Genomic DNA, 91777 nt, shown 5'->3' on the forward strand with positions numbered 1-91777 from the left:
TTCGGATGGGCGCGAATGATCACCGGGATCACTCGAAGGGCTGGCGGGCGGTGTCTGCGCCAGAGCCCCTTCCGGAGGGGTTTCGGCCCGGACGCCCGTCAGGCTCCGCCGGCCCGTCCCCCACTAGGAGGGGACTACGGATCGGTCCGTTTAACCGGGGCAACCCGGGAAGCGCCGGCAGCCGCCCAAGGGGTCCCCGCCAGCGAGCAGCGTCAGCTGCGAAGCTTAAAGGCGGGGCAAAAGCTCCGTCCCCGCCAGCGAGCAGCGCGAGCTGCGACGCTTAAGGGCGGGGCAAAAACTCCGTCCCCGCCAGCGAGCAGCGCGAGTTGCGACGCTTGAGGGCGGGGCAGAGGCTCCGTCCCCGCCAGCGAGCAGCGTCAGCTGCGACGCTTAAGGGCGGGGCAGAGACCCCGTCCCCGCCAGCGACGAGCCGAAAGGCGAGGAGCTTAAGGGCGGGGATCAGGGTGAAGACGGGTGCCAAATCCCGTGCGGAGCGCCGGAGGCGAGCCGACATATCCATAACTCAGAGGGTTTGCCTCCGGCGCTTCGCCGCTCATCGCAAAATCCCGCCGCAGCCACCGGCCGCGGGAGCACTTCCGCGCGTCGGTAATCGAGGACATCAGCGCTTCCCACGATCCCACGTCGTCCATGCCGAATTGCAGCGACGGGATCGATGTTGGACGTGCCTGCCGCAGGCCAGCCAGTCCACGATCGAGATGCAGAAGGACGCCGTCACGCGGCGGCACCGCGTCAGCTCGCTCAGCATCATGGAGCGCGAGCGATCCGGTTATCAGAGGGCTGAGTTCGAAGTGGACAAAAGATGGTAGACAGGGCGCCGCAGGTCGGCCGCCGCTGCGCCAAAGGGTCAGGCGGCACCATGAGGACCGGTGTCCTCAACCGCGACTGCAGTCAAAAAGCCGGCCTGCGGCTGGCCTGCGGCGGCGGCGGGAAGTCCGGCGATCAGGCGCCGAGCGCGCTCCGCACGTCGCGCAGCTGCGACAGGGTCAGCTCGGCGCGCGATCTTGCCTCGGCCGTCTTGGCGTCGGCAAGGTCTTCCTCGGCATTGCGGATCTGGCTGTCGATCTCGGCCATGTCGAGATCCTCGACGCGCGTGGCGCGTTCGGCGAGCAGCGTCAGGCCGTTCTCGTTGATGTCGGCAAAGCCCCCCTGGACGAAGATGCGGCGCTCGCTGCCATTCGCCATGGTGGCGACGACGACGCCGGGCTTCACCGTCGTCATCAGCGGCGCGTGGCGCGCCATGACCGTGAAGTAGCCCTCGGTGCCCGGCACGAGGACAGCCGTCGCCGGCTCGGAGAGAAGCAGGCGCTCCGGGGAGACGAGGTCGAAGGAGAAGCTGTCAGCCATGTGCCGTCCGCCTGCTGATCGCGGCCTCGAAGTGCTCGACGGCCGTTTCGAACTTGTCGCGGCAACCGGGATTGCAGAACCCGACCACCACATCCTTGTACCTCGTCAGGGAGTCCGGGCTCACCGGCTTCCCCGACCAGGGACATGCGTCGTTGACGGCCGCTTCGATCGCCAGATCCTCGCGGCCATCCCTCATGATCAGGCCGCCTCGGCGGCGAGGCGCTGGGCCTTCTCGATCGCCATCTCGATCGAGCCGACCATGTAGAAGGCCGCCTCCGGCAGGTGGTCGTATTCGCCGTTGACGAGGCCCTTGAAGGACTTGATCGTGTCCTCCAGCGGCACCAGCTGACCCGGCGAGCCGGTGAACACCTCGGCGACGAAGAAGGGCTGCGAGAGGAAGCGCTCGACCTTGCGGGCGCGCGCCACCGTCAGCTTGTCCTCTTCGGACAGTTCGTCCATGCCCAGAATGGCGATGATGTCCTGGAGCGACTTGTAGCGCTGCAGGATCTGCTGGACCTTGTTGGCGACCTCGTAGTGCTCTTCGCCGACGATGTAGGGCTGCAGCATGCGCGAGGACGAGTCGAGCGGATCCACCGCCGGGTAGATGCCTTTCTCGGAGATCGCGCGGTTCAGAACCGTACGAGCGTCGAGGTGGGCGAAGGAGGTCGCCGGCGCCGGGTCGGTCAGGTCGTCGGCGGGCACGTAGATCGCCTGCACCGAGGTGATCGAACCCTTGGTCGTCGTGGTGATGCGCTCCTGCATGGCGCCCATATCGGTCGCCAGCGTCGGCTGATAGCCCACCGCCGACGGGATACGGCCGAGCAGCGCCGACACTTCGGCGCCCGCCTGCGTGAAGCGGAAGATGTTGTCGACGAAGAACAGAACGTCCTGACCCTGGTCGCGGAAGCTCTCGGCGATGGTGAGGCCGGTCAGGGCGACGCGGGCACGGGCGCCCGGCGGCTCGTTCATCTGGCCATAGACGAGGGCCGCCTTTGAGCCGACGGTCGAGCCGTTGTTCTCGTGCGGGTCCTTGTTCACGCCGGACTCGATCATCTCGTGGTAGAGATCGTTGCCCTCGCGGGTGCGCTCGCCGACGCCGGCGAAGACGGAGTAGCCGCCATGCGCCTTGGCGACGTTGTTGATCAGCTCCTGGATCAGCACGGTCTTGCCGACGCCGGCGCCACCGAACAGGCCCACCTTGCCGCCGCGCGCATAGGGCGCGAGCAGATCGATGACCTTGATGCCGGTGACGAGGATCTGCGATTCCGGGTTCTGCTCGATATAGGGCGGCGCCGGCTGGTGGATGCCGCGCTTGGTCTCGTACTGGATCGGCCCGACCTCGTCGATCGGCTCGCCGATGACGTTCATGATGCGGCCGAGCGTGCCGTCGCCGACCGGAACCTCGATCGGCGCGCCGGTGTCGGTGACGGCCTGGCCGCGCACCAGACCTTCGGTCAGGTCCATGGCGATGGTGCGGACGGTGTTCTCGCCGAGATGCTGGGCCACCTCGAGGACGAGGCGGTTGCCGTTGTTGTTCACCTCGAGCGCGTTCAGGATCGCCGGCAGATGGCCGTCGAACTCGACGTCAACGACGGCGCCGATGACCTGCGCGACGCGGCCGCTTGGACCGCCGGTTTGGATGCTGTCAGCCACGCTTGGCCTCCTCTCGATGCTCGGAGCGCCGTCGGTCTGCGTCGACCGTCAGGCTCCGTATGTCCACGGGGTCCGCTGCGCCAAAACGCTGCGGCGGGCCGACGGCCCGTCAGGCTGATGCCTAAAGCGCCTCGGCGCCCGAAATGATCTCGACCAGCTCGGTGGTGATCTGCGCCTGGCGCTGCCGGTTGTAGGAGATCGACAGACGGTCGATCATGTCGCCGGCATTGCGGGTGGCATTGTCCATGGCGCTCATGCGGGCGCCCTGTTCGGACGCACCGTTCTCCAGGAGCGCCCGGAAGACCTGGATCTTGATGTTGCGCGGGATCAGGTCGGCGAGGATCTCGCCGGGCTCCGGCTCGTACTCGTAGACCGCGCCGCCCGCCGTCGTACCCGTCGCCGCGCCGGCGCTGGTCTCCACCGCCGCAGGGATGATCTGCTTGGCGGTCGGCACCTGGGTGATGACGTTCTCGAACTTGGAGAAGAAGATCGTCGCCACGTCGAACTCGCCGGCCTCGAACATGCGGATGATCCGCTCGCCGATCGCGTCAGCATTGGCGAAGCCCACCTGCTTGACCTCGCGCAGGTCGCTGCGCTCGGCGACCTTCGGCCCGAGATCGCGGCGCATCAGGTCCCAGCCCTTCTTGCCGACGACCATGAACTTGACGCGCTTGCCGGCCGCCTCGAGCTGCCGGGCGTGCTGGCGCGCCAGCTTGACGATCGACGAGTTGAAGCCGCCGCACAGGCCGCGTTCGGCCGTGAAGACGACGAGCAGATGCACGTCGTCCTTGCCCGTGCCGCTCATCAGCGCCGGAGCATCACCTTCCATCGCACCTGCGATGTTGCCGAGAACCGCCGCCATGCGCTCGGCATAGGGCCGGGCCGCCTGCGCGGCCTCCTCGGCGCGGCGCAGCTTCGCCGCGGCGACCATCTGCATGGCCTTGGTGATCTTCTGCGTTGATTTGACCGACGCGATGCGGTTCCGCAGATCCTTGAGGGATGCCATGGCTTAAGCGCTGTCTCCGGCCGCTTCGATCTCGATCAGGCGAAGGACTTGGCGAACTGGTCGATCGCGGCCTTCAACTTGGCGCGGGTGTCGTCGCTGATCGCCTTGTCGGCGGCGATCTGGTCGAGCACCGCCTTGTTCTCGGTGCGCAGCGAAGCCAGCAGTCCCTGCTCGAACTCGCCGACCTGATCGACGCGCAGCTTGTCGAGGTAGCCCTGCGTACCCGCGAAGATCACCGCGACCTGCTCTTCCGTCTTCAGCGGCGAGAACTGCTGCTGCTTCAGAAGCTCGGTGAGGCGCGCGCCGCGGTTGAGCAGGCGCTGCGTCGCGGCATCGAGATCGGAGCCGAACTGCGCGAAGGCCGCCATCTCGCGGTACTGCGCGAGCTCGCCCTTGATCGAGCCGGCCACCTGCTTCATCGCCTTGATCTGCGCGGACGAGCCAACGCGGCTGACCGAGAGGCCGACGTTCACCGCCGGGCGGATGCCCTGGTAGAACAGGTTGGTCTCAAGGAAGATCTGGCCGTCGGTGATCGAGATCACGTTGGTCGGGATGTAGGCCGACACGTCGCCGGCCTGCGTCTCGATAACGGGCAGGGCGGTCAGCGAGCCGGCGCCATGGGCATCGCCCATCTTCGCCGCGCGCTCGAGCAGCCGCGAATGCAGGTAGAAGACGTCGCCCGGATAGGCTTCGCGGCCCGGCGGGCGGCGGAGCAGGAGCGACATCTGGCGGTAGGAGACGGCCTGCTTGGACAGGTCGTCATAGGCGATCACGGCATGCATGCCGTTGTCGCGGAAATACTCGCCCATGGCGCAGCCGGCGAAGGGCGCGATGTACTGCATCGGGGCCGGATCGGAGGCCGTCGCGGCGATGACGATGGAGTACTCCATCGCGCCGCGCTCCTCGAGGACGCGCACGAACTGCGCGACGGTGGAGCGCTTCTGCCCGATGGCGACGTAGATGCAGTAGAGCTTGTCCTTCTCCGCGGCCCCAGCGTCATGCGCGGGCTTCTGGTTCAGGAAGGTGTCCAGCAGGATGGCGGTCTTGCCAGTCTGGCGGTCGCCGATGACCAGCTCGCGCTGGCCGCGGCCGATCGGGATCAGCGCGTCGATCGACTTCAGGCCCGTCGCCATCGGCTCGTGCACCGACTTGCGCGGGATGATGCCGGGCGCCTTGACGTCGACGCGACGCATCTCGGCGCCGACGATCGGACCCTTGCCGTCGATCGGGTTGCCGAGGCCGTCGACGACGCGGCCGAGAAGGCCCTTGCCGACCGGCACTTCCACGATGGCGCCGGTGCGCTTGACCGTGTCGCCTTCCTTGATCTCACGATCGGAGCCGAACAGCACGACGCCGACATTGTCGGATTCGAGGTTCAGCGCCATGCCGCGCACGCCGCCCGGGAACTCGACCATCTCGCCCGCCTGGACGTTGTCGAGACCATAGACGCGGGCGATGCCGTCGCCGACCGAAAGGACCTGTCCAACCTCGGAGACTTCAGCTTGCGTGCCGAAATTCTTGATCTGGTTCTTCAGGATCGCGGAGATTTCCGCAGCGCGGATGTCCATCAGCCGACCTCTTTCAGTGCGAGCTTAAGGGAATTGAGCTTGGTTCGGATCGAGGTGTCGATCTGGCGCGATCCGATACGGACCACGAGGCCGCCGAGGATGGCGGGATCGACGCTCTCGCGCATGGTGACGGTCTTGCCGGCATAGGCGGCGATCGCCTGCGACAGCTCGGAACGCTGGCTGTCGCTGAGAGGATGGGCGCTGACCACTTCCGCCTCGACCTCACCGCGATGGGCTGCGGCAAGAGCGCGGAAGCGCTTGACGATGGCCGATAGGACGAAGAGACGCCGGTTGGAGGCGATCACCTTCAGGAAGTTGCCGGTGAGGGCACCGGGCTGCACCGCGGCGACCACCGCCTCGATCGCCTTCAGCTGATCGTCGGAGGTGAAGGCGGGGCTTTCGACGAGACGCCGGAAGTCGGCATTCTCGTCGATCAAGGTCTGGAAGGCCGAAAGCTCGGACTCGACGGTGTCGATCGAGCCTTCATCGCGTGCGAGCTCGAACAGGGACTGGGCGTAGCGGTCTGCGACTCCCGAGACGGGAGAGGATGATTGTGCCACGGAGTGCCGTTTCTCTTCTCGTTCCTGTCTCCAAGGCCGTCGCGGTTCCAATGAAGGAGCCCGTGTCAAAACCTTGGATGCGTTGAATTTTCGCGGGGAAACAGCGGCTGCCCGGCACCGCCCTGTCCCTCGAGTTCGGCCCCGTCTAGCATAGCGTTTTCGCCGCGACAACACGCCGTTTGCGCGCTTTTGGAGCCTTTATCCCTGCCATGCGCGTGCGGCATGGGATCAGTAGCTGACGAAGCCAAGCGCAACGGCGAGCGGCATGGCCGCAAGAACCAGCGAGATGATCATCATGAGGAGGGTGCGTGGGATCAGCATCCGGTCGAAGATGAGCGACAGGAGGCGGCCCCCGGCCGCGAACAGCCAGGCCGCCCCGAGGATCAGCTCGGCCACCGGCTGGTCGAAGAAGAAGACACCGCAGAGACCGACGCCAAGTGGAAAGCCGCCGAGCATGGCGCGGACTTCCGTTGAAATGGCGAGCCGTCCGGCCGGCGGGTTAAGGCCGAGCAGGCGCAGTACCGTGCGTGGCATCAGCAAGGCAAACAGCCCGAGCAAGACGGTAATACAGGCCGACAGGAAGGGCAGGAGGTCGACCGTCGTCTGCGGCAGGGCGAATTCCATGGCATTTCCTCGGGTCAGACGGGCTGGAGCGGCCTTATAGAAGCCGGAGGACGGCTACGGAAGCGTCGCCGTGTCACGCTGCTGGGCGGCAAGCTCGGGAGCGGCAGGGCGTCGGTCCCTCGGCGCGGTCACAGGAAGCTCTGCGGATCGACATCGATCTGTACTTGCACTGAGCCGCGCGGCGGCGGCGCCTCCGCGACCATGCGGCGCAGGAAGGCCTGCATTGGCGCACGCCGGCTGCCCTGGCAGAGCAGGCGGAACCGGTGGCGTCCGCGCAGGACAGCGAGCGGCGCCTCGGCCGGGCCGAGCACCTCGATCCCATCATCCTCGCGGGCGGCACGGCGCAGCTCGCGGGCGTGGTCCTCGGCTTCTTTCCGCGAATTGGCGGAGACGATGACGCTGGCGAGGCGGCCGAAAGGCGGCAGGCCGGCGCGTTCGCGCTCGATCGTCTCGCGCTCGTAGAAGCGGTCGGCGTCGCCCGAGACGATCGCCTGCATGACAGGATGCTCCGGCTGATAGGTCTGGATCAGGCCGCGGCTGCGGCGCCCCGACCGCCCGGCGCGGCCGGTGACCTGATGGAGGAGCTGGAAGGTGCGCTCGGCGGCGCGCGGATCGCCGTTGGACAGGCCGAGATCGGCATCCACGGCGCCCACCAGCGTCATCAGCGGGAAGTGGTGCCCCTTGGCGACAAGCTGCGTTCCGATCACGATATCCGCCTCGCCCTCCGCGATGGCGTCCAGTTCGCGCCGCAGCCGCCGCGCACCGCCCGGCAAGTCGGAGGAGAGGAGGATCGTCCGCGCTTGCGGGAAGGTCTGCAGCATCTCTTCCGCCACGCGCTCAACGCCGGGGCCGCAGGCGACGAGATGGTCAAGCGTGCCGCATTCCACGCATGCCTCCGGGCGCGCCACGGCGAAGCCGCAATGGTGGCACTGCAGCGTGCCGCGCAGGCGATGGTCGACCAGCCATGTCGAGCAGGAGGGGCACTGAAAACGATGACCGCAGGCGCGGCAGAGCGTCAGCGGCGCATAGCCGCGCCTGTTGAGGAAGAGCAGCGCCTGTTCGCCGCGCGCGACCGTCTCGTGTATGGCGGTGAGAAGAACGGGCGAGACGAAGCGGCCGCGGCTCGGCGGCGCGCGCCGCAGGTCCACAAGCGACAGATCCGGCAGCGCGGCTTCCGCGAAACGGCCGCTGAGTCCGACATGGCTGTAGCGCCCGCTTGCGGCATTCACCCGACTTTCCAGCGAGGGCGTCGCGGAGGCGAGGATCACCGGGAAGCCGCCGATCGAGCCGCGCACCACTGCCATGTCGCGGGCATGGTAGACGGTGCGGTCCTCCTGTTTGTAGGCAGGATCGTGCTCCTCGTCGACGACGACGAGGCCGAGCTCCTTGAATGGAAGAAACAGCGCCGAGCGGGCGCCGGCAACGACCCGGACCCGGCCTTCCGCAACCTGGCGCCAGATCGTCTCCCGCATCTTCGGTGGCACGTCGGAATGCCATTCGGCCGGCGGTGCGCCGAAGCGGGCATGGAAGCGGTCGATGAAGCCCTGCGTCAGCGCGATCTCCGGCAGGAGGATCAGCACTTGCCGGCCGGCCTCCAGGGCTCTCGCGACTGCCTCGAAGTAGACCTCCGTCTTGCCGGAGCCGGTGACGCCTTCGAGGAGGACCGCAGAGAAGCCGCCGGCATCCACTGCCGCGGTGAGGCCGGCGGCTGCCTCAGCCTGGGCGGGGCTCAGATCGGCGCGACCGTAGGTCGTGTCGGGCTCCGCGACAGCCGGCGGTGGCGGCAGCCGCACGGCTTCGAAGGCGCCGTGGCGGATCAACCCGTCGACCACGGTGATCGAGACGCCGGCGGCGTGGGCAAGGCCCGAGCGCGACCAGGCCGGCGCATCCTCGGCGGCGGCGAGCACGCGCTCGCGCGCCGCCGTCATCCGGTCCGGCCGGTCACCTGTCAGGCGGAACCCGTCGATCCAGGGCTCGGGGTCGAAGGCCGCCGGCGCGCGCAGCGCCATGCGCGCGACGAGCCCGGGCGGCGAGACGGTGTAGTCGGCGACCCAGTCGATGAAGCGGCGCATCGAGACATCGAGCGGCGGGCAGTCGAAGACCTGCGTGATGGCGCGCAGCTTCTTCGGATCGACCGCTTCGCCGGGGCCGTCCCAGACGACGCCGGCGACTTGCCGGGGTCCGAGCGGCACCTGCACGATCGAGCCTGGCTCGACAGCCATCCCGTCCGGCACTGCATAGGAATAGGGGCGCTCGGCCGGCAACGGCACGAGAACCGGGACGGTGCGGATCGCGAAAAGCTGGCCCGTGACTGCGTCCATGCCCTGCCTGAATCAATCCTTGCTCGTGCCACGGCCGTCCATATCGGCCGGTGCCGGCATGATCGCGCTCGTATGACGGCGCTCGCCTTCGCCGGCACCAGTCCCATTTTCACGGCCACCGCGGCCCCGGTGCTTGCACTACAGGCGAATCGCGCCGGCGCCGCACCAGCATAAAGGAGCCGCAGCATGGCAGATACGAAGGTCGCGATCATCGTTGGCGGCGGCAGCGGCATGGGCGCAGATGCGGCCCGGAAGCTGGCCACCGATGGGTTTCAGGTGGCGATCCTGTCCTCTTCCGGCAAGGGCGAGGCGCTGGCGGGCGAACTCGGCGGCCTTGGCCTGACCGGTTCAAACCAGAATGTCGCCGACCTCGATCGGCTGGTGTCAGCGGTGATGGAGCGCTGGGGCCGCATCGACGCCGTCGTCAACAGCGCCGGCCACGGGCCGAAGGGACCGCTCCTCTCGATCAGCGATGACGATTGGCAGAGAGGCATGGAGTTCTACCTCCTCAACGTCATCCGCATGGCACGGCTGGTGACGCCGGTGATGCAGGCGCAACGCTCGGGATCGATCGTCAACATCTCGACCTATGCGACCTTCGAGCCGGAGGCCGCCTTTCCGACTTCGGGCGTCTTCCGGGCGGGGCTCGCTGCCTTCACGAAACTCTTCGCCGACCAGTATGCGGCCGATGCCATCCGCATGAACAACGTGCTGCCCGGCTATATCGACAGCCTGCCGGAAAATGCTGAGCGCCGCGACCGCATTCCGATGGGGCGCTACGGGCGCACGGACGAGGTCTCCGAACTGATCGCCTTCCTGGCGTCTGACCGCTCGAGCTACATCACCGGCCAGAACATTCGCATCGACGGCGGCATCACGCGATCGGTGTAGCGGTGCCACCGGAAGCTTTAACAGATGCGTGAAAGGCTCTAAGGGATGGCGCAACGGCGGCCGGCTGTCACGCGCGGCCGTCATTGGACCGGTATCAAGGATCACGCGCCATGAAGTTCTTCGTCGACACCGCCGACATCGCCGACATCAAGGAGCTCAGCGAAGCCGGGCTGATCGACGGCGTGACCACTAACCCGTCGCTGATCATGAAGGCCAACCGGCCGATGACCGAGATCATCGCCGACATCTGCAAGGTGACGGACGGCCCGGTCTCCGCCGAGGTCGCGGCGACGGACGCCGCCGAGATGATCCGCGAGGGCAAGGTGCTCGCTGCCATTGCCGATAATGTCTGCATCAAGCTGCCGCTGACGCTGGACGGTCTCAAGGCCTGCAAGCATCTCACCGACGAAGGCCACCAGACCAATGTCACGCTCTGCTTCTCGGCGACGCAGGCGCTGCTCGCGGCCAAGGCCGGCGCAACCTATGTCTCGCCCTTCATTGGGCGCCTCGACGACATCAACATCGACGGCATGCAGCTGATCGCCGACATCCGCCGCATCTTCGACAATTACGAGTTCGACACGCAGATCCTGGCCGCCTCGATCCGTACGCTGAACCATGTACGCGAGGCCGCACTGATCGGCGCTGACGTTGCGACCGTTCCGCCGGCGACGCTCCGCTCCCTGGTCAAGCATCCGCTGACCGATAAGGGCCTCGAGACCTTCCTGGCCGACTGGAAGAAGACCGGCCAGACGATCTGACGGCAGGCCATCCGGCGACGGAGCGAGGAGCGCGTCACGGCTTGAACCGTGATGCGGTCGGCTCCGGCACATCATGCCATTGGGCGATGCGTGTGCGGCGGCGTGCCGTCCTGCGTCCGACGATGGTTGCTGGGGCTCAGTTGCGGTCACTTCAGGCGGCAGGTGGGTCAGGCGCGGTAGCGGGCGAGAAACCGCCCGTCCAGCCAGCTCTTCAGCCGGAGCGCCGAGCGGCCGTGCCACCACAGGCGTCCGCGCGCGGCATAGCCGCGGCCATCGGCGAGATCGAGGATGGCGAGCGCGTGGCGCTGCGGCCGATAGGCTCGGAGCGGTCCACCATCCAGCGCCGCCAGTAGATTATCACTGAGCACCGGCGCCTCCCTGACGCCATAGACTCCGAGCTTGGGCAGGCGGTGCCCGGCGAGCGCAGCGCAGTCCCCGGCGGAGAAGACACGTTCGTCCGCCACGGAGCGCAGGGTCGCGTCCACCAGCAGCCCGCTATCCTGCGTCGGCAAACCGAGCCCCGACACCAGCGGCTCGGCTTCGAGACCGGTTGCGACGATGACTCTGTCGGCGGCGATGCAACTGCCATCTGCCAGCACTGCGCCGCTTGCCTTGATCGTCTTGACGGGAAGGCCGAGTCGGATGTCGGCGCCGCGGCCGGCGAGGCTTCGCTCCACCATCGTCGCGAGCCCAGCCGGCACGCCTGGCAAGAGGCGGGGTGCCGCGCCAATTAGCGTCACCGCGCAACTGGTCGCCTGGAGGAGATGCAGGAGATTGCCGGTGATCTCCGCCGCCGAGGCGCCGTCGCCGATCACGACGATGCGGCCGGGCCGCTCGGCAAGTAGCCGCTCGCGCAGCCTGACCAGCGTCCCGACCGGTTTCACGCCGGCGATCGCGACGTCATCCAGCGGCCACGGGCTGTGCGTGCGGCTGCCGATCGCGAAAGAGACGAAGTCGTAAGGGAGGGCGCTGCCGTCGGAGAGATGCACGCGCCGTTTTGCCCGATCGAGGTCGGTTACCTTGGCAGCGACATGCGCGGCGCCACGGCGCTGCGCCAGTGCAGCAAGGCCGATTGAGGCTTCGTCGGGGGAGAACCGCCCGCCGAGAAGTCCGGCGGCACGGCCCGAATACCAGAACCGCCCGGGATCGATGAGGATCAGCCGGGCGCCTCTTTGCCTAAACGCCGGCGCCCGTTCGAGTACGCCGAGATGGGCGTGGCCGCCGCCGACCAGCACCACGGCCCGGTATGATACAGCTGCTTCCGCAGAGTAAAGGCCAGACGCGGTTGGGCTCATCGGCGGGACCGCTCCCGGCTTCGGCAGGATCAGCCTTGGAAGTGGCTCTCCAGGAAGTAGAGCGAGATGTCGAGGTCGCGGCCGACCTGGGTCAGGAGATCGGCGGTCAGCGCATCGCCCGCCTCTTCGGCCTCGTCGATGCCCGCCTTCACGGCCTCGCTCCATTTGGCATAGGAGTCGGCGAGGCGGCGTAGATGGTCCTCGGACTTCACGAGATCGAGCGGGTAGGGTTCAAGCACGGAGTTCTCGACGGCAGCATGAACGGTGCCGTGAGCCTGTCCACCCATAGCCGTCAGGCGCTCGGCGATATCGTCGACATAGGCTTCTGTCTTCTCGTGCAACTCGTCGAACAGCTTGTGAACGGCGATGAAGTTCATGCCCTTCACGTTCCAGTGCGCCTGCTTGGTCTGGTAGGTGATGTCGACGGCCGTTCCGAGATGCTTCTGCAGAAGCTCCACCATCGCCGTGCGCAGGTTCTCGGTCTGCGGGTTCTTGGTGCTGTGCAGCAGGACTTTGCCGGACTTGGCCATGATCGTCTCCTCGGGTCGTGCAAGTGGGCGCCCGCAGCCGTGCGGCAGGCGATCATCGGAGAAATCCACCAGACGTAGCTCGGTTCCTCACGAGGCGAGAAATAGTTTCAATTTACTACGGCTTTATGATCCTGCTGGATCGGCCGGCTGAGTACGGGTCAGCTATGTTCCTTCAGGCCCTTGAAAGCCCTGTCACCCCACACCCGTTCCACTGTATCATTGCGACCGCAGCCGTAGCGGTAATACTGATACTTCAACGGGTTCTTCTTGTAGTAATCCTGGTGGTAGCCTTCTGCTGGCCAGAAGGTCGGCGCCGCCTGGATGGTCGTTGCGACCGGCTGCCCGAGCTCCTTCTCCACCGCCGCCTTGCTGGCTTCAGCCTGCTTCAGCTGCTGTGGGCTCAGCGTGAAGATCGCGCTGGTATAGGATGGCCCGCGGTCACAGAACTGCCCGCCGCCGTCAGTCGGATCTATGGAGTGCCAGTAGACCTCCAGGAGCTTCTCATAGGAGACCTTCTCGGGATCATAGGTGATCTTCACCGCCTCATGATGGCCGGTGTCTTCGCGAGACACTGCCTGATAAGTCGGATTGTCGAGCGTTCCGCCGATATAGCCAGAGATCGTCTCCAGCACGCCATCGACATGGTCGAAGTCGGACTCCACGCACCAGAAGCATCCGCCGGCGAAGATCGCCGTCCCGGTTTCAGCCGCCGTGGCCGGGCTTCTGTCCGCCGAGGCAATGGTGAACGTGGCGACGGCGAGAACGGCGAGAGCCGCAACAGCGGAGCGAAGGGGCGGTGTCAGGTGTCGGGTCATGCAGCAAGAGTCCTCCTGACGACGGCTTCAGGCAAGTCTGCGCACAGGTGGCATCGCGCGTGCCGCAAACAAGCGTGCATGCGGCACGATCGCGTGATCACCGGTTCTGCCTCAGCCGAACCTTCGCTCAGGCGGTGCCGGTCGAGCGCTGCTGGGGAACGCTGGATTCGTCTCGCAGCGTCCGGGCCGCCTCGGCTGCGGCTTCGGCAAAGACGCGCCCAACGCCAATTAGGATCGGCCGGTCGACGCCAATGCGCCCGACGATGAGCCCGAGCTCGGCGAGGGTCCCGGCACCGCGCGTCTCATCTGCACGCGACAGATTGGCGGCAACCGCAACCGGCGTTGCAGCCGGCAGTCCGTGGGCGATCAGGCGCTCGGCAATGCGCGGCGCCATGCGCCCGCCCATGTAGAACACTGTCGTCGCATGGTCGTCGGCAAGCGCTTGCCAGTCCAGATCCTCGGGCAGCCCGCCCTTCTTGGAATGGCCGGTGACGAAGCGCAACTGCTGGGCGCGGTCACGATGCGTCAGCGAGACGCCGAAGCTCGCCGCCAGCGCCGACGCCGCGGTGATGCCAGGCACGATCTGGACCGGAATGCCTTCGCGGTTCAGCTCGTCCAGCTCCTCGCCGGCACGACCGAAGACCGAGACATCGCCAGCCTTCAGCCGCACGACGTGCTTTCCGGCCTTGGCGAACTGCACCATCATCCGGTTGATGTCCTCCTGCCGGCAGCTCTCGCGCGCCGCCCGCTTGCCCACCAGCATGCGTTTGGCCTCGCGGCGGGCTAGTTCCAGTATGTCGTCGGAGACGAGGTCGTCGAAGAGGATCACGTCGGCAGCCTGCAGAGCGCGCACCGCCTTTAACGTCAGCAGCTCGGCCTCACCGGGTCCGGCGCCGACCAGCGTTACACGTCCGCCGGCCTCGGGCGAGTTGCGCAGCGCCGCGACGAAGCCGCGGGCATCAGCTTCCGCAGTGTCGTCCGGCAGCCTGGCGGTGAAGGCGCTGTCGCTGAAGCGCTCCCAGAATGTCCGCCGCAGCCGGCCGGGCGAAAGGTGCTCCATAACCTCGGCACGGACGCGGGCGGCAAGGTCCGCCCAGCTGGCAAGCGCCGGTGGCAGCAGCGTTTCGATCCGGCGGCGAATTGCCTGACCGAGGATGGGCGCAGCGCCATCGGTGGAGATGCCGACGACGACCGGCGAGCGGTTGACGATGGTGCCGAAGCGGAAAGAGCAGAAGGCCGGTTTGTCGATGACGTTGACAGGAACGCCGGCGGCCCGTGCGGCCGCGACGAAGCGCTCGGCCTCGGCCTCGTCCTCGCAATCGGCGATGGCAACGGCTGCATCGTGAAGGTCGCCAGGCACGATGGCGCGGTCGTGGTGACGCAGGGTCCCGTTTGGCGGCGGCGCGGAGAGCACCGCACGCATCTCGTCAGTTAGCGTGTCTGTTGGCGCGTAGAGGTCTACGCTTGCGCCTGCGGCGGCGATCAGCTCCGCCTTCCAGGCGGCTGCATCGGAGCCGCCGGCGACGACGGCACGACGGCCCTTAAGGTCGAGAAAGACGGGCAGCGTCGACAGGTCGGCAACGCGCTCCGGTCGTTGCCGGCGCTCCTCGCCCGTCTCGGACTCGTCATTCTGATCGAAATCGTCGGTCACCGCGCCATCCGCAACTGGATCCTGTCAGGGACAGAGAAGCCACGATCGGTCCGGCGAGGCAAGCAACGTCATGCCACGACTTCGGCGATGCGTGGAACGACGTTCCGAGGGCGTGCAGTAAAGAGTGTGTTGTCAGAAGCGCTATCAGCTCAGCCGAACTTGCGCGCGGCGTCTACGGCAAGACCTAGGCCCACCGAGCCAAAGGCGTCGGACTGAACGATGCGGGCATCGGAAAAGCGGGCGACGACGCTACGATGGACAACCGGGATCTGCGTCGAGCCGCCGGTAAGGAGCACGGTCTGCACATCGCCTGCCGTAATGCCGGCGCTCGTCAGCGCGTCGTCGATGCTGCCGGTGATGCCCGCGACCAGCGTCGCGACACTGGACTCGAATGCCTCCCGCGTCACCGGCACTTCAATGGCGACGTCCGGCTCTCGCAGGCGGATCGCTGCCTTCGCCGCGTCGGTGAGCTCGATCTTTGCCGTCTCGACGGCGCCTGCAAGACGGTGCCCGGCGCGATTGCGCAGGAGCGCCATCAACTGATCGAGCCTCTGCGCCTCCGCCGCTTCCTTCTGCAGCGCCTTCAAACCGTTCGCGACCTTCGGATCGTAGAGCGTGTTGATGCGGTGCCACGTCGCGAAATCGTTGAAGTACCAGACCGGCAGCTGCCGCTTGCCATCCCTGGTCATCGTGCCGAGTCCGAGCGAGGGCATCACCGCCGAGACCGAGAGCAGCTTGTCGAAGTCGGTGCCGCCGATATGGACGCCGGTATTGGCGAGAACGTCGCCCTTCCGGTCCGGCCGGCGCGCCGCCTCCGGCGACAGGCGGATCACCGAGAAGTCGGACGTGCCGCCACCGATGTCGACCACAAGCGCCAGCTCCTCGCCGGTCACCTCGCGCTCGTAGTTCAGTGCCGCGGCGACAGGCTCGAACTGGAAGGCGATGTCGGTGAAGCCTTGCCGGCGCGCCGCCTCTGCAAGCTGGTCCTCGGCGGCCTTGTCGGCGGTCTCGTCGCCGTCGACGAAGTGGACGGGCCGGCCCAGCACGACGCGCTCCACCGTGCCGCCGGCCTCTGTCTCCAGCCGCTCGCGGAGCTGGCGCAGGAACAGGCCGATGATGTCGACAAAGCTCATCGACTGGCGCCCCACGCGCGTCGTCTCGGCCATTAGCGAGGAGCCGAGCACCGACTTCAGTGCGCGCATCAGCCGTCCTTCGGCGCCTTCCACATATTCGCGCACCGCGGTGCGGCCGAAATAGGTGCGGTTGTCCTCGACCGAGAAGAACAGGGCGGTCGGCATCACCGGCCGGCCATCCTCCAGTGGAACGAGTTCGGGCACGCCGCCACGCACCAGGCCGAGCGTTGAGTTCGTGGTCCCGAAGTCGAGGCCGCAGGCCAGAGCACCGCGGGCGGAGGAGTTGGACATGGCGGCGGCCTCTCGGAGACAGCAACGGCTCACGCGGACGTCAGAGGGACGTCCTTGCGCCATCGCTCGAAAAAGGAAGGACGCGTCCTATAGCGGCATGCGGTACGGGAGGAAAGGCTGGATATCGGCTTTGCGTCAGAGCGCCCGAGGTCAGTCTCAGTTCAAGGCTTAGACACGAAAGGGGCGGCTGCCGCAGCAGCCGCCCTTGTTCGAATTCCGTCGGATCGCCCGGCTCGGCGGACTATACAGCGTGATCGACAGAGCCTACTTCGCCGCGATCAGTTCCTTCACATGCGCCATGTGGGTCTCGAGGCGCGGCAGCGTCTCCTTGGCGAAGCCGACGATCGTCTGGTCGTCGCCCGAACCCGCATAGGTGCGGAACAGGGCGACGGCCTCCATGTGCGCCTGCGCCTGGATGTCGAGATAGAGCGTCTCGAAGTCGGCGTAGTCGGCAGCCTTCAGCTGCTCCAGCATCTTCTTCTGCTTGGGGGCGAGCTCCGGCGCCGGGGCCTTCTCGTTCTTGGCTTCCAGCGTCGCCTTCAGCTTCTCGCCGGCCTTGGTGTGATCCTCTATGATCATGTCCGCGAGCATGGCGACATCGCCTTTGACGCCTTTGTCCTTGGCAAGCTTGCTCGACTGGATCTCGAACTCGTTCGAGCCGGACGCGACCTTCAGGAAGATTGCGGTGTCGACGGCCATGACGGGCGAGGCATCGTCCGCCGGCTTTGGCTTCATCGCCTCGACAGCAAGAGAAGGAGTGGTGGCGAGGATCGCGAGCGACAGGGCAGCGCCGAACTTGGTGATGGTCATGGGTCTCGTCCTTCCGTGATCGGCGAGCTTACTTGGTGAACGACTCGGCCAGGTCGGCGGCAGCTCTGTCGACGGCGTCCTTGGCGGCATCGACCACTTTCGCCATGCCGAAGAATTCGTGGGTAACGCGGGGAACGTTGATCGCATCGACGGTCACGCCAGCAGCCTTCAGCTTCTGCGCATAAGCCTGGCCTTCGGATCGCAGCGGATCGATCTCGGCTGTGATCACCGTTGCCGGCGGCAAGCCGCCGAGGTCGTCGCGGCCGACGAGGTTGATGCGCTTGTCGGCGCTCTCCTCCTTGGAGGCGAAGACATTTTTGACGAACCACTCCATGTCGGCCTTGCCGAGCGGTACCGCGTCGGCATTCGCCTGGTAGGACGGCGTGTTCATGTCGTTGCCGGCGATTGGATAGACGAGGAGCTGGTGCACCGGCATCGCCGTCTTGTTTGCCTTGGCCTCCAGCGCGACATTGGCGGCAAGGTTTGCGCCGGCGCTCTCGCCGGCGACCGCGATCCGTTTGGCATCGCCGTTCAGCGTGTGGATGTTCTCCACCGTCCACCGATAGGCCGCCCAGGCGTCATCATGCGCTGCCGGGAACTTGTGCTCGGGCGCGTGGCGGTAGTCGACCGAGACCACCATCGCCTTGGCACCGAGCGCGAGCGCCCGCGGCGTCGCGTCGTAGGTGTTGATGTCGGCGATCACCCAGCCGCCGCCGTGGAAGTAGACGATGACCGGCAAGGGACCTTCGCCAGCCGGCATGTAGACGCGGGCCGGCAGTGCGCCAGCAGCGGTCGGGATGGCGATGTCGCGTGTCATCACCTTTGCTTCCGGTTCAGCTGAGATCTTGCGGTCGCGCTGCACGGTGCGGGCGGCATCGGCGGGGCTGGCCTGGAAGCGGGCTGCGGGAACGTCGAGCGTGTGAATCGGCTTGGCGTCGAGGCTCTTCAGTGCCTCTAGCACAGCCTGCATCTGCTCGTTCGGCTTGGCCGCCGTCGATGCCGGCGCCTCGTTGGCCGGCTGTGCGGCGGGTGCATCTTCTGCTGGCTGTGACGCGGTCGGCTGGGGTGCGGTCTGGGCGGCGGCGAGCCCGGCGGAGATGGGCACAAGAGCCGCCGCCAGGGTGGCCGACAACACGATGCGATGCTTGAAAATGGTCATGGCGTCTCCTCAGCGCCGAACGGCGCCTTGCAAGAGATGGGAATGCTGGCAGTCACGCCGGAGTGCGGGCGGTCAGACGATCACTGCTTCGGTGGCTCGGCGGTCTGAGCGTAGGTGCCGACAAGCTCGCCCTTGCCGATCACATGGCCCTTGGCGGCCTCAAGGACCGTGTCGCGGTCGGAGCCCGGCTTGATGTCGAGCAGCGTGTCGAGCGCAAGCACCTGAAAATGGTAGTGGTGGGCCGGATCGCCGACCGGCGGCTTTGGCCCGAAATAGCCGGTCGAGCCGCGGCTGTTACGGCCTTGCAGCAATCCTTCCGGCTCCACCAGGCGCGGCTGCTCCTGCAGGCCCTCGGGCAACTCCGTCAGCGTCGCCGGGATGTTCCAGGCAACCCAGTGGACGAAGGGGGTGGTCGGCTTGGCATCCGGATCTTCCATGACGATGGCGTAGGACACGGCGTTCTTCACCGGCTCCCAGGAGAGAGCCGGGGACAGGCCATCGGCATAGTCGCTGTGCTTCATCGGGATCGCTGCACCGCCCTTCACTGTCGACGAGGTGACCTTGATCTCGGCCTTCGCCTCGGCGGTCTCCTCCCGCTGCAGCGCCAGCGGCACGCCGACGCCCTTGCTGGCCTGTTCCTCCATCGGACCGGCCGGCGAGGCATTGCTGACATTGCTGGCATCCGCAGTCTGTGCATCGCCGGTATAGGCGACGCGGTAGATCACGCCATTGGCGTCGTCGGCCATCAGCAGAGAGCCGTCCTTGGCCACCGCCAGGCCGACCGGGCGGGCGATGTGGGTCTTGCCGCCATCGGTGAGGAAGCCGGTGACGAACGGCTCGATCGTCGTCGGCTTGCCGTCCTTGAAGTCGATATGGACGATCTCGTAGCCGGAGGGCTCGCCGCGGTTCCAGGAGCCGCGCATGGTGGCGAAGGCATCGCCCCGGTAATCCGCCGGAAAGGCCGACCCGCCGTAGAACTTCATCTGCATCGGCGCGGCATGGGCGGTGTAGCCGAGCGTCATAGGCGTCGAGGCGGCCTTCCACTGCTCCTTGGTGATGCCGCCGACCGGGGTCGACTGCGGATAGATCTTGTTGTCGGCATAGACATGCGGCCAGCCATACTGCCCACCCAGGCGGATGTTGTTCAGCTCCTCCGGTTGGTCGTCGTCGCCGAGGAAGTCGATGCCGTGGTCGAGACCCCAGAGCTCGCCGGTCGCCGGATCCCAGTCGAAGCCGATGGTGTTGCGCAGGCCCGAGGCGAAGATCGAGCGCTGCGTGCCATCCGGCTTCATCTTCAGGATGGTGGCGTTCTCGGGATTGGTCTCGTTGCAGGTGTTACAGGTCGAGCCGACGCTGATATAGAGCATGCCGTCCGGGCCGAAGGCCATGACGCGGTTGTGGTGCTGGCCGGCATCCGGGAGATCGCCGACCAGCATTTTCAGCTCACCGATGGTCCCGTCCTCTTTCAGATCCGCGACGAAGACCTCCTTGACGGTGACGAGATAGAACTTGTCGCCATGGATCGCGATGCCGTGGGTCTGCGGCCGCGCCACCACGGTGACGGGCGCGCCATCAGCCTTCCCGTCGCCATCGGCGTCCCTCAGCATCAGGACGTCGCCCTCCTCGCGGCGGGTGACATAAACGTTGCCGGCATCCGAGACGGCGATGATGCGGGTGTTGCCGAGGCCGCTCGCAAAGGGCGTGACGGCAAAGCCCTCCGGCGCCTTCAGCCCGGCGATGCGATCGCTGGTGGCGCCGACCTTGTTGGGCTTGTTGATACTGATCGGGATATCGACACGTGTGCCGTCGCCCTGCTGGGCGAGGACCGGACCGGCCGGTATCAGCCCGAGGGCAAGCGCGGTGAGCGGCAGTGTCGAGCGACGCATGAGTTTCTCCCGTTGATGCAGGGCGCAACCATCGGGGCAAACACATGTTCCGGCGCGCGCCGGCCGATTGCGGTTCAGCTGCTTCACATCGCCGTGGCCCGGCCGTGATGGGGGAGGCTTTCGCCCGCACCGGCCCGCCCTTACAAGGCGCTTAACAGCCTGGCCTTCGCCCCGCCCGACCGTCCGGGGCGGCGATCGGCGGCGGGCCGCACCGAACAGCGGATCGTAACGACCATGACCGACCTTTCCGGCCTGACGCAGCTCGGCCAGGCGACCCACCAGCCGGACTCGCCCGAGACCGCGACGCTGGAGCGGGTGCCGAACCCGCATCCCGACACGAATTACGTCGCCCGCTTCACCGCGCCGGAATTCACCTCGCTCTGCCCGGTGACGGGACAGCCGGACTTCGCCCATCTCGTCATCGATTACGTGCCGGGCGACTGGCTGGTGGAATCGAAATCGCTGAAACTCTACCTCACGGCGTTCCGCAACCACGGCGCCTTTCACGAGGACTGCACCGTGTCGATCGGCCGGCGGCTGGTGGCGCTGCTCCAGCCCCGGTATCTCAGGATCGCCGGCTACTGGTATCCGCGCGGCGGCATCCCGATCGACGTCTTCTGGCAGACCGGCGCGCCGCTGCCGGATGTCTGGCTGCCGGACACGGGCGTTCAGCCCTATCGCGGCCGCGGCTAGACGCGCGGACGCATCCCCGCGGCCGGTTCGGCCACGAAGTGTCGGGATAGGCGACGAAGCGCCGGAGGCAAACCCTCTGGGTATCCTTGCTACGGTTCGCCTCCGGCGCTCCGCACGGTGTTTTTTCGCCCGTCTCGGTAGGTCGCCCTTGTGGGGCTGAACCCGGCTGCCGGCGCTTCCCGGGTGTCCCCGGTCAAACGGACCGATCCGTAGTCCCCTCATAGTGGGGGACGGGCCGGCGGAGCCTGACGGGCGTCCGGGCCACCCCTCTCCGGACGAGGGACTGGCGCAGACACCGCCCGCCGGCCCTTCGAGTGATCCCGGTGATCATTCGCGCCCATCCGAATGGGCCGGCGGTGAGAGGAGGATAGGGGCGGCGACAAGGGCGGGGAAAAGGTTTTTGGTATTGCCGGCGTCTTGCGCGGGCGTTTTGGCCCTGCCGAACGCCCCGCGCGCCTCGAGGCCCAACGCACCCGATGCCGCACGCGTCTCAAGCCTCAAGCACCGGCCCCGCCGCTTCGTCATCCTCGCGCGTTAAGCGCGGGGATCCATGTCGCGATCGTCGCGCGTCACGACGGTGGACCGGCGCTCACCCTCGACCGGAGCGGCGGCGGCCCTGCCAAGACGTAAATTGTACCGGAGCGTCTCAAGGCGACCCGGATGGTGAATAGACGTACCTGATAAGCCCTAGAAAAATTGTGGAGAGAAGGCACTAGCGCTGGTCAGGTGTAAAACTTGTAGGAGGGGTTTGGGTGCTGGTTGTCGGATAGCTCGGTCATGAGCATGCCGACCTTTCGAGCAAAGGATAGGGTTATCGGAGCCCGAGAGATTCCATCTGTCGAGTTCCAATTCATCTTAGTCAAAGCGAGGATCTCGACTGCACGTTGGCGGATGTCAGTTTCACCCACTGCGCCGATCTGGATGGGCGCGGGGATGTGTGGGCCGGGGTACTCGTTCCACCACTCGACGTAGCCGCTTGTGAATAGGAAGTGGTCCTCACCTATCGTGCAAAGGGTGCCGCGCGCAGGCTCCTGAGTCCCCTTTTTTACGAGGCGGAAGGGCGTGCTGCGGATCCAAACTAGGTCGCAGACTGGGACCTTCTTTGAGGCAGCATGTCGAAAACCCTCCTCCTCCTCTGGAGCGTAGGTAGAGCTCTTATGGACGACAACACGGCTCGGCAGGACGCCAGCGCGTGCCTCATAGGCGACGAGCACGTCCTCAAGCAGTCCTTCGGCTTGCTCCTTAGTAAGATATGGCTGTTTGTTGCGCCGCTGGTCTTTCGGGATCGTCGCGCCCTTGAGGGCAAAGGGCTCGACTTCGGTCGAGAACGCCTGCGCGACGCTTGCGTACACGAGGTTGTCTGCACCCCGTTTTATGTGATGGAACGAGATGCCAACGAAACAGATGTTTGGCGACAGGTCGGCGGGTCGCCAAGGCAGCCCACCCGCCTTGTAGTAAAGCGTCGTGGCAATGTTCCAAGCTCGGGTCGCGAAGCTCTGACCCTTGTCGTCGGGCCGGTCGATGCTGTCGCGCCGGAGAACCTGCAAGGGCACCGGGCCGACATGCGTCATCTGCCGAGCCTTAAGCGCTCTGTAGAAGGTTCGGAAAAGCAGGTCGTCGGCACGGGTTCGCAACTCCTCCGCAGCCTCTAGCTCCTCGGGCGTCGGCGCGAAGAGCGCTAGCTGATCGGCCTCCTCCTCTTGGCGCAGGACCTCTAGCGCGCGACGTTCTCTCGCCGTTAGTCCGGGATTGCTAATCCGGAGATCCGCTACGTCTGCGGAAAGGCAGACGACGATACAGTCGGGTTGCACATCTCCAAACAAGCCAGCTATCTTGCCGTCGAAAAGGTCGAGTAGTTCGTCGAACCCTTCCTTATCGGCGCGCTGTCGAGCGAGGTCGTATCGGGCCTGATCGACAGGGCGAATGAACCGAGGCTCGATGACGAAACGGCAGCCCAACACACGTTCGGCACCCAGCCAATCACGATACCGACGCGAGTTACCCTCTTTGGCCGGAAGGAAACCGTTCAGCCGATCGAGCCAAACACTTGCAGCTGTAACGTCGGCCTCTGCCCCAACAACACCCAGGCGAATCTCAGCAATGCGCTTGTTGTCGACTGGTCCCGCGTCGGACAACAAGCGCCGCGGCTCGATGCCGGTCTTGCCGCTGCCGAAGGCGAGTCTGGGCTCAGGCAGCCTTTGTATGCGAACGTTGATCGGCTGCACTGCCACTCTCCTCTTCGATGACCTCAACGCTAACGAACGAGGCACCGAGGATTAGATCATCCACATGCTGCTGCCCGAGGTTGATGGTCTGTGCGCCTTGGCTCAAGAACCTCCCCCAGAAGGTCAGGTCGTTCTCGACGTTCTGATTGCGATCTAACTTCATGCGCCTTGTCGCTTTTGCCGTCCGAGCGAAGGAAGGCAGCGGCTTCTTCGCATCGCGGCCGGTGAACATGTAGAAGGGTTTGATCCGGACGCCCCAAACACCATCCATCTGAGTCACCTCGAAACCAAACCCCTCGTTCTCGAACCAAGCCTTATAGCCGTCTGGTCCCCGCTGCTTTACCACCCAGCGCTGGATGTTTTTGCGTGCTGGAGAGTCGTAGACGTAGCAGCGTGCGCCGCTGGCGTTGCCCTCGAAGTAAGCGCGCCGACCCCGCTTTGTCCCTTCTTCAATAACCAGCCCTCGCAACGCGAACCCGCGAAGGTGATGCTCAAAGTGCTTGCGCAGCAGCCACGACAACACTCGTCGGCGATCAGGATCCGCTTCGATCTCGGTTCGCCGCCACGCCCGACAGCCGCTTTTGTCTGCGTATGAGCCGAAAACGGCGTGAAGGACTGGGAGAGGAGCGAAGCTCCAGATGTACTGTTCGCCTTGAATGATGAACGTGCCAGCTTCGTCGATCGGGAGGTGTGTAGGCCGTGCTCCCCAGGAACCCGCCAGCTTAACGACCGACACCGTGTCGGGGATACTTATAAACGGGATAAAGTTCAGGACGTACACTTCGGTTGGGCGCTCGTCCCGAGCCACCAACTTCGATCCGGCCGAAGCGGCGGGCTGCTTCACGACGGCGGTGAAGCGCTCGCCCTGCATATCATTCGTGAATTCGGTCTCGCCGCCATGGTCAGCCAGCATGTGCTCGACGTCGACGAGCCCCGTGCCGGCGCGCTCCATGGCCCGAATGCCGAAGAAGATGTCGCACAGGGCGCGATTGCGCAGGCCGCTGACCTCGACGCGGGGCTTGAAACGGCCGTCTTCACCGAGATCAAGCTGGGCGGCGACAGAGTCCGGCAAACCTCCGGGATTGGAGAATCGCACGCTCTCGCTTGGCGACACAGTGATGACCGCGGGGTCGCTCCGGCTGTAATCGCGATGGACGAGCATGTTGACGAGGAGTTCAACAAGCGCTCGTTCAGGGTAGGCCAGCCTCTCGTCATGGGTGGTGCGCTTTTTGACCTTGAGCGTTGGATTAGCATCCTTCTGGCCCAGCCACTCGATCAAATCGCGATGCTGGGTGATGAGGTTGCCCTCGAAGACTCGACGCTTTTTCCCGCCGATCGATGTCGAGATCACGGCATGGGGAAACCAGCGCTGCGGTTCACGGCCAAACAGCAGCACGCAGCCGGCTGTTGGGACTTCTTGACCGTTTTGTTGAACTATCAGTCCCTGTTCGCGCAATAGGCCGGGTAGCGTGTCGCGTGTCACTGCGGGCCGGCCAAGCTTCTCGCAATATTCCTTCAGCGTGGCGATCATCAGATCATGATCGAGGTCCGCGGTCTTAGCATCTGGGACAGACTGATCATCGAACGCCGTCGCTGCTCCGCTGGCACCCCTTGCGGTCGCGTAGAGGTAACGGTCCTCGGATTTGAGATCCCGCGTGAGTTGGTCCATCAACTCGTCGAAGCCTTGAATCTCCAAAGGCTCGAAGTTGCTCCCTATCCGCCTGTGCAGCGCCTCAACATTCGGGTGCAGAGTTTCTCCCTTGCGGATGCACCAGTAAATGCCGTTCTTGAAATTGTTGGTCTGCGCGGCTCCATCACCAAGCAGATGCTCCATTATTGACGGCTCGGCCCCACGATACCCGATCACAACCAGAGGGCTATCGGCGACCAGCGGGATCAGCTTGCCCACCAACTCGGGGTCGAGTCTCTGGATCTCTTCGACGAGGTTCTGATCAGAGTATTGCTCTGCGCGTCCGTGCAGCCAAACGATCTGCGCTTTCGCATAAAGGCTAAATTCGTTGAGATCTCCGGCTCGTCTGTTTACCTCGGCAACGTAGCCGATGTGATGCCGAACCGCGCCCAGTGCAGCCGGCAAGCAGGTGTCAAAGTTCGTCGTCAATAAAGTCGAGATGAGCCCTTTGACGACAAGCTCCGCGAGACGATGGTAGCCTTTGCCGATACCGTTCGTCGGTTGAATCAGATCGAGCAGCAGCTGTTTGCGATATTCGGCTGGCTTTAGCAGGTGCTGGACGACGAGGGGAAAGTTCTCGGCGAGACGATCCTCACCTTTGAGGAACCAAGGCTGGTCATGCAGCCAAGTCTGCCACTCGGTGAGCCGGACTTGCTCGGGTGGAACAGAACCGCCGAGCACTTGCTCGGCATAGACCCGCTTCGCCAGCCGTTTTACGCTTTCAGCTGCCGTCGGCACACCGCTACTGAATGAAGCGCCGGCCCCAAGCAACATCACGGGCCTTGCACTGTTCGTCGCGCGGAAGATGCGCGTCAGGATACGAATCGTCTCTTGCTGTGACATCAACCCTCCAGACCGGCAGATGCTAGCGCAAGGCGACGATAATTTCTAGAACAAGAGGTGAACTTCTGTCTCGGGAGCTAAGATGAGGATCATAATGCCGTAACGATAGCCGTGCCGCCTACCCCAACTCGCCCGGCCTTGATCGCCCCCCTCAATCCTCCTCGACGAAGACCGTGTCGCGCTTGCGGCGGATGGACGGGAGGGCGGCGAGGACGATGCAGATGAGGCCCAGCGCCAGCAGCGTCGCCGAGATCGGCCGCTGGAAGAACACCAGCGGGTCGCCGCGCGACAGGATCATCGCCCGCCGCAGATTTTCCTCCAGCAGCGGCCCCAGCACGAAGCCGAGCAGCAGCGGCGCCGGCTCGCAGCCGAGGCGTATCAGCGCATAGCCGACGACGCCGGAGACGGCGATGGCATAGACGTCGAACGGGTTGTTGTTGATGGAATAGCAGCCGATCGAGGCGAAGATCACGATCGCCGGGAAGAGCACGCGATAGGGGATCGTCAGCATCTTCACCCACAGGCCGATCAGGGGAAGGTTGAGGATCACCAGCATGGTGTTGCCGATCCACATGGAGGCGATGATGCCCCAGAACAGCGCCGGCTGATCGTTGATGACGTTCGGGCCGGGCGTGATGCCCTGCAGGATGAAGGCGCCGACGATGAGCGCCATCACCGGGTGGGCGGGGATGCCGAGCGTCAGAAGCGGGATGAAGGAGGTCTGCGCCGCGGCATTGTTGGCGCTTTCGGGCCCGGCGACGCCCTGGATGGCGCCGTGGCCGAAGGCGGATTTGTCGGCCGCGAGGTTCTTCTCCATGGAATAGGAGGCGAAGGACGACAGGACATGGCCGCCGCCGGGCAGGATGCCGAGGAGCGAGCCCACCGCGGTGCCGCGCAGGACCGGCGCGGCGATGGCCCTGAAGTCGGCGCGGGTGAGCCAGAGATTGGTGACGCGGGACACGCCGACCTCGCGCGTGCGCTCGTTCTCCAGATTGCGGAAGATCTCCGCGACGCCGAAGACGCCGACGGCGAGCGAGACGAAGTTGATGCCGCCATAGAGCTCGCGGAAGCCGAGGGTGAAGCGCGGCGTGCCGCTGGTGACATCCTGCCCCACCGTGCCGAGAAGGAGGCCGAGCGCGATCATGGCCAGCGCCTTCAGGACCGAGCCATGCGCCAGCGAGATCGACACGAGGAGGCCGAGGACCAGGAGGGCGAAGTAATCCGCCGCGCCGAAATTCAGCGCGACGCGGGCGAGCGGCGGGGCGGCGATGGCCAGAATCAGCGTCGCCACGGAGCCGGCGAAGAAGGAGCCGAGCGCGGCGGTGGCGAGCGCGGCGCCGGCGCGGCCCTTGCGCGCCATCTGGTAGCCGTCGATCGCGGTGACCGCGGAGGAGGATTCGCCGGGCAGGTTGATCAGGATGGCGGTGGTGGAGCCGCCATATTGCGCGCCGTAATAGATGCCGGACAGCATGATCAGCGCGGTGACCGGCGCGAAGGTGAAGGTGATCGGCAGGAGCATGGCGATGGTCGCCGTCGGGCCGATGCCGGGCAGGACGCCGACCAGCGTGCCGAGCAGCACGCCGACGAAGCACCAGAGGAGGTTGGTGACGGTAAAGGCGGTCTCGAAGCCGAGCGCGAGGTGGGACAGGAGATCCATGGCGGCGCCTCAGAAGACCTGCAAGGGGCCGAAGAGCGGGCCGACGGTGGGCAGCGACACGCCGAGGCCGAGCTTAAAGACGAGCCAGCAGAGCGCCGAAAGGGCGGCGGCGATGGCCAGCGCCGACAGGACGGTGTTGCGCGCGGAGGCGAGCGCCGTCACCGCCGAGCAGAGGAAGACCACGGGCACGAGGCCGAGCGAACGGCCATAGGCGCCGAACAGGATCAGCGCGATCGAGACGAGGAGGATGCCGCGCCAGGGCACCGGCCCGACCTCCGTCTCGCCCTCGCGGCGCAGGCCGGCGGCGACCACGATGGCGCCGAGGATGCCGAGAAGGGCTGAGAGCGTCAGCGGGATGAAGCCGGCGCCCATGCGCAGCGCCCGGCCGAGCTCGTAGTTCGTGGCCTCCCAGCCGAAGGCGATCGCAATGGCGAGGAAGATCAGGCCGGCGAGGACATCGCGGCTTCGATGCGTCTGGACGACGGTGCTCATGGAGGCTCCGGATGGAGATGCCGAGGATCGCGCAGGGCGGCGGCCGGGGATCTGCCGGCCGCCGCCGGATGACCCATCGTCAGTCGGCGTATTCGCCGGCGGCCTGGATGATCGGGCGCCAGAGCTCGATCTGCGAGGTCAGGGTCTGGCGCAGCGCATCCGGCGTTGCCTCGGCCTCGGTGGCGGGCGCCGTGCCGAGTTCGGCGAAGCGGGCCTTCACGGTCTCGTCCTTCAGCGCCTTGGCGAGCGAGGCCTGCAGCTTGGCCACGATGGCGGGGTCGAGCCCCGCCGGGCCGTACAGGCCGTGCCAGACCGAGACGTTGAGCGCCGGCAGGTTCGATTCCTTCGTGGTCGGCAGGTCGGGCAGCGAGGCCAGGCGCTCCGGCGTCGTCACCGCATAGGCCTTCACCTCGCCGCCCTTGATCTGGTTGGTGGTGTTGGTGGTCTGGTCGCAGAGAAGATCGACCTGCCCGCCCATGATGTCGGTCATCGCCGGCGCGGCGCCCTGATAGGGCACCGTTATCATCTTCACGCCCAGCGCATTCTGCAGCAGCATGCCGCAGAGATGCGAGGCCGAACCGATGCCGGCATTGGCATAGGTGGTGTCGGTGCCCTTCGTCTTGAGATAGTCGACGAGCTCGGCCATCGTCGTCGGCTCGAAGTCCTTGCGGGCGACGAGCGTCATCGGCACCGAGGTCACGAGGCCGATCGGGGTGAAATCCTTCAGCGGATCGAAGGCGAGGCTGCGATAGAGCGTCGGCGCCGTCGACATGCCGATATGGTGGAGGAGGAGCGTGTAGCCGTCCGCCGTGGCGTCCGCGACCTGGCCGGCACCCAGCGTTCCGCCGGCGCCGCCGACATTCTGAACCAGAACCTGCTGGCCGAGGTCCTTCGACATGGACTGCGCGACGAGGCGCGTCACCGTGTCCGTCGGGCCGCCCGCGGAGAAGGGCACGACGATGGTGATCGGCTGCGCCGGATAGTTCGTCGCGGACTGGGCAGATGCCCCGCTCATCGCGAGAATCGTGCAGAGTGCGGCGGCAGCAAGTGTTTTCAGCATGTTCGGCAAACCTCCCAAAGATTGGCTGTGATGAAACGCGGCCCGCGATGCGCGGGCGCAATCCGGCGACCAGACGTCCTGGAGGAAGCAGCACCGCCGATCGACGTCAGGTCTTGCCGCCTGGCGTCGCCGATCTCGGCAAAGGCATCGATCTTCCCGATCGCGGCATGGCCCTCCCAGACCATCCTGCCGTCAATCTCTCCCCCAGCGCGTCATATGCACCAAAGGGAAACATCAAATCGGAACGCGCGCAACCTTGCAGCACGCCGACCGGTGGTTTTCCCGTCCGGGCGCCTGATCGCCGCGACCGCCGGCGTTCCGTCCCTCTACGGCCTCCGGTCCGTGCCGGCACAGCTTTCCGCGATGGCAGCGATGGCACTCACCTGCCGCGGCGCCGCCCCACCGAATGTCGCTCGACGATGCCGTCGCGACGGCGACGCAAGAAGCGGCCCGGCGGCGCGTCAGCGCACGCTTGATCAGCCGAGCCGCAATGACCCGTGAGCGTCGCCTTGAACAAAAAGGGAACTTCAACGTTCTTCGTGCTCAAGCTCAAGCCGAGGGAGCCAGCAATGACCGGCAAGCGCGAACTCATCGAGCCTCACAAGGGCGACAAGCGGTATGTCAGGCGCGACGAAAACGGACGATTCACGGAATCCGTCGACGTGACACGGTCGCTGCGTCAGGACGTCAAGCATCACGCCAAGACCGAGGTGAAGTCGGGCCACGGGGACCAAGGAGACCGCAAGCGCTAGCGCTCGGGACGCGGGACGCTCACCATGAGGGTGGAGTTGATCTCTGCAGCTTCACCCTTGTGGTTCGCCCCTCGACGGGCTCGGGATGCTCACCATGAAGGTGAAGAGGCCGGCGCTCAGGCGCTGCCCGGGGACCCGCTGCCTGTGGCAGCGCCCCGGAAAAGCCGCGATTATTCCGCTGCGTCGTCGGGCTGTCCGGGCCGACGTGCCTTTTGCCAATCGCCTGGCGCAAGCACCTTACTCGCGGAAAAGGATTTCGATCCCGATGATCCGTCTTTCGGCATCGACACCATAGATGAAGGCCGGCTTCGTCGGTCTGATCGATCGTTCCGCGCCCGACGTGGAAATAGACCGCGTCGGCCCCCGGGTCGCGTCGATCTGGACAACACCGACTTGTTCCGTTCAGGCGGCCTGGGCCAAAAGTTCTGCCGGTAGCTGCTTGCGAGCATCCAGCAGCTCGATGCCGACGATGTGGCCCTCGGCATCATAGTCGAGGACGATATCCGGCGACACCTCGGCGCTTTCAGCGACCTGTGCTTCGGAGAGCCGCATGTAAGCTGCGTTAGTCTCAGCGTCGTAGCGGATGCGCAGCGGTGTCACGTCGGTTGCCTCGCGTCGCGGTCGAAGAAGATCGTGATGATACGACGTTCGTGTTCATTCTCAACACAGACGACCCGCAGGACGCGGTTACCGAACTCCGGAATGACCTTGAAGTAGCGCCTTCGTCCGGGCCGGAGATCATCGCCAATCCAATCGGGCTCCTCGATCGTCCGCTTTACCCACGCCACGTCAAGCTTCCGCTCGTCGATCGCATCACGCGCGTGCTGCGAGAACGTCAGAGGCCGGTGCATCTTTGCCGTTCCTGTGCCTAGACACACCCATAGTCAGCGATAGTGATCGTCGCCTAGCTTGGATCGCAACAGCGATCCAAGCTGCCTACCGGCCCTCGCTCAAGCTCGCGGCCTTCGTCGTTGAGATCGATTTACCGGATCGTTTCGCCGCGCTTCGCGGACCACTCCTCAGCCGCCGGCCGGGGCCCCGCTGCCTGCGGCAGCGCCCCGGCAGAGCCGCGCTGGCGACGATTCACTGGATCGTCGCCTATCTCGGATTGCTGACGCAATCCGAGATAGCGCTAGCTCTCCATCTTCAGTGCGGCGATGAAGGCTTCCTGCGGGATGTCGACCTTGCCGAACTGGCGCATGCGCTTCTTGCCCTCTTTCTGCTTGTCGAGGAGCTTGCGCTTGCGGGTGGCGTCGCCACCGTAGCACTTGGCAGTCACGTCCTTGCGCAGCGCCGAGATCGTCTCGCGCGCGATCACCTTGCCGCCGATCGCCGCCTGGATCGGGATCTTGAAGAGGTGGTGCGGGATCAGTTCTTTGAGCTTCTCGCACATGCCGCGGCCGCGCCGCTCCGCCTGGGAGCGGTGCACCAGCATGGAGAGGGCGTCCACCGGCTCGCCATTGACGAGAACGCTCATCTTCACGAGGTCGCCCTCGCGATAATCCGACAGCTGGTAGTCGAAGGAGGCATAGCCCTTCGAGATCGACTTCAGCCGGTCGTAGAAGTCGAAGACCACCTCGTTCAGCGGCAGCTCGTAGGTGACCATGGCGCGCTTGCCTACATAGGTCAGCTCGGTCTGGATGCCGCGCCGCTCCTGGCAGAGCGTCAGGATGTTGCCGAGATAATCGTCGGGGGTCAGGATCGTCGCCTTGATCCAGGGCTCGTTGATGCTGTCGATCTTGACGACGTCCGGCATGTCGGCGGGGTTGTGGAGCTGGATCGTCGTGCCGTCGGTGAGCTTGACGTCATAGACGACGCTCGGAGCCGTGGCGATGAGGTCGAGGTCGAACTCGCGGGAGAGGCGCTCCTGGATGATCTCCAGATGCAGGAGGCCGAGGAAGCCGCAGCGGAAGCCGAAGCCGAGCGCGGCCGAACTTTCCATTTCGAACGAGAAGGACGCATCGTTGAGGCGCAGCTTGCCCATGGCCGCGCGCAGATCGTCAAAATCGGCGGCGTCGACCGGGAAGAGGCCGCAGAAGACCACCGGCTGGGCCGGCTTGAAGCCCGGCAGCATCTCGGAGGTCGGGCGCCGGTCGTCGGTGATGGTGTCGCCGACGCGGGTGTCGGCGACCTCCTTGATCGAGGCGGTGATGAAGCCGAGCTCACCGGGGCCGAGCGCCTCCATTGTCACCATCTTGGGGGTGAAGACGCCGACCCGATCGACCGGGTACTTGGCGTCCGTGCCCATCATGCGGATGGTCTGGCCGCGCTTCAGCTCGCCGTCGATGATGCGCACGAGCACGACGACGCCGAGATAGGCGTCGTACCAGCTATCGACGAGCATCGCCTTCAGGGGGGCGGAGCGGTCGCCATGGGCGGGCGCGGGCAGGCGGGTGACGATCGCCTCCAGCACCTCCTCGATGCCGATGCCGGCCTTCGCCGAGATCATCACGGCCTCGGAGGCATCGATGCCGATCACCTCCTCGATCTGCTCCTTCACCTTGTCCGGCTCGGCGGCCGGCAGGTCGATCTTGTTGAGGACGGGAACGATCTCGAGATCGTTGTCGATGGCGAGATAAACGTTGGCGAGCGTCTGCGCCTCCACCCCTTGCGCCGCGTCGACGACGAGGAGGGCGCCCTCGCAGGCCGAGAGCGAGCGCGACACCTCATAGGCGAAGTCGACATGGCCGGGCGTGTCGATGAGGTTGAGGACGTAGGGCTCGCCGTTGCGGGCGGTGTAATGGAGGCGCACCGTCTGCGCCTTGATGGTGATGCCGCGCTCGCGCTCGATATCCATGGAATCGAGCACCTGCTCCTTGCCCGCCATTTCGCGCGCGTCGAGGCCGCCGGTCAGCTGGATCAGCCGGTCGGCAAGCGTCGACTTTCCATGGTCGATATGGGCGACGATGGAGAAGTTGCGGATGTGGTCGAGGGGCGTCTGCGCGGGCGTGGTGCTCATCGCCCGCATATAGAGAATTGCCGCGAGGACGGGAACAGGTTTTGCGCCGGGCGCGAAGCATCGCGTCAGGCGGGCGAAAGGCTGTGCGGACGGCGCGCGGCAGGCCGGCGGGGCGGGTACCCGCCGGCGTCAGGCCGTGACGTGCGGCAGGCCGGACAGGTGGTAGCCTAGCCGCAGTGCCAGCGCGACGATGGTGGTGGTGGGGTTGGCGTGGCCGGAAGTCGCGAACACCGACGAGCCGCCGATATGGAGATTGCGCATGCCGTGGACGCGGCAGTCGGAGTCGACGACACCCTTCTGCGGATCGTTCGACATGCGGGTGCCGCCCATATGGTGGTAGCCGGCAAGTTCGCCGCCTTCCGGATACTCTTCGCCCTCCAGCAGCCATTCGGCGAGACGCACCCGGCCGAGATCGGCGCGCGCCATGGACTGGCCGAACAGGCGCAGCCCTTCCAGGAGGGTGCGCCGATCCAGTTCGCCCTTCTTCCAGTGCAGCTCGATGCGCGGAATCCCGTCCGCGTCTCGCTCGCTGCCGGAGAGCGCAACACGGTTTTCAGCGACGGGCGCCTGCTCCCAGCCGACGGAGAGGTGGCCGCCGCAGGTGAGATTGAGGCCGACCGTGCTCGACGCCCACTCGCTGAAGGAGGGCGCGGTGCAGGCGAGATGGGCAACCGTCTCCTTCACCCCGGCATAGGGCGTGCTGATCAGCCGCACGCCGAAATTCATAATGCCGGCCCTTTGGAGGGCAGCGGGCGAGGGCCCGAAGAAGGCCTCGTTCTGCGCGTCCATCTCAAATGCATTCTCCCGCAGCAGCAACGCGTCGGCCGCGATGAACTGCGGATGCTCCATCCAGTAGCGGCCGAGCGCGGCCGGCTTGGGCACGACGCCGCCGCCGCTGCGCTCGTTGGACCAGAGCAGCAGGCGGGAGTTCTCCAGGCCGCCCGTGGCCACAACATACTGCGCGACGCGCAGGTCGCGCGCCGGTGCGCCGTTCGAGCGGATCCTGGCCGCGGTTACCTGGGTGCCGTCGCCGACCAGTTCGGTGACATGGGTGTTCAGGACCAGTGCGATGCGGTCGCTGGTGGCGATCTCCTCGCGGTACTTTTGGCCGAAGCGCACCGCCGGGCTCTTGATCAGCTGGATCCAGCTGATGTCCGCGTCGATCGGGCGGTCGGCCTCGAATGCTGGAAGGTCGAGAATATCCTGCACCTCGCCGAGGAACGGCTCGATGTCGTGGCGGCCGATCGGCCAGCCGCTGTCCGGCACCCAGGGTCTCGCCTCGAAGTCGGAAGCGTCAAGCACCCGGCACCAGCCGGCCCAGTGGTTGGAGCAGCCGCCGAGAAAGCGCAGGCGGGCGACATCGAGATCAAAATAGGGATCGCCGACCGTGGTGCCGCGATAGAAGTCCTGCGACTCCTCGGTGACCTCCTCGCCGCCGGCCTCGAGGATCACCACGGGGGTGCCGAGCTTGGCCAGAACCCGGGCGATGGTGATGCCAGCGGGGCCGGCGCCGACGATGCAGACCTTGGGCTGAAAGCTGGAGGCCTCGAATTCGGCTGCGTTCGCAAAGATCATGACAGGTCGCTCCGGCGCAGGATCCAGCCATCGCGCTCCACGAAGCCGCCCTCGTCGAAGCGCAGACGCCCGACGAGCGGCAGCAGAGAGACGGACGCCAGAAGCCCGATCAGGAAGCGCCGTCGAGCAGGAGAGGTGTTGGTCATGGATAAGCCTTCCGCACGGGTAATCATTGACGTTAACCCATCCTTAACCAAGTCGGTGCGGGTTCAGCACCCCCTATGGGTCCTGAATCGCCAGTCTTGGTTAAGCTTAAAAATCTAACGAACCGGTGGCTTTCCCGCGCGGAGAGAAAATCGTCAGTATTTTATCTATTAATCAGACTTCCAAGTCGACGGACGTTGGGGCAATTTGCGCTAGTCACCCAGTCTGTGCGCCGATACGTACTTAACGCATCCTTAACAAGGCTCCGAGCGCCGCCATGACCATGCATCACTCATCGAGGAGCTCTCCGCAGCAGGCGATGCAGGCCCTTGTCGAGGGCGTGCCCGCCGCGATGCTGCAGCTGTGGACGCGCTGGGCCTCAGGCGCAGGGCTCATGCTGCTCGTCGGCTTCGTCACCGTGGTCGCGGCGCTCGGCTATGGCCGGCCGGTGAACAACTGGGACAAAATCGCCTATGTCGCCGCGGTGGAGAAGGCGCATGCGCCCGCTCCGGCGACGCTGCATGCGCGGACCTGGTCGATCATGCGGGACACGGTTCCCGCCGGGCAGCTCGCCGGCCTTGCCAATGGCGATGCCTATCGCAGCCGGCAGTTCACTGATCCAAACGCCTTTGCCTCGCAGATCGGCATGTATGGCGTGAAGTGGCTCTATGTGGAGGTGCTGCGCGGCTCGCTCAGCGTCTTCGGGGTGCAGCACGGCGCCGAGGTCGTGAATGTCGGCGTCGCGCTCGTGTTCCTGGCAGTGCTGGTGCTCTGGCTGCAGGCGACGGGCAATCTGGTTCTGGCGCCGCTGGTGGTCGGCTTCCTGATGATCGCGGGCTATCCGGCGCTTGCCATGGCGGTGACGCCCGACCTGATGGCGGCGACCTTCGTCCTCGCCGGCCTCTTGGCGCTCGACCGGGACAAGCCGATCCTCGGCGGGCTCGCCCTCGTGCTCGCGGTGCTGACCCGGCCGGACGTGGTGGTGCTGACGGGCCTGCTGGTGCCGGTCGCCTGGCTGTGGCGGGACCGCCTCTGGCCGAGCCTTGCGGGGATCTTCGTCGCCTCCGCCGCGGCCTACCTCTTCGCCGTGTCGGCCGGCAGCCATGTCAGTTACTGGGCGCATCTGTGGTTCTCGACCTACCAGATCCAGGCCTCGATGACGGATTTCCATCCCGCCTTCTCGCTGCGGGTCTACCTGACCGCGCTGGCCTATAATCTCCTGCGCGCGGCGGTGGAGAACACCTGGCTCGGCATCTTCATCGCCGGGCTCGGCGCGCTTGCGGCCATGGCGATGGCCGGGATGCACATCACCGGGCGTCGTCGCGTGCTGATCACCGCACTGATGACGGCGGTGGTCGCCAAGTTCATCCTGTTCCCGCTGCATGACGGGCGGGTCTATGTCCCGCTGCTGCTGCCGGTCTTCCTGATGCTGCTGGCGGAGGTCCGCCGCAATCTCAGCAGCCGTGGCCTGGCGGATGCCCACCGCCCCGCGGGCATCGCCGCCCAGTAAGGCCACATTCGCCGCCTCACGCCCGCGGCGTCGTGCTCGGGACATGCGCCGACGAGCCCAGCTGCGCCCCGCGATCGCAGCTCCATCCGCTGCGCAGAGGCAGCCGCATGATCCCAGTCGCCTAGATGATTTACCAGACGTTAACCACGTTGCCTTACTACCCCTAGATGTATCGGCGAAGGGGAGTCGACGGGTGAGAATCGGAACAGGCAACAGCTATCCGCTGGCGAGCCAGCGCCCGCCGTCACCGAGCGCCGAGCGCGCCGGCTCGTTTACGGCTGCCCTGGCGTCCGCGACGTCCGATCAGGCCGAGCAGGGCAAGGCGGCACAGCCCGACTTCACCAGCATGACCCGCAAGGAGCTGTCCGACTGGATGAACGGCAAGATCAGGAGCGGCGAGATGTCGTTGGACGACAGCTCGGCGTTCCTGGGAATGACGGTCAAGATCCCGGTCGGCGCCGGCCCGGGCTCGCGCATCGGCCTCGACGACAGCGAGCGCGTCAACTTCGTGAAAACCGCGCAGGACGGCCTTGCGGCTGCGCTGTCGCGGCACGACGACGCGACGCGAGCGATGCTGGAGATCGCACTCCGAGTGATGCCGAACCCCGAGGCCGACCGAAGCGCCTGACAGGATGCTCGCTCGCACGGGACAGCTCGAACGGGGCTGCGGGGCAGCGGCTAAGCGCCCGTGCTTCCTGAGCCGACGCGCCTGGCCAGGCATGCGCCCCAGAACAGGCTCGAAAAGAACCAGGTCGGCTCCTCGAACCCGGCCTCGGCGAGAAGTTCGGCCACCGCCGCTTCCGATGCGGGCGGATCGGCCCCTTCCAGGATCTTGCCGAGCTTGGCGCGCACCTCGTCCTCCGTCGCGCCCTGCATGCGCCAGCGCTCGCCCCAGGCGGCCAGCAGCAGCGGCTGGCTGGCATAGGCGTAGCGATTGCCCGCCAAGATCAGAGGGGCGCCCGGCGCAAGGCGGCTGGCGATCGACGCCAGCAGCCGGCGCTTGGCCTCGAGGCCCGGCTGGTGGTGAAGCACCCCGATCAGGGTCGCAGCGCCGAACCGGCGATCGGCTGGCAGATCGTCGACATAGCCGAGATGGAACTCGGTCCGCGCCGCCACGCCGTGCCGGGCGGCCTCCGCTTCGGCGATCTCCAGCATCGGCCGCGACGGATCGACGGCGGTGAAGTGCCAGCGCGGCGCAAGCCGGCTCGCCGAGACGATCTCCTGTGCCCCACCGCCCGCGCCGACCACGAGGATGTCGGCCTCGCCATCGCCGCCCAGCGTTGCCGACAGCATGCAGGCTGCCAGCTCGTGACAGGCGTCGTAGCCGGCAAGGGCGATGCGGCTCTGCGCCTGGTACTCGCCCGCGCGCGCCGGATCGAACTTTTGTGCAGCTGTTGTCGACGACATCAAGGATCGGGCCCGGTTGGCAGATTCGATTTCAACGCACCCTTATGGCACGCCGCCCCTCCCGCAAAGGCGGCGTGTCGCCCTGCGGCGCATGCCGTCACGGCACCGCAAGGCCGGTGGCGCTCTGAAGGCCGGCACGACAGGCCGGCGAGTCACCTCGCAGCGGCCAGCGTCAGCGCGTGGTCGCGGATATCCGGCGGCCAGGCGGCCATGCGCGCGGCAAAGCCCTCGGCATCGCCGGCGAAGAGCGCCCGAATCGCCTCCTCGTATCCCGGCAGATCGCCGGCCAGCGCGGCGAGGAAACGATAGGCGGCCTCTCGCGCCGCCTTGGCCAGGCTCTGCCCGCCATCATCCGTCCGGCGCGCTGCGTCGACGAGGCGGCGCAGCGCCTGCGAGGCGCCGCCGGGCTGGGATGCCAGCCACTCCCAGTGGCGGGGCAGCAGCGTCACCTCGCGGGCGACGACGCCGAGTTTCGGGCGGCCGCGCAGCCGTGGCGGATGGCTCGCATCCGATCCGTCCTGGATACCGGCTGCGGCGTCCGCAGCATCTGCCGGCGCGGCGAACCTGGCCCGTATGTCCGCGTCGGTTCCACGCAGATCGAGGTCAATCACCGCGCCGGTGGTATCGTCGAAGGTGAGGATCGGCTCCTGCGTGCCCGACGTACCCTCCGCCTGCTGTGCCTTGACGGCGAGGGCGATGTCGACGAGCGGACCGCCGGCGAGCTTCCGCGCCCCGATGAAGGCAGTGCAGGGTCTTCGTGCGTGGTCGGCCATGGCGTCTCCTGGGGCGGACTATACGAGCAATCCGCGAAGTCCGTCAATTTCACCCGGGTGATATTGTCATCTTCGCTGGTCTCGCCTAGCGTTGCGGTCCTAGCGCGAGGACCGCCGATGAAAGCCGAAGACCGCAAGGCCGCGACGAGCGCCTACAAGGAACGGAAGGTCGAGGCCGGCATCTATGCCGTCCGTTGCGCGGCCTCGGGCGAAGTCTGGGTCGGCGGCGCGCCGGACCTGTCGACAATCCAGAACCGCCTCTGGTTCACCCTTCGCCAGGGCGTGAACACGCATCGCTCGCTGCAGAGCGCATGGGCGGCGCATGGAGCGGAGGCATTTGGCTTCGAGGTGGTCGAGCGGCTGGACGAGGAGACGATCGGCTATGTCCGCAAGCGGATCATGAAGGAATGCCTCGATCACTGGGCCGAGGCGCTCGGGGCCGTGCGGATTTGAGCACGGCGCTTCGGTCGGACAGCGTAACGGCGAGCGGCATCACGCTCGCCTATGACAGCTTCGAGGCGGATACGGCCGAGACGATCCTGCTGATTGCCGGCCTCGGCACGCAGATGATCCGCTGGCGCGATGCATTCTGCTGCCAGCTGGCAGCGCGGGGCTACCGTGTCGTGCGGTTCGACAACCGCGACACGGGAGGCTCGACCTCCTTCGCCCGGCACGATGGGATGGATTTTGCGACCTTCGCCTCGCTGCTCGCAAGCGGACAGAGGCCGGAAGTCGCCTATACGCTCGGTGACATGGCGCTGGACGCGGTCGGCCTGCTCGACGCCCTCTCCGTCGACCGAGCCCATCTCGTCGGACGCTCGATGGGCGGCATGATCGCGCAGATCATGGCGAGCGAGCATGCTTCGCGCGTCCTGTCGCTCACCTCCATCATGGCGAGTTCGGGCAATCCGGACCTGCCGCCACCAGCCCCGGACGCGCTGGCGCTGATGATGCGCCCGGCGCCCGATCCAGCACGCGACCGAGACGGCTTCATCGACGCTGCGGTCGTCTTCGCGCGGCGGATCGCCGGCAGCGCCTATCCGCTCGACGAAGGGGCATACCGGGCGCTGATCGAGGCGGAACTGCGCCGCGGCTATGTCTATGGCGGCGTCGGACGGCACGTTGCGGCGATTGTCCTGTCCGGTGACCGGCGCGCCGGACTGTCCACGATCGCGGCACCGACGCTCGTCGTGCACGGAACGGACGACGTCCTGTTCCCGCTGGCCTGCGGCGAGGACACCGCAGCTGCCATTTCCGGCGCGAACTGGCTGCCGATCGAGGGGATGGGGCATGATCTGCCGCCGGCCCTGGACGGGTCCATCGTCGATGCCATCGAGCGGACCGCGCGCCGCGCTATGGCCGAGCGCGGCGTGCCGGGTGCTCGGCCAGCGGTCGCGCCGATGCCCGTGAAATAGAGACGCCCCTGACGGGCGCGGCGTCAGAGCTGCGCGCCGAGCGCTGCCCAGGCCGCCATCTCGCCATCGGCGATCGTCAGCGTCACGCGCCAGGCGTCGCTGCGGCGCAGGAGATAGACGTGCTCCCATGCGGCGATGACGCCGTCGTCGGCGCCGATCATGCGATAGGCCATGCGAGCCTGCGCGACGCCGGGGAACAGCTCGGACAGGCTCAGGAGCTCGCCCTCGGGACGGACGACGCCCTGCCGGCGGTAGAAGTCCATTAGTGCCACGCAATGATCGCGGAACGCGCTTCGCGGCAGAGCGAAGTTGCCGGCGGGTGAGGGGAACAGCCCGACCGGCTCCCACAGCGCGCTCAACGCATCGGCATCATCGCGGGCAAAGGCTTCGACATAGCGGGCGAAGAAGGCGGCGATCTCGGCGTCGACGGTCATGGATGTCGCAGCTGCTCGCATCAGGCGGCCGTGGCCTCGACGAGGCCGACCCCGGCCTCGACAAGCTGCGCCTTGACGATGTCGTTGAAGCTCCAGGTCGGATTGGCCTCGGCCAGCATGCCGATCCTCAGCCAGAACTCGGCCTGCGCGTTGATGGAGCGGCACATCACCGCGCTGGCGCGGCGAACCTCCTCATGAACGCGGTCGTCGATCTTCACGATGCCCATCAGCCGTCTCTACAATATACGAAACGTATATGCTCCGTAGCACTGCTGGGTCAAGTCTATGAGCGGGTCGCATGTGCCGATCGCCCGCGTCACGACAGGCGGGGGCGCTCCATCGGGCCAAGAAAGGCCTTCCTCAGCGCCGGCGCGCGATGGTCCGCAGGCCGCGTCAGACCGCCGTCCTGGAGCTGCGAACGGCGGCGACGGTCAACCACAGTGCCGACACCAGGAAATAGAAGGCACCGAAGGCCGCATAGGGAGCGACATCGACGATCGAGGGCGGGATCACGCCGGCCGACTTGTGGATCATGTGGCCGCCGGCCAGTACGGACTGCGCACCGCTCAGGATCATGGCCCATTGGCCGCTTTGCGAACGCCACCGCCGAAGGCCGGTGAAGAGCTGCAGGAGGCCCGACAACACCGCCCAGACGCCGAAGGCGGCCAGGACCGTATAAGTGTCCCGCATCACCGCCATGATGACGATCATAGTCATGACGCTGCTGGCACCGACATTCAGGGCCTGCGACCTGTTTGCCGTCAGGCCTCCAGAGGCACGGGCATCGACGAAGTTCGCCGCAGCATCCCAGGCCGGATAGATCACCAGCAGGAGGGCAGCGAGGCTCGGGTGACCCGCGGCCAGCACGGCGGCCGCCACCCATGCGATCGAGAACGCGGCTCGGACATAATAGTAGAAGCGCAGCCATCGGGGCTGCTGGACGACCGACATCGGCATTCCTCCTTGAACGATGAGCAAACCTACTAGTAGGTAGGTAGCTGGTCGTCAACGGGGGTGGTGTCAGGGATGCGTCCGGTTGCCGATCTGCCGACTAGAAGGTAGAGCTGTGCCCATGGGATCACCGACCGCCGACAAAATCCTCGACGCCGCTCGGTCGCTGCTCGTGGCGGGCGGCTATAACGGCTTCAGCTACGCCGATATCTCGACGGCCGTCGGCATCCGCAAAGCCAGCATCCACCATCACTATCCCACCAAGGCCGAGCTGGTTGCGGTGCTGCTCCGCCGCTACGTGCAGCAGGCGCAGGACGGCCTGGCCGCCCTCAGCCAGGCGGTCGACGATCCTGCGGGGCAGCTGGACGCGTATCTCGCCTATTGGCAGGCCTGCCTTCTGGACGCCACGCAGCCCTTCTGCGTCTGCGCGATGCTGGCGAGCGAGATGCCGCTGCTTCCCGAGCCGGTGGCGGTCGAGGTGCGCAGCCACTTCCGGACCCTTTCGGAATGGCTGACCGGCGTGCTGACGGCGGGGGAGACCCGAGGTTCGTTCCGCCTGAATGCGAGCCCTGAGGCGGAAGCGCAGATGATCATGGCGGCCGTCCACGGCGCCATGCTGTCGGCCCGTGCCTTCGGCGATGCGACGCTGTTTCTGGCGATCATGGGGCCGCAGGCGGCCCGACTTCGCGCCTGACGAGGGCAGACCTCCTGCGGACAAGCGCGGCCGACAGGATCATCATGATCATCGGTCTCGCAATGGCGGTGGCCGCTCGTCTGCCGTCTCCCTTCGACGGCTCGGCGCCGATGTCTCCCATGCGCACAAGCATCGCGCTTGCCGCGGGGTGCGGGAGCCAGACGCCGGCTCGGACGAGCGCTCGACGGCCGCAGACACGACAGTTAGCCGATCGGCAAAGTTTCTGCTTGCATCGGACGCCGTGCGGTGAATAGTTAGCGACATGGCTAAGCATGACGCCGACCTGTCGCAGCTCTTCCACGCCCTCGCCGATCCGACCCGCCGCGCGATGCTGACGCGGCTGGCCGAAGGGCCGGCCGCTGTCTCGGATCTTGCCGGCCCGACAGGGCTGCGCCTGCCGACGGTGATGCGCCACCTCGCCGTGCTCGAAGAGGCCGGACTGATCACCACTGCCAAGGACGGGCGGATCCGCACCTGCGCCATCGAGCCCGGGGCGCTCGATCCGGCCCGGACCTGGCTCGACGAGCAGCGGGCCCTCTGGAACGCCCGCCTCGACCGGCTCGACGCCTTCGTAATGACCGTGATGAAGGAGCGTGAACCATGACACAGATGCTGATGGGCCAGACGAGAGGCGAGCCGGAGCGCTTCGCGACATTGCACTTCGAGCGCGACGTCGCCGCGCCGCTGGAGGTCCTGTGGCAGGCCTGGACCGCGCCGGCCGCCCGGGCGATCTGGGCCGCGCCGACGCCGGCGGTGACGGTGGAGATCACAGAGGCCGTGACGCGCGTCGGCGGGCGCGAGCTCTCGCTCTGCAAGGTGGCCGGCCAGCCGGACATCGCCTGCGAATGCGGCTGGCTGGTGCTGCAGCGGGAGCTGCGCAGCGTGAACTACGAGGTGATCTCCAGCGAGGGCGCCACGCGATCGGCCGCGCTGGTGACGGCGGATTTTGCGGGTTCGGGCGAAGGCAGCCGGCTGGCCGTGACGGTGCAGCTGTCGCCGCTCGCCGCCGGCATGGAGGCCGGCTACCGCGAGGGCTTCGGCGCGGGCCTCGCCAATCTCGCTGACGTGGCCGAGCGGACCATGGTGCTGCAGCGGGTGATCCGGGCGCCGCGATCGCTCGTCTGGGGCGCCTGGATGAACCCGGAGACGCTGCCGCGCTGGTGGGGGCCGGACGGCTTCTCCTGCCGCACCAGCCGGATCGATCTGAGGGCCGGCGGGGAGTGGGTCTTCGACATGATCGGGCCGGACGGCACGGTGTTCCCGAACCATCACCGCTACGGCGATGTGCGGCCGCAGGAGCGCTTCGACTACACGCTGCACTGGGGCGAGAACGGGCCCAAGCATGCCGACGCCTGGGCCACGTTCCAGGAGGAGGACGGGACGACGCGGGTCACCCTCGGCATGGTCTTCAGCACGGCGGCGGAGTTCCAGACCGCCAGGGGCTTCGGCGCGGTGGAGCTGGGGCATCAGACCCTCGGCAAGCTCGACCGTTTCGTCACGTGGCGCTGAGACATTGCCAACGGGAGCGGCGCGGCGGCGGATGCCGCCGTGGCGCACCGACCCCGGTCATCCCATCCCGCTAGGTCGTCTGGCCGCCGTCGACGGTGAGGATCGCTCCGGTGATGTGCCGGGCGGCGGGCGTCGCAAGGAAGGCGACCGCGGCGGCGACATCCTGTGGCGTGCCGAAGCGGCCGAGCGGGCTGAGGCTGCGCTGGAACTCGGAGAACTCGCCATTGGCGGGATTCATGTCGGTGTCGGTGGATCCCGGCTGAACCAGGTTCACCGTGATATCGCGGGGACCGAGCTCGCGGGCGAGGCCGCGGGTGAAGGAATGAAGCGCGGACTTGGTCATGTAGTAGACCGTCCCGGTGTCGCCGACGATGCGCTCGGCGCCCGCCGAGCCGATGGTCACGATGCGCCCGCCGGCGGAAAGATGGGGGATCGCCGCCTGCGCCGCGAGCAGCGGCGCGCGCACATTCACCGCCAGCAGCGCGTCGATCGCCTCGACGCTGATATCGGCAATGGCGGCATAGAGGGCGATGGCGGCATTGTTGACGAGGATGTCGAGGCCGCCCAAAGCCGCCGCCGCGTCGTCGACCGAGCGCTTGATGGCCGCGGGATCGGCGCTGTCTGCCTGGATGGCAAGGGCCTGCCGGCCCTTGGCCTCGATGGCGCGCACCACCTCGGCGGCGCGATCGGCCGAGCGCTCATAGGTGATGGCGACGTCGGCGCCCTTGTCGGCCAGAGCGAGAGCAATGGCGGCCCCGATGCCGCGGGAGGCGCCGGTGACGAGGGCGCGCTTGCCGGAGAGTTCAACCATGGTGGTGCTTTCTGTATTGATCGATAGATATATGCCTATGGTCGTTGTCAGGCCCGGTCAAGAGAATTATATAATGACCGATGCAAAATGATGACGCCCAGCCTGCGCCTCCCGATACCGGGGCCCGCCCCCGCGGGCGCCCGCGCGCCTTCGATCGAGAGGCCGCGCTGGCGGAGGCGACGCGCCTGTTCTGGGCCAAGGGCTACGAGGCGACCTCGATCGCGGAGCTGACGCAGGCGATGGGGATTGGGGGCCCGAGCCTCTATGCCGCCTTCGGCTCCAAGGAGGCGCTGTATGTCGAGGCGCTGCGGCACTACAGCGACAGCAATGCCGCACTTGTCTGGACCAGCTTCGAGCGCGCCGAGACGGCGCGAGACGCCGTCCGCGGGTTTCTGATGGACTCCGCCGCAGCCCTTGGCGGCGGTGAGGCGCATCCCGCACGCGGCTGCATGGTGACGCTGTCCTCGGTCGGCAGCGAAGGCCATGAGGAGCTCGGCCGGCTCGTCTGCGAGGCGCGAGGCGTCACGCTCGAGCGGCTGAAAGCCCGGCTCGCGGCCGGCGTCGACGCTGGCGAGATCGCGGCCACGACCGACATCCATGCGCTGGCCCGCTTCGTGCAGACCGTCCAGAACGGCATGTCGATCCTGGCGCGCGACGGCGCGCGCTGCGATGAGCTGAGGTCGGTTGCCGAGGTGGCGATGCTGACCTGGGACGCCTGCACCCGGGCTTGATTGAGTGCAAGAGGGTGGCGCCGGACGGCCGAGGCGTGCCGCAGCGCGGCGGCCGGCGTCGGCGGTCCCTCCGCTCGTTGGGGCTGACGGGCGCGCCGGCGACAACGGCAAGACGACCCTTAGCGTCGCGCCAGGAGCGGCAACGGCCGCGCTCCTGAGGGAACGCGGCCGTTCTGCGTCGTGATGCAGGCCAGGGCCGGAGCTGCGGCGGAACGGATCAGCCGGCCGGGCGAAGCCTCTCCCCGGCAGACCTGCTTTACTTCAACGGCAGGAACAGCTCCGCCACCGCCTCGTGCTCCGGCACTTCCGGAAAGAAGGCGAGGCGCTGGCAGTAGATCGGGAAGTCGCGTGCTTCCTCGCCGCTGGCCGGCAGCCAGTCGCGGTAAAGATAGAGCGCGGCGGGCTCCAGATTGTCGGTATGCCCGACGACGCGCAGCACGGCGCAGCGCCCGCCCGGGATCTCGCCGGCCTTGATGGGCTCGCCATAGGACTCGATCGGCCGGTCGGTGCCGGCGCACAGGTCAACGCGATAATCGTCGGGCGTGGCTGGACGCCGTTCCGAGCGCCAGACATTGAAGGTCGGGCTCGTCCGCGGATGCAGGCCGGCGGCCTTCCGCCAGGCGATGAAGCGCTGGATCGTGGCACCGAGCCCAGCGGGATCGCCGCGATGCTCCAGGATGGCGACCGGCGTCGCAGGCACGTCGCGGATCGCCACGTCGGCGGGCGCGAATATTCGTTGCATGCGCTTGCTCCTGGCGGTTTCGAGAGGCCCGAAGGCGGCAAGCCACGTCTCCCAGTCGGGCGCCTTGCGGAACGCGGATGGCGACTGGCCGAAGCGCTGCCGAAAGGCTCTGGCGAACGCGTCCGGCGCGTCGTAGCCGGCGTCCATGGCGATGTCCGTGACGCTCTGGCCGTCGCGATAGGCGAGCCGGTACGAGGCGCGCTTCATCCGGGACAGCTGGACGTAACGCGCGACCGAGAGGCCGAAGGTCGCCGTGAACTGCCGCTGGAAGTGATATTTCGAGAAGGCCGCGACGGCGCTGACCCCGTCGAGATCCAGATCGTCGCCGAGATGCCGGTCGATGTGATCCAGCACCCTTCCCATCCGGGCATGATAGTCTCGAAGCGCCGCCGTCATCGTCCTGTCCCGCGTGGCGCCACCAGCTAGGCGCTGACGCCCGTCATCCGCTCGACCGATCTTGCGGTTCGGGAGCCGGTCCCGCACCTGATGCAGCATATTGGCACGCGCGAGCGGCGTGCCGGCCGCCGGTGTAGTACGGGGAACCGGCGGTCGTGGAAACGGCAACGGCCGCGCTCCGAAGGGAACGCGGCCGTTCTGCGTCGTGATGCGGGCCGCGGCCGGAGCCGCGGCGGAACGGATCAGCCGGCCTGCAGCGGCGAGATGGAGATCTCGACGCGGCGGTTCTCGGCGCGTCCGTCCGCCGTGGCGTTGGAAGCGACCGGCCGGCTCTCGCCATAGCCTTGCGCGTTGAGGCGCCGCGGGCTGACGCCCTGGCTGACCAGGAACTGGCTGACGGAATCGGCGCGGTCCTCCGACAGGCGGAGATTGTAGGCGTCCGAACCCTGGCTGTCGGTGTGGCCGTCTACGTCGACGATCGACTTGTCGAACTCCTTCAGCACCAGCGCGACCGAGGTCAGCGTCGGGTAGAAGCCCGGCAGGATGGAGGCCTGATCGGTCGGGAAGGTGATGTTCGACGGCATGTTGAGGATGATGCGGTCCCCGACGCGGGTGACCGAGACGCCGGTGCCCTGCAGCTGGCGGCGCAGCTTGTCCTCCTGCGAGTCCATATAGGCGCCGATGCCGCCACCACCGATGGCGCCGATACCGGCACCGATCAGGGCCGCGCGGCCGGCGTCGACCCCCGTGGCGCGGCCGACGACATAGCCGCCGAGCGCGCCGACGCCGGCGCCGATGCCGGCGCCGCCGACCGTGTTGGAGAGCTTGGATTCACCCGTATAGGGATCCGTAGTGCAACCGGCGAAGGCGGCCGTGAAGGCAAGCGCCAGGCAAAGCTTCTTCATGACGATATCCAGCAGATATGTCCGGTCGCTGAGGCAAGCGCCGGATCTTTGATGTTCTTCATGTCCCGGAGCCGCTGTAGACGGCGAGGCTGGTGCGAAGATGGCGGCGGCGGGGAGGTGCTGCGAAAGAGCGGGAACCGTGGCGCGGCTGCAACGGGGCTTAAGCGTTGAGCGGGCAGCGGCTGCTGATTATAGTTCCGCCACTGACATACGGTTCTCGGAGGTTTTCGCGTGAACGAGGTCGTGATCGATCCGGGCCTCCTGGCGGAGGCGGAAGCGCTCGACATCGACGTGTCGCATGCGGCGAGCACCGGTGTTGCGCAGGCGGTCCGCGCTAAGCGGCAGTCGCTCTGGCGCGAGCAGAACGCCGAAGCGCTCACGTCGTCGAATGAGTATGTTGAGAGAAACGGTCTGCCGCTGGCGGCACACCGCGTGTTCTGATCACCGTCGCAGCGGTGTCGCGCAGGCCTATGCCGGCAGGCTCAAGCCTGCCGGCGGTGCCAAGGCGTCAGGCCGCGGCGCGCTTCTCGATGAGGCCGCGATTGATCAGGAGCTCGGCGATCTGGATGGCGTTCAGCGCCGCACCCTTGCGCAGATTGTCGGCGACCACCCAGAGGTTGAGGCCGTTCTCGATCGTCTGGTCCTCGCGGATGCGCGAGATATAGGTGGCGTCCTCGCCCGCCGTCTCGATCGGGGTGATGTAGCCGCCGTCCTCGTGCTTATCGATGACGAGGCAGCCGGGCGCCTCGCGCAGGATGTCGCGCGCCTCGTCGGCCGTGATCGGGTTCTCGAACTCGATATTGACCGCCTCGGAATGGCCGATGAAGACCGGCACGCGCACGGCCGTGCAGGTGACCTTGATCTTCGGATCGAGGATCTTCTTGGTCTCGGCCATCACCTTCCACTCTTCCTTGGTGGAGCCGTCCTCCATGAAGACGTCGATATGGGGGATGACGTTGAAGGCGATGCGCTTGGTGAACTTCTTCTTCTCGATCGGGTCGGCGACGAAGACGGCGCGCGACTGGCCGAAGAGCTCGTCCATGCCTTCCTTGCCGGCGCCGGAGACCGACTGGTAGGTCGCCACCACGATGCGACGGATCCTGGCATGGTCGTGCAGCGGCTTCAGCGCCACGACGAGCTGGGCGGTCGAGCAGTTCGGATTGGCGATGATGTTCTTCTTGGAGAAGCCCGCCACGGCGTCGGCATTCACCTCCGGCACGATCAGCGGCACGTCCTGGTCGTAGCGCCAGGCCGAGGAATTATCGATCACGACGCAGCCGGCCTTGCCGATCTTCGGCGACCATTCCTTGGAGATGTTTCCGCCGGCCGACATCAGGCAGATGTCAGTGTCGGAGAAGTCGTAGGTATCGAGCGCCTTCACCTTCAGCGTCTTGTCGCCGAAGGAGACTTCCGTGCCCTGGCTGCGGCGGGAGGCAAGCGCCACCACCTCGTCGGCAGGAAAGCCGCGCTCATCCAGAATGCTCAGCATCTCACGCCCGACATTGCCGGTGGCGCCGACGACCGCGACCTTGTAGCCCATGGGATCCGACCCTTCGCTCTCGCCTCCGACTTCTCGCGCGCTCGTCATCCGCCCCGGGGAGACAAGCGGGGCAGGCGGCGTCAGATAATCGTTTTGATCGGGGAGCGCGTGATCATGGCGGCCCGTATGGTCCGCAACCCCGCAAAAGTCAATGACCCGGCGGCAACAGGAAGGGGCGCGGCGAGCCGCGCTAAGGCTCAGGCGCCGGCATCCTGCGGACCTTCGGCGGCGTCGGTCGAGGCCGGGTCGGACGCTGCCTCCAGCAGCCAGTTGTGGAAGGCGCGCATCGCCGGCGTCAGGCCCTTGGTCTGCAGCCGCGTCAGCCAGTAGCGGCCGGTGCCGGCATAGATGGCGAAGGGCTGATGGAGCTGGCCACTGGCGATCTGGCGGGCGAACATCAGCGGCGGGGCAAGCGCGACGCCGGCGCCCTGCAGCGCTGCCTCCACCATGGCGAGCGAGGAATCGAAGACGATGCCGCCGCCCGGCGGTGGCGCGGTCGCGATGCCGGCGGCGCGGAACCATTCCGGCCATTCCTCGGAGCGATAGGAGCGCAGCAGCGTGCGCTCCGCCAGATCCTGTGGCCGCTTCAGACCGGCGGCGAGGTGCGGCGTGCAGAGCGCGGACAGGGGCGCTTCGAAGAGCGGCAGGGCATCCACCGCCTGCCAGGCGCCGCGGCCGAAGCGGATGGCATAGTCGAGCCCTTCGGCGGCGATGTCGACGCGATTGTTGTTGGTGGAGAGGCGCACCTCCACAAACGGATGACGCTTCCGGAAAGCGGGGAGGCGCGGCAGCAGCCAGCCGACCGCGAAGGTGCCGACGGCACCGAGGTTAAGCACCTCGCGCACCGTGCCGCCCTCCAGACGGTCGAGCGTATCGGCCATGCGGTCGAAGGCCTCGGCCAGCACCGGCCGCAGCGCCTCGCCCTCGTCGGTGAGCGCGAGGCCGCGCGGCAGGCGGCGGAACAGCGCGACATGCAGGCGCTCCTCCAGGAGCTTCACCTGATGGCTGACGGCCGCCTGCGTGACGGCAAGCTCGATGGCGGCCCGGGTGAAGCTGAGATGGCGGGCCGAGGCCTCGAAGGCACGCAGGGCATTGAGGGGCAGATAGGGGCGGACCATGCAAGCCGGTATTAGCTGAATTTGGGTCTGCCGCCAGATATCATCATTTGCGGCAGGGCCGCTGCCCTCTCTATCCAGGGGCCAGGCGGTGCCGCGGTGGCACCCTCGTCCTCCCGATGATGGAGCGCCTGATGCCCAATCCCCTTCGCCGCATGGTCGTCATCCTCAGCCTTGCGATCACTGCCACAATGCGGGTTCACAGCGCCGATGCAGCCGAGGCGGTGGTGCGCTGCACCGTGATCGCGGATGCCGAAACTGGCGCGACGCTCCACCGCGAGGGCGGCTGCGACCAGCGATTCACCCCGATGTCGAGCTTCAAGCTGCCGCTGGCGGTGATGGGCTTCGACAGCGGCATCCTCACCGATGCCCACAATCCTGCTTGGGCGCTGAAGCCTGAATTCAACGCCAGTGCGCGGGAGCAGGCCTTTCCAACCGTCGACCCGACCCTGTGGGAGAAGCAGTCGATCGTCTGGTACTCGCAGCAACTGACGCGCTCGCTCGGCACCAAGCGCTTCCAGGACTATGTCCGGCGCTTCGACTATGGCAACCAGGACGTCTCCGGCGCGCCCGCAAAGGCGGACGGGCTGACGCATGCATGGCTTGGCACATCGCTCGCCATCTCGCCGGACGAGCAGGTGGCGTTTCTGCGCCGCTTCTTCGATCGCAAGCTCGGCGTCTCCGACACGGCCTATGCGATGACGGAAAGCGTCGTGCCGAACTTCGAAGCCGCTGACGGCTGGAGCGTGCACGGCAAGACCGGCGCCGGGCGCCTGCCGGCCACGGCGGGCAAGCCAGACGGGGATCGCCGCACGATCGGCTGGTTCGTCGGCTGGGCGGAGAAGGGCGGCCGGCGGGTGGTGTTCGCGCGGATGGAGGCGGGCGCCAAGCCGACGGACGAGCCTGCGAGCATCCGGGCGCGCGATGGCCTCATCCAGGCGCTGCCGGCGCTGGTCCGCTGACCCGCCAGATCATCGGCGACGCGGCGGTGATCCAGACGAAAAGAAGGCCGTCCGGCGGGAGCCGAGCGGCCTTGCTTCATGATGGGGTCGGAGGTGGCGCCGCCGCTGTCCCGGGCAGGTCGCACGGGATGCGGTTACGGCCCGACCTTTGCCGGATCAGACCTCGCGGGGCTCGGACCGCCGGGCGAACTTCTTGGCCACCCAGGCAACGAGCAACGCCTTCAGAATACCTTTGATCATCAAGTCCTCCATCTCACGCTTTCTCCCTCAATGCTGCGGGCGCCCGAAGGTTGCGCGTCTGCGGCGCGCTTTTGCTGCAGTGCTTCTAAGACTAAGGGCGAAGTTCCCTCAGCACGCGAGACCCTTTACCGATAACCATTGGGAAACCGTCTGCCGGACCGCTCGACCAGAAGCGGCCGGAGGCGCGCGGCATGAGGCGCTGAGGCGCACCATGGGCCGCAGGGAGCTACGACCGCCGCGGCGGCCAGAGGGAGGAAGACATGACGACATTGACGACGCCGGAGGTCGCCGGAACGCGGCGCGCCATGACCGGCGAGGAGAGGAAGGTCATCTTCGCCTCCTCCCTCGGCACCGTGTTCGAGTGGTACGACTTCTATCTCTACGGCACGCTGGCGAGCTTCATCGGCGCGGCCTTCTTCAACGAATATCCGGAAACCACCCGGAACATCTTCGTTCTCCTCGCCTTTGCTGCCGGCTTCCTGGTGCGCCCCTTCGGCGCGCTGGTGTTCGGCCGGCTCGGCGATCTCGTCGGGCGTAAATACACCTTCCTGATCACCATCGTGATCATGGGCCTGTCGACCTTCATCGTCGGCCTTCTGCCGGGATCGGCGACGCTCGGGATCCTGGCGCCGACGCTCCTCATCGCGCTGCGCATGCTGCAGGGCCTGGCGCTCGGCGGCGAATATGGCGGCGCGGCGACCTATGTGGCCGAGCACGCGCCGAACAACCGCCGCGGCTTCTTCACCTCCTGGATCCAGACCACCGCGACGCTCGGCCTGTTCCTGTCGCTGATCGTGATCCTGGCCATCCAGAACCTCCTGTCGACGGAAGACTTCGCCGCCTGGGGCTGGCGCGTTCCCTTCCTCTTCTCCGTGCTGCTGCTCGGCATCTCCATCTGGATCCGGCTGCAGATGGCGGAATCGCCCGCCTTCAAGCGCATGAAGGAAGAGGGCAAGGGCTCCAAGGCGCCGCTGTCGGAGGCCTTCGGCCAGTGGAAGAATGCCAAGCTCGCGCTGATCGCCCTGTTCGGCCTCACCGCCGGCCAGGCGGTGGTCTGGTATTGCGGCCAATTCTACGCGCTGTTCTTCCTCCAGAACGTCCTGAAGGTGGAGAACCAGTCGGCCAACATCATGGTCGCCATCGCGCTCCTGATCGGCACCGGCTTCTTCGTCGTCTTCGGCTGGCTGTCGGACAAGATCGGCCGCAAGCCGATCATCATGGCGGGGCTGCTGCTCGCCGTCCTCACCTATTTCCCGCTGTTCAAGGCGCTGACGGCGGCGGCCAACCCGGCGCTGGCGCAGGCCGAGCAGACCATCCGCGCCACGGTGACCGCGGCGCCGGGCGACTGCACCTTCCAGTTCAACCCGACAGGCACGGCGAAGTTCACCAGTTCCTGCGACATCGCCACCGCCTTCCTGGCCCGTTCCTCGGTGCCCTACGACCTCGCCGAAGGGCCAGCCGGCCAGCCGGCCACGGTGCGCATCGGCGACACCACGGTGACGTCCTACGACGCCGCGGCTGCGGGTGCGGGCGCCACGGCGGCCCAGGCCAAGCTGACGCATGACCTGAACCTGGCGCTGCAGAATGCCGGCTTCCCGCTGGCGCGCGGCGCCGCCAAGGTGCCGGATTCCAAGCTCGACGCCTTTGCGGCGGCGAACCCGGAGCTTGGCCTCGACGTCGCGGCGGTGCGCGCCGGCGACAAGGTGATGACGCCGGCGGCCGAACTGGTGAAGGCCAAGCTGCTGACGCAGGCCGAAGCGGATGCTGCGGGCGGGGCCGAGCAGGCGGTCTACACCGTGCCGAACGGCGGCGCCTTCAAGATGGTCGCCGATCCCGACGCCATCAACTGGCCGCTGACAATCGCCATCCTGACCGTGCTGGTGATCTACGTGACCATGGTCTACGGGCCGATCGCGGCGATCCTCGTCGAGATGTTCCCGACCCGCATCCGCTACACCGGCATGTCGCTGCCCTACCACATCGGCAACGGCTGGTTCGGCGGGCTGCTGCCGGCGGGCGTCTTCGCCTTGAGCGCGGCGGCCGGCGACATCTATTACGGCCTCTGGTACCCGATCGTGATCGCCGCACTGACCTTCGTCATCGGCATGATCTTCGTGCGCGAGACCAAGGGCGTCGATCTCGACCGGATCGCATGACCGGAGCGGCGCCGGCGCGCCGCACCGGATAACCACAAAAAGCGAGGGCCTCCGGAGCGATCCGGAGGCCCTTTGGCGTTGAGGCCCTCGCGCAGCGCCGTGACGCGGCGAGTGCCGGGCGGGCGACGGTCTATGACGGGGTGGACCGGCGCGGCGACGCCAACTCCGGCGTCACGCCGCAGGGGCGCCCCCCAAGGGGACGCCCCAGGGGACGCCTCAGGCGGTGAGCGCCTCGCGGTAGCGCGCCACGATGGCGTCGCCCATTGCGGCCGTGCCGACGGTCTGGCTGCCCGCGGCAGCAATGTCGGCCGTGCGGATGCCGCTGCCGAGAACGTCGGCGATCGCCCCCTCCAGCCGGTCGGCCTCCTCCACCATGGCGAAGGAATAGCGCAGGCACATGGCGAGCGAGGCGATCATCGCCACCGGATTGGCGATGCCCTTGCCGGCAATGTCCGGCGCCGAGCCGTGCACCGGCTCGTACATCGCCCGGCGGCGGCCGGTCTCCGCGTCGGGCGCGCCAAGCGAGGCCGACGGCAGCATGCCGAGCGAGCCCGTCAGCATCGCGGCGATATCGGAGAGCATGTCGCCGAAGAGATTGTCGGTGACGATGACATCGAACTGCTTCGGCCAGCGCACCAGCTGCATGCCGCCGGCATCGGCCAGCATGTGCTCCAGCGCGACGTCGCCATATTCCTGCGCATGGACGCGGGTAACGACCTCGTTCCAGTAGAGGCCGGACTTCATGACGTTGCGCTTCTCCATCGAGGTCACCTTGCCCTTACGGGTGCGGGCGAGCTCGAAGGCGACGCGGGCGATGCGCTCGATCTCGTAGGTCTCGTAGACCTGCGTGTCGATCGCGCGCTTCTGCCCGTTGCCGAGATCGATGATCTCCTTGGGCTCGCCGAAGTAGACGCCGCCGGTGAGCTCGCGCACGATCAGGATGTCGAGGCCTTCGATCACTTCGGGCTTCAGCGAAGAGGCCGAGGCGAGCGCGGGATAGCAGATGGCGGGGCGCAGATTGGCAAAGAGCTGGAGATCCTTGCGCAGGCGCAGGAGGCCGGCTTCGGGGCGCTTTTCGTAAGCGACCTTGTCCCATGTCGGCCCGCCCACGGCGCCGAACAGGACGGCGTCGGCGCTCAGCGCGAGGTTCATCGTGGCGTCGGTGACCGGCAGGCCCTCGGCATCCAAAGCGGCACCGCCGACCAGGGCCGTCTCAGTCTCGAATCCCGCGCCGCTGATCTCGTTGAGGAGGTCGATCAGCTTCTGCACCTCGGCCATCGTCTCCGGGCCGATCCCGTCGCCGGGCAGAAGCAAGAGCTTGCGGGTAGGCATGTCGGTCCTCCGTCACATCGTTCGACGGAGCTGGCTTTACACCAAAGCGGCGGGGTGAACAGCCGTGGCGGCAGCGTGGACGCCGCCGTGGGGGACGATGCGGGAGGCGGGGCGGCTTGGCCGACGCGGATCGCCGGGTCCGCGGCTTGCCGGACCCTGCCCGTCGGCGCGCCGCGCGCCGCCTTAGGCCAGCGGGGCGATCAGGCGGTGGTGCTCGCGTCGCGAGGCCATCCTGCCGCCGGTGCCGAAAAAGGGGCCACGGGGCCGGGCCGAGGAGGGGGGGTTGTGCAAGCGGGGCGGGGCGCGGACCGATCCCGGATGGTTACCAGCGCCACGCATAACCCCTCGAAATACCTTGACTTCGACACAATCTGGCAAGGTCCGCTTAACCGTGTTCAGGCGATAAGTCCGCCATCCGTCACCCCGCCCGCTGAAGCAGCGTTCCCCCGCGCTGTCCGGACGGCCTTTGCCGGGAGCCTGACCCTTGCCTTTCTTCATTCCGTCGCGCGTCGCCGACCACATCACGATCAGCCTCTGCCTGATCGCCGGCATCATGCTGTGCCGCTGGCTGATCGAATGGGTCGCCGTGCGCCATGCCGATCCGGCGACCGCCCGCCAGCGCCGCTTCACCATCCGCGCCACCAGCAATGCGCTTCTGGCGATCTGCCTGCTCGGCATCTGGCTGAGCGAGATCCAGAACCTCGTCCTGTCGCTCGCCGCCGTGATGGTGGCGCTGGTGGTGGCCACGAAGGAGCTGATCATGTGCGTCGCCGGCTCGGCGCTCAGGATCGGCGGTCGGCTGTTCAAGGTCGGCGACCGCGTCGAGCTGAACGGCATCCATGGCGAGGTGATCGACCATGGCCTGTTCGCAACCACCATCATGGAGCTGCCCTCGCCGCATCTCGGCCATGCCGGCACGGGGCGCACGATCCGCCTGCCCAACTCGGTGCTCCTGACCGGACCCGTGCGGGTGGAGGCGCAGCTTCGCCACTTCGCGCCGCACCGCTTTACCGTGACGCTGGACCAGGCGTTCTCGCCGAGCGAGGGCATGCGCATCCTCGATGCGGCCGCTTCGGACGCGCTAGAGCAGGATGCCGAGCGGGCGACGCGCTTCCATCGCATGACGGCGAACAAGGCCGGCGCGGACATCGAGGGTCCCGGGCATTGCGTCGCGATCGGAACGTCGGAGCTCGGCAAGCTGCAGTTCCACGTGATGATCTACTGCCTGGTACGCGAGGCGCATGAGCTGGAGCAGCGGATCATCCTCGCCTTCCTCGATGCCGTGCACGAGGGGGTGAGCCGCAAGCCGAAGGCGGGCGAGGAGCGCGCCTGGAACGAGATCGCCCGGCAGCTGCGCGAGCTGCCGACACAGACAAACGGAACGGGGCGCGAGGCCGCCCCCTTGAAGGAGGCGCGCGGCCATGCGGCGTAACGGAACGGAACGTGTGCGCGCCGAGGCGCTCGGGCGGGCTCTGGGCACGGCGGAGCGTCCCTGCCGCCGGCGGTGGCATCCGACCCAGCTGCAGAACGATGGGCAGCTGGCGCGGATCAGGGCGCAGGTCTGAAGCGCGTCCGGCGCAGCCGAGCGCTGAAGCGCCATAGCTGAACAGGAACGCTCAAGCTCGGCAGCCAGACGCTGAAGCCGTGGCGCTCGCCGAGGGATGCGTCATCCCGGCGATGGCGGCATTCGGCGGTCGTCACGGCCTGGCCGCGGCGCATGTCCTTTGCGCCGGCAACCAGCCGTGGACGAATGGCAACGCGAATGAAGGCCGGCGCCGCGCGGCGCCTGCCTTCATCGGAGCGGTGTGCTCAGGCCCAGGGGCGGCTCTCGACGAGCTTGTTCTCGAAGGCGGAGATGACCTCGCCGCGCTCCATGGTGAGGCCGATGTCATCGAGGCCGTTCAGCAGGCAGTGCTTGCGGAACGGATCGATCTCGAAATGGATGGTGCCGCCGTCCGGCCCGCGGATCTCCTGGGCCTCGAGGTCGATCGTCAGGCGGGCATTGGAGCCGCGCTCGGCATCGTCCATCAGGAGCTCCAGCTCCGCCTCGCTGACGCGGATCGGCAGGATGCCGTTCTTGAAGCAGTTGTTGTAGAAGATGTCGGCGAAGGACGTGGAGATCACGCAGCGAATGCCGAAGTCGAGCAGCGCCCAGGGGGCGTGCTCGCGCGAGGAGCCGCAGCCGAAATTGTCGCCGGCGACGATGATCTCCGCCTTGCGATAGGCCGGCTTGTTGAGAACGAAGTCGGGGTTCTCCGAACCGTCCTCGCGATAGCGCTTCTCGGCGAAGAGACCGGTGCCGAGGCCGGTGCGCTCGATCGTCTTCAGATAGTCCTTCGGGATGATCATGTCGGTGTCGATATTGACGATCGGCAGCGGCGCGGCGACGCCGGTGAGCGTGGTGAAGGGCTGCATCGCGAAGGTCTCCTTCCATCCTGATTGCGATGCTGGTTAGCACCCGCGCCCTGTGCCGCCAAGGCATCGAGCGTTTCACGTGAATCACGACGGGTTCGCTAGGCCTGTCGAAGACCGCTGCCGTCACTGGAAATTGCGCCCCTTCGGCAGCACGGCGCGGGCATCGCGGTCGGCCACGCCCGGCTGATGACCGGGCGGCGCCGCAGCCTCGGGAACGGCCGGCGCGCGCCGGCGGGAGGAGGGCAGGCCGCGCCCGCGCTCGCCGGCGGAAGGGTGGCGCATCTCGTCGCCGCGCGCCAGCGCCTCGAAGAGGCTCGCGGCGGCACCTGCGATCCAGGTTTCGTCGCCGGACGCGGCGGCGCCCGGCCGCTGTGGGGGATGGCTCCTGAGCGGCTGGCGGACATGATCGGCCGGCGCCAGGTGGCCGCTGCCGAGGCCGCCGGTCGCGACCTGCATCAGGAGCGGCGTCAGATCCTCGATACGGTCGGCGACGACATGGATCACGCCATGATCGGACTGCATGCGGCCGGTGACGCGCACGAAGCGCGCGCCGAGCACCACCGGCCGGTTGGCCTCGAAGAATTTCGGCCAGACGATGATGTTGGCAATGCCGGTCTCGTCCTCGATCGTCATGAAGATGACGCCCCGCGCCGAGCCGGGACGCTGGCGGATGAGAACGAGGCCGGAGACGCTGACGCGCCGGCCGGAGCGCAAGCCGTCCATCTCGGCATTGGCGATGATGCCCTCCGCCCGCAACACCTGGCGCAGGAAGGAGACGGGATGGGCTTTGAGCGACAGCGACAGGAAGCGGTAGTCGTTGAACACCTCCTCGCCCGGCGGCATCGAGGGCAGCGCGGCGTCGGGCTCGGGCTGCAGCTCGCCTTCGCCAGCGGCGGCCCCGGCGAACAGCGGCAGATGCTCGGCGGCGCTCGCCCCATCCAGCGCCTGCGCGGCCCAGAGCGCGTCGCGGCGCGACAGGCCGAGCGAGGCGAAGGCGTCGGCATCGGCCAACCGCTCCATGGTGGCGCGGGATAGACCGGTGCGCAGCCAAAGGTCGCGCACGGAATCATAGCCAGCGCCCCGGTGTGTGACGAGCCGCGTCATCTCCGCCTCCGACAGGCCCTTCACCTGCCGGAAGCCGAGCCGGACGGCATGGGCGGTGCGCATCGCCGCGGCCATTGCGCGGTGCCGCGGGTGGATGCGGCGGGGATCGAAGGGGGCCGCCTCCAAAGTCTGGTCCCAATGCGAGTGGTTGATGTCGACGGGGCGGACCTCGATGCCGTGCTCGCGGGCATCGCGCACCAGCTGCGCCGGAGCGTAGAAGCCCATGGGCTGGGCATTCAGGATGGCGGCGCAGAAGACGTCGGGATAGCGGCACTTCATCCAGGCCGAGGCATAGACGAGGAGCGCGAAAGAGGCGGCGTGGCTTTCGGGAAAGCCGTATTCGCCGAACCCTTCGATCTGCCTGAAGCAGCGCTCGGCGAAGTCGGGATCATAGCCCTTCGCCACCATGCCCTTCACCATCTTCTGGCGGAAGGTATGGATCTTGCCGGAGCGCTTGAAGGTCGCCATCGCCCGGCGCAGCTTGTCGGCTTCGTCGGCCGTAAAGCCGGCGGCGACGATGGCGATCTGCATGGCCTGCTCCTGGAATAGCGGCACGCCGAGGGTGCGGCCGAGCACCTTGCGCAGCTCGTCGCTCGGATAATGCTCCTCCTCCAGCCCCATGCGGCGGCGCAGATAGGGATGCACCATGTCGCCCTGGATGGGACCGGGACGCACGATCGCCACCTCGATGACGAAGTCGTAGAACTGCTTCGGCTTGAGCTTGGGCAGCATCGACATCTGCGCCCGGCTCTCGATCTGGAAGACGCCGAGCGTGTCGGCGCGCTGCGTCATCTCGTAGGTCGGCTGGTCGTCCGGCTTCAGCGACAGTTCGGCGAGGGTGATGCGGTGGCCATAATGGGCCTCGATGAGGTCGAAGCCGCGCCGGAGCGCCGACAGCATGCCGAGGGCGAGGATGTCGATCTTCAGGATGCCGATCTCGTCGATATCGTCCTTGTCCCATTCGATGATGGTGCGTCCGTCCATGCCGGTGTTGAGGATCGGCACCACCTCGTCGACGCGCCCGCGGGTGAGGACGAAGCCGCCGACATGCTGGGAGAGATGGCGGGGAAAGCGCGTCAGCTCGGTGGAAAAGCGTAAGACCAGCGCCGTAGTGCGATCGGCCATCGACAGGCCTGCGGCGGCGGCCTGACGCTGCCCCAGCGCATCGTCGTGATAGCCGAAGACGGCGCCGTTCATCGCCGCGATGGCATCGCCCGACAGGCCGAAGGCCTTGCCGACCTCGCGCATGGCCGAGCGGGCGCGGTAGGTGATCACCGTCGCGGCAAGAGCGGCCTTGTCGCGACCGTAGCGCTCGTAGATGTGCTGGATCACCTCCTCGCGCCGCTGGTGCTCGAAGTCGATGTCGATATCCGGCGGCTCGCCGCGGTCGGAGGAGATGAAGCGCTCGAACAGCAGCTCGCCGCGGTCGGGCGAGACCTCGGTGACGCCGATGCAGAAGCAGACCACCGAGTTCGCCGCCGAGCCGCGCCCCTGGCAAAGAATGCCCCTGTCGCGGGCGAAGCGGACGATGCGGTGGACGGTGAGGAAATACGGCTCGTATTGCAGCTTGGCGATGATAGCGAGCTCGTACTCGATCTTGTCGAAGAGACCGGGCGGGACACCGTCGGGATAGCGCCAGGCGGCGCCCTCATAGGCCAGGCGCCGCAGCTCCTCGGCCGGCGTGCAGCCGAGGCCGAGGCCCTCGTCGGGATATTCGTAGCGCAGGCTCTTCAGGTCGAAGGCAAGCTCGCCGAAGAAGCGGCCGGTCTCGGTGATCGCCTCCGGATGGTCGCGGAACAGCCGCGCCATCTCAGCGCCGGGTTTCAGATAGCGCTCGGCGTTGCGCGACAGGCGCCAGCCAGCCTCGGCGAGGGTGACGTGCTCGCGGATGGATGTGACGACGTCGGCAAGCGTGCGGCGCGGGGCGTCATGGTAAAAGACGTCGTTGGTGGCCATGAGCGGCGTGCGGCAGGCACCCGCCAGAGAAGCGGCCCTGGCGAAGCGGCGCGCATCGAGCCCGTCGCGGCGGGGCGCCACGGCGAGCCGCACGGCGCCCGGAAACGCATCGGCCAGATCCTGGAGCCGGCGGCGGAGCGCCGCCTCCACGCTTTCCGTCTCTCCGGCATGGCCGAGCCCGTCGGGTGCGAGCAGCGCCAGATTGATGCCCTCGCCCCATTCGAGGAGGTCTTCGAAAGTGAGGATGCAGTCGCCCTTCACCGTCTTCAGATTGCCCTGGCTGAGCAGGCGGCAAAGGCGGCCCCAGCCGGGGCGGTCCCGCGGATAGGCAAAGACATCCGGCGACCCGTCGGCAAAGACGAGGCGGCTGCCCGGGGCATAGGCGATGCCGGCATCGCGCGCTTCCTGATAGCCGCGCACCACGCCCGCGACGGTATTGCGGTCGGCAAAGCCGATGCCGGAGAGTTTCAGGCGCGCGGCCGTGACTGCCAACTCCTCGGCATGCGACGCACCGCGCAGGAAGGAGAAGTTGCTGGCGATGCCGATCTCCCAATAGGGCGGCGGCGCGCCACGCTTAGGCGGCTTCATGCGAAGATGCCGTGCATGTACCAGCTTGGGCGCGCCGCACCCGCCGCGGCCGGCGCGGCAAAGGCCGGGAATGCCGCGGCCCCGGGGTCGGCCGGCGCTGCGGCGTCGTCACGCGCTCCGGCCTCCGGGACGGACGCAGCCGCACCATCCTCCGCGCCGTCCTCAAAATCCTCGCGATCCCCGAAATCCTCCTCGCCCGAGGCCAGGAGGTCTGCCGCAGCGTCCAGCGCATCGCTGGCGTCGACACGGAACAGCCAGAAGCGCCGGCCGGCCTCGTCCTCGACGCGGTAATAGTCGCGCGTGCCCTCGAAGGGATCACGCCACCATTCCGGGGCGATGCGCTCCGGTCCCTCCGCCCGCCGGACGCGGTGCAAGGCCTTGCGCCAGCGAAAGTGCAGCGGCGCGCCATCCGGCAGCTCATAGGCCGCCTCGACCGGCTCGGGTGTGCCGAGCAGCCGCACCGGCCGCGGTGCCAGGAGCGGCGGGGTGGCGGCGGCCGCGTCACTGGCCAGCTGGCCTGAGGCCGGATGCCCGGCGCCGAGTAGGGAATGCCGACGCTCCGCCCGTTCCGGACGGTGGCTCTGCACCGGCTGGGCAGTGAGGACGGTGTTTTCGCCGAGCCGCGCGCCCAGCCGGTCGACGAGGTCGCTCAAGGCCTCGCCATTCGCACCGCCGCCGGCAAGGCTGGTCTGGCGATCAGCCACGGCGGCGGTCTCGGCGACGGAAAGGCGGACGAGATCGAAGCCGAAGCCGACATCGATGGCATCCCCGATGCCGGTCAGACGCTCGCGGAACAGCCGGGCGATGCGCAGGGGATCCCGCAAGGGCGCGGCGGTGGCGACGCCGACACGCTCCACCTTGCCATCAACGCGGAACAGCGCGAGGTCGAAGCGGCGGCCGCCTTCGCAGCGCGTGGCGAGATCGACGGTGAGGCGCTCCGCGAGCGCCAGGACGAGGCGCTCGATATCCTCCTGCAGGCTGACCGGCTCGAACAGGCGTCGCTCGGCCGAGAGCGCGGGCACCGGAATGCGCGGCGAGATGGGCGATCCGGCACGGCCGAAGGCCCGGTCGAGCCGCGTCAGGAGATCGGCGCCGAAGCGGCGCACGAGGCTCGGACGCGGCAGATCGGCAAGATCGCCGAGCGTCGAAAGCCCCAATCGGGCCAGGCGGGCGATCATCTCGGGCGCGAGCCGCAGGGATGCCAAAGCAAGCGGCGCGACATGGGCGGCTTCGTCGCCGGTCGCGACGATCCGCCGGACCGGCGTCATCTGCGGGCGCTGCGACACCAGCGCCTGCGCCGTTCCCGCCTCGCTCGCCACCGCCGCCTCGGCCCTGAGGCCGGCGCGCTCGAGGCGCCGCACGACATCGCGCAGCATCGCCCCCTCGCCGCCGAAGAGATGCGCGCAGCCGGAGATGTCGAGGATCAGGCCGTACGGCGCGTCGATGGCGACGAGGGGCGTGTAGCGGTCGCACCAGTCGGCCGCGGCATCGAGGAGCGCGGCATCGGCGCTCACATCCTCGGCCTCGGCCCAGAGGCCCGGAAACCGCGCCCGCGCTTCGGCGAGGCCCGTCCCGACGGACAGGCCGAGGCCAGCCGCGCGCTCGCAGACCGCAACGAGGCGATCGGCATTGCCGACGCGGCCATGGACGACGAGCGGCTCGGCGATGCCGGGGCTTTCGTGCGGGCCCTCCCGGGGTGAGCGGGCGGCTGCCTCACGAGACGCGGCGGACCGCCAGGCGGCTCCGAAGCTCTGCCGCCGGATCCGGTCGGTCGAGAGGAACGGGAAGGCGAGGGCGAGCATCCGCGCCGGTGGCCGTGACGGGCTGGAAACGGCGTTCATCGGGATTCCATTCCACTTGGAAGCGCTGGGGGTTTCTGGATTTCTCGATCGAGACGTCGAAGACGGGCGGCCCGACCAGCTTGCCGCGCAGGGGCGCCGGCGGTGCGGCGGCGGCGCGCAGGCGCAGGCGGAGCGGCGCGGCGGTGGCATCGGCCCGGCCGCCCTGGCGTAAGAGCACGAGCGGTAGGCCGGCCTGGCGGGCGCGCAGATGCAGCCGGCGGGTGCCGTCAAGCGTCAGGCAGGCGGGATTGCCGAGCGTTTCCAGCACCACCAGCGACAGGGCGCCGGAGCGCGCGGCCTCCTCCGCCGCCCAGGCCGCTTCCTCCAGCCGCCGGGTGCGCACCAGGATGAGGCGCGGCGCGCCGAAGGCGTCCAGCCCCGGGAGATAGGGCAGGCCGCCTTCGTTGAGGGCAAAGGACGGCGCCGCCCAGAGCACCGGCCGCCCGTCGGCAAAGAGCGAGGCGAGCGCCAGGACGAAGCCGGCGCCGGTGCCGCTGTCGCGCGTCGCATCGAGATGGATCTCGGACAGGCCCTCGGCCGGAAAGCCGCCGCCAAGCGCCCGGTCCGCCTCGGCAACGCCGAGCGGCACGGCGGCGCGCGGCAGGCGCCGGCGCAGCGGTGTCAGCGCCTGCCGCTCGGCGGCGGAAAGATCCGGCTCCACCGCTGCGCCGGCGTCACGGTTTCTGCCCGGCGGCGAGGCCGGGGCCTCCAGCAGCGCCGGGAGCTCACCCTCGATGCGGGCGATCTGGGCGCGCAGGGCTTCGAGCTCCGCCTTGCGGGCCCTGGGCGGTGATGATGAGGGACGTGCCGCCTCGAGCTGACGTGGCCGATCCTCGCTGCGCGGCGGTTTTGGCGCTTCGCTCTGGCCGCGGGCGACAATGGCGAGGCGATGCGGCGGGCCGACTCGAACGGGGTTCCATCCGGCCTGCCGGTCAGCAGTGGCCAAGCGTTCCTCTGACGAGAGCGGCATAAGCGTCTCCATCGGCGGGACGCTTGGCGCCCAACCGTTCGACCTCTCCCGCGGAGAGGAATTGTTCCTGATATGTTCCTATGGATTCCAGAGCGCCTTGGGAGAGTCAAGCAGTCCTATTTGTGATTATTTTCCTCCCTTAAGGGAACATTTCTGCTCCTCGCAGCATCAAGGTTGATCAGCCGAGCCACCCTCGCCCCATGGCGGCGCAGGCTCTATGCTGGGCCATCCGGATCGCAGGGCAGGACGGCATGGGTATCAGGGATCACAGCGGTGACTGGGGACGGCGGCTGGCGCCGAGCCTCGAGGAGATCGAGGCCCTGGCGCTGGAGGCCTATGCCAACCTGCCCGAGACGTTCCGGTCGCTCTCCGGCGAGATCCGCTTCCATGTCGCCGATTTTCCCGAGGACGACGTGATCGAGGAGATGGGGCTGGAAGGGCCGTTCGACCTGCTCGGCCTGTTCGAGGGGCGCGCGGTGTCGGCGCTGGCGACGCCCGTGACGGGCGAATTGCCGAATCGCATCCTGCTCTATCGCCGGCCGATCCTCGATTACTGGGCCGAGCACGAGGAAAGCCTCGGCACGCTGGTGACGCATGTGCTGATCCACGAGATCGGCCACCATTTCGGCCTGTCCGACTCGGATATGGAGGCGATCGAGGCCGCGGCCCCCTGAGGCCGGCCGATTCGCCCGCCGAGCCAATGGCCTGCGGCACCCCTACCGCTCAGCATGCGAGGGAGCTGAACTCGCCTATCACTTCGGCAGGTTGCTTCATTCGGTCGCAGGGGCGTGACCGGTCACCCTGCTGGCCAATCCTTTGCCTGTGCAACTATCAAGACTCCCGTGCCGCGAGAGCGATATGACAGCCACCTAAGCATAGACACAGGAAGCATGGCAGAGCCGTCCCTTGCTGACGATTTTGCAGCCGATGTCGCTGCCGTCGAGAGCATCGAAGCCGTACCGACGATCCTGCAGGTGATCTGCCGGATGACCGGCATGGGACTGGCGGCAGTGGCGCGGGTGACGGAGGAGCAATGGGTCGCCTGCCAGGTGCACGACCTCATGGGCTACGGCCTGAAGCCCGGCAGCGAGATCGACGTCCACAACACGTTCTGCCGGGTGGTGCGCGAGCAGCGTGAGCCGATCGTGATCGACAATGCCGCGGCCGATCCCTTCTATGCCGACCACCCGATCGTGACGAGATTCGGCCTCCAGAGCTATATCTCGGTGCCGATCGTGCTGCGTGACGGCCGCTTCTTCGGCACGCTCTGCGCCATGGATCCAAATCCCGGGCGGCTGAGCACGCCCGGCTCGGTCGACATGTTCAAGCTGTTCGCGGAGCTGATCGCCTTCCATCTCGACGCGCGGGACCGGCTCGCCTCCATCGAGGCCGTGCTCCACGACGAGCGCCGCACGTCGGAACTGCGCGAGCAGTTCATCGCCGTGCTCGGCCACGACCTGCGCAACCCGCTGGCCGCCATCGATTCGGGCGTGACGCTCTTGCAGCAGACACCGCTCGACGCCCGCGCCGCGGCGACGGTGGGCCGCATCCAGAACAGCGTCGAGCGCATGGCGCGGCTGATCGACGACGTGCTCGACTTCGCCCGCGGGCGTCTCGGGGGCGGGCTCGTCATCGAACGCGACGATTCCGGGCCGCTGCAGCCGATGCTGGAGCAGGTGGTGACGGAGTTCCAGGCGAGCTCGCCGCAGCGCAGCATCGAGGCGCAGTTTGACCTCGACCGGGCCATTGCCTGCGACCGCTGCCGGATCTGCCAGCTCCTGTCGAACCTCATCGACAACGCGCTGACGCATGGGCTGGCGGCTCAGCCGGTGCGCATCCGCGGGGCCGTGGAGGACAATGCGCTGGTGATCACGGTCACCAACGCGGCCGAGCCGATCCCCCAGACGATGCTGTCGCGGCTGTTCCACCCGTTCCAGCGCGGGCAGCTGCGGGCGAGCCGCAAGGGCCTGGGGCTTGGGCTGTTCATCGCGGCCGAGATCGCCAAGGCGCATGGCGGGACTCTGGAGGCGGATTCGTCGCCCGATGAAACCCGCTTCACCTTTCGGATGCCGATCCAGCCAGCGGCGAGCGCCTGAGCCTTAAGGCGCCGAGCCAAGCCGGCCGGCGCGTTCTGCCCGGTTACTGCTCGCCGAGCTTCACGGCGGGATCGTAGTCCTTGCCCTCGACGGTCTTCACCACCGCCTGGCCGCAGCGCATCAGTCCGGCGGCCGCGTCGAAGGCGTAAGTGGGGCTGCCATGCAGCTCCCAGCCGCCCGCGATGGCCGCCGAGACCTTGTGGCAGAAGCTGGCGTCGTCCGGGCCGGTGAGAAAGCGATAGAGCTTCATGGACGGTCCCTGTGCGAGGGGAGAGCGCAGGCGGGCCTGCACGAGCTGAAGGATCGGCCATGGCTTAGCCGCCACCGCCCTGTCCGGGCAAGAGCGTGCAACCAGGCCGTATAGCGCGCCGCCTGTGCGGGCCGCCGCCGACGCGCCATAGCCCTCAAAAGCGACAGCCCGGCGCGGGATGCGCGCCGGGCTGCCAGTCATGCAGTTGGCTGATCGTCAGCGGCTGCTGGCCTGTTCCATCCAGGCGCGGTGGCGCTGCTCGTCGGCCATCGCCTTCTGGAAGAACTGGCGGGCCTCCGCCGAGGCGACGCTGTTCGAGCTCGCCTGCTGGTAAGCCTGGACGGTATCGTCCTCGTTGGTGCGCATCGCCTTCAGGATCGCACTGTCGCCAACAAGGCTGGCGAGCGCGATCTTGCCGGTGGTGAGCCACTCCTTGGCGTCGCCCTCGCTGGGCGATTCCGCACCGAGCGCACTCGCCATCCGCTTCAGCTCCGCGACATGGCCGAGGTGATCCTCGCGGAAAGCCGCGATCTGGCTCTTGGAGGCAGGGTCCTCGAGCTTCTCGATCGTCGACTCATAGGCGGCGATGGCGTCGTGCTCGAGATAGAGCAGGTTGGTGACGAGCTTCTCGACGGTGGATTCGGTTCCGACTGTGGTGACCATGATATCCTCAAACGTTGCGGCAAGGGTTCTCCGGAGCTAGAGCCCCGGAGATGTCGATGCCGATGATGGACAGCGAAGGGCGCGTGCGGCTCAAGCCGCTTTGGCGCCGCCCTTCGAGCTCTGATTGGCGCTGGATTCAGCGATCTGCGTCAGTAGCGCGTCGGCCTTCTTTTCCTCTTCGAGCGTCTCATTGAGGAGCGAGGCGGCCTCGTCGAGGCCGAGCTGCGTCGCCCAGGTCTTCAGCGTGCCGTAACGCGAGATCTCGTAGTGCTCGAGCGCCTGCGCGCAGCCGATCAGCACGGCATCGCCGGCTGCCGTCTCGCCGAAGTCCTCCAGATCCTCTTCCATCTCGGACGACAGGCCCTGGATCGCCTCGCAGGTCTTGCCGCGCGGCGCCTTGTCGATCAGCTCGAACACCTTCACGAGGCGCTCCACCTGGCCTTCGCTTTCCTCGCGATGCTCATCCAGAGCCTTCTTCAGCTCGGGCGACTGCGCCGCCTTCGACGCCTTCTTCAGTGCGCGGACGGACTGGCGTTCGGCGAAATAGACGTCCTTCAGGGTTTCGTAGAAGGCGTCGTCGAGGGTCTTTTCCTTGGCCATGGTGTTGCGTCTCCTTCAAAATCAAACTCGGGGTGGGCTTCCGGCATAGGCCGGGTCGGTGGATCAACGATTCCATTCGGAAAAGGTTGTGCAACCGAACGATGATTCTTGCCGGTACCTGCCATGCACCGCCAAAGTGCCGATCGATCTTCGTTAGCCGGCGAACGGGTACGGTGTCCGTGTCACAGCATCGGACGCCCGCCGGTGACAGGAATGATGGCGCCGGTGATGTAGCTCGCCTCATGGGAGGCCAGCATGACATAGGCCGGCGCCAGCTCTGCCGGCTGGCCGGCGCGGCCAAGCGGCGTGTCGGAGCCAAAGCTCTTCACCTTCTCCTCCGGCATGGTGGAGGGGATCAGCGGCGTCCAGATCGGGCCTGGGGCCACCGCGTTGACGCGGATGCCGCGCTCGGCGAGCAGTTCCGCCAGACCGGCCGTGAAGTTGGCGATGGCCCCCTTGGTAGCGGCATAGGCCAGCAGCTGCCCCGTCGGGCTCTTGGACTGGATGGAGGTGGTGTTGATGATGGCGCTGCCCGGCTTCATCACGCCCGCCGCCGCCTTCGACAGGTAGAATTGGCTATAGATGTTGGTGCGGAAGGTGGTGTCCCACTCCTCGGCGCTGATGTCCTCGATCTTGTCGATGGTCGCCTGATGGGCGGCGTTGTTGACGAGGATGTCAAGACGGCCGAACTCGCGTGTCGCCCGCTCCACGAGCGACTTGCAGAACTCCTCCGACTTGACGTCGCCGGGCGCGAGAATGGCGCGTCGACCGGCCTTCTCCACCCAGCGGGCGGTGTCCTGAGCGTCCTCGTCCTCGCTGAAATAGGAGATCAGGACATCGGCGCCCTCGCGGGCGAAGGCGATGGCGACGGCCCGGCCGATGCCGCTGTCGGCGCCGGTGATGATGGCGGCGCGGCCTTCGAGACGCCCGCTGCCCTTGTAGCTCTCCTCGCCATGGTCGGGCCTCGGCGTCATCTCATCCGTGAAGCCGGGCATCGCCTGGCTCTGCGCCGGCTGGGGCGGCTGCGGGGCGTCCTTGGTCGGATCGGTGATCATTGCGTCTCCTCTGGTCACAGGCGCACACGGCACGAAGGGTGCGGCGCGCATCGGCCGTGGCTACGAGCCGGGGCGGCGCGGCGACGCTGCGGCCCGGCTGGTCCAGAGAGCAACTGAGAGAGGGGTGAGGAGTTCCGGCCCGTAGCGGGCGCTGCCGGCCCAGCGGGCCGAGAAGCCAAGGAAAAATCCTGTGCCGGCTACGGGACACGGGCTCGGGTGAAGGGATGAAAGGCGGGCCGTCGGCTGTCGGGCAGAGCGCAGGCTAAGTATGGGTTAGATAGCCAAGAACCGCACGCTCCACACGCACGGCCAGATCGACCTGGACAGTTTCGCCACGCTCCCCGGCTGCATCGATCATCCCCTTGATGATGGCCATGACGTCCTGCGTCACGACGGTGACTGGCTCCTGTGGCGCGAGGTCCGAGCGGCTGAACAGCAACAGGCCGATCTGCCGAAACTCCTCGGCAACCCGCGCCGTTTCGGTATCTCCCGGCAGGACCGCCTCTTCGAAGTCCAGCAACCGGGCGAGGGCTGGCCGTCGCAACTGATGCGACACGCAGGCCCGGATCAGCGTTGCCAACGCAGCCCGACCGGTCGGCTCGACCAGCGCCGCCTTGGCCTCAGCGATCAACAGGTCCGTCTCGCGAACGATGAGAGCGCCGAGCAGCGCCTCCTTGCTTGAAAAGTATTGATACAGCGAACCGATGCTGACGCCCGCGCGCTCGGCCACCGCATTGGTCGAAAATCCCTCGCGTCCATCCTGCTCCAGAATGCGAGCCGCTGCCTCGACAAGCGCTGCGACGGTCGCCTGCGCCCGCCCCTGGGTGGGCCGTTTGCGGGGGCTGGGACGCTGCTGGGCCATGGCGAGTCCACGATCGGAAAGCGAGTACAAGATATGAGCTATTGCTCATATCTTCCATCTGGTCAATCTAATCAAGGTGATGCTGAGATGAACGAAGAAACCGATCGCAAGACCGCCCTGACCGTCTTCATGCTTGTCAAGACAACAAGGCTTTGGCTGGACAAGCCGATCGATGAACGCTTCGCGTGGGCCGAGGCCGTGCTGGAGCCGATATTGAAGAAGTATGCCGGAAGCGTCTCCCTCCGCTTCTTTGACGTTGAATTCTACAGCGCTCGCGTAACGGATATTTTCATGTGGAGCGTCGCGGACAAGAAAGCATACGAGATGCTCGTCGAAGAACTGAGGGAAACCGAGTTCTGGGACAAGTTCTTCGACGTCGTCGAGATCCTAGCCGGTGTCGAGGACGCGTACGCTGACAACTACGACCGGAAGACGCTCGCGTCCGCTTGAGCGATGAAGGCAGGACGAGGCAAGAAGGTGCTCCGTGGATGTCGAGCGGGTGTTCTGCACGCCGAACGCCGAACAGCTGACTGCCATTCGTGACCTTGTGGACGCGGGAAGGTACGACCGTTCCTCAGCACCACGCTGCCGCTCACAGAGGTCCGGCAGGCGCTAGCGCTGTCTACCGGCGGCCGGACGCGGGGGAAGATGGCCTTGCGGATCGCGGAATGAAGGAATGAATGGGGGGAGCGAAGGCTTCCCCCATCAGTTCAGCGCCACGTCGGCATTTTTGATCCATCCCACCCAATGGCGATCACGCCAACTCGCATCCATGTCGGCTTTGGGGCTGCGTTCGAAGCGACCGTGCATGTCCGAGATGGCTCGAAAGCCGCCGCGGGCGCCGCCGGTCGCGCGTGACCGGACGGCTCAGCCGCGCCGGAGCGGCACGATCGCCGGCGGCGGTTCGACCATGGCCGGGCGGGCGGCGCGGCGGCAGAGATAGACCTCGTCGGCCTGGCCTTCGATGCGGAAGCCGGCGCTGCGCAGCATCGCCTCCATGCCAGCCTGATTGGGGATCCACCAGTTGGTGGGATCACTGGAATAGGCGTGCTCGATGAAGAGCATGCGCGGGAAGCCTTCCGTCTCCAGAACGGCCTCCTCGGTGAAGGGGTAGTCGGCGGCGGCAGGGAACACCGTCTCGCTGCCCCGCAGCATCGACTGGAACAGGAGACGGTCGCCGACGACGTGCTCGTGAAGGAGGTCCAGCGCCAGCAGCGGGTGGCGCAGATGGTAGAGGACGCCCATGAAGAGGACGAGGTCGAAGCGCTGCCGCAGGCTGGCGACGTCGTAGACCGACATGCGCTCGAAATGGATATCGAGGCCGCTGAGGCCGGCGGCGAGCCGCCCCTGCTCCAGATAGCGCTCATCGGAATCAACGCCGACCACGAGGGCGGCGCCGCGGCGCTTCATCTCGATGGAATAGAAGCCGGCATTGCAGCCGATGTCGAGAACGGACAGGCCGGTCATGTCGTCCGGCACGAGATGGCGGAAGCGCTCGAACTTGAACCAGGGATAGTTGCCGAGGAAGTGCTCGGGCGCCGTCCAGATGCCGGCCAGCTGCATGTTGTGGAACCAGGGGCCAAGCGCGGCGATGCGCTCGGCAATGTCCGGTTCAGTCGAGGTGGCCGTGGCTTCAGCGGAAGAGGTCATGGCGTTGCGCCTCCTTGTTCGGGGCCTGTAGGGGCGGCGGCACGCCTGCGGTCAGGACTGCAGGGCGGCGGCGCTCTCGAGCCTGACGGGGCGGCCAGCGGCACCGCCCGGCTGGGAGCCGATCGGCTCGTCGTCCTGCATTTCGGCACCGGTGCCCGCCTGCGCGGCGAACCAGTCGATGGTGGGCCTGAGGCCTTCGGCCAGCGCCACCGCCGGCTGCCAGCCGAGCAGGTCCCCGGCTCTGGAAATGTCCGGCCGGCGGCGCTGCGGATCGTCCGTCGGCAGCGGATGGTAAACGATCGGCGAGGCCGAGCCGGTCATTTCGAGCACCAGGCTGGCGAGCTCGTTGATGGTGAACTCGACGGGATTGCCGATATTGACGGGAAGGCCCGGGTTCGGCTGCACCTCCATCAGCGCCATCAGGCCGGCGATCAGGTCGGAGACGTAGCAGAAGGAGCGCGTCTGCTCGCCGGTGCCATAGATCGTCAGCGGCGCGCCCGCCAGCGCCTGGCAGATGAGGTTGGAGACGATACGCCCGTCGTCGGGCTGCATGCGCGGCCCGTAGGTGTTGAAGATGCGGGCGACGCGGATATCGGCCTTGCCGGCGCGCCAGTAATCGAAGCACAGCGTCTCGGCGGCGCGCTTGCCCTCGTCGTAGCAGGCCCTGGGACCGGTCGGGTTGACGTGGCCCCAGTAGTCCTCCTGCTGCGGATGGCGTTCGGGATCGCCGTAGATCTCGCTGGTGGAGGCCTGCAGGAAGGACGCGTTGCAGCGCGTGGCAAGCTCCAGCAGCCGGTTGGTGCCGACGACGCTGGTCATCATCGTATGCACGGGATCGGCCTGGTAGCGCGGCGGCGAGGCGGCGCAGGCGAGATTGTAGATCGCGTCCACCTCCAGCCACTCCGGCAGGGGATCGCAGATATCGCCTTCGATGAAGGTGAAGCGGTTGCTGGCCTGCAGCGCCCGCAGATTGGCCGTCGAGCCGGTCTGCAGGTTGTCGAGGCAGTAGACCGTGTGACCTTCGCCGATCAGGCGATCGCTCAAATGGGAGCCGAGAAAGCCCGCGCCACCGGTGACGAGGATCCGGCGCGGCCGGCGTTCCTGCCGATCGCGCTTCTCGACGCCGAGGGGGCCGGCGGACTTCATGCCCTTGGCGATGCTCGCATCCTCAGGCATGGGCGGCGGTCCTTTCGAGGCGAGGCTGTTCAGCCGTGTCGGTCAGCGCGGCGGTCAGCTCGCGGGCGCGGGCAAGGCCGGTATGCTCCGACAGGACGCGGCGGCGCGCCTCGCCTGCCATCGCCTCGCGCGCGTCCGGCGTCACTGTGGTGAGCCAGTTCACCACGTCCTCGGTGGAGCGTGCGATCAGGATCGCCTCGCCGTCGGGGAGCAGCGTCGTCAGCCCGTCCCAGTGATCGCTGATGATGGCGGTGCCGCAGGCCCCGGCCTCGAACAGGCGCACGCTCGGCGACCAGCCGGCGGCGATCATGTCGGCGCGCGTGACGTTGAGCGTGAAGCGCTGGCGGCTGTAGAAATCCGGGTGGAAGGCTGGCTCCAGATGATCGATGCGCTCGACATTGGCCGGCCAGTCGATGTCAGCGGGATATTGCGGGCCGGCGACGACGAAGCGCATCTGCGGCAAGCGCCGGGCAGGCTCGATCAAAAGCGCTTCCAGCGTCGGCTGGCGGTCGGGGCTGTAGGTGCCGAGATAGCCGAGGTCCCAGCCGGGCGGCGTGCCGGTCGGTGCGTAGCGCTCCGGCTCCACCGAGCAGTAGAGCGGCCGGGCTCTACGGGCGCCGAACTCGGTTTCGAGGCGATCAAGGGTGGGGCCGCCGGTGAAGGAGAAATAGGTCTGGAAGAGCGGGATCTGCCGCACCGCCAGGAAGCTCTCCTCGCCGCGCGAGAGGGCGGCCAGGGTCACCGGCGTGTCGATGTCATAGAAGTGCAGCGTATCCGGCGCGATCGCGGCAAGGCGGTCGATCACCTCGATGCCATCCGGCACATAGGAGCCGACGATCACCGCATCGGCGGAGGCGATGGCGGCGCCATAGGTGTCGATCAGCTCGTCCACCGTGTCGTAGAGGCGCAAGTCGCAGAAGCCGGGCTCCGGCAGGTCACGATGGGCGGCATACCAGGGCTTGTCGCGCTCCAGGAACAGGATGCGATGGCCGAGCTCGCGCGCGCCGGCCAGCAGCGCGCGGAAGGTGGTGGCATGGCCGTTGCCCCAGGAGGAGGACAGGCTGAGACCGACCACGACGATGTCGAGCGGCCGGCTCATGCCGCGACCCCGCCGGCGGCCGGACCTGAAGCCGCCTTCGCCGCATGGACGCGGGCAAGGATGGCGTCGACGGTGACGGCGCGCCCCTCATAGGTGTGGTCGGCAAGAACGCGCTTCAGCGCGGCCTGTCCGATCGCGGCGGCGCGCTCGTCGGTGAGACCGACCATGAGATCGGCGACGTCCTGCCCGTCGCGGGCCACCAGCACCTCCTCGCCGGGTTTCAGGAAGAGGTCGATGCCCGGCCACTCGTCGGTGATGAGGCAGGCGCCGGCGCCGGCGGCCTCGAAGACGCGCGTCGGCGGCGAGAAGCCGGTGGCGGCCATGCTGTCGCGGTTGATGTTGAGGACGGCCTTCGGGGAGGTGTTGAAGGCGTTGTGGTCCTTCGTCGGCACATGGCCGATGGCGGTGACGTTGCCCGGCAGCGGCCGGTCATGCCAGCCGGAGCCGCCGAGCAGGAAGTGCTGCTCCGGCAGGCGGGCGGCGGGCTCCAGGAAGAACTGCTCGACGCGCGCTTCGCGGTCCGGCAGGCGGTTGCCGAGGAAGCCCAGCGCGGCGGCAAAGCGCGGCTCGGCCGGAACGGGATGATGCGTCGTCGGATCAAGGGCGTTGTAGATCGGCACGCATTCGGCGGCGCCGAGCGCCCGGTAGGCCTCCACCACCGGATCGCCGCCGCCATAGGTCAGGACGAGGTCGAGTTCGGTCAGCGCCCTGTGGCTCGGATGATCGGGCATCGCCTTCAGCTCGGCCAGGGTCGCCGGGGCGTCGACATCCCAGAAGATCTTCACCGCGCGGGTGTCGGCCGCATCGAGAACGGCGCGCAGAAGCGCATCGTCCTCGTAGCCGACGCCGCTGGTCTTCACCACGACGTCGGCGCCGGCGGCCTCGGCAGCGGCGCGCTTCAGCGCGTCCGGGCTGGCCTCGTAGACGACGACCCTCGCCCAATCCGGCGGCTCGATGTCGCGGTTCTGCTGCCGGCCATAGGCGTCGGGCTCGTAGAAGGTGATGTCGTGGCCATGCGCGGCGAGCGAGCGCAGGAGGCCGCGGTAATAGGTGGCAGCGCCGTTCCAGTAGGAGGAGAGGAGGCTCGAGCCGTAGAATGCAATCTTCACGCCGCTTCCTCCTTAGCCGGCTTATCGTCCCTGAGGCCGCCGATGATGCCGAGGAGCTCGTCGACCCGGTGACGGCACGTATGGCGGGCCTCGATCGTCTCGCGTCCCGCGGCGACGAGCGCGGCCGCGCGGGCAGGATCGCTCAGGACCTCGCGCAGCGCCGCGGTCATCGCCGCGCCGTCCGTCACCATCAGGAAGTCCTCGCCGACGCGGAACAGGCCTTCCTCGTCACGCCAGGGCGCCGAGATCAGCGGAATGCCGCAGGCGAGGGCCTCGAAGACGCGGATGGTCGGAATGCCCGGCAGCGCCTCGACATAGGGGCGGCGGGGGATGTGCATGGTGACGCGGTGGCGGGCGAAGGCGCGCGGCACGTCGGCATTGGCGATCCAGCCGCGATAGGCGAGGCCGGCGCGGTCGAGCGCCGCCAGAGCCTCGCCGGGATAGCGCACCCCATGCACGACGCCCTTCAGACGCAGCGCCCGCGCCGGCTCGATGAGGAACGAGCTGATCTCCGCAGTGCGCTCGCCGTCGCCCCAGTTGCCAATCCAGACGAGATCGCCGGTCGCCTCCTCCGGCAGCGGGCGGAACAGCGCGTCGTCCGCCGCCTCGTGCCAGGTGAAGACGCGGGTGCCCCAGCCGGCGGCAAGATAGCGCTCCCGCAGCGTTTCGCCGAAGGCGAGCACGCCGTCATAATCGGCGAGCATCATGCCGGCGATCGCCTCGCGATCGGAGACGGCGCGGTGATGGGTGTCGTGGAAGAGGAGGGTGAAGCGGCCGCCGTCGCGGCGAATACGGCCGATTGCCTCCACCAGCGCCGGGTCGGTCCATTCGTGGACGACGACGACATCGGCGCCGTCGAGTGCCGCGGCATGGTCGAAGTCCTCGTCATAGATGCGGCTGACGAGGCCCGGGAAGTCGGACCGGAAGCGCCGGACGGCGCCCGCGCCCTCGTTGGCGACGAGGTTGGCGCGGCTCCAGGCGTCCTGCGGCTCCAGCGCGACCGCCTCATGCCCGCGCGCCAGGAGATCGCGCATCACGCCACGCAGGAAATGGGCGTTGCCATGGTTCCAGTCGGAGACGAGGGAGTGGGTGTAGAAGACGAAGCGCACGAACTACTCCGCGGGAACTGACAAGGGACGGGCGGAGGCTGCGAGCGCCGGTTCGGCATGCTGCTGGCCGGATCTGGCCTTGGCCGCCGCGGCATAGGCGGCGAGCAGGGCGCGCAACTGGCGGTCGGGCGTGTAGCGGCGGGCCTGACGGCCTGCGCGGTCCGCCCAGAGGCGAAGCGTCGCCGGATCGGCGGCGAGCTTCGCGATCGCACCCGACAGCGCACGGGGGTCTAGCGGGTCGAAGAAGAGCGCGGCGCCGTGCCACAGCTCGCGATAGGTCGGGATATCGGCCAGCACCAGGGCCGCGCCCGTCGCAGCGGCCTCCAGCGCGGCAAGGCCGAAGGGCTCGTAGCGCGAGGGCGAAACGAAGATGGCGGCCGTGCCGAGGCGCTCAGCCATGGCGCTCTGTCCGAGTTCGCCGAGCGTCTGCGCATGCCGGAAGGCGAAGCTCTCGCCATTGGCGCCGCGGCAGGCGCCGGCGGCGAGGATCGGCCAGGGCGAGGCGGCGGCGGCGGCATCCAGCACCGCGGCGTTCTTGCCCTCGTCCCACCAGCGCGCGGCGGCCAGGACGAAGGGCTGCCGCTCGAGCGGACCGCCGGCGGCATTCAGCGCATCCGTTGCGGTCGCGTTCGGCACGACGCGCACGGCGGTGATCCCGTAGGTCGCCTGCAGCGCCGCCGCATGGCTCTGGCTCGGCGCCACCACTGCATCGGCGGCGGCGAGCGCGCGGCGGGTGATGTCGTACTGCCAGTGCCAGTCGACGGGGAGCGGCGTGCCCCGCATGGCATCCCACCAGGTGACGACGCAGGAATGCGACACGACCACCACCGGCCGACCGGTGACAAGGCCGGCCGCCTGCGAAGGCGTGTTCAGATGCAGAAGGTCGACGTCGTAGCGATCGGCGAGCGCGGCAAGCACCCGCGGCACGGCGGCGAGATCACCCGGCTCGGCGGCCAGCCAGTCGAGCGGCTGGTCGAGGCAGACGAGCTCGGTGCCCCCCAGCGTCGCGACCTCGGCCCGGCGCGAGGCAGCCGGCTCCGGCCCGAGACAGGCGAGCGCGACCTCGATGCCGGCGGCGTTCAGCGTGCGGGCGAGATCGACCGAATAGCGCCAGACGCCGCCGACGGCGTCCGTGGTCATGAGGATACGGCGCGGTCTCATGCGGCCCGGCAGCACGCCTCTTCCAGGGCCGGCAAGGGCAGCGGGCGCTTGTCCTGGATGTCGCTGAAGGCGGCAAAGGCCTGGAGATAATGCTCGTGCGCACGCTCCCAGGCGCGGTCGTCCGGCATGCCCCAGAGGGTGCGGTAGTGCGGCGAGCTCGGATAGGGATAGAGCGGCACCGGCTCGTTCGCCCAGACGCCGTTCTTGATCAGGTGATCGCGCCAGTAGGCGACGAGCTCCGGCTCGTCCTCCACCGTGCCAATGAGATTGGCCTGGACGAAGGGCACGTGCTGACGTGCCTTGATCAGCAGCGCGGCAAGCTCGGGCGTATCGAGACGGCAGCGCTTGGCAAGCGCCTCGCGGCCCTCCACGGTCAGGCTCTCCAGCCCGGCCTCGATCGAGACGCAGCCGGCCCGGCCGAGCAGCTCCAGGAGGTCCGGCTTCCAGAGGTCGATGCGGGTCTGGACGCCGAAGACGATATCGCGCTCGACGAGGGCTTCCAGCAGCGCCTTCTGCGGTAGGAAGATCTCGTCGATGAAGTAGATGTAGCCGACGCCCTGCGCGATCAGCCCATCGATCTCGGCAAGCACATGATCGAGATTGCGGCGGCGATACTGGTCGCGATAGTCGATCTTGGCGCAGAAGGAGCAGTTGTACGGGCAGCCGCGCGAGGCCTCGACCTCGGCGCCAAAGCCGCGCTGCTCCCCATCGAAGCGGTGATGATGGTGCGGGTGGGCGGCGATCCACTCGCTCGGCCAGACGAGCGGCGGATGCTCCACGAAGGGGCTGGAATGAAGGCCGCCGACGGTGACGACGCGCTCGCCATCGAGCCAGGCGGTGGAGGGGATCTTCGTCCAGTCCGGATTGGCGGCGAGCGCCGCGACCGTCTCTTCGCATTCGCCGCGCACGGCGATGTCGACGCCGAGCTTCCGCAGCGTCGGGGCCGGGGTGGCGGAGGCATGCGGGCCGACGGCGACGGTGCGTCCGCCGCGGGTTCCAAGCGCGCGCAGGAACTCGGCGGGCACGCGCAGCTCCGGCGGGGCGCAGCGCCAGAAGAGGTAGGTCGGCGCCGTGGTGACGACGGTGAAGTCCGGCGCGAAGAGGGCGACGAGTTCGGCCAGCGCCGCGTTGTCGAGCTTCTGGAGCTGGCCGTCCAGCATCAGCGTCTCGTGACCGGCGGCCTCCAGGAGGGCGCGGCTATAGCCGATCTCCAGCGGCAGATGCTCTGAGCGGCAGCCGAAATAGATGCTGCCATCGTAGTTCCAGGCCGGATTGACGAGTGCGACCTTCATGCCGACAGCCTCCGTTCCATGATTGTGTTCGCCTGCCGCGGCGTACCGGCGGCCGGCCGGTTGCGGCTGCGCAGCCAGGCGTAGAGATCGTTCAGCCCATCGCGCCAGCCGATCTTCGCCTGCCAGCCGACCGTGCTCTCCAGCTTGCGCGTATCGGCGACGAAATAGGTCTGGTCGCCCTGGCGCGTGTCGCCGTAGCCGATCGAAAGATCACGGCCGACGAGGCGCTCGATCTCGGACAGGACAACGCGCAGGCTGACGGCGTTGGCCGGTCCGCCGCCGAGATTGAAGGCCTGGCCCTTGACCGTGCCGATATTGGCAAGGAGAGCGCGATAGGCCGCGACCGCATCGTGGACGTGCAGAATGTCGCGCACCTGCTTGCCGTCGCCATAGATGGTGATCGGCTCGCCCTTCAGCGCCCGGATCAGGAAATGCGCCACCCAGCCCTGGTCCTCGGTGCCAAACTGGCGCGGACCATAGATGCAGCTCATCCGCAGCACCGCGGTCGGCAGGTCATAGGACTTGGCGTAATCGAGGACATACTGGTCGGCGACGCCCTTGGAGCAGCCATAGGGCGTGCAGAAATCGAGATTGCGCCATTCGCCGATGCCGTTGGCGGCAATGGCCGGATCGGCCGGCGTGTAGCTATCCTCGCCCTCGTCCATGCCGAGGTCGGCGAGATTGCCATAGACCTTGTTGGTGGAGGCGAAGATCACCGGCACGCGGCGGCCGGAGCGGCGCACGGCTTCCAGAAGGTTGATCGTGCCGCGGGCATTGACCTCGAAATCCTCCACCGGCCGGTCGAGGCTGGTGGTGACGGCGACCTGCGCGGCGAGGTGGAACACCGCCGCGGCGTCGCGCACCGCTCCTTCGAGGGCAGCGGTGTCGCGGATGTCGGCCGGCACGATGTGGACGCGCTCACTATAGCCGTCCTTCAGCCAGGCGAGGTTCTGCTCCACGCCGGGGCGGCTGAGATTGTCGATCAGGACGACGTCGCGGCCGTCCTTCAGGAAGCTTTCGGCGAGATTGCTGCCGATGAAACCCGAGCCGCCGGCGATCACGATCGGCGCGGCGGGGCGGGCGAGGGCAGGCGTGGCGAGCGCCAGCGTCTCGGCGAGGTGCTCGGGGCCGCCTTCGGTGAGGAGCCGGGCGAGAAGGCGCGGCGTGCCGTCGGCCGCGAGCGCGCCGCGACCATCGGCCTTGTCGCCGTCCTCGGCGCCTGCCGCGATCGCCTGATCCTGCCAGCTATCCCAGAGGACGGCCGAGACGGGGGCGGCGAGCGCATCCCGGAAGGCGGCGGCCTGCCGGGCCTCGTCGTGCCGTCGCAGCGGCTCAGCGCCGGCGAGCCAGATCGCCGCCGCTGAGCCGGTCTCCTCGAGGCTTGAGCGCAGCGCGGCGATGGCGGCGGCCGTGTCGGCCGTGCCGGGCCTGGCCGCCCGGTCGAGCCCGACCGCGGTGGCCGCAGCAAGAGCGCCGCCTGCCGCGAGCCGGCGCAGCAGGCCGGGTTCGGCTTCCGGCGGCAGCGACAGAACGGCCTCGAGGCCGGCCGCGCGCACCATCTGCACGGTGGCCGCCATATCGACAGGATCGGCCGGCTGCATCGGCAGCAGCACGGCCCGCAACTGCGCGCCGTAGCGCTCCAGCAGGGCAGGAAGACCATCCGTGCTCTCGGTGCGCAGAACGACGGCGAAGCGGCCGGCGAGCGCGGGCAGCAGCCAGTCCGCCCAGGCAGCATCCGCCGTCAGCGCGGCCGCGTCAAGACAAACGAGGCTTGCGCCCGTGCGCGCGATCGCCGCCATCGTCCGGTCCGCGGCGTCCCGGTCCCCTGGCGCGAAATCAACGGTGAAGCCGAAGGCGGGCAGCCTGCCGGCGGGCTCTGTCTGCTTCATGCGACGAGGCCCCGCGCTTCGAGGTGGCGGCGCATCTCGTCATTGCGGTCGGTGACCTGCTGCGAGGCGACCCAGGCGGCGAGCTCGGCCAGCGATGAGCCGTCCTCAAGCGAGCGGGACGGCTCGAAGCCGAGCAGCCGGCGCGCCTTGCCGATGTCGGAGAAGCAGTTGCGGATATCGCCGGAGCGGGCCTTCATCATCACTTCGGGCTGGATCGGGCTGCCCATCGCCGCCGCCACCATACGGGCGACCTCGGTGATGGGGTAGGACCGGCCGCTACCGATGTTGATGACCTCACCCTTGGCTTCCGGGCGCTCCATGGCGAGGCGGAAGGCTCTTGCGACGTCGTTCACATGCACGAAGTCGCGGCGCTGCTCGCCGTCCTCGAAGATGGTCGGCGCCTGGCCCTTGGCGATGCGCGAGGAGAAGTTGGCGAGAACGCCGGTATAGGGGTTCGACAGCGCCTGACCGGGGCCGAAGACGTTGAAGAGGCGCAGCGCCACCGCGTCCATCTTGTAGGCATTGCCGAAGATCAGCACCTGCTGCTCCTGGCAATACTTGGTCAGCGCGTAGATGGAGGCGAGGTCGACCGGCTTGGTCTCGTCGGTGCCGACGGGCTCCAGCGGCTCGCCCTCGGCGGTGCGGACCGTCCAGTCGCCGGCCGCGATGCGGGCAGGGTCGCGGCGGGCGTCGTCCACCACGCGGCCATCCTCGGTCTTGTAGCGGCCCTCGCCGTAGACGCTCATGGAGGAGGCGACGACGATGCGCTCCACCGGCTGCTCGATCAGCTCCTGCAGGAGCACGGCGGTGCCGACATCGTTGCCGCTGACATAGCGCTCGATCTCGTACATGCTCTGCCCGACGCCGACCTCGGCCGCCAGATGGAAGACGCCGTCGACGCCGGCGATCGCGCGGCGCACGCTCTCGGCATCGCGCACATCGCCGCGCAGCACCTCGGCGCCCTCGACCTCGACGCTGCCGGCGCCCGGACCGTGCACCTGCTCGATCAGGGCGTCGAGAACCTTCACCTCGTGCCCCGCCTCGGCAAGTTCCCGACAGACCTGGCGGCCGATAAAGCCTGCGCCGCCGGTGACGAGATAACGAGACATGGGAACTCCTGACAAACGATGCGGGCGGCCGGGCTCGAAGCCGCGGCAAATAGGGGCGGCGACAAGAAACCGCCGTCCGGAAAAGCTATGGCAGAGTTACCCTGCTGCCAGAGGGAGCATCAGAGTAGCTGATGATCCCCGATGATCAGAGTAGCTGATGATCCCGGATTGCGGCAGCCCCTTCACAGGGCGACACCGACAGGACGGCGCTCGGGCATCTCGATCGCCGCGCCGCGCGGCGGGCGTGCCGCCTCGTGTCCCTCGCGCGTGTGCCCGTTGACCGGACTGCCATTCACCCGCTGCGGAGCCGGCGCTGCCGCCAGTACTTCCGGTACCTCCGGCACCTCGCCGCGGCCGATGCCGACATAGGTGAAGCCGGCGGCCTGCATCTCGGCCGGCTGCAGGGCATTGCGGAAGTCGACGAAGAGGCTCCCCGCCATCACTTCGCGCGCCCAGCGCGGATCAAGGGTGCGGAACTCCTCCCATTCGGTCAGGAGCACCGCGGCGTCGGCCCCGGTCAGCGCCTCGGCGAGGCTTGATGCAAAGCTGGCATGGCGCAGCTCCTCGGCCGCATCGGGCCCCACCTGCGGATCGTAGATGCGCAGTCGCGCGCCGGCTTTCGCCAGCGCCGGGACCAGAACGAGGCTGGCGGCCTCGCGGACGTCGTCCGTATCCGGCTTGAAGGCGGCGCCGAGGATTGCGATCGTCTTGCCGGCGCAGTCGCCGAGCGCCTTCTCGACACGAGCCGCCAGCTGCTCCTTGCGCGCTTCGTTGACCGAGACCACCGTCTCGATCAGGCGCAGCGGCGAACCGAGGCGACGTCCGGTGGCGGCGAAGGCACGCGTGTCCTTGGGAAAGCAGGACCCGCCGAAGCCGGGGCCGGCCTGCAGGAATCGCTCGCCGATGCGCGGATCGAGCCCGATCGCCTGAGCAAGGTTCTCGACGTCGCCCCCGGCCGCCTCGCAGAGATCGGCCACCTCGTTGATGAAGGAGATCTTCAGGGCGAGGAAGGCGTTGGCGGCGTATTTGATGAGCTCGGCATTCTCCAGCGAGGTGAAGATCACCGGCGTGCCGTTGTCGATAAAGGAGGCGTAGACCGTCTCCATCGCGGCGCGGCCGGCCTCGTCATGATGGCCGACGACGACCCGGTCCGGTTCGGTGAAGTCGCGGATCGCGCAGCCCTCGCGCAGGAACTCCGGATTGGAGACAACGGAGAAGCGGAGATCCGGGCGCTCGGCCGCAATGGTCGCGCGGATGCGCCGGTTGGTCCCTGCGACGACCGTCGATTTCGTGGTGACCACCGCGCCGGACTTCAGATGCGGCGCGATCATCCGCGCGGCGCCGAAGATATGGGAGAGGTCCGCCTCGTCGCTGTCCTTTACCGAAGGGGTGCCGACCGCCAGAAAGACGATATCGGCTCCCGTGATGAAGGCAGGGTCGACAAGGGAGAAGCGCAGCCGTCCGGCCTTGGCCTGCGTGGCGACGAGCCGGTCGAGCCCCGGCTCAAAGATCGGGATGACGCCCTGCTTCAGGCCATCCACGCGGCTCTGGTCGACATCGAGGCAGGTGACGCTGAAGCCGAGGCGGGCAAAACAGGCGGCGGATACGAGCCCGACATAGCCAGCGCCGATCACAGTGATGTTGAGCATTCCAGGAGCACTTTCGAGCGGACCGCGAGACACGGACGGGAACGGAGTTGGCCGCATCAGGCAGGCAAGGCAGAGCGAGGATCGCCCGCGCGGAGAGTGGACGGCATCCGGCAATCGGGCGCGGCGCCGCGACGGCCGCATCCTTCGAAAGACACGTGGAGCAATGTCGACCCGACTGGTCGAGCAACAGCCACCATACGCATAACTCCTACGGTCGCCTGCACAATGGCGCTAAGCCTAGAGCAAATGGCCGGCGAGGAAACAATGCCGCCCGAAGGAGATATGGCGCCGGCTACAGAATTGTGAACGCCCCGGCAGCGTCTGCGTTGGAGGCATTGTTATTCAAGGTAGGAGTGAGGCCATGCCCGCGAAATCCAAGGCTCAGCAGAAGGCAGCCGGCGCCGCGCTCGCCGCCAAGCGTGGTGACGAGAAGGTCAGCGCGCTCAAGGGCGCGTCGAAGTCGATGTACGAGTCGATGAGCGAAAAGGAGCTGCATGACATGGCCGCGACCAAGCGCAAGGGCAAGCCGGAGCACAAGGCGCAGTCCTGAGCGGCGCTGACCGCGTCAACGATCCAGCTTCCAGGGTCAGGTGGCAGCTCTCTGCCGAGTTTCGCCCCAGCCCATCGATCATCGCACGCCAAGGCCGCCAAGAAATACCGCACGGTCGTTCAGTAGACAGGCACGTATAGCCCAGCATCGAATTACAGGTTGTTCGTCACCTCTGCTCTGTTACGCTTCGTCTGCTCGGGTGTTTCGGTCAGCGCCGAACCTGGTTTCTTGCGTCCTCACATACCTGAGCTGATCGAGCCGGGAGACGACCGATGACCGCTCACGCCGACGGTGCCGTACACGCACATCCCCGTGGCTGGGTGCGCTGGGCCTATTCTACGAACAACAAGGACATCGGCGTCCTTTATCTGATCTTCGCGCTCCTGGCGGGCCTGGTTGCTGGCGGCTTCTCGATCGCCATACGGGCGGAGCTTCAGGCACCCGGCCTGCAGATCTTCGGCGACCCGCACATCTACAACGTGTTCGTCACGGCGCACGGGCTGATCATGATCTTCTTCGTGGTCATGCCGGCGCTGATCGGCGGCTTCGGCAACTACTTCGTTCCGATCATGATCGGGGCGCCGGACACGGCGTTTCCCCGCGTCAACAACCTCGCCTTCATGCTCCTGCCGCCATCCCTTCTCCTGCTCGTCGCATCGATGTTCGTGGAAGGCGCACCGGGATCGAACGGCGCAGGCACGGGATGGACGATGTATCCGCCGCTGTCGGTGTCGGGTCATCCTGGACCGGCCGTCGACCTCGCCATCTTCAGCCTTCATATTGCGGGCGCGTCGTCGATCCTCGGGTCGATCAACCTCATCACGACCATCCTCAACATGCGCGCGCCGGGCATGACGCTGCACAAGATGCCGCTCTTCGTCTGGGGCCAGCTCGTCACCGCTTTCCTGCTGCTGCTGTCGCTGCCCGTGCTCGCCGGCGCCATCACCATGATGCTGACCGACCGCAACTTCGGTACGACCTTCTTCATCCCGTCGGGCGGCGGCGATCCGATCCTCTACCAGCACCTCTTCTGGTTCTTCGGTCACCCCGAAGTCTACGTGATGATCCTGCCGGCCTTCGGCATCATCAGCCACATCGTCTCGACCTTCTCCCGGAAGCCCGTCTTCGGCTATCTCGGCATGGCCTATGCCATGATCGCGATCGGTGTCGTCGGCTTCGTGGTGTGGGCTCACCACATGTATGCGACGGGCATTTCGCTCAACACACAGCGCTATTTCACCTTCGCGACCATGGTGATCGCGGTGCCGACCGGCATCAAGATCTTCTCCTGGATCGCGACGATGTGGGGCGGCTCGGTCACCTTCCGCACGCCGATGCTCTGGGCGATCGGCTTCATCTTCCTGTTCACCGTCGGCGGCGTCACCGGGGTGAAGCTCGCCAATGCCGGCATGGACCGCGTGCTGCACGACACCTACTATGTCGTCGCGCACTTCCACTACGTGCTGTCGCTCGGCGCCGTCTTCGCCATCTTCGCGGGCTGGTACTACTGGTTCCCGAAGGTGACGGGCTACATGTACAACGAGCGCCTCGGGCAGATTCATTTCTACCTGACCTTTGTGGGCGTGAACGTCGTCTTCTTTCCCCAGCACTTCCTCGGCGCCGCCGGCATGCCGCGCCGCTATGCCGACTATCCCGATGCCTATGCCGGCTGGAACTTCGTGTCCTCGATGGGAGCCTATGTCACCTGGGTCGGCCTGATGGTCTTCTTCTACGGGGTCTACGAAGCCTTCTCGAAGAAGCGGATCGCGGGTCCGAACCCCTGGGGTGCAGGCGCGACGACGCTGGAATGGGAGCTGTCATCGCCGCCGCCGTTCCACCAGTGGGAGCAACTGCCGAAAATCCAGTAGGCAGCGGCCCCCGGGAGCGTCGGGTCAGGTGGCCGGGCGTCTCCGAGCATCCAGATCAGGCGGCGGGCGCCGTCACGTATCCGCAAAGGCCGCTTCGGCCTCCCGCCGCAGGGCGTCGGGCCGGTCGAGATAACGCGGTGAGTGGTGCAGCACGGTCAGGCGCTTGGCATCTGCACGGCGGGCGAGGCTGCCCGCCTGCTGCGCGGTCAGATGCCGGCGCTCGGCGGCGATCTCCCTGTCTTCATCGAGGAAAGCCGCCTCGATGAAGAGGTGGTCGGCGCCCTTCGCGAGCGCGAGGATCGCCGCCTCGTTGGCCGGCGTGCAGGCGGCATCGACGACATAGGCGACGCGCTGACCTGGCGCGACGCGCAGGGCCTCCGCCTTCAGCACGCCGAGGCTGACGCTGCGACCCGGCAGCGGCGTCACGGCATGATCGTCGCCGGTGCCGCTGCGAATGGCGCGCTTGGCCTCTGTCAGCCACGGCCCGACGGGCAGGCCGAGACGCTCCAGACCCTCAGGCCAGACATTGACCCGCAGCCGCTCCTGCAGCGCGAAGGCGAGGCAGGGGAGGCCGTGATCCAGCGTCACCGCCTCGACCGTGAAGTCGGGGTCGTCCAGCACGAGGCCGAGAGGAAGCGTTGATCGGCGCGGCGGCAGCGGCGCGGCGCCGGGCGGGATCGGCGCTGGCCGGAAGGCACGGCGGGCGGCGAAGGCGGTGGCCGGACCGAGCCGGCCTGCCTCGAAGTCGGCGGCGTGGATGACGAGGTCGACGGACCCCTCGTCGAGGAGGTTCCAGCTGTAGGAGCCGAGCCGGGCCGCGACGCCCTCGACGAAACCGGGCGGGCCGACCAGCGACAGCACACCCGGCCGGTGCAGATGCAGCCGCAGCAGCCGGTCGAAGCCGGCGAAATGGTCCATGTGCCGGTGTGAAACGAAGACGTGGGTGAGGCGGCCGATCTCGCGCGGCGACAGGGCTGCTATATCGCCGAGGTCGAAGAGGACCGCCCGGCGCCCGAAGCGAAGGTCGAGAAGGAGTCCGGGATCGTCGAACGGGCCGTTGACCAGCCGCGTCTCCACCAACCGGCTCATCGAAACGCCGACAGGCCTGCGGCTGCGGGGAATGCCGTCGCCGACGAGCGCCGCCGATGATGCAGGGTCGGGCCGCTCATCCCCGGCGCTGATATGTCCGGTCGACATGGACCGGCCGGCCGGTGCGGGCGCTCCCATCGATCGCATGGATCAACCGGATGTCCTGCGGCACGGGCCGCGACAGGCGCGCTTCCGGCCGGCCGCCCTCGCCGCCGGTCCGGTCGTCTTCGCTGGTCATGGCGCGGCCTTTCCTGGATCGAACGGGCTGGACGAGCGGTCAACGGCGCGGTCGCTGCGGCGTTCCGGCCGCCGGACCAACGGGCGATGCGGCGGACCGAAGGCTCGCCGGTGGCCGCCATGGTCGATCCCGGGAGCGGCCGAGATGCCGAGGCGCCACGTTTGATCCCGATCAAGGACCGGGGCCGATCCGCATGATGTTTTGCCGGCCATCGAAGCAATGGAAGGATCACCATGACGAACATGATGAGGGCCGCCGTGGTCCGCGCCTTCGACAAGCCGCTCGTCATCGAGGAGATGCCGGTGCCGGAGCCCGGTCCCGAGCAGATCCTGGTGCGGTTCGCGGCGACCGGCGTCTGCCACACCGATCTTCATGCCGCGCGCGGCGACTGGCCGGTGAAGCCGAACCCGCCCTTCGTGCCGGGCCATGAGGGCGTCGGCACCGTGGTCGGCGTTGGGCGATCGGTGAAGCGGGTGAAGGAAGGCGACCGCGTCGGCGTGCCCTGGCTGCACACGGCCTGCGGCTACTGCTCGCACTGCCGCACCGGCTGGGAAACGCTGTGCGGCGCGCAGCAGAACACCGGCTACTCCGTGAATGGCAGCTTCGCCGAATATGCGCTGGCCGATCCCGACTATGTCGGGCGCTTGCCGGACACGCTGGACTGGGGGCCCGCCGCGCCCGTGCTCTGCGCCGGCGTCACCGTCTACAAGGGCCTGAAGGAGACGGAGGTGAGGCCCGGCGAATGGGTGGCGATCTCCGGCATCGGCGGGCTCGGCCACATGGCCGTCCAGTATGCCAAGGCGATGGGCATGCATGTCGCTGCCATCGACGTCCATCCGGAGAAGCTGGCGCTCGCCAGGTCGCTCGGCGCGGAGATCGCGGTCAACGCCGCCGAGACGGACCCGGTGGCGGAGATTCAGAAGCTGACGGGCGGCGGCACGCATGGCGTCCTCGTCACCGCCGTCTCGCCCGCTGCCTTCGAGACCGCCTTCGGCGTGCTTCGGCCGCGCGGCACCATGGCGCTGGTCGGACTGCCGCCCGGCCGCTTCGCCATGCCGATCTTCGACACGGTGCTGAAGCGCATTACCGTGCGCGGCTCCATCGTCGGGACGCGCCAGGATCTGGAGGAGTCGCTTGCCTTTGCCGGCGACGGCGCGGTGGCGGCGCACTTCTCCTGGGACAAGCTCGACAACATCAATGCGATCTTCGAGCGCATGGAGAAGGGTGGCATCGACGGGCGGATCGTGCTCGACATGCAGTGAGTGCGGCCGTCGCGGGCGCCGGTTAGGCCCGCGCGGGCCTTCGAGACATGAGGACACGGCATGAGCGGAGCCCATCCCTTCGCCGCCACGCCCGAGATCGACGAGGCGGATATCCGCCGCCTCGTCGACACTTTCTATGCGCGGGTGCGGGCCGATCCGGAGATCGGCCCGATCTTCCTCGGCGAAGTCGAGGACTGGGACGCACATTTGGCCAAGCTCATCGACTTCTGGTCGGGAGTGGTGCTGCGCACCTCCCGCTATGACGGGCGGCCGCTGCGCCCACATCTGATGCTGCCGATCGAACCGCGGCACTTCGACCGCTGGCTGGACCTGTTCGAGGCAACTGCCGCGGACGTGCTGCCGTCCCCTGCCGCAGCCGCGGTGTTCGTCGACCGGGCGCGGCGCATCGCCGACAGTTTCGAGATGGCGATCGGCACGCATAAGGGCGAGTTCCGCGCACCCCGGCATGTCCGGCGGCCGCAGCCGGGCTGAGGCCGCCCGCTGGCGGCGCTAGCGCGCCGTGCGGCGCGAGCGGCTGCGCGGAAGCCGCATCGCTGTGGCTTTGGCGACCTAGCGGCAGGGGCCGCTACCGCGCTAGGCGGGGTCCTCACACGAGACCCGGCGCGCATGACAGGCATCCTTCTCCCCGTGCGGCATCTGCCAGTCCCGGCGCGGCGCTCCGCATGGCTGGTGCCGATCCTGGCGCTCTTTGCGCTTCTCGCCGGCTGCGCCGGCCGGCCCGTAGGCGTGCTCGTGCCGATGGCGGGGGCGGAGGTGGCGGGCGCCTCGAAGGTCGATCTCCTCGTCGCCACCACGCGGGCGCCGTCCAAGGATCCGGGCGTCCTGTTCTCCGGCGAGCGCGGCACGGCGCTGTCGCTCACCGACATCACGGTCTCGCTGCCGCCGAACCATGTGACCGGTCAGGTGGAGTGGCCGAAGACGCTGCCCGCCGATCCCACCCGCGAATTTGCGACGCTGAAGGTTGAGGAGCTCGACGCGCGCGCCGATGCGCGAAGCTGGCTGAAGACGCACCTGCCGGCGAGCCGACGGGTGCTGATCTTCGTCCACGGCTTCAACAACCGCTACGAGGACGCGGTCTACCGCTTCGCGCAGATCGCCCATGACAGCGACACCAAGGCGGCCCCGGTGCTGTTCACCTGGCCGTCGCGGGCCAGCATCTTCGGCTATAACTACGACCGCGAGAGCACCAACTATTCCCGCGACGCGCTGGAGGAGATCCTGCGCGGCGCCGCGGCCGACCCTGCCGTCGGCGAGGTGACGGTGCTTGCCCATTCCATGGGGACCTGGCTCACCATGGAGGCGCTGCGGCAGATGGCGATCCGCGACGGGCGCATCGCCCCGAAGGTGAAGAACGTCATCCTGGCCTCGCCGGACATCGATGTCGACGTCTTCGCCGAGCAGTGGAGCAGCCTCGGGCCGAAGCGTCCGAACGTGACGGTCTTCGTCTCGCAGGACGACCGGGCCCTGCAGCTGTCGCGGCGCGTCGCCGGCGACGTGCCGCGGCTCGGCCAGATCGATCCGGACGAGGAACCTTACCGGACGGCGTTCCGCGATGCCGGCATCTCCGTGATCGACCTCACCGACCTGCAGGGGGATCTCGGCGGCCTCAACCACGACAAGTTCGCGGCCAGTCCGCAGGTGGTGCAGGCGATCGGCGCGCGGCTGGTGGCGGGGCAGGCGATCACCGATTCCGAACTCGGGCTCGGCGACCGCATCGGCACGGTGGCCAGCAGCGCCGCCAATACGCTGGGCACGGCGGCGACAGTGGCTGTCGGCGCGCCGATCTCGATCATCGATCCGAACACGCGGCGCAATTATCGCGACCAGATCGGCGCCTTCGGCTCGGCCGTCGGCGGCACCGTGGATTCGCTCGGTGATGCCACCGGCGTGCGGATCCGGCGTGGCCAACGGGCAAGCGGCAGCACGCCGATCGATGCAAGGCCGGCAACGCCGGAGACGGCGGCGGCCGAACGGCGCAAGCAGACGGCGAGCCGCTGAACCGCCGGGCCGTCGAGGCTGACGTGCTCGCGCCGTCAGCCGGCCGGTGAGGCTGCCGCTTTGATGCCGGACGCCTCCGCCGGACCCGGCACGCCGAGCGCCTTCCTCACAGCCGGAGCCACCACCGTGCCGTAGAGCTCGATCCCGCGCAGCATCGCCGCATGCGGCACCGGCCCGACGCTCATCTGCAGGAGGAAACGGTCATGCCGGAACCACTCGTGCTGCAGGAGGATCTTGTCGATGATCCGCTGGGGATCGCCCACGAAGTCCGAACCTTGCAGCGTGATGCTCCTGTCGAACTGGGCGCGGGTCGCCGGCGACCAGCCGCGCTCGCGGGCAATCCGCTCGACGCCGATGCGATGCGAGGTGAAGCCGAGATCGGCCGTGGCAGTGAAATCGTCGCCGATGAGGCCGTGCGAGTTGATGCTGACGGGGAGCGTTGCCGGGTCGTGCCCGGCGTCCTCGGCCGCTCGTCGGTAGAGATCCACGAGGGCTGCGAAGCGGCGCGGCTCCCCGCCGATGATGGCGAGCGCCAGCGGCAGACCGAGGCGGCCGGCGCGCACCACCGACTGCGGCGTGCCGCCGACGGCGATCCAGAGCGGCAGCGGCTCCTGGAGGGGGCGCGGATAGACTCCGCGCCCGGATATGCGCGACGTGTGGTGGCCGCCCGGCCAGGTCAGATGTTCGCCGCGGCGTAGCTCGAGCAGGAGCCCCAGCTTCTCGTCGAACAGCGTGTCGTAGTCGGCGAGATCATAGCCGAAGAGCGGGAAGCTCTCGATGAAGGAGCCGCGACCGACCATGATCTCGGCGCGGCCCTCCGAGATGAGGTCGAGCGTCGAAAAATCCTCGAAGACCCGGATCGGATCCTCCGAGCTCAGCACGGTGACGGCGCTGGTCAGGCGGATGCGCTTCGTGCGGGCCGCCGCTGCGGCAAGCGCCACGGCCGGGGCGGAGACGAGATAATCGTTGCGGTGATGCTCGCCGAGGCCGAAGACATCGAGCCCAACCTCGTCGGCGATCACGATCTCTTCCAGGAGGTTGCGGAAGCGGACCGCCGGCGCCAGCGGACGTCCGGTCTCGGGATCGGGCATGTTGTCGGCGAAAGTATAGAGTCCGAGCTGCATCGGGCGTTGTCCGGCGGGTGATGGGCCGCCGGCGGAATGGCCGGCGGGATGATGTCGCCCTGGATATAGCGCCCGACTGCTGCGCCGGCGTGTCGGCCGGCGGTGAACGGTGCGTGCGGATGGTATGGGGGTGCAGAGGGCGACGATCGGCTGGCGCCGATCGCGCTGATCGCGCCGGCGACAATCGGCTGATGCCGATTGCGCCTAGATCACGTCGAACTTCACGCCCTGCGCGAGCGGCAGGGTGCGGCCGTAATTGATCGTGTTGGTGGCGCGGCGCATATAGGCCTTCCAGGCGTCCGAGCCGCTCTCGCGCCCGCCCCCGGTTTCCTTTTCGCCGCCGAACGCCCCGCCGATCTCGGCCCCGGACGGGCCGATATTGACGTTGGCGATGCCGCAGTCCGAGCCGCGGGCGGAGAGGAAGATCTCGGCTTCGCGCAGGTCGTTGGTGAAGATCGAGGAGGAGAGGCCCTGCGGCACGCCGTTCTGCAGCGCGATGGCTTCGTCGAGATCGGAATAGCGGATGACATAGAGGATCGGCGCGAAGGTCTCCTCCGTGACCGGTCCGGTCTGCGCCGGCATCTCCACCAGCGCCGGGCGGACGTACCAGGCGTCCGGTGCGCCTTCGGCCCCGACCCGGCCGCCGCCCGTGACGGTGCCGCCGGCGGCCGCCGCCTGCTCCAGAGCCTGGGCCATGCCGTCGAAGGCGGCGCGGTCGATCAACGGACCGACCAGCGTGCCGGCCTCCAGCGGATTGCCGATCGCGACCGTGCCATAGGCCTGGCGCAGCCGCGGCACCAGCGTGTCATAGACGCTGTCATGGACGAAGAGGCGGCGCAGCGTCGTGCAGCGCTGGCCGGCCGTGCCCATGGCGGCAAAGGCGACGCCCCGGAGCGTCAGGTCCAGATCGGCGGAGGGGCAGACGATGGCGGCATTGTTGCCGCCGAGCTCGAGCAGCGAGCGGGCGAAGCGCTGCGCCAGGCGCGGACCAACAGTGCGGCCCATGCGGGTGGAGCCGGTGGCCGACACGAGCGCGACCTTCGGATGGTCGACCAGCGCCTCGCCGACGGCGCGTCCGCCGACGAGGACACTCGACAGCCCATCCGGCGCCTCGTTGCCCTCGGCACGGAAACGGGCAATGGCGCGGGTGAGCAGCGCTTGCGTCGCAAGCGCCGTCAGCGGCGTCTTCTCGGAGGGCTTCCAGACCACCGGATTGCCGCAGACCAGGGCGAGGGCGGCGTTCCACGACCAGACCGCGACGGGGAAGTTGAAGGCCGAGATGACGCCGACAACGCCGAGCGGATGCCAGCTTTCCATCATCCGGTGGTCGGTGCGCTCGGTGGCGATGGTCAGACCATAGAGCTGGCGGGAGAGGCCAAGCGCGAAATCGCAGATGTCGATCATCTCCTGCACTTCGCCGAGGCCTTCGGAGGTGATCTTGCCGGCCTCGATGGAGACGAGGCGTCCGAGCGCCGCCTTGTTCGCGCGCAGCTCCTCACCGAGAAGGCGGACGAGTTCGCCGCGCTTGGGCGCCGGAACGTCGCGCCAGGTCTGATAAGCGGCGGCGGCGCGCTCGATCGCGGCGGATGCTGCGGCGACATCGTGCTCTGCGAGCGTCGCGATGATCTCGCCATTGATCGGCGAGCGTACGGTGAGCGTGCCAACTTCGAGCGTCGCGGCATCGATCCCGAGGTCGATCAGGATGCTGCTGGCATCGGTGGCAAGGCCGGTGGCTGAAATACGGAGGGTCATCGGAAGGGTCTCGGCTCGTCGTCGTGGCGGAGCATGGTCGTGTCTGGCGATGCCCTAGAGCATTTCCGGCGAACACGGAAACGCTCTGTTTGGCGGCTCGCCGCGGCGAGCCGCGCGAAGGCTCGCGAAGGTCGTAGCGGGGCTACGGCCGAGACGAGCCGACAAAGTGGGCGCCCGGCGACCGCAAACCCGAAGGGCCG

The 91777-nt window shown here is 67.5% G+C and carries 85 protein-coding genes and 1 pseudogene; 26 read left to right on the forward strand and 60 right to left on the reverse strand.

All coding sequences use genetic code 11. The features are described 5' to 3' along the window. Nucleotides 1–960: 960 nt before the first annotated feature. The 8 genes from C0R46_RS18780 to C0R46_RS18815 all read right to left on the reverse strand — a co-directional run bounded on the left by C0R46_RS18780 (nt 961) and on the right by C0R46_RS18815 (nt 9097). Nucleotides 961–1365: a F0F1 ATP synthase subunit epsilon gene (locus tag C0R46_RS18780; protein WP_102961209.1), complete on the reverse strand. Its 405-nt coding sequence runs from the start codon at nt 1363–1365 to the stop codon at nt 961–963. Beyond that, nucleotides 1358–1561 carry an eL24 family ribosomal protein gene (locus C0R46_RS18785; protein ID WP_102961210.1) on the reverse strand — a complete coding sequence of 68 codons (204 nt, stop codon included), beginning with the start codon at nt 1559–1561 and terminating at the stop codon, nt 1358–1360. Before C0R46_RS18785 ends, C0R46_RS18780 begins: the two co-directional genes overlap by 8 nt. Nucleotides 1562–1563: 2 nt before the next feature. Beyond that, on the reverse strand, nt 1564–3036 hold the full coding sequence (atpD, locus tag C0R46_RS18790; protein WP_425349910.1) for a F0F1 ATP synthase subunit beta: 1473 nt from the start codon (nt 3034–3036) through the stop codon (nt 1564–1566). Nucleotides 3037–3139: 103 nt separating this feature from the next. Then, on the reverse strand, nt 3140–4024 hold the full coding sequence (locus C0R46_RS18795) for a F0F1 ATP synthase subunit gamma (protein WP_102961212.1): 885 nt from the start codon (nt 4022–4024) through the stop codon (nt 3140–3142). Nucleotides 4025–4059: 35 nt separating this feature from the next. Continuing rightward, nucleotides 4060–5592, reverse strand: a complete 1533-nt coding sequence (gene atpA, locus C0R46_RS18800) for a F0F1 ATP synthase subunit alpha (RefSeq protein ID WP_102961213.1) — start codon at nt 5590–5592, stop codon at nt 4060–4062. Then, on the reverse strand, nt 5592–6152 hold the full coding sequence (locus C0R46_RS18805) for a F0F1 ATP synthase subunit delta (protein ID WP_102961214.1): 561 nt from the start codon (nt 6150–6152) through the stop codon (nt 5592–5594). The genes atpA and C0R46_RS18805 overlap by 1 nt, the downstream gene beginning before the upstream one ends. 228 nt (nt 6153–6380) lie before the next feature. Then, nucleotides 6381–6776, reverse strand: coding sequence for an AGROH133_08824 family phage infection protein (locus C0R46_RS18810; RefSeq protein ID WP_102961215.1), 396 nt, complete (start codon nt 6774–6776; stop codon nt 6381–6383). Between the two features lie 128 nt (nt 6777–6904). Continuing rightward, a complete protein-coding gene (locus C0R46_RS18815; protein ID WP_102961216.1) occupies nt 6905–9097 on the reverse strand; it encodes a primosomal protein N' in 2193 nt (730 codons plus the stop codon). A gap of 186 nt (nt 9098–9283) precedes the next feature. Here C0R46_RS18815 and C0R46_RS18820 point away from each other — a divergent pair, with 186 nt between their 5' ends. Then, nucleotides 9284–9988 carry an SDR family oxidoreductase gene (locus tag C0R46_RS18820; RefSeq protein ID WP_102961217.1) on the forward strand — a complete coding sequence of 235 codons (705 nt, stop codon included), beginning with the start codon at nt 9284–9286 and terminating at the stop codon, nt 9986–9988. 110 nt (nt 9989–10098) lie between these two features. After that, a complete protein-coding gene (gene fsa / locus C0R46_RS18825; RefSeq protein WP_102961218.1) occupies nt 10099–10749 on the forward strand; it encodes a fructose-6-phosphate aldolase in 651 nt (216 codons plus the stop codon). A gap of 167 nt (nt 10750–10916) precedes the next feature. Here fsa and C0R46_RS18830 read toward each other — a convergent pair whose 3' ends face one another. The 8 genes from C0R46_RS18830 to C0R46_RS18865 all read right to left on the reverse strand — a co-directional run bounded on the left by C0R46_RS18830 (nt 10917) and on the right by C0R46_RS18865 (nt 20319). After that, on the reverse strand, nt 10917–12044 hold the full coding sequence (locus C0R46_RS18830; protein WP_102961219.1) for an NAD(P)/FAD-dependent oxidoreductase: 1128 nt from the start codon (nt 12042–12044) through the stop codon (nt 10917–10919). A gap of 29 nt (nt 12045–12073) precedes the next feature. Beyond that, a complete protein-coding gene (gene dps / locus C0R46_RS18835) occupies nt 12074–12574 on the reverse strand; it encodes a DNA starvation/stationary phase protection protein Dps (protein ID WP_102961220.1) in 501 nt (166 codons plus the stop codon). A gap of 158 nt (nt 12575–12732) precedes the next feature. Further along, nucleotides 12733–13389 carry a peptide-methionine (S)-S-oxide reductase MsrA gene (gene msrA / locus C0R46_RS18840; RefSeq protein WP_102961221.1) on the reverse strand — a complete coding sequence of 219 codons (657 nt, stop codon included), beginning with the start codon at nt 13387–13389 and terminating at the stop codon, nt 12733–12735. 127 nt (nt 13390–13516) lie between these two features. Then, nucleotides 13517–15040, reverse strand: a complete 1524-nt coding sequence (cysG, locus tag C0R46_RS18845; RefSeq protein ID WP_102961222.1) for a siroheme synthase CysG — start codon at nt 15038–15040, stop codon at nt 13517–13519. A gap of 149 nt (nt 15041–15189) precedes the next feature. Next, nucleotides 15190–16464 carry an Hsp70 family protein gene (locus C0R46_RS18850; protein ID WP_102961223.1) on the reverse strand — a complete coding sequence of 425 codons (1275 nt, stop codon included), beginning with the start codon at nt 16462–16464 and terminating at the stop codon, nt 15190–15192. A 264-nt stretch (nt 16465–16728) separates the two neighbouring features. Beyond that, nucleotides 16729–17274, reverse strand: coding sequence for a DUF4142 domain-containing protein (locus tag C0R46_RS18855; RefSeq protein ID WP_157944691.1), 546 nt, complete (start codon nt 17272–17274; stop codon nt 16729–16731). A 28-nt stretch (nt 17275–17302) separates the two neighbouring features. Then, nucleotides 17303–18433 (reverse strand): alpha/beta hydrolase, encoded by a 1131-nt coding sequence (locus C0R46_RS18860; RefSeq protein WP_198598403.1) that lies wholly within the window; start codon nt 18431–18433, stop codon nt 17303–17305. A gap of 80 nt (nt 18434–18513) precedes the next feature. Then, nucleotides 18514–20319 (reverse strand): YbhB/YbcL family Raf kinase inhibitor-like protein, encoded by a 1806-nt coding sequence (locus tag C0R46_RS18865; RefSeq protein WP_102961225.1) that lies wholly within the window; start codon nt 20317–20319, stop codon nt 18514–18516. 234 nt (nt 20320–20553) lie between these two features. On the opposite strand from C0R46_RS18865, the gene queF reads away from it, so the two are divergent. Further along, nucleotides 20554–21012, forward strand: coding sequence for a preQ(1) synthase (queF, locus tag C0R46_RS18870; RefSeq protein ID WP_102961226.1), 459 nt, complete (start codon nt 20554–20556; stop codon nt 21010–21012). A 722-nt stretch (nt 21013–21734) separates the two neighbouring features. Here the strand turns inward: queF and C0R46_RS18875 are convergent. The 5 genes from C0R46_RS18875 to C0R46_RS18895 all read right to left on the reverse strand — a co-directional run bounded on the left by C0R46_RS18875 (nt 21735) and on the right by C0R46_RS18895 (nt 28979). Beyond that, nucleotides 21735–23237: an argonaute/piwi family protein gene (locus C0R46_RS18875; protein WP_102961227.1), complete on the reverse strand. Its 1503-nt coding sequence runs from the start codon at nt 23235–23237 to the stop codon at nt 21735–21737. Continuing rightward, the gene (locus tag C0R46_RS18880; RefSeq protein WP_102961228.1) at nt 23200–25770 is read right to left on the reverse strand and encodes a hypothetical protein; all 2571 of its coding nucleotides are present in this window, start codon (nt 25768–25770) and stop codon (nt 23200–23202) included. Before C0R46_RS18880 ends, C0R46_RS18875 begins: the two co-directional genes overlap by 38 nt. A gap of 151 nt (nt 25771–25921) precedes the next feature. Continuing rightward, nucleotides 25922–27427: a tripartite tricarboxylate transporter permease gene (locus C0R46_RS18885; protein WP_102961229.1), complete on the reverse strand. Its 1506-nt coding sequence runs from the start codon at nt 27425–27427 to the stop codon at nt 25922–25924. A gap of 9 nt (nt 27428–27436) precedes the next feature. After that, nucleotides 27437–27919: a tripartite tricarboxylate transporter TctB family protein gene (locus C0R46_RS18890; protein WP_102961230.1), complete on the reverse strand. Its 483-nt coding sequence runs from the start codon at nt 27917–27919 to the stop codon at nt 27437–27439. 79 nt (nt 27920–27998) lie between these two features. Continuing rightward, complete coding sequence (locus C0R46_RS18895) at nt 27999–28979, reverse strand: tripartite tricarboxylate transporter substrate-binding protein (protein WP_102961231.1); 981 nt, start codon at nt 28977–28979, stop codon at nt 27999–28001. Between the two features lie 569 nt (nt 28980–29548). Between C0R46_RS18895 and C0R46_RS18905 the strand changes: the two genes are divergently transcribed. Next, a complete protein-coding gene (locus tag C0R46_RS18905) occupies nt 29549–29731 on the forward strand; it encodes a hypothetical protein (RefSeq protein ID WP_102961233.1) in 183 nt (60 codons plus the stop codon). A gap of 402 nt (nt 29732–30133) precedes the next feature. Here the strand turns inward: C0R46_RS18905 and C0R46_RS18910 are convergent, their stop codons facing one another. The 5 genes from C0R46_RS18910 to C0R46_RS20850 form a co-directional block, all read right to left on the reverse strand. Continuing rightward, the gene (locus C0R46_RS18910; protein ID WP_245413680.1) at nt 30134–30331 is read right to left on the reverse strand and encodes a DUF2283 domain-containing protein; all 198 of its coding nucleotides are present in this window, start codon (nt 30329–30331) and stop codon (nt 30134–30136) included. Then, entirely contained in the window at nt 30328–30582 is a 255-nt protein-coding gene (locus C0R46_RS18915; RefSeq protein ID WP_102961234.1) for a DUF4258 domain-containing protein, read from the reverse strand. The genes C0R46_RS18910 and C0R46_RS18915 overlap by 4 nt, the downstream gene beginning before the upstream one ends. 281 nt (nt 30583–30863) lie before the next feature. Next, nucleotides 30864–32690, reverse strand: coding sequence for a translation elongation factor 4 (gene lepA, locus C0R46_RS18920; protein ID WP_198598404.1), 1827 nt, complete (start codon nt 32688–32690; stop codon nt 30864–30866). A 129-nt stretch (nt 32691–32819) separates the two neighbouring features. Continuing rightward, nucleotides 32820–34265, reverse strand: coding sequence for a GMC oxidoreductase (locus C0R46_RS18925; protein ID WP_102961236.1), 1446 nt, complete (start codon nt 34263–34265; stop codon nt 32820–32822). Further along, on the reverse strand, nt 34262–34411 hold the full coding sequence (locus C0R46_RS20850; protein ID WP_157944692.1) for a hypothetical protein: 150 nt from the start codon (nt 34409–34411) through the stop codon (nt 34262–34264). The genes C0R46_RS18925 and C0R46_RS20850 overlap by 4 nt, the downstream gene beginning before the upstream one ends. 317 nt (nt 34412–34728) lie before the next feature. On the opposite strand from C0R46_RS20850, the gene C0R46_RS18930 reads away from it, so the two are divergent. Together C0R46_RS18930 and C0R46_RS18935 are read left to right on the forward strand one after the other, a co-directional pair. After that, complete coding sequence (locus C0R46_RS18930; RefSeq protein WP_102961237.1) at nt 34729–35919, forward strand: hypothetical protein; 1191 nt, start codon at nt 34729–34731, stop codon at nt 35917–35919. Nucleotides 35920–36112: 193 nt separating this feature from the next. Continuing rightward, nucleotides 36113–36547, forward strand: coding sequence for a hypothetical protein (locus C0R46_RS18935; RefSeq protein WP_102961238.1), 435 nt, complete (start codon nt 36113–36115; stop codon nt 36545–36547). Between the two features lie 50 nt (nt 36548–36597). On the opposite strand, the gene C0R46_RS18940 is transcribed toward C0R46_RS18935, so the two are convergent. Together C0R46_RS18940 and C0R46_RS18945 are read right to left on the reverse strand one after the other, a co-directional pair. Next, on the reverse strand, nt 36598–37326 hold the full coding sequence (locus C0R46_RS18940; protein ID WP_102961239.1) for a class I SAM-dependent methyltransferase: 729 nt from the start codon (nt 37324–37326) through the stop codon (nt 36598–36600). A gap of 152 nt (nt 37327–37478) precedes the next feature. Then, nucleotides 37479–38099 (reverse strand): DUF2239 family protein, encoded by a 621-nt coding sequence (locus tag C0R46_RS18945; RefSeq protein ID WP_102961240.1) that lies wholly within the window; start codon nt 38097–38099, stop codon nt 37479–37481. Between the two features lie 117 nt (nt 38100–38216). Here C0R46_RS18945 and C0R46_RS18950 point away from each other — a divergent pair, with 117 nt between their 5' ends. Both C0R46_RS18950 and C0R46_RS18955 read left to right on the forward strand, forming a co-directional pair. Continuing rightward, nucleotides 38217–38552, forward strand: a complete 336-nt coding sequence (locus C0R46_RS18950; protein WP_102961241.1) for a GIY-YIG nuclease family protein — start codon at nt 38217–38219, stop codon at nt 38550–38552. After that, nucleotides 38549–39514 carry an alpha/beta fold hydrolase gene (locus C0R46_RS18955; protein WP_245413681.1) on the forward strand — a complete coding sequence of 322 codons (966 nt, stop codon included), beginning with the start codon at nt 38549–38551 and terminating at the stop codon, nt 39512–39514. Before C0R46_RS18950 ends, C0R46_RS18955 begins: the two co-directional genes overlap by 4 nt. A gap of 23 nt (nt 39515–39537) precedes the next feature. On the opposite strand, the gene C0R46_RS18960 is transcribed toward C0R46_RS18955, so the two are convergent. The 3 genes from C0R46_RS18960 to C0R46_RS18970 all read right to left on the reverse strand — a co-directional run bounded on the left by C0R46_RS18960 (nt 39538) and on the right by C0R46_RS18970 (nt 40905). Continuing rightward, nucleotides 39538–39948, reverse strand: coding sequence for a Cif family virulence factor (locus C0R46_RS18960; protein WP_102961243.1), 411 nt, complete (start codon nt 39946–39948; stop codon nt 39538–39540). Nucleotides 39949–39968: 20 nt separating this feature from the next. Next, nucleotides 39969–40175 (reverse strand): ParD-like family protein, encoded by a 207-nt coding sequence (locus C0R46_RS18965; RefSeq protein ID WP_102961244.1) that lies wholly within the window; start codon nt 40173–40175, stop codon nt 39969–39971. 166 nt (nt 40176–40341) lie between these two features. Then, the gene (locus C0R46_RS18970) at nt 40342–40905 is read right to left on the reverse strand and encodes a DUF308 domain-containing protein (RefSeq protein WP_102961245.1); all 564 of its coding nucleotides are present in this window, start codon (nt 40903–40905) and stop codon (nt 40342–40344) included. Nucleotides 40906–41020: 115 nt separating this feature from the next. Between C0R46_RS18970 and C0R46_RS18975 the strand changes: the two genes are divergently transcribed. The 3 genes from C0R46_RS18975 to C0R46_RS18985 all read left to right on the forward strand — a co-directional run bounded on the left by C0R46_RS18975 (nt 41021) and on the right by C0R46_RS18985 (nt 43102). Then, nucleotides 41021–41593, forward strand: coding sequence for a TetR/AcrR family transcriptional regulator (locus tag C0R46_RS18975; protein ID WP_102961246.1), 573 nt, complete (start codon nt 41021–41023; stop codon nt 41591–41593). A gap of 262 nt (nt 41594–41855) precedes the next feature. Then, nucleotides 41856–42197: an ArsR/SmtB family transcription factor gene (locus C0R46_RS18980; protein ID WP_102961247.1), complete on the forward strand. Its 342-nt coding sequence runs from the start codon at nt 41856–41858 to the stop codon at nt 42195–42197. Further along, complete coding sequence (locus C0R46_RS18985) at nt 42194–43102, forward strand: SRPBCC family protein (protein ID WP_102961248.1); 909 nt, start codon at nt 42194–42196, stop codon at nt 43100–43102. Before C0R46_RS18980 ends, C0R46_RS18985 begins: the two co-directional genes overlap by 4 nt. A 70-nt stretch (nt 43103–43172) precedes the next feature. Here C0R46_RS18985 and C0R46_RS18990 read toward each other — a convergent pair whose 3' ends face one another. After that, a complete protein-coding gene (locus tag C0R46_RS18990) occupies nt 43173–43913 on the reverse strand; it encodes an SDR family NAD(P)-dependent oxidoreductase (RefSeq protein WP_102961249.1) in 741 nt (246 codons plus the stop codon). 80 nt (nt 43914–43993) lie between these two features. On the opposite strand from C0R46_RS18990, the gene C0R46_RS18995 reads away from it, so the two are divergent. Further along, nucleotides 43994–44644, forward strand: a complete 651-nt coding sequence (locus C0R46_RS18995) for a TetR/AcrR family transcriptional regulator (protein ID WP_102961250.1) — start codon at nt 43994–43996, stop codon at nt 44642–44644. A 256-nt stretch (nt 44645–44900) separates the two neighbouring features. Here C0R46_RS18995 and C0R46_RS19000 read toward each other — a convergent pair whose 3' ends face one another. Together C0R46_RS19000 and C0R46_RS19005 are read right to left on the reverse strand one after the other, a co-directional pair. Then, nucleotides 44901–45782 (reverse strand): AraC family transcriptional regulator, encoded by an 882-nt coding sequence (locus C0R46_RS19000; RefSeq protein ID WP_102961251.1) that lies wholly within the window; start codon nt 45780–45782, stop codon nt 44901–44903. Between the two features lie 242 nt (nt 45783–46024). After that, entirely contained in the window at nt 46025–46687 is a 663-nt protein-coding gene (locus C0R46_RS19005) for a YiaD family glycine zipper/OmpA-like lipoprotein (protein ID WP_102961252.1), read from the reverse strand. A gap of 231 nt (nt 46688–46918) precedes the next feature. On the opposite strand from C0R46_RS19005, the gene C0R46_RS19010 reads away from it, so the two are divergent. Continuing rightward, on the forward strand, nt 46919–47128 hold the full coding sequence (locus C0R46_RS19010; RefSeq protein ID WP_102961253.1) for a type II toxin-antitoxin system CcdA family antitoxin: 210 nt from the start codon (nt 46919–46921) through the stop codon (nt 47126–47128). A gap of 67 nt (nt 47129–47195) precedes the next feature. Here C0R46_RS19010 and C0R46_RS19015 read toward each other — a convergent pair whose 3' ends face one another. Both C0R46_RS19015 and C0R46_RS19020 read right to left on the reverse strand, forming a co-directional pair. Further along, entirely contained in the window at nt 47196–48227 is a 1032-nt protein-coding gene (locus C0R46_RS19015; RefSeq protein ID WP_102961254.1) for an aspartate-semialdehyde dehydrogenase, read from the reverse strand. Nucleotides 48228–48424: 197 nt separating this feature from the next. Next, nucleotides 48425–49345, reverse strand: a complete 921-nt coding sequence (locus tag C0R46_RS19020; RefSeq protein WP_102961255.1) for a LysR family transcriptional regulator — start codon at nt 49343–49345, stop codon at nt 48425–48427. 152 nt (nt 49346–49497) lie between these two features. Here C0R46_RS19020 and blaOXA point away from each other — a divergent pair, with 152 nt between their 5' ends. Both blaOXA and C0R46_RS19030 read left to right on the forward strand, forming a co-directional pair. Further along, complete coding sequence (gene blaOXA / locus C0R46_RS19025; RefSeq protein ID WP_425349911.1) at nt 49498–50304, forward strand: class D beta-lactamase; 807 nt, start codon at nt 49498–49500, stop codon at nt 50302–50304. A 545-nt stretch (nt 50305–50849) separates the two neighbouring features. Then, nucleotides 50850–52700, forward strand: coding sequence for an MFS transporter (locus C0R46_RS19030; protein WP_425349912.1), 1851 nt, complete (start codon nt 50850–50852; stop codon nt 52698–52700). Nucleotides 52701–52916: 216 nt separating this feature from the next. On the opposite strand, the gene leuB is transcribed toward C0R46_RS19030, so the two are convergent. Then, entirely contained in the window at nt 52917–54032 is a 1116-nt protein-coding gene (gene leuB / locus C0R46_RS19035) for a 3-isopropylmalate dehydrogenase (protein ID WP_102961257.1), read from the reverse strand. 484 nt (nt 54033–54516) lie between these two features. Here leuB and C0R46_RS19040 point away from each other — a divergent pair, with 484 nt between their 5' ends. Then, nucleotides 54517–55464 carry a mechanosensitive ion channel family protein gene (locus C0R46_RS19040; RefSeq protein WP_245413682.1) on the forward strand — a complete coding sequence of 316 codons (948 nt, stop codon included), beginning with the start codon at nt 54517–54519 and terminating at the stop codon, nt 55462–55464. Next, on the forward strand, nt 55454–55597 hold the full coding sequence (locus tag C0R46_RS20855) for a hypothetical protein (protein WP_157944694.1): 144 nt from the start codon (nt 55454–55456) through the stop codon (nt 55595–55597). The genes C0R46_RS19040 and C0R46_RS20855 overlap by 11 nt, the downstream gene beginning before the upstream one ends. 244 nt (nt 55598–55841) lie before the next feature. On the opposite strand, the gene leuD is transcribed toward C0R46_RS20855, so the two are convergent. The 4 genes from leuD to C0R46_RS21210 all read right to left on the reverse strand — a co-directional run bounded on the left by leuD (nt 55842) and on the right by C0R46_RS21210 (nt 62882). Next, complete coding sequence (gene leuD, locus C0R46_RS19045) at nt 55842–56447, reverse strand: 3-isopropylmalate dehydratase small subunit (RefSeq protein ID WP_102961258.1); 606 nt, start codon at nt 56445–56447, stop codon at nt 55842–55844. A 123-nt stretch (nt 56448–56570) separates the two neighbouring features. Continuing rightward, complete coding sequence (locus tag C0R46_RS19050; protein WP_102961259.1) at nt 56571–60095, reverse strand: error-prone DNA polymerase; 3525 nt, start codon at nt 60093–60095, stop codon at nt 56571–56573. Continuing rightward, complete coding sequence (locus tag C0R46_RS19055; RefSeq protein WP_245413683.1) at nt 60092–61897, reverse strand: Y-family DNA polymerase; 1806 nt, start codon at nt 61895–61897, stop codon at nt 60092–60094. Before C0R46_RS19055 ends, C0R46_RS19050 begins: the two co-directional genes overlap by 4 nt. Then, complete coding sequence (locus C0R46_RS21210; RefSeq protein ID WP_157944695.1) at nt 61809–62882, reverse strand: hypothetical protein; 1074 nt, start codon at nt 62880–62882, stop codon at nt 61809–61811. The genes C0R46_RS19055 and C0R46_RS21210 overlap by 89 nt, the downstream gene beginning before the upstream one ends. 275 nt (nt 62883–63157) lie before the next feature. Between C0R46_RS21210 and C0R46_RS19065 the strand changes: the two genes are divergently transcribed. Together C0R46_RS19065 and C0R46_RS19070 are read left to right on the forward strand one after the other, a co-directional pair. Then, nucleotides 63158–63580 carry a metallopeptidase family protein gene (locus C0R46_RS19065; RefSeq protein ID WP_102961286.1) on the forward strand — a complete coding sequence of 141 codons (423 nt, stop codon included), beginning with the start codon at nt 63158–63160 and terminating at the stop codon, nt 63578–63580. 216 nt (nt 63581–63796) lie between these two features. Then, nucleotides 63797–65002, forward strand: coding sequence for a GAF domain-containing sensor histidine kinase (locus C0R46_RS19070; RefSeq protein ID WP_102961261.1), 1206 nt, complete (start codon nt 63797–63799; stop codon nt 65000–65002). A 43-nt stretch (nt 65003–65045) separates the two neighbouring features. Here the strand turns inward: C0R46_RS19070 and C0R46_RS19075 are convergent, their stop codons facing one another. From C0R46_RS19075 to C0R46_RS19095, 5 genes are all read right to left on the reverse strand, one after another. Continuing rightward, nucleotides 65046–65252: a DUF1737 domain-containing protein gene (locus C0R46_RS19075; RefSeq protein ID WP_102961262.1), complete on the reverse strand. Its 207-nt coding sequence runs from the start codon at nt 65250–65252 to the stop codon at nt 65046–65048. 216 nt (nt 65253–65468) lie between these two features. Then, on the reverse strand, nt 65469–65915 hold the full coding sequence (locus tag C0R46_RS19080) for a DUF2383 domain-containing protein (RefSeq protein ID WP_102961263.1): 447 nt from the start codon (nt 65913–65915) through the stop codon (nt 65469–65471). Nucleotides 65916–66005: 90 nt separating this feature from the next. Continuing rightward, nucleotides 66006–66515, reverse strand: coding sequence for a YciE/YciF ferroxidase family protein (locus C0R46_RS19085; protein ID WP_102961264.1), 510 nt, complete (start codon nt 66513–66515; stop codon nt 66006–66008). A gap of 182 nt (nt 66516–66697) precedes the next feature. Beyond that, nucleotides 66698–67570 carry an SDR family oxidoreductase gene (locus C0R46_RS19090; RefSeq protein ID WP_425349909.1) on the reverse strand — a complete coding sequence of 291 codons (873 nt, stop codon included), beginning with the start codon at nt 67568–67570 and terminating at the stop codon, nt 66698–66700. Nucleotides 67571–67832: 262 nt separating this feature from the next. Beyond that, nucleotides 67833–68432: a TetR/AcrR family transcriptional regulator gene (locus C0R46_RS19095; RefSeq protein ID WP_102961265.1), complete on the reverse strand. Its 600-nt coding sequence runs from the start codon at nt 68430–68432 to the stop codon at nt 67833–67835. A gap of 87 nt (nt 68433–68519) precedes the next feature. Between C0R46_RS19095 and C0R46_RS19100 the strand changes: the two genes are divergently transcribed. Continuing rightward, entirely contained in the window at nt 68520–68882 is a 363-nt protein-coding gene (locus C0R46_RS19100) for a darcynin family protein (RefSeq protein WP_102961266.1), read from the forward strand. A 114-nt stretch (nt 68883–68996) separates the two neighbouring features. Continuing rightward, nucleotides 68997–69104 (forward strand): annotated as a pseudogene (locus tag C0R46_RS21385) (NADP-dependent oxidoreductase); the annotation flags it as partial. 195 nt (nt 69105–69299) lie between these two features. Here C0R46_RS21385 and C0R46_RS19105 read toward each other — a convergent pair. The 10 genes from C0R46_RS19105 to C0R46_RS19150 form a co-directional block, all read right to left on the reverse strand. After that, a complete protein-coding gene (locus C0R46_RS19105; protein ID WP_102961267.1) occupies nt 69300–70082 on the reverse strand; it encodes a TIGR04290 family methyltransferase in 783 nt (260 codons plus the stop codon). A 51-nt stretch (nt 70083–70133) separates the two neighbouring features. Beyond that, on the reverse strand, nt 70134–71228 hold the full coding sequence (locus C0R46_RS19110) for a UDP-glucuronic acid decarboxylase family protein (protein WP_102961288.1): 1095 nt from the start codon (nt 71226–71228) through the stop codon (nt 70134–70136). A 22-nt stretch (nt 71229–71250) separates the two neighbouring features. Next, nucleotides 71251–72357, reverse strand: a complete 1107-nt coding sequence (locus C0R46_RS19115; RefSeq protein ID WP_102961268.1) for a CgeB family protein — start codon at nt 72355–72357, stop codon at nt 71251–71253. Next, nucleotides 72354–73466 (reverse strand): CgeB family protein, encoded by a 1113-nt coding sequence (locus C0R46_RS19120; RefSeq protein ID WP_102961269.1) that lies wholly within the window; start codon nt 73464–73466, stop codon nt 72354–72356. Before C0R46_RS19120 ends, C0R46_RS19115 begins: the two co-directional genes overlap by 4 nt. Further along, nucleotides 73463–74575 (reverse strand): CgeB family protein, encoded by a 1113-nt coding sequence (locus C0R46_RS19125; protein WP_102961270.1) that lies wholly within the window; start codon nt 74573–74575, stop codon nt 73463–73465. The genes C0R46_RS19120 and C0R46_RS19125 overlap by 4 nt, the downstream gene beginning before the upstream one ends. A 3-nt stretch (nt 74576–74578) precedes the next feature. Next, entirely contained in the window at nt 74579–75715 is a 1137-nt protein-coding gene (locus C0R46_RS19130; protein WP_198598406.1) for a glycosyltransferase, read from the reverse strand. A gap of 17 nt (nt 75716–75732) precedes the next feature. Further along, nucleotides 75733–77028, reverse strand: a complete 1296-nt coding sequence (locus C0R46_RS19135) for a TIGR04295 family B12-binding domain-containing radical SAM protein (protein ID WP_102961271.1) — start codon at nt 77026–77028, stop codon at nt 75733–75735. Next, nucleotides 77025–78917: an NAD-dependent epimerase/dehydratase family protein gene (locus C0R46_RS19140; RefSeq protein ID WP_198598407.1), complete on the reverse strand. Its 1893-nt coding sequence runs from the start codon at nt 78915–78917 to the stop codon at nt 77025–77027. The genes C0R46_RS19135 and C0R46_RS19140 overlap by 4 nt, the downstream gene beginning before the upstream one ends. Then, the gene (locus C0R46_RS19145) at nt 78914–80026 is read right to left on the reverse strand and encodes an NAD-dependent epimerase/dehydratase family protein (RefSeq protein WP_102961272.1); all 1113 of its coding nucleotides are present in this window, start codon (nt 80024–80026) and stop codon (nt 78914–78916) included. Before C0R46_RS19145 ends, C0R46_RS19140 begins: the two co-directional genes overlap by 4 nt. A 182-nt stretch (nt 80027–80208) precedes the next feature. Beyond that, entirely contained in the window at nt 80209–81675 is a 1467-nt protein-coding gene (locus C0R46_RS19150) for a UDP-glucose dehydrogenase family protein (RefSeq protein ID WP_102961273.1), read from the reverse strand. Between the two features lie 361 nt (nt 81676–82036). Between C0R46_RS19150 and C0R46_RS19155 the strand changes: the two genes are divergently transcribed. Beyond that, nucleotides 82037–82225 (forward strand): DUF3008 family protein, encoded by a 189-nt coding sequence (locus C0R46_RS19155; RefSeq protein ID WP_102961274.1) that lies wholly within the window; start codon nt 82037–82039, stop codon nt 82223–82225. Between the two features lie 272 nt (nt 82226–82497). After that, nucleotides 82498–84093 (forward strand): cytochrome c oxidase subunit I, encoded by a 1596-nt coding sequence (gene ctaD / locus C0R46_RS19160; RefSeq protein ID WP_102961275.1) that lies wholly within the window; start codon nt 82498–82500, stop codon nt 84091–84093. A 72-nt stretch (nt 84094–84165) separates the two neighbouring features. Here ctaD and C0R46_RS19165 read toward each other — a convergent pair whose 3' ends face one another. Beyond that, nucleotides 84166–85182 carry a ribonuclease Z gene (locus C0R46_RS19165; RefSeq protein WP_102961276.1) on the reverse strand — a complete coding sequence of 339 codons (1017 nt, stop codon included), beginning with the start codon at nt 85180–85182 and terminating at the stop codon, nt 84166–84168. A gap of 76 nt (nt 85183–85258) precedes the next feature. Further along, nucleotides 85259–85420: a hypothetical protein gene (locus C0R46_RS20860; protein ID WP_157944696.1), complete on the reverse strand. Its 162-nt coding sequence runs from the start codon at nt 85418–85420 to the stop codon at nt 85259–85261. A 233-nt stretch (nt 85421–85653) separates the two neighbouring features. On the opposite strand from C0R46_RS20860, the gene adhP reads away from it, so the two are divergent. The 3 genes from adhP to C0R46_RS19180 all read left to right on the forward strand — a co-directional run bounded on the left by adhP (nt 85654) and on the right by C0R46_RS19180 (nt 88701). Continuing rightward, nucleotides 85654–86682 carry an alcohol dehydrogenase AdhP gene (gene adhP, locus C0R46_RS19170; RefSeq protein WP_102961277.1) on the forward strand — a complete coding sequence of 343 codons (1029 nt, stop codon included), beginning with the start codon at nt 85654–85656 and terminating at the stop codon, nt 86680–86682. 60 nt (nt 86683–86742) lie between these two features. Then, on the forward strand, nt 86743–87174 hold the full coding sequence (locus C0R46_RS19175; protein ID WP_102961278.1) for a group III truncated hemoglobin: 432 nt from the start codon (nt 86743–86745) through the stop codon (nt 87172–87174). A gap of 135 nt (nt 87175–87309) precedes the next feature. Then, nucleotides 87310–88701 carry an alpha/beta hydrolase gene (locus C0R46_RS19180; RefSeq protein ID WP_102961279.1) on the forward strand — a complete coding sequence of 464 codons (1392 nt, stop codon included), beginning with the start codon at nt 87310–87312 and terminating at the stop codon, nt 88699–88701. A 35-nt stretch (nt 88702–88736) separates the two neighbouring features. On the opposite strand, the gene C0R46_RS19185 is transcribed toward C0R46_RS19180, so the two are convergent. Both C0R46_RS19185 and amaB read right to left on the reverse strand, forming a co-directional pair. After that, nucleotides 88737–89825 (reverse strand): Atu2307/SP_0267 family LLM class monooxygenase, encoded by a 1089-nt coding sequence (locus C0R46_RS19185; RefSeq protein ID WP_102961280.1) that lies wholly within the window; start codon nt 89823–89825, stop codon nt 88737–88739. Between the two features lie 204 nt (nt 89826–90029). Beyond that, nucleotides 90030–91577, reverse strand: a complete 1548-nt coding sequence (amaB, locus tag C0R46_RS19190; RefSeq protein WP_102961281.1) for an L-piperidine-6-carboxylate dehydrogenase — start codon at nt 91575–91577, stop codon at nt 90030–90032. Between the last annotated feature and the right edge of the window lie 200 nt (nt 91578–91777).

It is taken from the genome of Mangrovicella endophytica (assembly GCF_002893625.1).
Taxonomy (GTDB): domain Bacteria; phylum Pseudomonadota; class Alphaproteobacteria; order Rhizobiales; family Rhizobiaceae; genus Mangrovicella; species Mangrovicella endophytica.

Excerpts from the sequence above, each read along its gene's own strand:
- C0R46_RS18895 (WP_102961231.1), bottom strand. The coding sequence starts at position 28,979 with ATGCTGAAAACACTTGCTGCCGCCGCACTCTGCACGATTCTCGCGATG.
- C0R46_RS18820 (WP_102961217.1), top strand. The coding sequence starts at position 9,284 with ATGGCAGATACGAAGGTCGCGATCATCGTTGGCGGCGGCAGCGGCATG.
- C0R46_RS20860 (WP_157944696.1), bottom strand. The coding sequence starts at position 85,420 with ATGACCAGCGAAGACGACCGGACCGGCGGCGAGGGCGGCCGGCCGGAA.
- C0R46_RS18930 (WP_102961237.1), top strand. The coding sequence starts at position 34,729 with ATGCAGGCCCTTGTCGAGGGCGTGCCCGCCGCGATGCTGCAGCTGTGG.
- C0R46_RS19065 (WP_102961286.1), top strand. The coding sequence starts at position 63,158 with ATGGGTATCAGGGATCACAGCGGTGACTGGGGACGGCGGCTGGCGCCG.
- C0R46_RS19145 (WP_102961272.1), bottom strand. The coding sequence starts at position 80,026 with ATGTCTCGTTATCTCGTCACCGGCGGCGCAGGCTTTATCGGCCGCCAG.
- msrA (WP_102961221.1), bottom strand. The coding sequence starts at position 13,389 with ATGACCCGACACCTGACACCGCCCCTTCGCTCCGCTGTTGCGGCTCTC.
- blaOXA (WP_425349911.1), top strand. The coding sequence starts at position 49,498 with ATGGTCGTCATCCTCAGCCTTGCGATCACTGCCACAATGCGGGTTCAC.
- C0R46_RS18890 (WP_102961230.1), bottom strand. The coding sequence starts at position 27,919 with ATGAGCACCGTCGTCCAGACGCATCGAAGCCGCGATGTCCTCGCCGGC.
- C0R46_RS18880 (WP_102961228.1), bottom strand. The coding sequence starts at position 25,770 with ATGTCACAGCAAGAGACGATTCGTATCCTGACGCGCATCTTCCGCGCG.
- C0R46_RS19070 (WP_102961261.1), top strand. The coding sequence starts at position 63,797 with ATGGCAGAGCCGTCCCTTGCTGACGATTTTGCAGCCGATGTCGCTGCC.
- C0R46_RS19110 (WP_102961288.1), bottom strand. The coding sequence starts at position 71,228 with ATGAAGTCCGCCGGCCCCCTCGGCGTCGAGAAGCGCGATCGGCAGGAA.
- C0R46_RS19000 (WP_102961251.1), bottom strand. The coding sequence starts at position 45,782 with ATGACGGCGGCGCTTCGAGACTATCATGCCCGGATGGGAAGGGTGCTG.
- C0R46_RS18885 (WP_102961229.1), bottom strand. The coding sequence starts at position 27,427 with ATGGATCTCCTGTCCCACCTCGCGCTCGGCTTCGAGACCGCCTTTACC.
- C0R46_RS19050 (WP_102961259.1), bottom strand. The coding sequence starts at position 60,095 with ATGAAGCCGCCTAAGCGTGGCGCGCCGCCGCCCTATTGGGAGATCGGC.
- C0R46_RS18965 (WP_102961244.1), bottom strand. The coding sequence starts at position 40,175 with ATGGGCATCGTGAAGATCGACGACCGCGTTCATGAGGAGGTTCGCCGC.
- C0R46_RS18780 (WP_102961209.1), bottom strand. The coding sequence starts at position 1,365 with ATGGCTGACAGCTTCTCCTTCGACCTCGTCTCCCCGGAGCGCCTGCTT.
- C0R46_RS18940 (WP_102961239.1), bottom strand. The coding sequence starts at position 37,326 with ATGTCGTCGACAACAGCTGCACAAAAGTTCGATCCGGCGCGCGCGGGC.
- queF (WP_102961226.1), top strand. The coding sequence starts at position 20,554 with ATGACCGACCTTTCCGGCCTGACGCAGCTCGGCCAGGCGACCCACCAG.
- C0R46_RS18860 (WP_198598403.1), bottom strand. The coding sequence starts at position 18,433 with ATGACCATTTTCAAGCATCGCATCGTGTTGTCGGCCACCCTGGCGGCG.
- C0R46_RS18865 (WP_102961225.1), bottom strand. The coding sequence starts at position 20,319 with ATGCGTCGCTCGACACTGCCGCTCACCGCGCTTGCCCTCGGGCTGATA.
- C0R46_RS20850 (WP_157944692.1), bottom strand. The coding sequence starts at position 34,411 with ATGACCAACACCTCTCCTGCTCGACGGCGCTTCCTGATCGGGCTTCTG.
- C0R46_RS18830 (WP_102961219.1), bottom strand. The coding sequence starts at position 12,044 with ATGAGCCCAACCGCGTCTGGCCTTTACTCTGCGGAAGCAGCTGTATCA.
- C0R46_RS19185 (WP_102961280.1), bottom strand. The coding sequence starts at position 89,825 with ATGCAGCTCGGACTCTATACTTTCGCCGACAACATGCCCGATCCCGAG.
- ctaD (WP_102961275.1), top strand. The coding sequence starts at position 82,498 with ATGACCGCTCACGCCGACGGTGCCGTACACGCACATCCCCGTGGCTGG.
- C0R46_RS19175 (WP_102961278.1), top strand. The coding sequence starts at position 86,743 with ATGAGCGGAGCCCATCCCTTCGCCGCCACGCCCGAGATCGACGAGGCG.
- C0R46_RS18950 (WP_102961241.1), top strand. The coding sequence starts at position 38,217 with ATGAAAGCCGAAGACCGCAAGGCCGCGACGAGCGCCTACAAGGAACGG.
- C0R46_RS18850 (WP_102961223.1), bottom strand. The coding sequence starts at position 16,464 with ATGTCCAACTCCTCCGCCCGCGGTGCTCTGGCCTGCGGCCTCGACTTC.
- C0R46_RS18980 (WP_102961247.1), top strand. The coding sequence starts at position 41,856 with ATGGCTAAGCATGACGCCGACCTGTCGCAGCTCTTCCACGCCCTCGCC.
- C0R46_RS18995 (WP_102961250.1), top strand. The coding sequence starts at position 43,994 with ATGCAAAATGATGACGCCCAGCCTGCGCCTCCCGATACCGGGGCCCGC.
- C0R46_RS19085 (WP_102961264.1), bottom strand. The coding sequence starts at position 66,515 with ATGGCCAAGGAAAAGACCCTCGACGACGCCTTCTACGAAACCCTGAAG.
- C0R46_RS19115 (WP_102961268.1), bottom strand. The coding sequence starts at position 72,357 with ATGAGCCGGCCGCTCGACATCGTCGTGGTCGGTCTCAGCCTGTCCTCC.
- C0R46_RS18815 (WP_102961216.1), bottom strand. The coding sequence starts at position 9,097 with ATGGACGCAGTCACGGGCCAGCTTTTCGCGATCCGCACCGTCCCGGTT.
- C0R46_RS19080 (WP_102961263.1), bottom strand. The coding sequence starts at position 65,915 with ATGGTCACCACAGTCGGAACCGAATCCACCGTCGAGAAGCTCGTCACC.
- fsa (WP_102961218.1), top strand. The coding sequence starts at position 10,099 with ATGAAGTTCTTCGTCGACACCGCCGACATCGCCGACATCAAGGAGCTC.
- C0R46_RS18915 (WP_102961234.1), bottom strand. The coding sequence starts at position 30,582 with ATGCACCGGCCTCTGACGTTCTCGCAGCACGCGCGTGATGCGATCGAC.
- C0R46_RS19105 (WP_102961267.1), bottom strand. The coding sequence starts at position 70,082 with ATGACCTCTTCCGCTGAAGCCACGGCCACCTCGACTGAACCGGACATT.
- C0R46_RS19135 (WP_102961271.1), bottom strand. The coding sequence starts at position 77,028 with ATGAAGGTCGCACTCGTCAATCCGGCCTGGAACTACGATGGCAGCATC.
- C0R46_RS18990 (WP_102961249.1), bottom strand. The coding sequence starts at position 43,913 with ATGGTTGAACTCTCCGGCAAGCGCGCCCTCGTCACCGGCGCCTCCCGC.
- adhP (WP_102961277.1), top strand. The coding sequence starts at position 85,654 with ATGACGAACATGATGAGGGCCGCCGTGGTCCGCGCCTTCGACAAGCCG.
- amaB (WP_102961281.1), bottom strand. The coding sequence starts at position 91,577 with ATGACCCTCCGTATTTCAGCCACCGGCCTTGCCACCGATGCCAGCAGC.
- C0R46_RS19100 (WP_102961266.1), top strand. The coding sequence starts at position 68,520 with ATGAACGAAGAAACCGATCGCAAGACCGCCCTGACCGTCTTCATGCTT.
- C0R46_RS19015 (WP_102961254.1), bottom strand. The coding sequence starts at position 48,227 with ATGGGCTACAAGGTCGCGGTCGTCGGCGCCACCGGCAATGTCGGGCGT.
- C0R46_RS19095 (WP_102961265.1), bottom strand. The coding sequence starts at position 68,432 with ATGGCCCAGCAGCGTCCCAGCCCCCGCAAACGGCCCACCCAGGGGCGG.
- leuD (WP_102961258.1), bottom strand. The coding sequence starts at position 56,447 with ATGCAGCCCTTCACCACGCTCACCGGCGTCGCCGCGCCGCTGCCGATC.
- C0R46_RS19165 (WP_102961276.1), bottom strand. The coding sequence starts at position 85,182 with ATGAGCCGGTTGGTGGAGACGCGGCTGGTCAACGGCCCGTTCGACGAT.
- C0R46_RS19020 (WP_102961255.1), bottom strand. The coding sequence starts at position 49,345 with ATGGTCCGCCCCTATCTGCCCCTCAATGCCCTGCGTGCCTTCGAGGCC.
- C0R46_RS19180 (WP_102961279.1), top strand. The coding sequence starts at position 87,310 with ATGACAGGCATCCTTCTCCCCGTGCGGCATCTGCCAGTCCCGGCGCGG.
- C0R46_RS19075 (WP_102961262.1), bottom strand. The coding sequence starts at position 65,252 with ATGAAGCTCTATCGCTTTCTCACCGGCCCGGACGACGCCAGCTTCTGC.
- C0R46_RS19055 (WP_245413683.1), bottom strand. The coding sequence starts at position 61,897 with ATGCTCGCCCTCGCCTTCCCGTTCCTCTCGACCGACCGGATCCGGCGG.
- C0R46_RS18855 (WP_157944691.1), bottom strand. The coding sequence starts at position 17,274 with ATGACCATCACCAAGTTCGGCGCTGCCCTGTCGCTCGCGATCCTCGCC.
- C0R46_RS18905 (WP_102961233.1), top strand. The coding sequence starts at position 29,549 with ATGACCGGCAAGCGCGAACTCATCGAGCCTCACAAGGGCGACAAGCGG.
- C0R46_RS18795 (WP_102961212.1), bottom strand. The coding sequence starts at position 4,024 with ATGGCATCCCTCAAGGATCTGCGGAACCGCATCGCGTCGGTCAAATCA.
- atpA (WP_102961213.1), bottom strand. The coding sequence starts at position 5,592 with ATGGACATCCGCGCTGCGGAAATCTCCGCGATCCTGAAGAACCAGATC.
- C0R46_RS19130 (WP_198598406.1), bottom strand. The coding sequence starts at position 75,715 with ATGACCACGGACGCCGTCGGCGGCGTCTGGCGCTATTCGGTCGATCTC.
- C0R46_RS19005 (WP_102961252.1), bottom strand. The coding sequence starts at position 46,687 with ATGAAGAAGCTTTGCCTGGCGCTTGCCTTCACGGCCGCCTTCGCCGGT.
- C0R46_RS18985 (WP_102961248.1), top strand. The coding sequence starts at position 42,194 with ATGACACAGATGCTGATGGGCCAGACGAGAGGCGAGCCGGAGCGCTTC.
- C0R46_RS19140 (WP_198598407.1), bottom strand. The coding sequence starts at position 78,917 with ATGAAGCAGACAGAGCCCGCCGGCAGGCTGCCCGCCTTCGGCTTCACC.
- C0R46_RS18785 (WP_102961210.1), bottom strand. The coding sequence starts at position 1,561 with ATGAGGGATGGCCGCGAGGATCTGGCGATCGAAGCGGCCGTCAACGAC.
- lepA (WP_198598404.1), bottom strand. The coding sequence starts at position 32,690 with ATGAGCACCACGCCCGCGCAGACGCCCCTCGACCACATCCGCAACTTC.
- C0R46_RS18975 (WP_102961246.1), top strand. The coding sequence starts at position 41,021 with ATGGGATCACCGACCGCCGACAAAATCCTCGACGCCGCTCGGTCGCTG.
- C0R46_RS18925 (WP_102961236.1), bottom strand. The coding sequence starts at position 34,265 with ATGATCTTTGCGAACGCAGCCGAATTCGAGGCCTCCAGCTTTCAGCCC.
- leuB (WP_102961257.1), bottom strand. The coding sequence starts at position 54,032 with ATGCCTACCCGCAAGCTCTTGCTTCTGCCCGGCGACGGGATCGGCCCG.
- C0R46_RS19155 (WP_102961274.1), top strand. The coding sequence starts at position 82,037 with ATGCCCGCGAAATCCAAGGCTCAGCAGAAGGCAGCCGGCGCCGCGCTC.
- C0R46_RS18960 (WP_102961243.1), bottom strand. The coding sequence starts at position 39,948 with ATGACCGTCGACGCCGAGATCGCCGCCTTCTTCGCCCGCTATGTCGAA.
- C0R46_RS19090 (WP_425349909.1), bottom strand. The coding sequence starts at position 67,570 with ATGATCACCGATCCGACCAAGGACGCCCCGCAGCCGCCCCAGCCGGCG.
- C0R46_RS18810 (WP_102961215.1), bottom strand. The coding sequence starts at position 6,776 with ATGGAATTCGCCCTGCCGCAGACGACGGTCGACCTCCTGCCCTTCCTG.
- C0R46_RS19150 (WP_102961273.1), bottom strand. The coding sequence starts at position 81,675 with ATGCTCAACATCACTGTGATCGGCGCTGGCTATGTCGGGCTCGTATCC.
- C0R46_RS19030 (WP_425349912.1), top strand. The coding sequence starts at position 50,850 with ATGACCGGCGAGGAGAGGAAGGTCATCTTCGCCTCCTCCCTCGGCACC.
- C0R46_RS18945 (WP_102961240.1), bottom strand. The coding sequence starts at position 38,099 with ATGGCCGACCACGCACGAAGACCCTGCACTGCCTTCATCGGGGCGCGG.
- dps (WP_102961220.1), bottom strand. The coding sequence starts at position 12,574 with ATGGCCAAGTCCGGCAAAGTCCTGCTGCACAGCACCAAGAACCCGCAG.
- C0R46_RS18970 (WP_102961245.1), bottom strand. The coding sequence starts at position 40,905 with ATGCCGATGTCGGTCGTCCAGCAGCCCCGATGGCTGCGCTTCTACTAT.
- C0R46_RS20855 (WP_157944694.1), top strand. The coding sequence starts at position 55,454 with ATGCGGCGTAACGGAACGGAACGTGTGCGCGCCGAGGCGCTCGGGCGG.